This window comes from Actinomadura terrae, from assembly GCF_022751215.1.
GTDB classification, from domain to species: Bacteria; Actinomycetota; Actinomycetes; order Streptosporangiales; family Streptosporangiaceae; genus Spirillospora; species Spirillospora terrae.
This window is the reverse complement of sequence record NZ_JAICDG010000006.1, coordinates 1-111,958: the sequence shown is the minus strand read 5'-3', so window position 1 is coordinate 111,958 and position 111,958 is coordinate 1. Positions and strand designations below refer to the sequence as shown.

Annotated in this window: 106 protein-coding genes and 4 pseudogenes; 55 read left to right on the top strand and 55 right to left on the bottom strand. The window is 72.3% G+C overall.

The genetic code is table 11. From position 1 onward, the window contains the following. The first annotated feature begins 126 nt into the window (after positions 1-126). The gene (locus K2F47_RS32525) at positions 127-837 is read left to right on the top strand and encodes a maleylpyruvate isomerase N-terminal domain-containing protein (protein WP_242909863.1); all 711 of its coding nucleotides are present in this window, start codon (positions 127-129) and stop codon (positions 835-837) included. A gap of 97 nt (positions 838-934) precedes the next feature. Then, positions 935-1,183 (top strand): metallothionein, encoded by a 249-nt coding sequence (locus tag K2F47_RS32520; RefSeq protein WP_242909861.1) that lies wholly within the window; start codon positions 935-937, stop codon positions 1,181-1,183. Between the two features lie 36 nt (positions 1,184-1,219). Here the strand turns inward: K2F47_RS32520 and K2F47_RS32515 are convergent, their stop codons facing one another. Together K2F47_RS32515 and K2F47_RS32510 are read right to left on the bottom strand one after the other, a co-directional pair. Continuing rightward, positions 1,220-1,708 (bottom strand): NUDIX domain-containing protein, encoded by a 489-nt coding sequence (locus tag K2F47_RS32515; protein ID WP_242909859.1) that lies wholly within the window; start codon positions 1,706-1,708, stop codon positions 1,220-1,222. Between the two features lie 257 nt (positions 1,709-1,965). Beyond that, positions 1,966-2,496, bottom strand: a complete 531-nt coding sequence (locus K2F47_RS32510; protein WP_242909858.1) for a MarR family winged helix-turn-helix transcriptional regulator — start codon at positions 2,494-2,496, stop codon at positions 1,966-1,968. 95 nt (positions 2,497-2,591) lie between these two features. Between K2F47_RS32510 and K2F47_RS32505 the strand changes: the two genes are divergently transcribed. From K2F47_RS32505 to K2F47_RS32495, 3 genes are read left to right on the top strand one after another with little or no spacing between them, the layout of a single operon-like run. Continuing rightward, entirely contained in the window at positions 2,592-3,575 is a 984-nt protein-coding gene (locus tag K2F47_RS32505; RefSeq protein ID WP_242909857.1) for an ABC transporter ATP-binding protein, read from the top strand. A gap of 2 nt (positions 3,576-3,577) precedes the next feature. After that, positions 3,578-4,471, top strand: coding sequence for an ABC transporter permease (locus K2F47_RS32500; protein WP_242909856.1), 894 nt, complete (start codon positions 3,578-3,580; stop codon positions 4,469-4,471). Between the two features lie 54 nt (positions 4,472-4,525). Beyond that, positions 4,526-5,731 (top strand): esterase-like activity of phytase family protein, encoded by a 1,206-nt coding sequence (locus K2F47_RS32495; RefSeq protein WP_242909855.1) that lies wholly within the window; start codon positions 4,526-4,528, stop codon positions 5,729-5,731. A 109-nt stretch (positions 5,732-5,840) separates the two neighbouring features. On the opposite strand, the gene K2F47_RS32490 is transcribed toward K2F47_RS32495, so the two are convergent. The 3 genes from K2F47_RS32490 to K2F47_RS32480 form a co-directional block, all read right to left on the bottom strand. Continuing rightward, positions 5,841-7,235, bottom strand: a complete 1,395-nt coding sequence (locus K2F47_RS32490; RefSeq protein WP_242909854.1) for an RNA polymerase sigma factor — start codon at positions 7,233-7,235, stop codon at positions 5,841-5,843. 251 nt (positions 7,236-7,486) lie between these two features. Next, entirely contained in the window at positions 7,487-8,518 is a 1,032-nt protein-coding gene (locus tag K2F47_RS32485) for a cation diffusion facilitator family transporter (RefSeq protein ID WP_242909853.1), read from the bottom strand. Positions 8,519-8,586: 68 nt separating this feature from the next. Further along, a complete protein-coding gene (locus K2F47_RS32480) occupies positions 8,587-9,771 on the bottom strand; it encodes an AMP-binding protein (RefSeq protein ID WP_242909852.1) in 1,185 nt (394 codons plus the stop codon). Between the two features lie 143 nt (positions 9,772-9,914). Here K2F47_RS32480 and K2F47_RS32475 point away from each other — a divergent pair, with 143 nt between their 5' ends. Genes K2F47_RS32475 through menD form a run of 3 tightly spaced genes read left to right on the top strand, consistent with a single transcriptional unit; the run spans position 9,915 to position 13,479 of the window. After that, a complete protein-coding gene (locus K2F47_RS32475) occupies positions 9,915-10,814 on the top strand; it encodes a 1,4-dihydroxy-2-naphthoyl-CoA synthase (RefSeq protein WP_242909850.1) in 900 nt (299 codons plus the stop codon). A 14-nt stretch (positions 10,815-10,828) separates the two neighbouring features. Next, positions 10,829-11,812: an o-succinylbenzoate synthase gene (locus K2F47_RS32470; protein ID WP_372490955.1), complete on the top strand. Its 984-nt coding sequence runs from the start codon at positions 10,829-10,831 to the stop codon at positions 11,810-11,812. Continuing rightward, a complete protein-coding gene (gene menD / locus K2F47_RS32465; protein WP_242909848.1) occupies positions 11,809-13,479 on the top strand; it encodes a 2-succinyl-5-enolpyruvyl-6-hydroxy-3-cyclohexene-1-carboxylic-acid synthase in 1,671 nt (556 codons plus the stop codon). Before K2F47_RS32470 ends, menD begins: the two co-directional genes overlap by 4 nt. Before the next feature lie 133 nt (positions 13,480-13,612). Here menD and K2F47_RS32460 read toward each other — a convergent pair whose 3' ends face one another. Beyond that, on the bottom strand, positions 13,613-14,428 hold the full coding sequence (locus tag K2F47_RS32460; RefSeq protein ID WP_242909846.1) for a tyrosine-protein phosphatase: 816 nt from the start codon (positions 14,426-14,428) through the stop codon (positions 13,613-13,615). 202 nt (positions 14,429-14,630) lie between these two features. On the opposite strand from K2F47_RS32460, the gene K2F47_RS32455 reads away from it, so the two are divergent. Then, complete coding sequence (locus tag K2F47_RS32455) at positions 14,631-15,668, top strand: fatty acid desaturase family protein (protein WP_242909844.1); 1,038 nt, start codon at positions 14,631-14,633, stop codon at positions 15,666-15,668. A gap of 29 nt (positions 15,669-15,697) precedes the next feature. Then, entirely contained in the window at positions 15,698-16,519 is an 822-nt protein-coding gene (locus K2F47_RS32450) for an Fpg/Nei family DNA glycosylase (RefSeq protein WP_242909842.1), read from the top strand. A 25-nt stretch (positions 16,520-16,544) separates the two neighbouring features. On the opposite strand, the gene K2F47_RS32440 is transcribed toward K2F47_RS32450, so the two are convergent. The 5 genes from K2F47_RS32440 to K2F47_RS32420 all read right to left on the bottom strand — a co-directional run bounded on the left by K2F47_RS32440 (position 16,545) and on the right by K2F47_RS32420 (position 21,191). Further along, a complete protein-coding gene (locus K2F47_RS32440) occupies positions 16,545-17,795 on the bottom strand; it encodes a cation:proton antiporter (protein WP_272497801.1) in 1,251 nt (416 codons plus the stop codon). A gap of 5 nt (positions 17,796-17,800) precedes the next feature. After that, positions 17,801-18,283 (bottom strand): cation:proton antiporter regulatory subunit, encoded by a 483-nt coding sequence (locus tag K2F47_RS32435; RefSeq protein ID WP_242909841.1) that lies wholly within the window; start codon positions 18,281-18,283, stop codon positions 17,801-17,803. Between the two features lie 116 nt (positions 18,284-18,399). Further along, positions 18,400-19,638, bottom strand: a complete 1,239-nt coding sequence (locus tag K2F47_RS32430) for an isochorismate synthase (RefSeq protein WP_242909839.1) — start codon at positions 19,636-19,638, stop codon at positions 18,400-18,402. 113 nt (positions 19,639-19,751) lie between these two features. Further along, a complete protein-coding gene (locus K2F47_RS32425) occupies positions 19,752-20,348 on the bottom strand; it encodes a biotin transporter BioY (RefSeq protein WP_242909838.1) in 597 nt (198 codons plus the stop codon). Positions 20,349-20,504: 156 nt separating this feature from the next. Continuing rightward, positions 20,505-21,191, bottom strand: a complete 687-nt coding sequence (locus K2F47_RS32420; RefSeq protein ID WP_372490963.1) for a spermidine synthase family protein — start codon at positions 21,189-21,191, stop codon at positions 20,505-20,507. A 72-nt stretch (positions 21,192-21,263) separates the two neighbouring features. Here K2F47_RS32420 and K2F47_RS32415 point away from each other — a divergent pair, with 72 nt between their 5' ends. The 5 genes from K2F47_RS32415 (at position 21,264) to K2F47_RS32395 (ending at position 25,706) form a co-directional block, all read left to right on the top strand. Beyond that, positions 21,264-21,836, top strand: a complete 573-nt coding sequence (locus K2F47_RS32415) for a GNAT family N-acetyltransferase (protein ID WP_242909836.1) — start codon at positions 21,264-21,266, stop codon at positions 21,834-21,836. Between the two features lie 83 nt (positions 21,837-21,919). Next, entirely contained in the window at positions 21,920-22,555 is a 636-nt protein-coding gene (locus tag K2F47_RS32410; RefSeq protein WP_242909835.1) for an HAD family hydrolase, read from the top strand. Positions 22,556-22,638: 83 nt separating this feature from the next. After that, positions 22,639-24,306 (top strand): glycoside hydrolase family 10-like protein, encoded by a 1,668-nt coding sequence (locus K2F47_RS32405; RefSeq protein ID WP_242909834.1) that lies wholly within the window; start codon positions 22,639-22,641, stop codon positions 24,304-24,306. 56 nt (positions 24,307-24,362) lie between these two features. Continuing rightward, positions 24,363-24,566 (top strand): DUF3040 domain-containing protein, encoded by a 204-nt coding sequence (locus K2F47_RS32400; protein WP_242909833.1) that lies wholly within the window; start codon positions 24,363-24,365, stop codon positions 24,564-24,566. 657 nt (positions 24,567-25,223) lie between these two features. Then, on the top strand, positions 25,224-25,706 hold the full coding sequence (locus K2F47_RS32395) for an ATP-binding protein (protein WP_242909832.1): 483 nt from the start codon (positions 25,224-25,226) through the stop codon (positions 25,704-25,706). A gap of 310 nt (positions 25,707-26,016) precedes the next feature. Here the strand turns inward: K2F47_RS32395 and K2F47_RS32390 are convergent, their stop codons facing one another. Next, on the bottom strand, positions 26,017-27,150 hold the full coding sequence (locus tag K2F47_RS32390; RefSeq protein WP_242909831.1) for a helix-turn-helix transcriptional regulator: 1,134 nt from the start codon (positions 27,148-27,150) through the stop codon (positions 26,017-26,019). Between the two features lie 49 nt (positions 27,151-27,199). Next, entirely contained in the window at positions 27,200-27,883 is a 684-nt protein-coding gene (locus K2F47_RS32385) for a class I SAM-dependent methyltransferase (RefSeq protein WP_242909830.1), read from the bottom strand. Positions 27,884-27,921: 38 nt separating this feature from the next. On the opposite strand from K2F47_RS32385, the gene K2F47_RS32380 reads away from it, so the two are divergent. Together K2F47_RS32380 and K2F47_RS32375 are read left to right on the top strand one after the other, a co-directional pair. Further along, positions 27,922-28,434 (top strand): MerR family transcriptional regulator, encoded by a 513-nt coding sequence (locus K2F47_RS32380; protein WP_242909829.1) that lies wholly within the window; start codon positions 27,922-27,924, stop codon positions 28,432-28,434. A gap of 11 nt (positions 28,435-28,445) precedes the next feature. Next, positions 28,446-29,363 carry a phosphotransferase gene (locus tag K2F47_RS32375; protein WP_242909828.1) on the top strand — a complete coding sequence of 306 codons (918 nt, stop codon included), beginning with the start codon at positions 28,446-28,448 and terminating at the stop codon, positions 29,361-29,363. A gap of 24 nt (positions 29,364-29,387) precedes the next feature. Here K2F47_RS32375 and K2F47_RS32370 read toward each other — a convergent pair whose 3' ends face one another. After that, positions 29,388-32,228 (bottom strand): hypothetical protein, encoded by a 2,841-nt coding sequence (locus K2F47_RS32370; protein ID WP_242909827.1) that lies wholly within the window; start codon positions 32,226-32,228, stop codon positions 29,388-29,390. A gap of 129 nt (positions 32,229-32,357) precedes the next feature. Between K2F47_RS32370 and K2F47_RS32365 the strand changes: the two genes are divergently transcribed. Continuing rightward, on the top strand, positions 32,358-33,371 hold the full coding sequence (locus K2F47_RS32365) for an EamA family transporter (RefSeq protein ID WP_242909826.1): 1,014 nt from the start codon (positions 32,358-32,360) through the stop codon (positions 33,369-33,371). A 47-nt stretch (positions 33,372-33,418) separates the two neighbouring features. On the opposite strand, the gene K2F47_RS32360 is transcribed toward K2F47_RS32365, so the two are convergent. Then, positions 33,419-34,189, bottom strand: a complete 771-nt coding sequence (locus K2F47_RS32360; RefSeq protein WP_242909825.1) for an ABC transporter permease — start codon at positions 34,187-34,189, stop codon at positions 33,419-33,421. Between the two features lie 54 nt (positions 34,190-34,243). After that, complete coding sequence (locus tag K2F47_RS32355; RefSeq protein WP_242909824.1) at positions 34,244-35,191, bottom strand: ATP-binding cassette domain-containing protein; 948 nt, start codon at positions 35,189-35,191, stop codon at positions 34,244-34,246. Between the two features lie 103 nt (positions 35,192-35,294). On the opposite strand from K2F47_RS32355, the gene K2F47_RS32350 reads away from it, so the two are divergent. From K2F47_RS32350 to K2F47_RS32325, 6 genes and pseudogenes are all read left to right on the top strand, one after another. Further along, positions 35,295-36,092, top strand: coding sequence for a TetR/AcrR family transcriptional regulator (locus K2F47_RS32350; RefSeq protein ID WP_242909823.1), 798 nt, complete (start codon positions 35,295-35,297; stop codon positions 36,090-36,092). A 55-nt stretch (positions 36,093-36,147) separates the two neighbouring features. Continuing rightward, positions 36,148-37,503, top strand: coding sequence for a vWA domain-containing protein (locus K2F47_RS32345; RefSeq protein WP_242909822.1), 1,356 nt, complete (start codon positions 36,148-36,150; stop codon positions 37,501-37,503). A gap of 10 nt (positions 37,504-37,513) precedes the next feature. Beyond that, positions 37,514-38,485 (top strand): ARPP-1 family domain-containing protein, encoded by a 972-nt coding sequence (locus tag K2F47_RS32340; protein WP_242909821.1) that lies wholly within the window; start codon positions 37,514-37,516, stop codon positions 38,483-38,485. A 310-nt stretch (positions 38,486-38,795) separates the two neighbouring features. Beyond that, complete coding sequence (locus K2F47_RS32335) at positions 38,796-40,034, top strand: AI-2E family transporter (protein ID WP_242909820.1); 1,239 nt, start codon at positions 38,796-38,798, stop codon at positions 40,032-40,034. Positions 40,035-40,174: 140 nt separating this feature from the next. Next, complete coding sequence (locus K2F47_RS32330) at positions 40,175-42,088, top strand: glycoside hydrolase family 3 protein (RefSeq protein WP_242909819.1); 1,914 nt, start codon at positions 40,175-40,177, stop codon at positions 42,086-42,088. Between the two features lie 73 nt (positions 42,089-42,161). Beyond that, positions 42,162-42,722, top strand: a pseudogene (locus K2F47_RS32325) (phosphatase PAP2 family protein); the annotation flags it as partial. Positions 42,723-42,747: 25 nt separating this feature from the next. On the opposite strand, the gene K2F47_RS32320 reads toward K2F47_RS32325, so the two are convergent. Continuing rightward, a complete protein-coding gene (locus tag K2F47_RS32320) occupies positions 42,748-43,509 on the bottom strand; it encodes an alpha/beta fold hydrolase (RefSeq protein WP_242909818.1) in 762 nt (253 codons plus the stop codon). An 82-nt stretch (positions 43,510-43,591) separates the two neighbouring features. Here K2F47_RS32320 and K2F47_RS32315 point away from each other — a divergent pair, with 82 nt between their 5' ends. Continuing rightward, on the top strand, positions 43,592-44,551 hold the full coding sequence (locus K2F47_RS32315; protein ID WP_242909817.1) for a helix-turn-helix transcriptional regulator: 960 nt from the start codon (positions 43,592-43,594) through the stop codon (positions 44,549-44,551). A gap of 45 nt (positions 44,552-44,596) precedes the next feature. Here the strand turns inward: K2F47_RS32315 and K2F47_RS32310 are convergent, their stop codons facing one another. The 3 genes from K2F47_RS32310 to K2F47_RS32300 all read right to left on the bottom strand — a co-directional run bounded on the left by K2F47_RS32310 (position 44,597) and on the right by K2F47_RS32300 (position 46,406). Further along, positions 44,597-45,157 (bottom strand): GNAT family N-acetyltransferase, encoded by a 561-nt coding sequence (locus K2F47_RS32310; protein WP_242909816.1) that lies wholly within the window; start codon positions 45,155-45,157, stop codon positions 44,597-44,599. A 140-nt stretch (positions 45,158-45,297) separates the two neighbouring features. Then, positions 45,298-45,936 carry a DUF3618 domain-containing protein gene (locus K2F47_RS32305; protein WP_242909815.1) on the bottom strand — a complete coding sequence of 213 codons (639 nt, stop codon included), beginning with the start codon at positions 45,934-45,936 and terminating at the stop codon, positions 45,298-45,300. Then, entirely contained in the window at positions 45,933-46,406 is a 474-nt protein-coding gene (locus tag K2F47_RS32300) for a phage holin family protein (protein ID WP_242909814.1), read from the bottom strand. Before K2F47_RS32300 ends, K2F47_RS32305 begins: the two co-directional genes overlap by 4 nt. A gap of 193 nt (positions 46,407-46,599) precedes the next feature. Between K2F47_RS32300 and K2F47_RS32295 the strand changes: the two genes are divergently transcribed. Beyond that, a complete protein-coding gene (locus K2F47_RS32295) occupies positions 46,600-47,556 on the top strand; it encodes an alpha/beta hydrolase (RefSeq protein WP_242909813.1) in 957 nt (318 codons plus the stop codon). 27 nt (positions 47,557-47,583) lie between these two features. Here the strand turns inward: K2F47_RS32295 and K2F47_RS32290 are convergent, their stop codons facing one another. The 3 genes from K2F47_RS32290 to K2F47_RS32280 are packed head-to-tail and all read right to left on the bottom strand — an operon-like array spanning position 47,584 to position 50,914. Then, positions 47,584-48,708 (bottom strand): AAA family ATPase, encoded by a 1,125-nt coding sequence (locus K2F47_RS32290; RefSeq protein WP_242909812.1) that lies wholly within the window; start codon positions 48,706-48,708, stop codon positions 47,584-47,586. Beyond that, a complete protein-coding gene (locus K2F47_RS32285; protein ID WP_242909811.1) occupies positions 48,692-49,480 on the bottom strand; it encodes an RNA ligase family protein in 789 nt (262 codons plus the stop codon). The genes K2F47_RS32290 and K2F47_RS32285 overlap by 17 nt, the downstream gene beginning before the upstream one ends. 27 nt (positions 49,481-49,507) lie before the next feature. After that, positions 49,508-50,914, bottom strand: coding sequence for an MFS transporter (locus K2F47_RS32280; RefSeq protein ID WP_242909810.1), 1,407 nt, complete (start codon positions 50,912-50,914; stop codon positions 49,508-49,510). Between the two features lie 228 nt (positions 50,915-51,142). Here K2F47_RS32280 and K2F47_RS32275 point away from each other — a divergent pair, with 228 nt between their 5' ends. Continuing rightward, positions 51,143-51,820 carry a class I SAM-dependent methyltransferase gene (locus K2F47_RS32275; RefSeq protein WP_242909809.1) on the top strand — a complete coding sequence of 226 codons (678 nt, stop codon included), beginning with the start codon at positions 51,143-51,145 and terminating at the stop codon, positions 51,818-51,820. A 191-nt stretch (positions 51,821-52,011) separates the two neighbouring features. Next, the gene (locus K2F47_RS32270) at positions 52,012-52,761 is read left to right on the top strand and encodes a DNA alkylation repair protein (protein WP_242909808.1); all 750 of its coding nucleotides are present in this window, start codon (positions 52,012-52,014) and stop codon (positions 52,759-52,761) included. 92 nt (positions 52,762-52,853) lie between these two features. Here K2F47_RS32270 and K2F47_RS32265 read toward each other — a convergent pair whose 3' ends face one another. Together K2F47_RS32265 and K2F47_RS32260 are read right to left on the bottom strand one after the other, a co-directional pair. After that, positions 52,854-54,425, bottom strand: coding sequence for a DUF6851 domain-containing protein (locus K2F47_RS32265; RefSeq protein ID WP_242909807.1), 1,572 nt, complete (start codon positions 54,423-54,425; stop codon positions 52,854-52,856). Between the two features lie 741 nt (positions 54,426-55,166). After that, the gene (locus K2F47_RS32260; protein ID WP_242909806.1) at positions 55,167-55,358 is read right to left on the bottom strand and encodes a hypothetical protein; all 192 of its coding nucleotides are present in this window, start codon (positions 55,356-55,358) and stop codon (positions 55,167-55,169) included. A 414-nt stretch (positions 55,359-55,772) separates the two neighbouring features. Between K2F47_RS32260 and K2F47_RS32255 the strand changes: the two genes are divergently transcribed. From K2F47_RS32255 to K2F47_RS32245, 3 genes are all read left to right on the top strand, one after another. Further along, positions 55,773-56,261, top strand: coding sequence for a hypothetical protein (locus K2F47_RS32255; RefSeq protein WP_242909805.1), 489 nt, complete (start codon positions 55,773-55,775; stop codon positions 56,259-56,261). A gap of 133 nt (positions 56,262-56,394) precedes the next feature. Further along, positions 56,395-57,624 carry an MFS transporter gene (locus K2F47_RS32250; RefSeq protein WP_242909804.1) on the top strand — a complete coding sequence of 410 codons (1,230 nt, stop codon included), beginning with the start codon at positions 56,395-56,397 and terminating at the stop codon, positions 57,622-57,624. Between the two features lie 90 nt (positions 57,625-57,714). Further along, positions 57,715-58,089, top strand: coding sequence for a VOC family protein (locus tag K2F47_RS32245; RefSeq protein WP_242909803.1), 375 nt, complete (start codon positions 57,715-57,717; stop codon positions 58,087-58,089). Between the two features lie 25 nt (positions 58,090-58,114). Here K2F47_RS32245 and K2F47_RS41590 read toward each other — a convergent pair whose 3' ends face one another. Further along, positions 58,115-59,290: a tyrosine-type recombinase/integrase gene (locus K2F47_RS41590; RefSeq protein WP_242909802.1), complete on the bottom strand. Its 1,176-nt coding sequence runs from the start codon at positions 59,288-59,290 to the stop codon at positions 58,115-58,117. A 201-nt stretch (positions 59,291-59,491) separates the two neighbouring features. On the opposite strand from K2F47_RS41590, the gene K2F47_RS32235 reads away from it, so the two are divergent. Next, positions 59,492-59,989: a pyridoxamine 5'-phosphate oxidase family protein gene (locus K2F47_RS32235; RefSeq protein WP_242909801.1), complete on the top strand. Its 498-nt coding sequence runs from the start codon at positions 59,492-59,494 to the stop codon at positions 59,987-59,989. Between the two features lie 30 nt (positions 59,990-60,019). Further along, the gene (locus K2F47_RS32230; RefSeq protein ID WP_242909800.1) at positions 60,020-60,427 is read left to right on the top strand and encodes a YciI family protein; all 408 of its coding nucleotides are present in this window, start codon (positions 60,020-60,022) and stop codon (positions 60,425-60,427) included. Positions 60,428-60,499: 72 nt separating this feature from the next. Here K2F47_RS32230 and K2F47_RS32225 read toward each other — a convergent pair whose 3' ends face one another. Both K2F47_RS32225 and K2F47_RS32220 read right to left on the bottom strand, forming a co-directional pair. After that, a complete protein-coding gene (locus K2F47_RS32225) occupies positions 60,500-60,814 on the bottom strand; it encodes a Rossmann-fold NAD(P)-binding domain-containing protein (RefSeq protein ID WP_242909799.1) in 315 nt (104 codons plus the stop codon). 192 nt (positions 60,815-61,006) lie between these two features. After that, complete coding sequence (locus K2F47_RS32220; RefSeq protein WP_242909798.1) at positions 61,007-61,507, bottom strand: MarR family winged helix-turn-helix transcriptional regulator; 501 nt, start codon at positions 61,505-61,507, stop codon at positions 61,007-61,009. A 97-nt stretch (positions 61,508-61,604) separates the two neighbouring features. Here K2F47_RS32220 and K2F47_RS32215 point away from each other — a divergent pair, with 97 nt between their 5' ends. Further along, the gene (locus K2F47_RS32215; RefSeq protein WP_242909797.1) at positions 61,605-62,150 is read left to right on the top strand and encodes a cupin domain-containing protein; all 546 of its coding nucleotides are present in this window, start codon (positions 61,605-61,607) and stop codon (positions 62,148-62,150) included. Between the two features lie 34 nt (positions 62,151-62,184). Here K2F47_RS32215 and K2F47_RS32210 read toward each other — a convergent pair whose 3' ends face one another. Genes K2F47_RS32210 through K2F47_RS41580 form a run of 3 tightly spaced genes read right to left on the bottom strand, consistent with a single transcriptional unit; the run spans position 62,185 to position 65,796 of the window. Continuing rightward, a complete protein-coding gene (locus tag K2F47_RS32210; protein ID WP_242909796.1) occupies positions 62,185-63,468 on the bottom strand; it encodes an MFS transporter in 1,284 nt (427 codons plus the stop codon). 56 nt (positions 63,469-63,524) lie between these two features. Next, on the bottom strand, positions 63,525-64,685 hold the full coding sequence (locus K2F47_RS41585; protein ID WP_242909795.1) for a nitroreductase family protein: 1,161 nt from the start codon (positions 64,683-64,685) through the stop codon (positions 63,525-63,527). Continuing rightward, positions 64,645-65,796: a SagB/ThcOx family dehydrogenase gene (locus tag K2F47_RS41580; protein WP_242909794.1), complete on the bottom strand. Its 1,152-nt coding sequence runs from the start codon at positions 65,794-65,796 to the stop codon at positions 64,645-64,647. Before K2F47_RS41580 ends, K2F47_RS41585 begins: the two co-directional genes overlap by 41 nt. 441 nt (positions 65,797-66,237) lie before the next feature. Here K2F47_RS41580 and K2F47_RS32195 point away from each other — a divergent pair, with 441 nt between their 5' ends. The 6 genes and pseudogenes from K2F47_RS32195 to K2F47_RS32170 all read left to right on the top strand — a co-directional run. Then, entirely contained in the window at positions 66,238-68,169 is a 1,932-nt protein-coding gene (locus K2F47_RS32195) for a sialidase family protein (protein WP_242909793.1), read from the top strand. A gap of 283 nt (positions 68,170-68,452) precedes the next feature. Further along, the gene (locus K2F47_RS32190; protein WP_242909792.1) at positions 68,453-68,698 is read left to right on the top strand and encodes a hypothetical protein; all 246 of its coding nucleotides are present in this window, start codon (positions 68,453-68,455) and stop codon (positions 68,696-68,698) included. A gap of 36 nt (positions 68,699-68,734) precedes the next feature. Further along, positions 68,735-69,076 (top strand): hypothetical protein, encoded by a 342-nt coding sequence (locus K2F47_RS32185; RefSeq protein ID WP_242909791.1) that lies wholly within the window; start codon positions 68,735-68,737, stop codon positions 69,074-69,076. A 554-nt stretch (positions 69,077-69,630) separates the two neighbouring features. After that, complete coding sequence (locus K2F47_RS32180) at positions 69,631-70,548, top strand: DUF6192 family protein (protein ID WP_242909790.1); 918 nt, start codon at positions 69,631-69,633, stop codon at positions 70,546-70,548. Between the two features lie 141 nt (positions 70,549-70,689). Beyond that, positions 70,690-71,040, top strand: coding sequence for a hypothetical protein (locus K2F47_RS32175; protein WP_242909789.1), 351 nt, complete (start codon positions 70,690-70,692; stop codon positions 71,038-71,040). 102 nt (positions 71,041-71,142) lie between these two features. Beyond that, positions 71,143-71,982 (top strand): annotated as a pseudogene (locus tag K2F47_RS32170) (IS5 family transposase); the annotation flags it as partial. A gap of 793 nt (positions 71,983-72,775) precedes the next feature. Here the strand turns inward: K2F47_RS32170 and K2F47_RS32165 are convergent. The 9 genes from K2F47_RS32165 to K2F47_RS32125 all read right to left on the bottom strand — a co-directional run bounded on the left by K2F47_RS32165 (position 72,776) and on the right by K2F47_RS32125 (position 82,362). Continuing rightward, positions 72,776-73,795, bottom strand: a complete 1,020-nt coding sequence (locus K2F47_RS32165; protein ID WP_242909788.1) for a helix-turn-helix transcriptional regulator — start codon at positions 73,793-73,795, stop codon at positions 72,776-72,778. 246 nt (positions 73,796-74,041) lie between these two features. Continuing rightward, positions 74,042-75,181 (bottom strand): methyltransferase domain-containing protein, encoded by a 1,140-nt coding sequence (locus tag K2F47_RS32160; RefSeq protein ID WP_242909787.1) that lies wholly within the window; start codon positions 75,179-75,181, stop codon positions 74,042-74,044. A gap of 134 nt (positions 75,182-75,315) precedes the next feature. Further along, positions 75,316-75,693 carry a hypothetical protein gene (locus K2F47_RS32155; protein ID WP_242909786.1) on the bottom strand — a complete coding sequence of 126 codons (378 nt, stop codon included), beginning with the start codon at positions 75,691-75,693 and terminating at the stop codon, positions 75,316-75,318. Positions 75,694-75,994: 301 nt separating this feature from the next. Next, the gene (locus K2F47_RS32150) at positions 75,995-78,169 is read right to left on the bottom strand and encodes a molybdopterin-dependent oxidoreductase (RefSeq protein WP_242909785.1); all 2,175 of its coding nucleotides are present in this window, start codon (positions 78,167-78,169) and stop codon (positions 75,995-75,997) included. A 287-nt stretch (positions 78,170-78,456) separates the two neighbouring features. After that, positions 78,457-79,344 (bottom strand): LLM class flavin-dependent oxidoreductase, encoded by an 888-nt coding sequence (locus tag K2F47_RS32145; protein WP_242909784.1) that lies wholly within the window; start codon positions 79,342-79,344, stop codon positions 78,457-78,459. A 68-nt stretch (positions 79,345-79,412) separates the two neighbouring features. Further along, positions 79,413-80,756, bottom strand: a complete 1,344-nt coding sequence (locus tag K2F47_RS32140; protein WP_242909783.1) for an FAD-binding oxidoreductase — start codon at positions 80,754-80,756, stop codon at positions 79,413-79,415. 75 nt (positions 80,757-80,831) lie between these two features. Next, the gene (locus tag K2F47_RS41030) at positions 80,832-81,317 is read right to left on the bottom strand and encodes an ATP-binding cassette domain-containing protein (RefSeq protein WP_272497800.1); all 486 of its coding nucleotides are present in this window, start codon (positions 81,315-81,317) and stop codon (positions 80,832-80,834) included. Between the two features lie 83 nt (positions 81,318-81,400). Beyond that, entirely contained in the window at positions 81,401-81,580 is a 180-nt protein-coding gene (locus K2F47_RS32130; RefSeq protein ID WP_242909781.1) for a hypothetical protein, read from the bottom strand. A gap of 140 nt (positions 81,581-81,720) precedes the next feature. Next, positions 81,721-82,362, bottom strand: a complete 642-nt coding sequence (locus K2F47_RS32125; RefSeq protein ID WP_242909780.1) for a hypothetical protein — start codon at positions 82,360-82,362, stop codon at positions 81,721-81,723. Positions 82,363-82,443: 81 nt separating this feature from the next. Between K2F47_RS32125 and K2F47_RS32120 the strand changes: the two genes are divergently transcribed. From K2F47_RS32120 to K2F47_RS32085, 8 genes are all read left to right on the top strand, one after another. Next, complete coding sequence (locus K2F47_RS32120; RefSeq protein ID WP_242909779.1) at positions 82,444-82,755, top strand: PadR family transcriptional regulator; 312 nt, start codon at positions 82,444-82,446, stop codon at positions 82,753-82,755. After that, complete coding sequence (locus tag K2F47_RS32115) at positions 82,752-83,516, top strand: hypothetical protein (RefSeq protein ID WP_242909778.1); 765 nt, start codon at positions 82,752-82,754, stop codon at positions 83,514-83,516. Before K2F47_RS32120 ends, K2F47_RS32115 begins: the two co-directional genes overlap by 4 nt. Before the next feature lie 333 nt (positions 83,517-83,849). Further along, on the top strand, positions 83,850-84,137 hold the full coding sequence (locus K2F47_RS41860; protein WP_372490962.1) for a Tn3 family transposase: 288 nt from the start codon (positions 83,850-83,852) through the stop codon (positions 84,135-84,137). Between the two features lie 97 nt (positions 84,138-84,234). After that, positions 84,235-85,317: a hypothetical protein gene (locus K2F47_RS32105; RefSeq protein WP_242909776.1), complete on the top strand. Its 1,083-nt coding sequence runs from the start codon at positions 84,235-84,237 to the stop codon at positions 85,315-85,317. A 54-nt stretch (positions 85,318-85,371) separates the two neighbouring features. Further along, entirely contained in the window at positions 85,372-86,013 is a 642-nt protein-coding gene (locus tag K2F47_RS32100) for a site-specific integrase (protein WP_242909774.1), read from the top strand. 349 nt (positions 86,014-86,362) lie between these two features. Further along, entirely contained in the window at positions 86,363-86,845 is a 483-nt protein-coding gene (locus tag K2F47_RS32095) for a MarR family winged helix-turn-helix transcriptional regulator (RefSeq protein ID WP_242909772.1), read from the top strand. Positions 86,846-86,856: 11 nt separating this feature from the next. Continuing rightward, on the top strand, positions 86,857-88,092 hold the full coding sequence (locus K2F47_RS32090; RefSeq protein ID WP_242909770.1) for an epoxide hydrolase family protein: 1,236 nt from the start codon (positions 86,857-86,859) through the stop codon (positions 88,090-88,092). A gap of 893 nt (positions 88,093-88,985) precedes the next feature. Further along, on the top strand, positions 88,986-90,194 hold the full coding sequence (locus K2F47_RS32085; protein WP_242909768.1) for a coiled-coil domain-containing protein: 1,209 nt from the start codon (positions 88,986-88,988) through the stop codon (positions 90,192-90,194). Positions 90,195-90,321: 127 nt separating this feature from the next. On the opposite strand, the gene K2F47_RS32080 is transcribed toward K2F47_RS32085, so the two are convergent. Beyond that, entirely contained in the window at positions 90,322-91,287 is a 966-nt protein-coding gene (locus K2F47_RS32080; RefSeq protein WP_242909765.1) for a tyrosine-type recombinase/integrase, read from the bottom strand. Positions 91,288-91,612: 325 nt separating this feature from the next. On the opposite strand from K2F47_RS32080, the gene K2F47_RS32075 reads away from it, so the two are divergent. Beyond that, positions 91,613-91,831, top strand: coding sequence for a hypothetical protein (locus tag K2F47_RS32075; RefSeq protein WP_242909763.1), 219 nt, complete (start codon positions 91,613-91,615; stop codon positions 91,829-91,831). A gap of 399 nt (positions 91,832-92,230) precedes the next feature. Here K2F47_RS32075 and K2F47_RS32070 read toward each other — a convergent pair whose 3' ends face one another. From K2F47_RS32070 to K2F47_RS32050, 6 genes and pseudogenes are all read right to left on the bottom strand, one after another. After that, positions 92,231-92,494 carry a hypothetical protein gene (locus K2F47_RS32070; protein ID WP_242909761.1) on the bottom strand — a complete coding sequence of 88 codons (264 nt, stop codon included), beginning with the start codon at positions 92,492-92,494 and terminating at the stop codon, positions 92,231-92,233. A gap of 64 nt (positions 92,495-92,558) precedes the next feature. Then, positions 92,559-92,900 (bottom strand): annotated as a pseudogene (locus K2F47_RS41855) (acetoacetate decarboxylase family protein); the annotation flags it as partial. 32 nt (positions 92,901-92,932) lie between these two features. Next, positions 92,933-93,943 (bottom strand): alpha-ketoacid dehydrogenase subunit beta, encoded by a 1,011-nt coding sequence (locus K2F47_RS32065; RefSeq protein ID WP_242909759.1) that lies wholly within the window; start codon positions 93,941-93,943, stop codon positions 92,933-92,935. Beyond that, positions 93,936-94,892 carry a thiamine pyrophosphate-dependent dehydrogenase E1 component subunit alpha gene (locus tag K2F47_RS32060; RefSeq protein WP_156220881.1) on the bottom strand — a complete coding sequence of 319 codons (957 nt, stop codon included), beginning with the start codon at positions 94,890-94,892 and terminating at the stop codon, positions 93,936-93,938. The genes K2F47_RS32065 and K2F47_RS32060 overlap by 8 nt, the downstream gene beginning before the upstream one ends. Before the next feature lie 176 nt (positions 94,893-95,068). Beyond that, entirely contained in the window at positions 95,069-95,773 is a 705-nt protein-coding gene (locus tag K2F47_RS32055) for an IclR family transcriptional regulator (RefSeq protein WP_242909757.1), read from the bottom strand. Then, positions 95,770-97,050, bottom strand: a complete 1,281-nt coding sequence (locus tag K2F47_RS32050) for a M20 family metallopeptidase (protein WP_242909755.1) — start codon at positions 97,048-97,050, stop codon at positions 95,770-95,772. Before K2F47_RS32050 ends, K2F47_RS32055 begins: the two co-directional genes overlap by 4 nt. 171 nt (positions 97,051-97,221) lie before the next feature. Between K2F47_RS32050 and K2F47_RS32045 the strand changes: the two genes are divergently transcribed. Together K2F47_RS32045 and K2F47_RS32040 are read left to right on the top strand one after the other, a co-directional pair. Beyond that, positions 97,222-97,632, top strand: coding sequence for a RidA family protein (locus tag K2F47_RS32045; protein ID WP_242909753.1), 411 nt, complete (start codon positions 97,222-97,224; stop codon positions 97,630-97,632). Beyond that, on the top strand, positions 97,629-98,714 hold the full coding sequence (locus K2F47_RS32040) for an aminotransferase class V-fold PLP-dependent enzyme (RefSeq protein WP_242909751.1): 1,086 nt from the start codon (positions 97,629-97,631) through the stop codon (positions 98,712-98,714). The genes K2F47_RS32045 and K2F47_RS32040 overlap by 4 nt, the downstream gene beginning before the upstream one ends. Positions 98,715-98,903: 189 nt before the next feature. On the opposite strand, the pseudogene K2F47_RS32035 reads toward K2F47_RS32040, so the two are convergent. The 5 genes and pseudogenes from K2F47_RS32035 to K2F47_RS32020 form a co-directional block, all read right to left on the bottom strand. Beyond that, positions 98,904-99,972: pseudogene (locus tag K2F47_RS32035) on the bottom strand (Tn3 family transposase). Between the two features lie 29 nt (positions 99,973-100,001). Next, a complete protein-coding gene (locus tag K2F47_RS41850) occupies positions 100,002-100,202 on the bottom strand; it encodes a Tn3 family transposase (RefSeq protein ID WP_372490961.1) in 201 nt (66 codons plus the stop codon). Further along, positions 100,121-102,247 carry a DUF4158 domain-containing protein gene (locus K2F47_RS32030; RefSeq protein ID WP_242909750.1) on the bottom strand — a complete coding sequence of 709 codons (2,127 nt, stop codon included), beginning with the start codon at positions 102,245-102,247 and terminating at the stop codon, positions 100,121-100,123. The genes K2F47_RS41850 and K2F47_RS32030 overlap by 82 nt, the downstream gene beginning before the upstream one ends. Positions 102,248-102,253: 6 nt before the next feature. Then, positions 102,254-102,454, bottom strand: a complete 201-nt coding sequence (locus K2F47_RS32025; protein ID WP_242909749.1) for a hypothetical protein — start codon at positions 102,452-102,454, stop codon at positions 102,254-102,256. Positions 102,455-103,016: 562 nt separating this feature from the next. After that, entirely contained in the window at positions 103,017-103,736 is a 720-nt protein-coding gene (locus tag K2F47_RS32020; RefSeq protein ID WP_242909748.1) for an SDR family NAD(P)-dependent oxidoreductase, read from the bottom strand. 64 nt (positions 103,737-103,800) lie between these two features. Between K2F47_RS32020 and K2F47_RS32015 the strand changes: the two genes are divergently transcribed. Further along, positions 103,801-104,397 carry a MarR family winged helix-turn-helix transcriptional regulator gene (locus K2F47_RS32015; protein ID WP_242909747.1) on the top strand — a complete coding sequence of 199 codons (597 nt, stop codon included), beginning with the start codon at positions 103,801-103,803 and terminating at the stop codon, positions 104,395-104,397. A 69-nt stretch (positions 104,398-104,466) separates the two neighbouring features. Here the strand turns inward: K2F47_RS32015 and K2F47_RS32010 are convergent, their stop codons facing one another. Continuing rightward, on the bottom strand, positions 104,467-105,396 hold the full coding sequence (locus K2F47_RS32010; protein ID WP_242909746.1) for a recombinase family protein: 930 nt from the start codon (positions 105,394-105,396) through the stop codon (positions 104,467-104,469). Between the two features lie 260 nt (positions 105,397-105,656). Continuing rightward, complete coding sequence (locus tag K2F47_RS32005) at positions 105,657-105,926, bottom strand: ArsR/SmtB family transcription factor (protein WP_242909745.1); 270 nt, start codon at positions 105,924-105,926, stop codon at positions 105,657-105,659. A 166-nt stretch (positions 105,927-106,092) separates the two neighbouring features. On the opposite strand from K2F47_RS32005, the gene K2F47_RS32000 reads away from it, so the two are divergent. The 3 genes from K2F47_RS32000 to K2F47_RS31990 all read left to right on the top strand — a co-directional run bounded on the left by K2F47_RS32000 (position 106,093) and on the right by K2F47_RS31990 (position 108,836). Beyond that, positions 106,093-106,503 (top strand): hypothetical protein, encoded by a 411-nt coding sequence (locus K2F47_RS32000; RefSeq protein WP_242909743.1) that lies wholly within the window; start codon positions 106,093-106,095, stop codon positions 106,501-106,503. Positions 106,504-106,730: 227 nt separating this feature from the next. Then, positions 106,731-107,498 (top strand): SDR family NAD(P)-dependent oxidoreductase, encoded by a 768-nt coding sequence (locus K2F47_RS31995; protein ID WP_242909741.1) that lies wholly within the window; start codon positions 106,731-106,733, stop codon positions 107,496-107,498. Positions 107,499-107,513: 15 nt separating this feature from the next. Beyond that, entirely contained in the window at positions 107,514-108,836 is a 1,323-nt protein-coding gene (locus K2F47_RS31990; protein ID WP_242909740.1) for an MFS transporter, read from the top strand. Here K2F47_RS31990 and K2F47_RS31985 read toward each other — a convergent pair. After that, positions 108,760-111,765 (bottom strand): Tn3 family transposase, encoded by a 3,006-nt coding sequence (locus K2F47_RS31985; RefSeq protein WP_242909738.1) that lies wholly within the window; start codon positions 111,763-111,765, stop codon positions 108,760-108,762. The genes K2F47_RS31990 and K2F47_RS31985 overlap by 77 nt on opposite strands. Positions 111,766-111,958 lie beyond the last annotated feature (193 nt).

Genomic DNA, 111,958 nt, shown 5'->3' with positions numbered 1-111,958 from the left:
CGGGGAACGCCGGGGCGGTCCGCATCGAGGCGTCGCGGGGACGGCGGCGGGGTGCGGGGGAGGCCGCGGCGCGGAGGGCACCGGGGAGGGCACGCGCACGGTGCTCTGGACGCGGGGGGAAGTCACGTGGAGCGCACGCCGCCGGACCGGCACCGCGTACTGGAGTCCTACCAGGACGGGGTGCGCGCGATCCTCGCGCTGGCGGACGGGGTCGTCGACTGGGACGTGCCGACGCCGTGCGCCGACTGGCGGCTGATCGACCTCGCCGGGCACCTGCGGTGCGTGGCGGAGAACTTCCTGGAGTACCTCCAGGACGCTCCCGACAGCCGGCTCGCGAAGCTGTTCGCGCAGGAGGCGGCGTCCGCAGTGCTGATCCGCCAGCAGGCGCGGCAGAACGCGGCGGAGCTGGCCGTGCTCCCGGCCGAGCCGGGGCCGGAGCGGATCATGGCGTTCGGGGTGTCGGCGGGCGCCTACGCCGACCTGACGCCCGACACCTGGGACCGGACGCACCTGATCTACCGGGGCACCAAGTACACGGTCGGCGACCACGCGGGCGCGGCGTGCGTGGAGTGGCACCTGCACGCGTGGGACATGGCGCGCGCGTCCGGCACCGACTACCGTCCGCGCGATCCCGACCTGCTGGTGTCGGCGTGGCACTGGGGCGTGCCGCACCTGCCGCTGGCGGCGGGGGACCCGTGGGAGTCGGTGCTGTGCTCGTCGGGGCGCTCGCCGCGGTGGCCGGAGCCCGCCGACCGGCCGGGCGTCCCCGGCGGGGCCGCGCGCCGGCGGGGCGGGCGGACGGTGCGCCAGGCGCCCGCCGTCCGCGGCCGCGGGTAGCCGCCGGGCCCGGGGTAGCCGTCGGTCCCCGAGTAGCGGCGCTGTGACCTGGGTAGACAGTCACCGCGACGTGGCGGGGGAGAGGAGACGAGGCGCGATGGCGGTCTGCGAGGTCTGCGGGAACGACTACGCGTTGTCGTTCGAGGTGCACGCGCAGGGCAGCGTCCACACCTTCGACTCGTTCGAGTGCGCGATCACCAGAATGGCGCCGATCTGCGAGCACTGCGGGTGCCGCGTGCTCGGCCACGGGGTGGATGTGGGCCGGCACTGGTTCTGCTCGGCCCACTGCGCCCGCGTCGCCGAGCCCGAGCGGGCCCGGGGCATGCACGACGCGGCGCCCGTCTGAGCCGGGCGCCGGTCGGGCCGGCCGGCCCCGAGGGGGTCAGGTCGCGGTGCCGAACTGCTGCTCGCGGCCGTCCTCCAGGTAGACGGCGCGGCCTTCGGCCAGGGCCCGCAGGCTGGGGTCCATCCGGCGGGCGACGTGCGGGGGCGCCAGCTCGGGGATCTTCTCCGGCGCGGCCAGGACGTGGTCGGACAGCTCGTCGGGGGGCAGCCGGATCGCCGCGACCTCTTCGCCGGTGACGGTGCCGGCGAAGACGAAGACGTTGACGGAGTCGATGCCGTCGCGGGGGGAGCCCCAGTCGACGCAGACGAGCCCGTCCAGGCGGGGGACGAAGCCGAGTTCCTCCTCGCACTCGCGGACGCAGGCCGACAGCGGGGACTCGTCGGCCTCGATGACCCCGCCGGGCAGGAACCAGCCCTCCTTGTAGGTGGGCTTGACCAGCAGGACGCGCCCCAGGTCGTCCAGGAGCAGGGCCGCCGCTGCGCCGCGGGAGCGCGGCAGGGAGGCGTAGTAAGCAAGGTCGGGCATGTACCGAGGTTAGGGGCGGCGGGAACCGGCCGATCCCGGGCGTGCGGGGGCGGGGCCGCATCCGTCCGCGAGATCGCCGGGGCGCCGCGAATCCGTTCGGGGTCCGCGCGGGCGGCGCGCGAAAGGGCCATGACAGCGGTCGACAACGCTTGACACGAGATCGTCAAGGCACCGCCGGGCGGGTCGGCGGTTCCGTTCGCGTGGGCTGTGAGCTGGTGGAACGCGGCCGGATCCGGCCGCCCGCCCGGGCGGGTGCGTCACGGCCTCGGGTGGGGTTCGCGCGGCGGCGGTGGCGCGGCTTCCGCGGCGCCGTCGCGTCCGGGCGCGCCCGCCGCGGACGGGTCGCCGAAGCGGGTGTCGTGGTGGGCGAGGACGCGCACCATCAGCTCCTTGAAACGCTCCAGTTCCGCGCCCGTGAGCGGGGCGAAAAGGTGGTCGTTGAGGCGGGAGCGCCGCTCGTGGCTGGCGCCGAGGAACAGCCGTCCGTCCTCGGTGACGTCGAGGGCGTAGCGGCGGCGGTCGCCGGGGTCGCGGCGCCGCTCCACGTACCCGGCGGCCTCGAGCGCGTCGACGAGGCCGACCATGTCGCCGGCGTCGATCCGCAGGCGTTCGCTGGCCTCGCGCTGGGACAGCGGCCCGTGGCGCGCCACGCAGTCCAGCACCATCAGGTGCGGCAGCCGGACGCGGTCGCCGGGGAACATCTCGGCGCCGGTCCGCCGGACGAGCCTGACGAGTTCGTACAGCAGGTAGGACGGCGATTCGCGCAGCGGGTCGGGCTGATCCTGCACGGTACTCCCTTGGTAACTCTAATTTCTCTTGACCTGAGAGATAGGGCCATCCTACCGTTGGTATATCCAAAGTCGAATACCGCCGGGGAGGGCTCATGCCGGACGGGGGAGACGCCGTCGAGGTCGACGGCCTGACGAAGAGGTTCGGCGAGGTGGAGGCCGTGCGGGGGATCGAGTTCTCCGTCCGGCCGGGGGAGGTGTTCGGCTTCCTCGGCCCGAACGGCGCGGGCAAATCCACCACGATCAACATGCTCTGCACGCTGCTGCGCCCCTCGGGCGGCACCGCGCGGGTCGCCGGGCACGACGTGGTGGCCGACCGCGACACCGTCCGCCGCAACATCGGGCTCGTCTTCCAGGACACGACGCTCGACGGCTACCTGTCCGGCGAGCAGAACCTGCGCTTCCACGCCGAGCTGTACGGGGTGCCGAGGTCGGTCACGGCCGACCGGATCGGGCAGGTCCTGGAGATGGTCGGGCTGTGGGACCGCCGCCGCGACCGGGTGCAGACATACTCCGGCGGCATGAAGCGGCGGCTGGAGATCGCGCGGGGCCTGCTGCACTCGCCGCGCGTGCTGTTCCTGGACGAGCCGACCGTCGGCCTCGACCCGCAGACCCGCGCGTCGATCTGGGAGTACATCCGGCAGCTCAGGGAGGCCGAGGAGATCACGATCTTTATGACCACCCACTACATGGACGAGGCCGAGTACTGCGACCGGATCGCGATCATGGACTCCGGGCGGATCGTCGCGCTGGACACCCCCGAGGCGCTCAAGGCCGGTGTCGGCGAGGACCGGGTGCGCATCCAGACCGCCGACGACAGGGCCGCGATCGCGGAGATCGGCGACCGGTTCGGGCTGGAGGCGGTGATGTCGGAGGGCGCGGTCACGTTCCGGGTCGTCTCCGGGGAGGCGTTCGTGCCGCGGCTGTTCGCGGAGCTGGAGGTCGCGATCAGGTCGGTCAGCGTCGCCCGCCCGTCCCTGGACGACGTGTTCATGAGCTTCACCGGCACGACGATCCGCGACGCCGAGGCCGGGGCCGGCGACCACATGCGCGTGATGATGCGCGCGATGAGGAGATGAGGATGGCGACGACGAGAACGGGCGCCCCCGCGCCCGCGTCCGGGGTCGTGCGGGTCACGGTGCCCGAGCGCAGCCTCCGGCACGACCTGCGGGCGGTGCGGATCGTGCTGCACCGGGAGCTGATCCGGTTCTGGCGCGACAAGGTGCGGCTGGTGAGCGGGCTGGTCCAGCCGGTGCTGTGGCTGCTGGTCATGGGGACCGGGCTGGCGAACCTGACGGCCGCGGGCAGCGGGTCGTCCGGCGGCATCGACCTGAAGACGTTCATCTTCCCCGGCGTGTGCGCGATGTCGGTGATGTTCACGGCGATGTTCTCCGCCGGGTCGATCGTGTGGGACCGCGAGTTCGGGTTCCTGCGCGAGATGCTCGTCGCGCCCGTCAGCCGGAGCGCGATCGTGGTCGGCAAGTGCGTCGGCGGCGCGTTCGTCGCGACCGTGCAGGGCACGGTGATCGTGCTGCTGGCGGGCCTGGCCGGCGTCCCCTACGACCCGGCGCTGCTCCTGGAGCTGGTCGGGCTGATGTTCCTCGGCGCGTTCGCGCTGACGGCGTTCGGGGTCATGATGGCGGCGCGCATCAGGACCATGCAGTCGTTCTTCGGCCTCATGCAGATGGTGCTGATGCCGATGATGTTCCTCTCGGGCGCGCTGTACCCGCTGAACGGGCTGCCGGCCTGGCTGAGCGTCCTCACCCGCTTCAACCCGCTCACCTACGCGGTCGACCCGCTCCGCCAGGCGGTCTTCCGGCACCTGGACGCCTCGCCCGCGCTGGAGCGCACCTTCAACCCCGGCGTGACGTGGAACGGCTGGGTGGTGCCGGTCTGGCTGGAGGTCGTCATCGTCGTGCTGATGGGCCTGGGCCTGATGGGGGTGGCGATCCTGGAGTTCCGGCGCGCGGATTGACGCTCCATTACCCTGAGCATGACTCGGAGTTGATCACATGCGAAGGGTGATGAATTGGACATTTATTGGAACAGGACCGTTCGGCGCGGTGTGGCGACGGCGGCCGCGCTCCTGGCGGTGGCGGCGGCCGCCACGGTCCTGGACGGGCGGGCATCGGTGGCCGCCCCCGCCCCGTCTAGCGCGTCCGCTGCGTCCGCGGCGGCCCGGCCGGGCGGGGTGCGGATCACGCGGTTCCTCGGGGAGCAGCGCCTTCCGCACATGGTGAAGTTCGAGGGCACGACCGTCGGGGGCCTGTCGGGCTTCGACCGCGACCCGCGCACCGGGAACTGGTACTTCATCTCCGACGACCGGTGGCGCTACGACCCGGCCCGGTTCTACACCGGACGCCTGGAGATCGACCCCGCCACCGGCGCCTTCACCGGCGCGCGGCTGACCGGGGTGACCACGCTGCGGCGGCCCGACGGCACGCCGTACCCCGGCTACGGCAAGCCCGATTCGGCGGACCCCGAGACGATCCGCCTCGACCCCCGGACCGGGCGGCTGCTGTGGGGCCACGAGGGTGACCGCCCGGACGCGGCCAACCCGGACATCCCCATCTCCGACCTGGCCGTCCGCTGGACGGGCAGGGACGGCCGGCACCTGGGGGAACTGCCGGTCCCCGGCAACCTCAAGCTGACCGGCACGAACCGGGGGCCGCGCCGCAACTTCGGGTTCGAGGGTCTGACGTTCACCCCGCACGGCGTCGCCGCGATGGTGGAGGGCCCCCGCTATGAGGACGGGGAGCCGCCGACCGTCGGGCACGGCGCCGTGACCCGGCTCACCGTGTGGGACCGCCGGGGCCGGGTGCGGGCGCAGTACGCCTACCCCGTCGACCGCCTCCCGGCCGCGCCCGTCCCGCCGGACGGCGCCGCCGACAGCGGCGTTTCGGAGATCCTCGCGGTCGACGAGCACCGGTACCTGGCGCTGGAGCGCTCGTGGATCCAGGGCGTGGACTACAAGGTCAAGCTGTACGAGTTCGACGTGCGGGGCGCGACGAACGTGCTGTCGCGGAAGGCGCTCCCCGGCGCCCGCTACCGTCCGGTGGCCAAGCGCCTGGTGGCCGACCTCGGCCGGTACGGCTCGCCGACGCAGAACCTGGAGGCGCTGGCGTGGGGGCCGCGGCTGTCGTCGGGGGAGTGCACGCTGGTCGTGGGGTCCGACGACAACTTCGACGACCGGGAGTTCACCCAGTTCCTGGCCTTCTCCGCCCGGGGCTGCTGACCTCCGGGTGAGGCGCCGGGCCCATGAACGGCGTGGGGCCCGCCGGAGTGCTCCGGCGGGCCCCTTTCGCGTATGCGTCAGGCTCTCGCGTGAGGTTCGCGCGTGCGGGTCAGACCGCGAAGTCCAGCAGCGGGCGGGCGTTGCTCGGGTGCCGCAGCTTGGACAGCGACTCCTTCTCCAGCTGGCGGATCCGCTCGCGGGTCAGCCCGAGGGCCTTGCCGATCTCGTCGAGGGTCCGGGGCGTCCCGTCGTAGAGCCCGAACCGCATCGCCATGATCTTGGCCTCGCGCGGCGACAGGATGTCCAGCGTGCGGCGCAGCTGGTCGGCCATGAGCTGGCGGTCGACGAGCTCGGCGGCCTCGGGGCTGTCGGTGTCCTCGATGAGGTCGCCGATGCGGGTCTCGCCGTCCTCGCCGATCGTGGAGTCCAGGCTGATCGGCTGGCGGCTGGTGCGCAGCAGCTCGCGGATCTGCTCGGGGCTTTTGTCCAGCTCGACGGCCAGCTCCTCGGGCGTGGGCTCGCGGCCGAGGCGCTGGTGCATGTCGCGCTCGACGCGGCTGAGCTTGCTCAGCATCTCCAGCACGTGGACGGGCAGCCGGATCGTGCGGGCCGAGTCGGCGAAACCGCGCTGGATCGCCTGCCGGATCCACCACATCGCGTAGGTGGAGAACTTGTAGCCCTTGGAGTAGTCGAACTTCTCCACGGCGCGGATCAGCCCGAGGTTGCCCTCCTGGACGACGTCCAGCAGCGACAGGCCGCGGTCGGAGTACTTCTTGGCGACCGACACCACGAGGCGGAGGTTGGCCTCCAGCATGTGGGCCTTGGCGCGGCGCCCGTCGGCGGCGACCCACTCCAGGTCGGCGCGGGCGCGCGGGCTCAGCTCCTCGGTCTCCAGCTTGTGCTCGGCGTACAGCCCGGCCTCGATGCGCTTGGCGAGGTCGACCTCCTGCTCGGCGGTGAGCAGCTGCCGCCGCCCGATCGCCTTCAGGTAGGTGTGGACGGAGTCGCCCATGGTGGTGGACTGGTCGTCCAGGTCGACGGGGGTGTCGGCGGCCTCGACCTCGGTGACCTCGAACTCCTCCTCGTCGGCGGAGTCGGCGGGAACCGCGGCCTTGGCGCTCTTACCGGCGGCCCCGCCCGCGGGCCCGGCCGCCTTCCCGGCGGCCTTGGGGGCGCTCTTGGCGGTGGCCTTCCTGGCGGGACGCTTCTTCGCGGTCGGCGCGGCCTCGCCGTGGTCGGCGGTGCCGTTCGCCGTGCCGTTGGCGGTGTTGGCGGTGGCGGTCGCGCGGCGCGCGGCGTCGCCCTCGCCGGCGAGGCTGATGCCGGACTCCGAGAGCTCGCGCAGGATCGAGCGGCCCTGGGCCGGGCTGATGCCGGCGGCCTCGAAGGCCCCCCTGACCTCGTCGAGCGAGAGGCGCCCTTGGGCGCGGCCACGCTTCAGGAGCTCGTCGAGTGCGGGGCTCGCCGGCTCCGTGAGCGGGGTCTCTGCGGCGGTTCGCGGCATGGGGACGCCCCCCTCCCTTCGATGGTGTGGGTGCGGCGCGGATTCTGTGTCGCTGCCTGCGCTCGCACTTATCGGAACGTCGCGCGGAGGGGTTCTTGTTCCCGGCGCGCGGGATCGGCCGTCCGGCCGGAGGACCGAGGAGGAACGGTCCAGGCGTTCGTGGTGCCCGGATCGGGGCGTCTCACACGTCCGTCCGGGTCCGATGTTATTTTACTATGTAAAGGCGCCGGGCTGGATTCGCGTGACGCGAATCACTCGGATTCCAGCTGTTCCGGCGGCAACGTCCGACCATAACGCGCGATGACGCGTTCGCGCAGCTCAGGGTCGTCGCGGGGGACGGGTTCGAGAAAGACCTCGTCGATCTCGTCGTGGGCCTCGCGCAGCTCGCGAGCCATCCGGACGCAGGCGCGCTCGACGTCCCCGGCGGTGAGCGCGTCGCGGAAGTCCAGGCGGGCGCAGACGAGGACGCGGTCGGCGCCGACGGTCATCGTGACGAGGTCCACGACCCACTCGACCTCGGGCGCGGCGGCCAGCCGGGCGCGGACGTCGGCGACGACGCGCGGGTCGGCCTGGCTGCCGATGAGCAGGTTGAGGTTGATCCGGCCGAGGACCAGCGCGACGGCGGAGAGCAGGACGCCGATGAGGACGGAGCCGATGCCGTCCCAGACGGCCGAGCCGGTGAGCTGGTGCAGCCCGAGGCCGGCGAAGGCCAGCAGGAGGCCGATGAGGGCGGCCGAGTCCTCCAGCAGGACGCTGATCGCGGTGGGCTCGTCCGTCCGGCGGATGTAGGCGGTGAGGGGGAGGCGCTCGGTGCGGGCGGCGGCGCGGACCTGCCGCAGCGCCTGCCGCCAGGAGATCGCCTCCAGGACGAAGGAGACGGCGAGGACGCAGTAGCCGACGAGCGGGTCGGCCTCGTTCCCGTGGTGCCGGGCGAGGGTCTGGAATCCCTGGTAGAAGGCGAACAGGGCGCCCATTCCGAAGATGGCCACGGCGACGAGCAGGGTCCAGATGTAGCGTTCCTTGCCGTAGCCGAGGGGGTGGCGGCGGTCGGCGGGCCGGTCGCTGCGCCGCAGCCCGACCACCAGCAGGACCTCGTTGAAGGTGTCGGCGATGGAGTGGGCGGCCTCGGCGGCCATCGACGCCGATCCGGTGACCAGCGCGGCGACGATCTTGGCGATGGCGATGCCGAGGTTGGCGGCGAGCGCGAGCAGGACGGTGAGGAGGCTCTCACCCTCCGTCCCGCCGGTGTGGTCCCCGGGCCGCTCCGCGCGCTGTTCCGCCATGGTGATCGTCTTCCCCCGGCGGCCGTCGCGTCATGCGCTCCGGGAGGGCGGGTTGGCGGCCTGCGGCGCTAGGGGCGTGTGGCGGAGGCGCGGAGGCGGGCGCGGTCGGGTTTGCCGGAGGGCAGCAGCGGGATCGCCTCGACGAGTTCCAGTTCGTGCGGGGCGGCGTGGGCGGGCAGCGTCTCGCGGACGAGGGCGCGCAGTTCGGGCAGGGCGGGGGCGGGGTGCGCGCCGGGCGTGGGGACGACGACGGCGGTGACGCGCTCGCCCCAGTCGGGGTCGGGGCGTCCGACGACGACGACGTCGTGGACGGCGGGATGGCGGGACAGGGCGGTGGCGACCTCTCCGGCGACGACCTTCTCGCCGCCGGTGTTGATCACGTCGTCGACGCGGCCGAGGACGCGGAGCCGTCCGTCCTCGACGGCGCCGAGGTCCTGGGTGCGGAACCAGTCGCCGTCCATGGCCTCGGCGGTGGCGTCGGGGCGGAGCCGGTAGCGGGCGAACAGGGAGGGGCCGGCGAGGCGGATCCGTCCGTCCGGGTCGAGGGCGGCGCGCATCCCGTCGAGGGGGAGGCCGTCGTAGACGCAGCCGCCGCAGGTCTCGCTCATGCCGTAGCTGGGGTGAACGCGTCCGCCGCGGGCGCGGGCCTCGGCGAGCAGGCCGGGGCTGGCGGCGGCGCCACCGAGGACGACGGCGCCGAGGGCGGCGAGGTCGGCGCCGGCGTCCAGGAGGCGGCGGAGCTGGGTGGGGACGAGCGCGATGTGGAGGTCGCGGGCGGCGGTGGCGGTCTGGGCGGCGACGGCGTGGGCGTCGAAGCGGGGGTGCAGGACGGGGTCGGTGCCCGCGACGAGGGAGCGGACGAGGACCTGGACGCCGGAGATGTGGCTGGTGGGGACGCAGCAGAGCCACCGGTCGCCGGGGGCGGCACCGATGCGGGCGAGGGTGCCGGCGGCGGAGTGGCGCAGGGCGGCGGCGGTGAGCTCGACGAACTTGGGCGTGCCGGTGGAGCCGGAGGTGGCGATGAGGACGGCGGTGGCGTCGTCGACGGGGACCGCGCCGGCGCGGGGGGTGAGGCCGTCCTCGGTCTGGACGGCGTGCGGGGCGAGGGCGTCCAGGAGGGCCTGGAGGGCGGGGGCGGGCAGGCCGGGGGAGATCGGGCAGATCGCGGGGCCGGTGCCGTCGAGCGCGGCGGCCAGCGCCCGGAGCAGGGCGGGGCCGGGCGGCAGGAGGACGGCGTGCAGGCGGCGTTGCATGATCCCGCCAGCGTAGACGACTACGCTGAACGCGTTCAAATCATGGGGCGGCGTGCGCCGGGTGCGCCGGGGGCGCGCGTCGGGCCGCGTCGGCGGGGCGGTTGAATGGGGCCCCGGTCGTATGGGCGGCAGGAGAGGACGGCATGGTCTCGGAGTTGTTCGACGCGGACGCCTGGACGGAGGTGGAGGGGTTCGGGTTCACCGACATCACCTATCACCGGGCCGTCGACCACGGCACGGTGCGGGTGGCGTTCGACCGCCCGGAGGTGCGGAACGCGTTCCGTCCGCACACGGTGGACGAGCTGTACCGGGCGCTGGACCACGCGCGGATGTCCAGCGACATCGGGTGCGTGCTGCTGACCGGGAACGGGCCGTCGCCCAAGGACGGCGGGTGGGCGTTCTGCTCGGGCGGCGACCAGCGGATCCGCGGCAGGGACGGCTACCGGTACGCCGAGGGGGAGACCTCGGACACGATCGACCCGGCGCGGGCGGGGCGGCTGCACATCCTGGAGGTGCAGCGGCTGATCCGGTTCATGGGCAAGGTCGTGATCTGCGTGGTGCCGGGGTGGGCGGCCGGCGGCGGGCACAGCCTGCACGTGGTGGCCGATCTCACGCTGGCCAGCCGGGAGCACGCGCGGTTCAAGCAGACCGACGCGGACGTGGCGAGCTTCGACGGCGGGTTCGGGTCGGCGTACCTGGCGCGGCAGGTGGGGCAGAAGTTCGCGCGGGAGATCTTCTTCCTGGGCGACGCCTACGACGCGGAGGCCGCGCACCGGATGGGCATGGTGAACGCGGTCGTGCCGCACGCCGAGCTGGAGGCGACGGCGCTGGAGTGGGCGCGGAAGGTGAACGGGAAGAGCCCGACGGCGCAGCGGATGCTGAAGTACGCCTTCAACCTCGTCGACGACGGGCTGGTGGGGCAGCAGGTGTTCGCCGGGGAGGCGACGCGGCTGGCCTACGGCACCGACGAGGCGGCGGAGGGGCGGGACTCGTTCCTGGAGAAGCGCGACGCCGATTGGTCGCGTTTCCCGTGGTACTACTAGGTTCGGTTCGATAGGTGACGCCAGGGGGGCAGCGGGTGCGGGTCTACTCCATCCCGATGCGGACGCGGTTCCGCGGTGTGACGCGGCGGGAGGGCCTGCTCGTCGAGGGCCCCGCCGGCTGGGGGGAGTTCTCGCCGTTCGCCGAGTACGGCCCGGCGGAGTGCGCCCGCTGGCTGGGCGCGGCGCGCGAGGCGGCGTTCGAGGGGTTCCCGGCGCCGGTGCGCGACCGGGTGCCGGTGAACGTGACGATCCCGGCGGTCGGTCCGGAGCGGGCGTTCGAGATGGCGAAGGTGTCGGGGTGCGGGACCGCGAAGGTGAAGGTGGCCGAGCGCGGGCGTCCCGACGGTGAGGACCTGGCGCGGGTGGAGGCCGTCCGCGACGCGATGGGGCCGGACGGCCGGGTCCGGGTGGACGCCAACGGCGGGTGGGACGTGGAGCGCGCCGTCCGGATGATCCGCGCGCTGGACCGGTGGGAGCTGGAGTACGCCGAGCAGCCGTGCGCGACGCTGGAGGAGCTCGGGCTGGTGCGGCGGCGGGTGGACGTGCCGATCGCGGCGGACGAGTCGATCCGCCGGGCGGAGGATCCGCTGAAGGTGCGGGCGGCGGGCGCGGCGGACATCGCGGTGCTGAAGGCGCAGCCGCTGGGCGGGGTGCGGGAGGCGCTGCGGGTCGCGGAGGCGTGCGGGCTGCCGGTGGTGGTGTCGAGCGCGGTGGAGACGTCGGTCGGTCTGGCGGCGGGGGTGGCGCTGGCGGCGGCGCTGCCGGAGCTGCGGTTCGCGTGCGGGCTGGCGACGCTGTCGCTGCTGGAGGGCGACGTGGTCGGTGATCCGCTGGTTCCGGTGGCCGGGGAGATCGCCGTGCGGCGTCCCGGGGTGGACGAGGCGGCGCTGGGGCGGTTCGAGGTCACCGGCGCAGAGGAGGTCGGGGCGTGGCGGCGGCGGGCGGTCGCGGCGCAGGAGCATTTGGGCGGGCCGCCGGTGATCGGGGTGGGGCGGTGAACCCGGCGACCGCGCTGGCGACCGTCCTGGTGGACGAGCTGCTGCGGTGCGGGATGACCGACGCGGTGCTGGCGCCGGGGTCGCGGTCGGCCCCGCTGGCGCTGGCGCTGCACGCCGCCGAGGAGGCGGGGCGGGTCCGGCTGCATGTGCGGATCGACGAGCGGTCGGCGTCGTTCCTCGGCCTCGGGATGGCCAAGCGGGCGGGGCGCCCGGTGGCGCTGGTGTGCACGTCGGGGACGGCGGCGGCGAACTTCCATCCGGCGGTGATCGAGGCGCACGAGTCGGGCGTCCCGCTGCTGGTGATCACCGCGGACCGGCCGCCGGAGCTGCGGGACACGGGCGCGAACCAGACGATCGACCAGGTGAAGCTGTACGGGACGGCGGCGCGGTGGAGCACCGAGGTCGGTGTGCCGGAGAACCGTCCGGGGATGGTGGCGTACTGGCGGTCGCTGGTGAGCCGGGCGTGGGGGCTGGCGCAGGCGCCGGTGCCGGGTCCGGTGCATCTGAACGCGGCGTTCCGGGAGCCGCTGATCCCCGACGGGGACGAGACGTGGTGCGAGCCATTGGACGGCGACGCGACGGGCGCGTGGACGAAGGTGCGGGCGGCGACGCCGGGGTCGGTGCTGCACGTCCCGCCGACGCGGCGCGGGGTGCTGGTGGTGGGGGACGGCGCGGTCAACGTGAAGCGGTACGTGGCGGCGGCGTCGATGGCGGGGTGGCCGGTGCTGGCCGAGCCGAACGGCAACGCCCGCTACGGCGACCACGCGCTCTCCTCGCACCATTTCCTGCTGGGGGTGCCGGAGTTCGTGGAGCGGCACCGCCCGGAGGTGGTGGTGACGCTGGGCAAGCCGGGGCTGTCGCGTCCGCTGCTGTCGCTGCTGCGGCGGGCGGAGGAGCACATCGTGCTGGCGCCCGACCTGGCGCACTGGCCCGATCCGGTCCGGTCGGCGACGCAGGTCGCGCCGGAGGTGGAGATCCCGGTGGTGTCGGGGGACGACGCGTGGCTGAAGTCGTGGCGCGGCGCCGACCTGGCCGCGGCGGCGGCGGTCGACGGGGTGCTGGACGCCGTCCCGGAGGTGAGCGAGCCCCGGTTGGCACGTGACCTGGTGGCGGCGCTGCCGGGCGGGTCGCTGCTGTTCACGGCGGCGAGCATGCCGATCCGGGACCTGAACCAGGTGATGCGTCCGCGCCGGGGGATCCGGGTGATGGCGAACCGGGGCGCGAGCGGCATCGACGGGCTGGTGTCGACGGCGATGGGCGCGGCGCTGCTGCACAGCGGCCGCTCGTACGCGCTGCTGGGCGACCTGGCGTTCCTGCACGACCAGAACGGGCTGATCGTCGGCCCGCAGGACCGCCGTCCCGACCTGGCGATCGTGGTGGTGAACAACCAGGGGGGCGGGATCTTCTCGCTGCTGCCGCAGGCGGGGCTGCGCGGCCCGTTCGAGCGGGTCTTCGGCACGCCGCACCAGGTGGACCTGGAGGCGGTCGCGGCGGCGCACGGCGTCCCGTACCGGCGGCTGGAGGTCGCGGCGGACCTGCCGAAGGCGATCGTGGGGGAGGGGCTGCGGATCGTCGAGGCCCGCACCGACCGGGAAGTGAACGCGGCGCTGCACGGCCGGATGCGCCAGGCGGCGCACGCCGCCGTCCGTGCCCTCCTGGCCTCCTGATTTTCGAAGCATGACGTCGCTCGGCCTTACGCTTTCATCTTGAAACTTACAATGTAAAGGCCCGGAGCAGTGTGCTTATCTACCCCATACACAAAAACCTCCAACACCACTCAGCCAAAGCAAACGCGACCGGTCAGCCGAGGAGGCGGGCGCGTAGGGCGGCGGTGTCCTCGTCCGTCCAGCCGTGGGAGGTCAGCCAGCCGAGCGGGCCGCCGAAGCGCTCGTCGATGTGGCAGAGGAACGTCGCCATCGTCGCGGCGCGGGGGCGGTGGGAGTCGACGGGGCGCGAGTCCAGGTCGGCGGCGTAGGTGTCGCTGGCGCGGAGCCGGCTGAGGGTGGGTTCGAGGCGTTCGCCGCTGAGGGTGTAGTCGGCGATGACGGCCTCGCGGGTCACCCCGGCGACCTCCAGTGCGAAGGCGCAGACGACGCCGGTGCGGTCCTTGCCGGCGGCGCAGTGGACGAGCGCGGCGCCGTCGGTGCGGGTCATGACGCGCAGGGCGGCGACGATGGAGTCGGCCCGGTCGTTGAGGTAGCCGTGGTAGTGGCCGATGGAGCGGTCGTGTTCGGGTCCGGGGTCGTCGTCGCCGTCGCGGTTCTGCCAGGGGAGGAGGGCGGTGGTGCCGGGGCGGGTGGGGGTGCCGGCGACGGCGTCGGTGTGGCGGCCGCCCTCGGCGAACAGCGAGAGCTGGTGGATGGTGACGGTGGGGACGCGGGTGAGGGGGCCGGGTCCCTCCAGGTGGATCTCGGTGTGGGTGCGCAGGTCGATGACGTTCTTGAGGGCGTAGTCGTCCAGGAGGACGCGGACGTCGGCGACGGTGAGGTCCTGGAGGTTGTCGGAGCGCAGGAGGCGTCCCCAGCGTGTGGGCCGGCCGGTGGCGGTGGGGAGGCCGCCGAGGTCGCGGGCGTTGGCGGCGCCGTCCAGGTCGATCCACCGGGTGCGTTCGCTCATGGCTTATGACCCTATAGGGGCGGCGTGTCCGTTCTCTGGCGCAGGGTCCTGTTCGGGAGGCCATGGTGCTGTGGCGTGACATAACCGGGACCTCCGAGCCAGGTCAGGGATGGCTCCGTAGCGTGGCGACCGGACGGGTGCACGCTCCGTAGCTTTGCGGTGCGTCCCGTGGTGGGGCGTCGTCCCTGCGATTGGAGCCTTCATGCCCGCGATCCTCGAAGCCCCGTCCGTGCGTGCCGGTCGGGAGGGGACCGGCAGCGATTTCACCCCGTTGGCGCGGCGGGTTCGGGAGAGCGGGCTGCTGGAGCGGCGTCCTGGCTACTACGCGCGGGCGATCGGGCTGAACCTGGTCGCGACGGCGGCGTTGTGGGCGGCGGTGGCGTGGGCGGGTGGTTCGTGGTGGGTGGTGCTGCTGGCGGTTCCGTTGGCGGTGGTGTCGGCGCGGACGGCGTTCCTGGGGCATGACGCGGGGCACCGGCAGATCGCGGGGTCGGCGCGGGCGAACCGGGTGCTGGGGCTGCTGCTCGGGAACCTGCTGCTGGGGATGGGGCACGGGTGGTGGAGCGACAAGCACAACCGGCATCACGCGAACCCGAACCATGTGGGGAAGGACCCGGACGTGGGGGAGGGCGTGCTGGCGTGGACGCGGGAGCAGGCGGCGCGGCAGCGGGGGCCGTTGCGGTGGGTGGCGCGGCATCAGGCGGCGCTGTTCTTCCCGTTGCTGACGCTGGAGGGGTTCAACCTGAAGATCGGCAGTGCGGTGTTCCTGCGGGAGCGGGGGCGGCGGGAGCGGCTGGTGGAGGGCGGGCTGCTCGTCCTGCACGCGGTGGGGTATCTGGGGTTGGTGTTCGCGTTGCTGAGCCCGGGGAAGGCCGTGGTGCTGGTGCTGTTGCACCAGGCGCTGTTCGGGGTGCATCTGGGGAGTGTGTTCGCGCCGAACCACAAGGGGATGGCGATGCCGGAGCCGGGTGCGCGGTGGGGTCATCTGCGGCGGCAGGTGCTGACGTCGCGGAACGTGCGGGGCGGTGCGGTGACGGACTGGTTCATGGGCGGGTTGAACTACCAGATCGAGCACCATCTGTTCCCGAGCGTCCCGCGGTGCAATCTGCGTCGGGTGCAGCCGCTGGTGCGCGAGCACTGCGCGGTGTTGGGGTTGCCGTTCGCCGAGACGGGGTTGGTGGAGTCGTACCGGTTGGCGTTGGGTCACATGCGTGAGGTGGGGGAGCCGTTGCGGGGGTGAGGGGCCGCTGAGAGTCCTATGCTGGGCGGGTGCCTGAGGGACATACCGTTCATCGTCTGGCCGCCGAGCATCAACGGATGTTCGGCGGCCGTGTCGTGGGTGCGGTGAGTCCGCAGGGGCGTTTCGCCGAGGGTGCGGCGGTGGTGGACGGGCAGGTGCTGGAGGAGGCGGACGCGCACGGGAAGCATCTGCTGCTGCGGTTGGCGGACGAGCGGTCGGTGCACGTCCATCTGGGGATCTACGGGAAGTACGTGTTCGGGGGGTTGCCGGCGCCGGAGCCGGTGGGTGTGGTGCGGTTGCGGTTGACGGGGGAGGCGCATCACGCGGATCTGCGCGGTCCGAACGTGTGCGAGTTGCTGGAGCCGGACGCGGTGAAGTTGCTGCATGACCGGTTGGGGCCCGATCCGCTGCGGGCGGATGGTGATCCGGGGCGGGCGTGGCGGCGGATCTCGCGGACGCGGACGCCGGTGGCGGTGTTGTTGATGGACCAGTCGGTGGTGGCGGGTCCGGGGAACATCTACCGGGCGGAGGTGCTGTTCCGGCAGGGGGTGGATCCGCGGTTGCCGGGGCGGCGGTTGTCGGCGGAGCGGTGGGGTGCGATCTGGGACGACCTGGTGGTGTTGATGGCGGAGGGTGTGCGGGCGGGGCGGATCGACACGGTGCGTGCGGAGCACACGCCGGAGGCGATGGGGCGGCCGCCGCGGGTGGACGGTCATGGCGGTGAGGTGTATGTGTACCGGCGGGCGGGGCAGCCGTGTCTGGTGTGCGGTGCGGTGGTGCGGACGGTGGAGGTGGCGTCGCGGAACCTGTTCTGGTGTCCGGTGTGCCAGCCGTCGGAGTCGGGTGGTTAAGCGCCGGGAGTGTTCGGGTTGGGTGTCAGCGGGCGGGTGAGGCGGCGTCGTCGGTGTCGGTGGTGGTGACGGGCGGTGCCGGGATCTCCTCCTCGTCGGCGGACGCGGGGCGGTGCCGGGTGCGGCGGGCGCGGAGGGCGCGGGCGGTGGGTTCGGCGGCGCGGGCGAGGACGGGTCCGGTGACGGCGAGGATGAGGACGTAGGCGGCGGCGAGGGGGCCGAGGCGGGGGTTGGTGCCGGCGGTGACGGCGAGGCCGGCGATGACGATGTTGAACTCGCCGCGGGGGACGAGGGCGGCGCCGGCGCGGAGGCGTCCGGTGGTGGCGACGCCGGCGCGGCGTGCGGCGAGCCATCCGGTGGTGAGTTTGGTGGCGGTTCCGGTGAGGGCGAGGGCGGCGGCGATGCCGAGGACGGGGGGCAGGTCGCCGGGGTCGGTGTGGAGGCCGAAGAAGACGAAGAAGACGGCGGCGAAGAGGTCGCGGAGGGGTGCGAGGAGTTTCTGGGCGGTGTGGGCGAGGGGGCCGGACAGGGCGATGCCGACGAGGAAGGCGCCGACGGCGGCGGAGACCTGGAGGTGCTGGGCGATGCCGGCGACCAGGAGGGTGAGGCCGAGGACTTTGAGGAGGAGGACTTCTTCGCTGGGGGAGGCGACGAAGCGTTCGACGAGGGTGCCGTGGCGGAGGGCGATGTAGAGGATGGCGGTGATGGTGGCGGCGGCGATGGCGAGGGCGGCGGCGCCGCCGGTGAGGCCGGCGCCGGCGAGGAGGGCGGTGAGGATGGGGAGGTAGGCGGCCATCGCGAGGTCTTCGAAGACGAGGACGGACAGGACGGCGGGGGTTTCGCGGTTGCCGAGCCAGCCGAGGTCGCCGATGACTTTGGCGGTGATGCCGGAGGAGGTGACGTAGGTGATGCCGCCGAGGGCGACGGCGGCGACGGGTCCCCAGCCGAGGAGGAGGGCGGTGGCGACGCCGGGGGTTGCGTTGAGGAGGAGGTCGGCGAGGCCGACGGGGGCGGAGGTGCGGAGGGTGCCGACGAGTTCGTCGGCGGTGTATTCGAGGCCGAGGGTGAACAGCAGCAGGATGACGCCGACTTCGGCGCCGGTGGCGACGAAGTCCTCGCTGGTGGTGAGGGGGTAGACGCCGCCTGATCCGAAGGCGAGGCCGGCGATGAGGTAGAGGGGGATGGGGGAGATGGAGAAGCGGACGGAGATCGCGCCGAGCATGCCGAGGGCGAGGATGATCGCGCCGAGTTCGATGAGCTGGAGCGTGGAGTGCATGCGGGTCAGCCGTCGGTGAGGATGTGCGCGACGGCGGCGGTGCCCTCGTCGGTGCCGACGACGACGATGGTGTCGCCGGCGGTGAAGGTGAAGTCGGGGCGGGGGCTGGCGATGACGTGGCCGTCGCGGACGACGGCGACGATGGAGGCGCTGGTGCGGGTGCGGGCGCGGGTGTCGGCGAGGGGGCGGCCGTCGTAGGGGGAGCCGGGGGTGATGGGGAGTTGTTCGGTGACGAGGCCGTCGACCTGGCGGTGGAGTTCGGCGAGGTGTTCGATGATGCGTCCGGTGCCGAGGAGTTCGGCGATGGCGTTGGCCTCGTCGGGGGTGAGGGCGACGGCGGCGGTGCAGGTGTCGGGGTCGTCCTTGTCGTAGACGACGAGGTCGCGGCGTCCGGTGCGGTGGGAGATGACGCCGACGCGGCGGCCGCGGCCGGTGGTCATGGTGTGCTGTAGGCCGATGCCGGGTAGCGCGGTGCGTTCGACGTCCATGGTGCTGGGTTCCCTCCGCTCGGTGCCGGTGCCGGTGCCAATGCCGGTGCGTGCATGATCGCAGATCGGCGGGGGTGCGCTGACCTGGGGCGGGTCCGGCTTTTACCTGAGGGGGGTCAGCCTTGGAGGGCGTGGCGCATGGCGCCGAACTTGGTGTGGGCTTCGGCGAGTTCGGCGGCGGGGTCGGAGTCGGCGACGATGCCGCAGCCGGCGAACAGGCGGGCGCGGGTGCCGTCGATCTGGGCGCAGCGCAGGGCGATGCCCCATTCGCCGTCGCCGCGGGCGTCGACCCAGCCGACGGGGCCGGCGTAGCGGCCGCGGTCCATGCCCTCGAGTTCGCGGATGAGGTCGAGGGCGGTGGCGGTGGGGGTGCCGGCGACGGCGGGGGTGGGGTGGAGGGCGGCGACGACGTCGAGGACGGAGCGGTCGGCGGTCAGGCGGCCGTGGACGGGAGAGGCGAGGTGGAGGAGGTTGGGGAGGGTGAGGAGTTCGGGTTCGGTGGGGACGTGGAGGTCGGAGCAGAGGGGGGCGAGGGCGTCGCGGACCATCTCGGCGGCGTAGCGGTGTTCTTCGCGGTCCTTGGTGGAGGCGAAGAGGCGGGCGGCGCGGGCGGTGTCGTCGGCGGGGGTGGTGCCGCGTGCGGTGGTGCCGGCGAGGACGAGGGATTCGATGTCGCCGCCGGTGCGGCGGATGAGGAGTTCGGGGGTGGCGCCGACGAGTCCGGCGCAGGAGAAGGTGTAGCAGGCGGGGAAGCGGTCGGCGAGGCGGCGGAGCAGGACGCGGGCGTCGATGGGTTCGCCGGCGTGGACGGTGAGGTCGCGGGCGAGGACGACCTTGCCGAGGTGGCCGTCGCGGATGCGCGTGACGGCGGTGGCGACGGCGCTTTCCCAGGCGGGGGCGGGGAGGGCTCCGTCGCTCCAGGTGAGGGCGGAGGGCGGGGTGGGCGGGCGCAGGAGGGTGGGGCCGGGGGGTGCGCCGGTGCCGATGGTGGTGAGCCAGGCGTGGCCGTCGCGGCGTCCGAGGATGTGGCGGGGGACGATGAGGACGGAGTCGGGGGAGGCGGGGTCGAAGCCGAATCCGCCGAAGGCGACGGGGCCGGTGCCGGGGACGGCGACCTGGTCGTCGATGTCGGCGGTGGCGAAGATGTCGTGGAGCAGGCGGGTGGCGGCGGTGAACCGGTCGGGGCCGGCGGGGAGGGTGAGGCGTGCGGCCTCGCCCCAGCCGACGATGCCCTCGCCGTGGCGGACCCAGGCCAGCGCGGCGGGGTGCGGGAGGCCCGTGATCAGGTCGCCCGGGTCGGGGACCGGGACGGTGCGGACGGACAGGCGGTCCGGTGCTGTCACGGCGAGCTTCACGCGTGCCACTCTACGCCAGATTTGAACCTGTTCAAACAGGCGGGGCCGGCGTGCGGGGTGAGGTGTCCGCCACACCGCCCCTCCCGCGCGGGAGGGGCGGGACGGTGAGGGGGTCAGGCGGTGCGGTCGCGGGAGGCGCCGGTCAGCCGCCACGCGGCCGGGAGCAGGCCCGCCGCCAGCAGCACCTTCAGCGCGTCGCCCGCCAGGAACGGCGTCACGCCCAGGTGCAGGGCCTGCCCGAGGTCCACGTGCAGGGACGCCATCAGGTAGGGGACGCCCGCCGCGTACATCACGACGGTCCCGGCGAGCATCGTGGCGACGGTGCGGGCGGGGGTGCGGTCGCCGCCGAGCTCGGCGAGCCGGCCGACCAGCGCGGCGGCGACGACGAAGCCGATGATGTAGCCGAGGGTGGGCGCGGTGGTCCCGGACGCGCCGTCCACGAACCAGGGGACGCCCGCCATCCCGGCGACCAGGTAGACGATCATGCCGAGGCCGGCGCGGCTCCAGCCGAGCGCGGCGCCCGCCAGCAGCACCGCGAAGGTCTGTCCCGACACCGGGACCGGGGTGCCCGGCAGCGGCACCGCGATCTGCGCGGCGACGCCGACGAGGGCGGCCGCGCCGGCGACGAGCGCGGCGTCGCGGGCCAGGGAACCGGGCAGCAGGTCGACCAGCACGGCGGGGCGCCGCGGGGCCGCGTGGGCAGTAGCCACTGATCCTCCCAAGGGTGTTGTCGGTTCGAAACCTAGCGAACCGCGCATCCGGGGCCGATACCCCGGCCCCCGCGGAACATCCGAACGGCGGCGAAAACTCCCTCCCCCCAGCAGGGCTCGAGCGGGCCCCGAGCGCTGCTCGAGGTGGGCGCGAGGTCAGGCGGGGGAGGGGAGGGGGCCGCGCGCGAGGTAGACGACGTCGGGTTCGCCGCGCGGGACGGGCACCGGGAGCGCGGTGACGCCGGTGAACCGATCCCGCAGCAGCGCCTCGAAGCGCGGCGCGGCGTGGGCGCTCCACACGGCCAGGACGCCGCGCGGGGTGAGCCGCGCGGTGAGCGCGGACAGGCCCGCCGCGCCGTACAGGTGGGCGTTGCCGGGGGTGACGGTCCAGTCGGGGCCGTTGTCGATGTCCAGGCACAGCGCGTCGAAGGCGCCGGCGGCGGGGGAGGCCAGGACGTCGAGGAGGTCGGCGCGCTCCACGGTCACGCGGGGGTCGGCGAGCGCGTCGCGCGTCCAGGGGCGCAGGTGGGTGCGGTGCCAGCCGATCACCGCCGGTTCGCGTTCCACGACATGCACGTGCGCGACGGCGGGGAGCCGCAGCGCCTCGGCGAGGGAGAACCCGACGCCCAGGCCGCCGATCAGCAGCCGGACCGGCGCGTCCAGGCCCGCGACGGCGGCGCGGACCAGCAGCCGCTCGGACTCGCCGTTGCGGGTGTCCATCAGGAACACCCCGTTCTCGATGATCTCGAAGTGGGGGCCGGCGCGGCGCAGCACCAGTTCCCCGCCCGTGCCGACGGCGCGCTCCACCACCACCGGCTCCGCTGCTCGGGGTGTCGCGTCCATCATGCCCTCGACCCTAACGGCCGCCGGGGGCGGCGGCGCCCGCGCCGCAGGGCGTCGGCTACGGTACCGGGCATGCCCGAGCCCCCCGCCCCTGGCGGGCCGCCGCCCGTGCGGCTGCGCCGCGTCCGCGAGGACGACCTGCCGGTCATCGAGCGGCTGTGGTCCGACCCGGAGCAGATGGGACCGTTCCTGTGGAGGGGCTGGTCGGACCCGGGCCGGTTCCGCCGCCGCTGGCACGAGAACGGCATGCTCGGCGGGGACGGCGGCAACCTCATGGTCGTCGAGGGCGATGAGGACAACGCGGATGGAGCGGTCCTCGGGTACGCCTCCTGGCGCAAGGTGCCCACCACCGCGGCGTCGTTCTGCTGGAGCATCGGGATCGTCCTGCTGCCCGAGGCGCGGGGACGCGGCGCCGGCAGCCGCGCCCAGCGGCTGCTGGTGTCCTACCTGTTCGCGCACACCGAGGTCCACCGCGTCCAGGCCGAGACCGACGTCGCCAACCGCGCCGAGCAGCGCGCGCTGGAGAAGGCGGGGTTCACCCGCGAGGGCGTGATGCGGGGGTTCGCGTTCCGGGACGGCGGCTACCGCGACACGGTCCTCTACGGCGTCCTGCGTGGCGAGCACCACCCGGCCACGCCCGGCTGAGAGGGCGTCGTCTCCGCCCGTACCGGGCGTGTCGCCCGTCCTGGTAGAAAGATCCAGAACCGTCGAGAACCCGGGGGGACGCCATGACGTGGGTGGTCTTCGACTACGGCGAGGTCATCTGCCACCGGCCGCCCGACCGCAGCGCCGACCGGCTGCCGCGCGCGCTGGCCGCCGACCCCGGCCCGTTCTGGGACGCCTACTGGCACGGCCGCGAACCCTACGACCGCGGCGCCGTCGACGCCGCCGGGTACTGGGACGGGCTGTGCCGCGATCTCACCGCCGCCGGGCACACCGGCCACCCCGCCCGCGTCTCGGGGACCGGGCTGCTCGACACCCTCGTCGGCCTCGACGTCGACATGTGGTCCCACCTCAACACCGGCACCCTCGCCGTCCTGGACGACCTCGCCGCCCGGGACGTTCCGCTCGCGCTGCTGTCCAACGCGCCCCGCGAACTCGCCCGCGCCTTCGACCGGCGCCCCTGGGCCGCGCGGTTCCGGCACCGCTTCTACAGCGCCGACCTGAACCTCACCAAACCCGACCCGCGCGTCTACCGGCACGTCGCGGACGCCCTCGCCGTCCCGCCCGCCGAGCTGGTGTTCGTCGACGACCGCCGGGTGAACGTCGAGGGCGCCCGCGACGCCGGGCTGCGCGCCCACCTGTACACCGGCACCGCCGCCCTCCGCCGCGACCTGGGCCTCCCCGCCACCGCCGCCCCCTAGCGCGGACGCGCCCCACGCGCCCAACACGCGCGGATCGCCGTTCCGTACGTACCACCGCAACGAGTGCGTAACAATGGCTCGCTATGGCATGGCGAGTGAGGACGCGGATCCAGGCGGCGGCGGCGCTCCCCGCCGCCGCGGCGCTGACGACGGTGCTGGCGGCGACGCTGGCCGGCTGCGGCCTGCCCGCCCTCGGCGGCACCGACGAGCGCGGCGGCGAGCCCGTCGACCCCGGGGCCAAGGCCGAATGCCCCGCCGTCCCCGCGCCCGGCGACTCCGCCGCCCGGCAGCTGCGCGCCATGTGGATCGCCACCGTCACCGGCATCGACTGGCCCAAGGACACCGGCCTGCCCGCCGAACGGCAGAAGGCCGACTTCGTCAAGCTCCTGGACACCGCCACGGCGATGAACCTCAACGCCGTCGTCGTCCAGATCCGCCCCAACTCCGACGCGTTCTACCCCTCCCCCCACGAACCGTGGTCCCAGTGGATCACCGGGACGCAGGGCAAGGACCCCGGCTACGACGTCCTGGCGTTCATGCTGAAGGAGGCCCACGCCCGCAACCTGGAGTTCCACGCCTGGTTCAACCCCTACCGCGTCAGCCGCCAGGACGACCTGAGCAAACTCGCGCCCTCCAGCCCCGCCCGGCAGCACCCCGACTGGGTCCGCAAGTACGGCAGCGGCCTGTGGTACGACCCGGGGCTCCCGCAGGTGCGGGACCTGGCGACCCGGGCCGTCATGGACGTCGTCACCAAGTACGACATCGACGCCGTCCACTTCGACGACTACTTCTACCCCTACCCCGAGTCCGGCGAGTTCCCCGACACCCCCACCTACAAGGCCTTCGGCGGCGGCATGAACCGCGCCGACTGGCGCCGCGGCAACGTCAACGCCCTCGTGCGGACCCTGTCCCAGCAGATCCACCAGGCCAAACCGTGGGTGCGGTTCGGGATCAGCCCCTTCGGCGTCTGGCGCAACAAGACCAGCGACCCCGCCGGGTCGGCCACCAGCGCCCTCCAGAGCCACGACGACATCTACGCCGACACCCGCACCTGGATCCGCCAGCGCTGGATCGACTACGTCACCCCCCAGCTGTACTGGCCGATCGGCGACCGCCGCGCCGACTACGCCGAACTGGTGCGCTGGTGGGCCCGGCAGGTCCAGGGCACCGGCGTGCAGCTGACCATCGGGCAGGCCGCCTACCGCGTCGGCGAGGACGCCGTCTGGAAGAAGCCCGCGGAACTGTCGCGCCACCTCACCCTCAACGCCGCCCACCCGCAGGTCCGCGGCGACGTGTTCTTCAGCGCCTCCGACCTGGCCGCGAACCGCCGCGGATTCGCCGCCCGCATCCGCCGCGACCACTACGCCCGGCCTGCCATCCCCCCGCCCACCGACCCCGCCGGCAGCGCGGGCGGCAATGCGGGCGGCGGCGAGGGCGCGGCGGCGAGGGCCGGGAAGGCGCCGACGGCCGTGCAGGACGTCCGCGCCGACGCCGACGGCACGGGCGTCCGCGTCCAGTGGCGGGCCACGCGCGACGCCGCCTCCTACGCCGTCTACCGCGTCGACGGCAGCCGCCCCCGCTGCGCGCCCGTCGACCCCGCCCGCCTCATCGCCGCCGTCGGCGCCGACGCGATCACCGACCCCACCGCCAAGCCCGGACGCGCCTACACCTACTACGTCACCGCGCTCGACCGCCTCCACCACGAAAGCGCACCCGCGGGAGGCGCAACGGTTACCGCGCCCGGGGGATAATGATCTTGCTCTGTGGGCAGGAACCAGACACCTGAACGCCCCCGGAGGTACAGAGCATGGCGCTGTCGATGGAGGAGCAGCGGATCCTCACACAGATCGAGGTCCGCCTGAGCGAGGACGACCCGCGGCTGGCCCAGCGCCTCTCCCGGCTCGGCCGGGCCCGCACCAGCCGCCGCGTCCGCGTGATCGCGGCCATCGTGGTCACCGCCGTCGTGGTCCTCGCCGCGGCCGCGGGCGCCGCCATCGCCGCGATGGCCTGATGAGCGTCCCCCGCCGGCACCCCGCCCGCCCGCGCGTCCCCACCGACGCCCAGCCCCGCGCCCACGCCCCGCCTCCCGGCGCCGCCCGCCCGTGAACCACGCGGCTGATTTACGCGGCGGCGACACGCATGCGCGTCCTGTGCGAACGCCGAGGCCCCGGCGAGATCAGATCTCGCCGGGGCCTCGACGCTTGAAGCCGGTGTGGTGGTCGCCTCACGGCGAAAGGCACAACGGAGCTCCAGCCCGGACGGACCGGCGGTATTCCCCGAAGGCGTTGTGTAGAGCCCGGGGGACACATGCCACACCGACATCCCCCACCCTAACGGCTACCGGCCCGTGCTCATTCCACCGGTCCCCGTGTGTCACGATCACCTCACCCACGGGTGAGTCCCGCCTTGACCCGTGCACCGCGCCCCCCGGCGATGCGTCCCACTATCTGAACGGACGCGGGAAAAGAGGGACCTGCCCCAGGATCGGCCGTGACGATGCACGGAGGCGCCGCCACGGCCGGGTATGACCACCATGGCCGCCGCCGACACGGGGAACTGCCGGTACGGCCATATCCGCGGGCCCGGCCCCTTACCGCGGCGTCGGCGGGGAACAAGCCTGTTGAGGCCGCTGACCTGCGGAAACCGCAACAGGTGAGGAGACGGGGCATTGGGCACCAAAGAACTCGGCATCGACGACCCCGGCGGCGGAGCCACCGGGGAACGCGCCGGACACGACCACCACCACGCCGCCTGGGAACTGGCCGCGGAGACCCGCGCCGCGGCCCGCGCCCGCACGCTCACCGCCCGCGCCCTCCACGACTGGCGCGTCACCGCCCCCGCCGACGTCGACGACATCATCCTCATGGTCGACGAACTGGTCACCAACGCGATCGTCCACGGCACCGGACCCGTCCGCCTCGCCCTGACCCTGGACGGCCCCGTCCTCACCGGCAGGATCGGCGACAACGACCCCGCCGCCCCCGCCGCGCCGGGCGGCCCGCCCCGCGTCCTGGACTGGGCCGAGGCCGGCCGCGGCCTCCTCCTCGTCACCGCCCTGGCCACCGAGTTCGGCGCCCACCCCGACGGCACCGGCAAGACCGTCTGGTTCACCCGCCTCCTCACCCCCCTCAACGGCCACTCCACCAACTGACACCCGCCACCCGGCCTCCACCGGCCTCCACCCGGGACACGCCCACCGCGACGACCGCACCCACCCGGACGGAACGCGCCACCGGCACACCCGCCCGGCACCCGACCAGACGACCCACCAGGCGTCCAGCCGACGTCCACCGCGTCCCGCGAGACCACAGCCCACCGCCCACCGCGCCGGTCGACGGCCGCCGCCACAGCTCCCCGCGCCCTAACCCCGCCCCCGCCTCACGACGCCGACGCGGCCGACCCCGCCGACGCGGCGCAGCACGAGACGGACCCCGCGCGGGTGCGGACAGGCCCGCGCGGGGTCAGGCCTGGAGGGGGCAGCGGTCGACGATCCAGACGCCCTCCTCGTCCTCCGACGCCGGGACGGGCGGATCATCGGACAGGCGGTCCAGATGCCACTCGATGTGCGCCAGCGGCCCGCGCCAGCCCGCCAGCAGGTCCGCCAGCGGACGCGGCATCCCCGGCGGGCCGAACGGGCGCGGGTCGGGCAGGTCCTCCTCCCACAGCCCGTCGTCGCACTCGGCCGCCCAGTGCGCCGCCGCCTCCAGCACCTCCCGCAGGTCACGGACCAGGTCGCCGAGCGAGCGCAACGCCATCGCGTCCTGGATCATCCGCTCCCGCGCCGCATAGGGCAGCTCCCGGTCGAACTCCGGCGGGAACGGCGGGCGGCGGCCCTCCAGCACCGGGTCCTCGTCGGTCGCCGCCGCGCGGATCGCCGCCACCTGCCAGCGCGTCCACTCCGCCAGATGCCCCAGCACCCCGCGCAGCGCCGCCGCGCCCTCCCCGCCGCCGCGGACCTCCGCCGTCACCTCCCGCAACCGGGACCGGACGACCTCCAACCGGTCCAGCGTCCACGCGCGCGCCCGCGCGGCGCCCGCCGCGCCCGTCGTGCCCGCCGTGCCGCGCGGGCCCGGCTCCACCGGCGGACGCGGCAGCGGCACCCGCAGCGCCGCCAGCAGATCGTCCAAATCCCGGACCTCCGCGCCCCGCCCCGACAGGAACGCCGCGCCCACCCGGTCCAGACGGAACATGCGCGGCCCGTCCCGCATCCGGCACCACCCCACCAGGTACTCCCCGTAGGGGGCGATGACCAGGCCGTGCGCCTCCACGTCACGGAAACTGCGCGCCCCCGCCCGGTCGGTGTAGGCCAGCCGCACGACCCGCCGCGTCCGCACCGCCTCGGCCAGGGTGTCGCGCACCGGGCCCATCAGCGACGCCACCTCGCTCAACGGCTCGGGCGGCGGCGCGTCCGGCAGGGCGTGGCCGCGCCGGCCCGACTCCACCGGCAGGCCGCCGTGGGTGAGCAGCTCCAGGTCACGCCGGACGGTCCGCTCGCTCACCCGCAGCCGCGCCGCGAGCGCGGCGGAGTCCACCGGCTCCGGCGAGGCCGCCCGCAGCTCGGCGACCAGCGCCAGCAACCGATCCACGCGATCCACCACCCCATCGTGACCCCCCGCACCGACAATCCACGGTGGCGCGAAGGTCTCAACCCCCTTCACCCGAGGCCGGGGACGCGGCGGCGGCGGGTCCGGGGGCGGGTGCGGTGGCGAGCACGCACGCGACCGGCGGGTCCAGCTCCAGCGTCTCGGTCTGGACGCCGGTGAAACCCGCGCGGGCGAGCAGCCCCCGCAGCTCCCCGGCGGCCCGGGCCGTGGTGGCGGCGGTGGCGCCCGGGCTGCGCGGCTGGCTGACCAGCGCGACCCGCCCCCCGGCGCGCAGCAGCCCCCGCAGCTCCACGAGCCGCTCCACCGGATCCGGCCAGAACCCCACCGAGTTCACCGCCAGGACCGCGTCGAGCGGCCCCCCGAAGTCCGGCAGCGCCTCCACCGGCGCGCACCGCAGCCGCACCCGGCCCGCGCGGACGGCGGCGGCGTTGCGGCGCGCCGCGTGCCGGACCATCGCCCGCGAATGATCCACCCCGAACACCACGCCCCGGTCCGCGCGGGCGGCGAGCGCCGCGACACCGATCCCGGGACCGAAACCGATCTCCAGGACCCGGTCGGCGGGCTCCACCCCCAGCAGCGACACCGCCCACACGTTCCGCCTCCGGTTGGAGGGGCGCAGGGCGAACATCCACCCGTGCGCCCACCCCACCACGCCCCGGGGACGGTGGGCCTGACCCACCAGGTACCCGATCGCCCGCCGCTTCAGAACCGCCGTTGTCCGCATGGCCGCCAGTGAAGGGCTTCAAGTACGCTTGAAGTCAAATGAGCGAGGCCCTGACGATCGGCGAGCTGGCGGCCCGCACCGGCGTCGCCGCGTCCGCGCTGCGCTACTGGGAGGACCTCGGCCTGCTCCCGCGCCCCGACCGCGTCGGGGGCCAGCGCCGCTACCCGCCCACGGCGGTCGGGCCGGTCGGCGTCGTCGTCGCGCTCCGCGGCGTCGGGTTCACCCTCCGGGAGATCGGCGAATTCCTCACCTCCCGCCCCCCGGGCGGCGACCGGCGGCGGGAGCTGTACCGGGGGAAACTCGCCGAACTGGACGAGCGGATCGCCCAGGCCCAGGCGGCCCGCGACGCCATCGCCCACGGCCTGGCCTGCCCCCACGAGGACATCCTCGACTGCGCCGCCTTCACCACCGGCGCCGCCGCGCTCCTGGAGGGCCGCACCCTCGACCAGGCCCACGAACGGGCCCACCAGCAAACCCGCCGACAAGGGCACGAACCGGCGCAAGAACGAGCGCGCGACCCGGCGCGCGAGCGCCGACCTCCGCCGGGCTAGGGTGGGCGCGCATGACCCACGCCGACATCGAGATCACCGCCGGGCTGGTGCGGGACCTGCTCCGCGACCAGCACCCCGACCTGGCCGACCGGCCCGTGACGCTCGGCGCCCGCGGCTGGGACAACCAGATCTGGCGGCTCGGCGACGACCTCGCCGTCCGGCTGCCCTGGGCGACCGGGTCCGCCGACGCGCTACTGCGCAAGGAGCACACCTGGCTCCCCGTGCTCGCCCCGCACCTGCCGCTGCCCGTCCCCGTCCCGCAACGCCTCGGCGAACCCTCCCCGCGCTTCCCCCGCCCCTGGATCGTCACCACCTGGGTCCCCGGCACCCCCGCCGACCGCGCCCCCGCCACCCGCGGCGCCGCCGCGGCCGACGCCCTCGCCGCGTTCCTGACCGCGCTCCACCGGCCAGCCCCCGACCACGCGCCCGCCGGACGGGGCCGCGGCGGCCCCCTCTCCGGCGCCGCCGCCTGGTTCGCCGGCCAGCTCGCCACCGCCACCGGCCTCGGCCTGGTCCCCGACCCGGCCGCCGCCCGCGCCGTGTTCGAGGACGCCGCCGCCGCACCCGAACCCGCCGGGCCGCCGGTCTGGCTCCACGGCGACCTGCACCCCGCCAACGTCCTCACCACCGGCGGCACCATCAGCGGCGTCGTCGACTTCGGTGACCTGTTCGCGGGCGACCCCGCCTTCGACCTCGCCGCCGCGTGGATCCTGCTCCCCGACCCCGACGCCATCGACCGCTTCCACGCCGCCTACCGGCCCGCCCCCGACACCGCGACGCTGCGCCGCGCCCGCGGCTGGGCCGCCGGCCGCGCCCTCGCCCTCCTCCAGGTCGGCGACGCCGGCGTCCACGGCAGGCCCGGCGGCAAACCCACCTGGGGGCCGCCCGCCCGCGCCTCACTCCTCCACCTCACCGCCACCCGGCCCTGACCCGGGCGCGGAAATGCGGGGACGTCAGCGGCCGGACAGCTCGGCGGCCAGGCCCTCGAAGTCCGCGGCCGTCAACGCCAGCGCGCTCCCGATCGCCCGCGTCGCCTCCGCCCGGCCCAGCTGCCGCGTCACCGCCCGCTCCAGATACGCCTCCACCAGCCGCGCACCCGTCAACCGGCCCCGGCCGCGCAACCCGCCCACCTCCCGGTTCACCACCGCCCACGCGTCCGGGCCGATCCGCAGCGACCGCTCCTCGGCCAGCAGCCCCAGCAGCGCCGCCCGCGCCCCGTCCCGCTCCAGGTCCGGCAGCCGCACCGCCCGCAGATCGGTCACCAGCTCCGGCGAGACCGCCGACAGCTCCCCGACCCGGTCCGGCTCGCACGTCGCCAGCAACGCCGTGTCGTTCACGCCCTCCAACCGCGCCCGGTAGAGCACCGACGCGTACGCCGGGCCCTGCGTCTCGTCCAGGATCAGCCCGTCCAGGCCGTCCAGCAGCAGCACATGCCCGGCGTGCTCGTCCAGCACCGCCCGCAGCCCGTCCGGCCCGCGCTCCCGCAGATCCTCGGCGTGGACGCCGTGGACCTCGCCGCTGGAGGCCTCCACCTCCGCCAACGCGCGCGCGACCATCCGCGCCAGCCGCCGCTGCCCGCTCGACGGCGTCCCGATCAGCAGCAGCGCCGGCGCCGACGCGCTCGACACCTCCTGCCCCCGCAGCCGCCGCGCCCACTTCCCGCGCCGCCGCACCTCCGTCACCACCCGGCCGATGTCGTCGGCGCCGCACAGGAACCGGATCCCGTAGGCCTCGGCGACCTGCGCGCCCTGCTCCAGGACGGGCGCGGGCGGCAGCGGCGGCACCGGACCCGGAACCGGCACGGGCGGCGGCGGCAGATCGGCCTGCGGAACCGGCTGCTCAGACCCGCCCGCCGCTTCGGCAGGAGACCCGGCGGGAGGCCCGGCGGGGGATTCGGCCTCGCGGCCCGGCCACCCACGGCCCCGGTCGAGCTGGGTCTTGAACGCGTCGGTGTCCAGCTGCGTCGCATGCTCGGACGGCCACACCGGCTCGGGCCCCGCGCCGCCCGGCGGGTCGGGCTCGGCGTCCGGCCACACCGGCGCCGCCGGACGCGCCGCGCCGGGACGCTCGTCCACGACCGCGGTCGGCGGCGCGGGAACCGGCGAACCCGGCGGCGGAACCGGCGGGGCCACGGGCGGCGGGACGGGAGGGGAGAGCGGGGGAGAAGCCGCGGGCGGCGGGACCGGCGACCCCGAAGGCGAACCCGGCGGCGGAGACTGCGGGACCGGGGGCGCCGAGGGCGGCTCCACCGGCGCGACCGCGGGCGGCGGGCCCGGCGCGCGCCGCTGCGGCTCGGGCACCGGCGCCACCGGCTGGTCGCTGGTGGCGCGCTCGGCCGCCATGTGCGCCCGCGCCGCCTTGATGATGTCCCACGCCGACAGCTCGTCGGTCGAGGGCGGGGTGTGCATCGCGGGCGAGGTCAGCTCCGCCGCCACCGCCTGCGGCACCGCGAACCCCGTCGCGGGCGGCGGCACCTGCGCGAGCCGGCACCACGTCAGCCCCAGCGTGTAGGTGGTCGCCAGCAGCGCGGCCAGCGCGTCGGCGTCGCCGCTGCGCAGCGCCTCCGGCAGCCGCCCCTCCCGCGGCCACAGCGCCCGCAGCGGGTGCGCCGGGTCGGTCAGGACGGCCTGCAGCGTCCGCGCGCTGTCGGGGTCCAGCCAGCGTTGCAGCACCGGCAGCGCGTTCGGCGCCGCCTGGAGGTCGGCGGCCAGCACCGCCACGCCCGCCCGCCGCACCTCGTCATGGCCGCGCCCCGGCTGCCCCGGCTGCCCCGCACCCGCCCCCGGGGCCCCGCCGGCGGGGTGGTGCGGGCCGGTCAGCCCCGCGACGATCTGCTGGAGGTCGTACAGCGCGAGCCGCAGGTACTCCCCGGGCGCGGTGTCGCGCACCATCGGCGTCGCGTACTCGGCGGGGCAGCGGCGCCGCCACTCCTGCACGATCGCCTCCGGCCCGTACCGGACGGTGGCCAGGTCCTGGTTGACCAGCCGCAGCGACGCCGCCGTCACCGCCGCCAGCGCGTCGGCGCCGGGCCGGAACCGCGGGTCGGCCTGCAACCCCGCCGCGACCTCGTACATCACCCGCGCGATGTGCGCGGCGCCGCCGCCGTCGCCCGCGCCGAGCCGGTGCACGTAGTACCCGGCGAGCGTGCCGAAGTCGGGCGGCATCATCCAGTGGAGCTGCTCGGCCGAGGTCGTCAGGAACGGGATGAACGACTCGATCAGCGGGTGCTCGGTCAGCACCACCGGCGACCCCGCGCACCACAGCAGCGCGCCCCACGCCGCCGCGACGGTGCTGGGCGTGCCCGGCTGGAACATCGGGTCGCGCTGCGCGAACTGCGCGGGGTTCACCGCCAGCGCCGTCGTCAGCGCCTGCGAGATCCGCGCGACCACGGCGGTGTCGGGCACGGGCCCGAGGAACCCCAGCGGCGCGACCCGCCCGGCCGACAGGTCGGGGCCGGTGGGGAACAGCTGCGGCGGCACCGGCGGCGTCCCCGCGCCGCGCGGCGCGGGGACCGCGACGCGGCGGTCCTCGAACGCGGCGGGCGGCGGGCAGGGGTGCCAGGAGCCGTCCAGGCCGCACCGGTACCAGCGGCCCCACGCGCCGTACAGCCACCACTCGCCGGCGCCCCACAGCATCCGCGCCGCGATCTGCGCGGCGCGGTCCTGCGGCGGGGCGCTCTGCCACCACGGCGAGGCGACCAGTTCCGCGACGTTGCCCTCGACCGCCGCGAACAGGTCCCCGCTCGGCCCGCCTCCGGTTCCGCCGGGTGCCGCCCCGGCCGCCTGCCAGCTCACCCGGCGAATAGTAGTCCTCCCGGGCGCGGGGCCCGGCATCGTCGCCCCCATCGACCTGTAATGAGTGTTATGGCACTATGCTCATTAGCCTGGCGGCGGTGATCTACGGGGTGGCACGGAGGGGAACCGGTGAGCGTGGACGGTGCGGCGCGGACGCGCGCCTGGGGCGTGGGCCTGGTGGTGTTCTCCTCGGTCTGCTTCGGCGCCTCGGGGTCCTTCGGCAAGGCGCTCATCGAGGCCGGGCTCGCCCCCATGCAGGCGGTGTGGCTGCGCATCGCGGTCTCCGCGCTGGTCCTCGCCCCGGTCGTGCTGGTGGCGCGCGGCGCCTCCGCCGCCCGCGGCCTGCGCCCCCACCTCGGCAAACTGGCCCTGTACGGGCTCACCGGCATCGCCGGCTGCCAGGCCTGCTACTTCGTGGCCGCGTCCCGGCTGCCCGTCGGCGTCGCGATCCTGCTGGAGTTCAGCGGCCCCGTCATCGTGCTCGGCTGGCTGCGGTTCGTGCGCCGCGCGCCCGTCCACCCCTCCGCCGTCGCCGGCGTCGCCGTCGCCATGGCGGGCCTCGCGCTGGTCGTGCAGGTGTGGGCGGGCCTGGACCTGGACCCGCTCGGCCTGCTCGCCGGGTTCGGCGCCGCCGCCTGCCAGGCCTGCTACTTCCTGTTCGTCGACAGCCTCGCCGGCCGGGTCGACCCCCTCGTCGTCACCACCTCCGGGATGGTGATCGCCGCCGCCGCGCTCACCGCGTTCGCGGCGCCCTGGGCGCTGCCCTGGCACATGCTCGCCACCACCGTGCCCACCGGCGACCACCACGCCCCCGCCTGGACGCTCCTCGCCGGCCTCGCGCTGATCAGCACCGTCGCGGCCTACCTCGCCGGCGTCGCCGGGCTGCAACGGCTGTCCCCGCAGGTCGGCGGCGCCGTCTGCTACACCGAGGCGGTCGCCGCCGCGCTCATCGCCTGGCTGGTCCTCGGCGAGCGCCTCACCCCCGCCCAGCTGGCCGGCGGCGCCGTCGTCCTCACCGGCGCCTACATCGCCCAGCGCGCCGCCGGCGACCGGCCGCCGCCGCCCCCGCCCGAGACGGGCGGCGCCCGGCCCCGCCGCGCCCGCACCTTCCTGCGCGCCCAGCCCTCGGCGCCCCCCGCCTGAACCACCGCACTCCCGGGGCCGGGGCGGCGGCCGCGGCGGGGGAGCGGTCAGGCGTTCTCGGCGCGGAAACGGCGCGCGCCCAGCGCCACCGACACCACCAGCAGCACCACCGCGACCAGGCACCCCTCGGCGACCGCCGCGGCGGCGTAGTCGCCGAGGAACGCCGCGCGCGCCGCGTCCACCACGTACCGGAACGGGGTGCACCGCGACACCACGTCCAGCCACCCCGGCGCCAGGCTCATCGGCAGCAGGATCCCCGACAGCAGCATCAGCGGCAGCGTCACCGCCGACAGCAGCGGCGCGAACGCGTCCTCGCTGCGCGTGCGCAGCGCCAGCACATACGACAGCGACGCCACGCTCACCGCCTGCGACACCACCAGCGCCAGCGCCACCGCGACGCCGCCCAGCGGGGCGCGCAGCCCCAGCGCGAACCCGGCCGCCAGCAGCAGCACCGCCTGCGCGCCCAGCACCGCCGCGTCGCGCAGCACCCGGCCCAGCAGCAGCGCCGTCCGGCTCACCGGCGTCACCCGCAGCCGCTCCAGCACCCCCGACCGCAGGTCGCCGATCAGCCCGAACCCCACGAACCCCGCGCCGAACAGCGCCAGCTGGATCAGCACGCCCGGCACGAACACCTGCCAGGCGTCGCCGCCGCCGAACCCCCGCACCCCGACCAGGCCCTTCAGCAGCGGACCGAACAGCAGCAGGTACAGCAGCGGCTGCACCGCGCCGAACACCACCGCGACCCTGCTGCGCAGCGTCTGCCGCAGATACCGCAGGAACACCAGGCGGGTGTCGGACACCGTCCGCGACAACGACATCGAGAACTCCTTCACGTGAGACGAGACAGGTCGAGGAGAGAGGAGGAGAGGGGGTCAGGCGGCGTCGCGGAGCGACCGGCCGGTGACGGCGAGGAAGACGTCGTCGAGCGTGGGACGCGACAGGTTCAGCGACACCAGGCCCGCCCCCGCCGCGTCCAGCGCGCGGACCAGGCCCGCCAGCTCCCGCTCGCCGTCCCCGACCCGCAGCCGGACGGTCCGCCCCGCCACCACCGCGTCCCGCACCCCCGGGCGGTCCGCCAGCGCCGCCCGCGCGCGGCCGGTGCCCGCCTCGTCCGCCAGCACCAGCGTGACGACGTCCCCGGCGACGCGGCGCTTGAGGTCGGCGGGCGCGCCCTCGGCGACGATCACACCCCGGTCGATGATCAGGACCCGGTCGCACAGGGCGTCGGCCTCCTCCAGGTAGTGGGTGGTGAGGAACACCGTCGTGCCGTCCTCGGCGCGCATCGCGCGGACGTGGTCCCACAGGTTCCCGCGGCTCTGCGGGTCCAGGCCGCTGGTCGGCTCGTCCAGGAACACCAGCGGCGGGCGGTGCAGCAGCCCCAGCGCGAGGTCCAGGCGGCGCCGCTGCCCGCCCGACAGCGACCCCGCCGGACGCGACTCCAGCCCCGCCAGCTCCAACCGCGCGCACAGCTCCGCGACCCGCCGCGCCCGGTCGGGCACCCCGTGCAGGCGCGCCTGGAGGTCCAGCTCCTCACCGACCGGGACCGCGGGGTCGGTGCCGCCGCCCTGCGCCACGTACCCGATGTCGCGGCGCACGCCCGCCGGGTCGGCGCGCAGGTCGTGGCCCGCGACCCGCGCCCGGCCCGCCGTCGGCGCCAGCAGCGTCGTCAGCATCCGCAGCGTGGTGCTCTTCCCCGCGCCGTTCGGGCCGAGGAACCCCACGATCTCGCCTGGCGCGACCGACAGGTCGACGCCGCGCACAGCCTCGACCGTGCCGTGCCCGGTGGTGAAGGAGCGGGCCAGCCCGCATGCGTCGATCACGGTGACCTCCGTGGGGGGACGGGAACACAACGCCGGTAGAGTAACCACAAATTTTAAGTAGCTCCAAATTTTAAGTCTCACCAGTGAGGGTAGGATGCGGGGCATGGCAGACGAGCGCGCCCGGGAGGGGGAGCCCGGGGAGACCGGGGAGACCGCGGGGGCGGCGGCGGGGGAGCCCGCCGCGCGGCCCGAACCCGAACTGGGCCTGCGCGAACGCAAGAAGCGCCAGACCCGGCGCCGCATCTCCGACATCGCCACCGGCCTGTTCCTCACCAGCGGCTTCGACAACGTCACCATCGCCGACGTCGCCCGCGCCGCCGAGGTGTCGGTCAACACCGTCTTCAACTACTTCCGCACCAAGGAGGACCTGTTCTTCGACCGGCAGGGCGACCACCTCGAACAGCTCACCCGCGACCTGCGCGACCGCCGCCCCGGCGAGGGCGTCGTCGCGCTGTTCCGCCGCCACTTCCTCGAAGGGCTCGACGCCCGCTCCTACCGCACCGCCTTCCACGAGGGCTCCGACGTCTGGACCCGCACCGTCCGCGCCAGCCCCGCCCTCATGGCCCGCCAGCGCGAGATCCTCCAGGAGGCGCAGGACCACATCGCCGCGCTGCTCGCCGAGGAGACCGGCGCCGGGCCCGACGACATCACCCCCGCCGCGGCCGCCGCGATGATCCTCGCCGCGCAGAGCACGCTCATCGAGCAGATCGCCGCCCGCAAGAGCGCCGGGGAGACCCTGGAGGAGATGCGCGCCGACGTCTACGCCGCCGCAGCCCGCGTCTTCGACCTCCTCGAACACGGCCTCGGCGACTACGCCGCCGCCCCGCCCGCACCTCCCGGCGCCGCACCCGCCGCGCCGCCCGAAGACGGTCTCCGCGCGGAGACCGCCGCCGGAAAATGAGTGTCGAGGCACTCCCGGGGATTCCTAGACTCCATGATTGCGGAGGCCAACAATCATGGACACCCCCACGCTCCTCGCCCACCTGCGGACCCACGACACCGCCCTCTCCCTGCCCCGGGGCGGCACCCTGCGCTGGGACGACGCGGACCTGCACCGCGCCGCCCACCGCCGCGACCCCGAGGGCTACGCGCTGCTCGCCCTCGCCCCCGGCGTCCTGCCCTGGCAGCGCGCCCGCATCCTGCTGCGGATCCTGGAGGCCACCCAGGCCGGCCTGGACGAACCCGCCCGCGCCGTCCTGGCCCGCCTCGCCCGCGTCCTGACCCTGGGCCTGCCGCCCGCCCACGTCATCACCGTCCTGCTCGCCCTGCGGCGGCTGCGCGCCAACCACAAGCACACCACCCGCACCGCGCTCCGGTTCGTCCTGGAGCACCCCGCCGCCGACGCCCTCATCGCCGCCCGCCGCCCCGCGCTGCTCGACTGCTTCGAACACGCCCTCGGCACCGCCACCGCCCGCGGCTGCGCCCGCCGCATCGCCGACGGCGACACCACCTCCGACTACCTGCGGCGCCGCCTCCTGCGCTTCCTCACCACCCCCCGCACCGCACCCGCCCGCGTCCGCGCCCTCTACGCCACCACCAGCGGCCCGGCCCCGGGCGAACCCTTGCCCGCCGGGCCCGCCCTCACCGAACCCGCCCTGGCCCTGGACGCCCCGCGCACCCACCCCGCCACCGCGACCGTCACCGCCACCAACCGCGGCGCCATCGCCGCCACCCTCGTCCACCTCTACCGGGGCGGCCCCGCCGCCGCCCTCTACGAGGCGCTCGGCCGCCACCTCGACGAGGCCGCCGCCGCCTTCCCCCGCTTCCCCGGCACCCTCGCGCTGGTCCTGGACGCCTCGGCGTCCATGCGCGGCCACGGCCCCCGCGAATGGGCGCTGATGTCCCAGGCCGCCGCGCTGCGCATGGTCCTGTCGGAGGTGTGCGACCGGCTGGAGGTCGTCGAGACCGGCGGCGACGAACGCGCCCCCCGCGGCGCCACCGACCTCGCCACCGGCCTCCTGGACGCCCTCGGCGCCGACCCCGACCTCGTCGCCGTCGTCTCCGACGGCCACGAGAACCTGTTCCCCGGCGACCTCGCCCGCGTCGCCGCCACCCTGCCCGCCGCCGGCGTCACCACCCCCGTCGTGTTCTGCCACGCCACCTTCACCGCCCGCGACGACCTCGCGCCGCCCAGCCCCGCCCCCTCCCTGCCCCGCCGCGCGTTCTGGCACCAGGACGACTTCGCCGACCTGCTGCCCTGGATGTTCGGGCACTGCGCCGCCGGCGCGCCCTGGCTCCGCGCCGTCCTGCACACCCGCCTGGACGACCTCGACCGCCGCGCCGACGCCCTCACCCCCGGCCTCGCCGCCTGAAAGGGGCACCGTGACCGACCTGACGGCGCTCGACACCCTGGTCCCCGGGCCGCTCAGCCTCGCCGGGCACCGCCTCGGCACCCCGCAGCAGGCCGGCGCGCTCACCATGGTCCCCATCTCCGGGCCCGCCCACCCCGGCTTCACCCCGCCCCGCGCCCTGCGGCCGTCCCGCGCCGCCGGCTGCGGGCAGGTCGAACTCACCAACCCCGACCCCGACGGCGTCGCGATCGTCCCGCTGCACCTCGGCCACGTCCAGGACGGCACCCGAAGCCACGCCCTGTGCCGCTCGGCGCTCATCGCCCCCGGGCAGACCCTCCGCTTCCACGACGCCTGCCGCGTCCAGGACGTCCCCGGCGGCCACCGCACCGGCGGCGACCCCTGGTTCTACGTCCTGCCCGGCGACCTGCGCGCCCGCGCCCTCGCCCTGCGCGGCGTCCACGACCACGGCAAACTGCGCGACGCCGTCGCCGACCTCAACGCCCGCCACGGCCTCCCGCGGCGCGGGCACCTCGACCACCTCCTGTCCCGCCAGCGGCCCGACCTCACCCGCTTCCACAGCCGCCTCGAACCCCAGCCCGGGCAGGTCGGCGCGCTGTTCCTGACCGCCGGACGCCTCGCCGGCCTGGAGATCACCCCCGCCCCCGCCTACTTCGCGCAGATGTGGACCGCGCTGGTCTGCTTCGCCTACGGCGGCGCCGCCTCCCGCGCCGAACCCGCCCCGCCCGCCACCGCCGCCCCCTACGACGCCGCGAACCTCGCCGAACTGCGCGGCGCCCTGGACCGCGACCGCTCCGACCGCCTCGCCCGCCTCACCCGGCAGATCACCACCCAGATCACCGGCCCCGCCACCGGACCCCTCCACCTCCAGGAGGAGGACCGCCACCGCACCCTGCGGCTGTCCACCCTCACCGCCCCCCACCTCGCCGGGCAGATCGTCACCGACGGCGACCGCGCCGTCTACGCCTCCCTGTTCGCCCGCTGACCCCGCCCGCCCGGCGCGGCCGGGGCAGCTCGCGCACGGCGATCCCGTAAAGGGCTTGCCCCGCGAGTGCGCCAGCCACTTCAATCGGACGCGCGGGAACTGTGCCGGGCCCCCAGACCACGAACCTGGTCCGGGCCCCCGGGGCCGCCGTCGCGGCGACGGCCCCGAGCCCGACGGCGCGCCGGCCGCCCGTCCCGCCCCGCCCGCACCCGCCGGCGCCCCCGAACCGGGCTGAAGACTCGGCAAAGGTTGACCCCCTGCCCGGGGCGTACCGGGGGGCCCGCCGGCACGCCGCCGCTACCGTGCGGGCATGCCGCACACCCCCGGCGACCGGCCCGCCGGCGGCGACGCGCCCGCGAACACCGCCGGCGCCCCGCCCGCACCACCCGCACCGCCACCCGCACCGCCACCCGCAGCATCCGGGCCCGGCGGCGCGCCGGGCCCGCAGCACATGCCGCCCTGGCTGCCCCGCGCGTTCCTGCTCGCCGGCGCCACCGTCCTGCTGTTCGTCGTCGGCGTGTGGCTCGCGCAGCGGCTCCGCGAACTGCTGCTGTTGCTGCTTACCTCCCTGTTCCTGGCCTTCGCGATCGAACCCGCCGTCAACTGGCTCGCCGCCCGCGGCTGGCGCCGCGGCCTGGCCACCGGCCTGATGTTCCTGGTCATCGCCCTCGTCACCGCCGTGTTCCTCGGCGGCATCGGGTCGCTGCTGGCCACCCAGACCACCCACCTCATCGACGGGTTCCCCGGCGACGTCTCCGCCGTCATCGACTGGGTCAACGCCACCTTCGGCACCCACCTGTCCCGCGACACCGTCGTCCGGCGCCTGCCCACCCTCACCGACCAGTTCTCCCGCCACCTGTCCGACCTCGCCGGGAACGTGTGGGGCATCGGCGCCACCGCCCTCGGCGTCGTGTTCAAGCTCCTCGGCGTCCTGCTGTTCACCTTCTACCTGTCCGCCCAGGGCCCCCAGTTCCGCCGGACGGTCTGCTCCGTCCTCCCGCCGCACCGCCAACGCCAGGTCCTGTCCGCCTGGGAGATCGCCGTGCAGAAGACCGGCGGCTACATCTACTCCCGCGCGCTCCTCGCACTGATCTCCGGCGCCGCGCACTACGCCGCCATGGCCGGGCTCGGCGTGCCCTACGCGCTGACGCTGGCGCTGTGGGTCGGCGTGGTGTCCCAGTTCATCCCCGCCGTCGGCACCTACCTCGCCGGCGCCGTCCCCGTCCTCATCGCGCTCACCCGCGGCCCCTCCACCGCCCTGTGGATGCTGCTGTTCATCACCGCCTACCAGCAGCTGGAGAACTACCTCCTGCAACCCCGCATCACCGCCCGCACCCTCGACATGCACCCCGCCGTCGCGTTCGGGCTCGTCCTCGCCGGCGCCGCGGTCGTCGGCCCGCTCGGCGCGCTGCTGGCGCTGCCGTTCGGCGCCAGCGTCCAGGCGTTCGCCGGCGCCTACGTCCGCCGCTACGAGATCGAGGAGCACCCCCTCACCGCGCCCCCACCGCCCCGCCCGCGCTGGCGCCTGCGACGACGCCGACCCCGCTGACCCGCCCTTTTACCGGCGCCATGCCAGACCCTGGACGCCTCGTCGACCATTGCCATGGACGGGCCCGCCGCACCGGGGTTACCGTTCCAACAACCTTGATCATCTATTCTGCGGGCCGCTCGGGGGCGGAGGGAGCCGTCATGCGCCACACACCCGACCCCACACGCCGCCTCACCCGGGAACTCACCCGAAGACTCACCCGAAGACTCACCGCCGCGCTCACCGCCGGGGCCCTCGCGCTCACCACCGCGAACGCCACCCCCGCCGCCGCCGGCGCCGCGCCCGCGCCCGTCCCGGGACTGGCCACGGCCACCGGGCACCGCCAGGACCCCCACCTGCTGCGCCTCCTGCGGGCGATGACGCTGCGCGACAAGGCCGCGCAGCTGTTCGTCCTCCAGATCCACGGCACCAGCGCCGACACCACCGACCCCGCCGACGTCGCCGCCAACCGCCGCCTCTACGGCGCCGACAACGCCGCCCAGGTCATCGCCCGCTACCACCCCGGCGGGTTCCTCTACTACTCCGCGAGCCCCGCCAACGTCCAGAACCCCCGCCAGCTCGCCGCCTTCTCCAACGGCATCCAGCGCGCTGCGGCCGCCCAGCCGCTCCCCATCCCCGCCACCATCGCCACCGACCAGGAGGGCGGCATCGTCGCCCGCGTCCAGCCGCCCGCCACCCAGTCGCCCGGCGCCATGGCCCTGGCCGCCGGACGCCGCGCCGCCGACGCCCGCGCCCTCGCCCGCGTCACCGGACGGGAACTGCGCGCCATCGGCATCAACCAGGACTACGCGCCCGACGCCGACGTCAACGTCAACCCCGCCAACCCCGTCATCGGCGTCCGCTCCTTCGGCTCCGACCCCGCCCTGGTCTCCCGGATGGTCACCGCGCAGATCGACGGCTACCGCGCCGGCGGCGTCACCCCCACCGTCAAGCACTTCCCCGGACACGGCGACACCACCACCGACAGCCACACCGGCGTCCCCCGCATCGGCCACACCCGCGCCCAGTGGGAACGCCTCGACCTGCCGCCGTTCCGCGCCGCCGTCGCCCGCGGCGCCGACGCCATCATGACCGCCCACATCATCGTGCCCGCCCTCGACCCCTCCGAGGACCCCGCCACCCTCTCCCGCCCCATCCTCACCGGCATCCTGCGCGACCGGCTCCACTACCGCGGCGTCATCGTCACCGACGCCCTCGACATGAAGGGCGTCCGCGACAAGTACGGCGACGAGCGCGTCCCCGTCCTCGCCCTCAAGGCCGGCGCGGACGTGCTCCTCAAACCCCCCGCCGACGCCTCCGGCACCGGCGTGTTCGCCCGCCAGCTCGACGCCGTCGTCACCGCCGTCCGCACCGGCGAACTCACCGAACGGCGCCTCGACGCCTCCGTCTACCGGGTCCTGGAGCTGAAGAAGCGGCGCGGCCTGTTCCACGACCCCTACGCCGACGAGTCGAAGGTCGACGCCGTCGTCGGCGCGCCCGCGCACCGCGCCGCCGCACAGCGCGCCACCGACCGCACCACCACCCTCGTCAAGGACAGCGCCGGGCTCCTGCCGCTGCGCCCCGGACCCCGCCGTGTCCTGGTCACCGGCTGGGGCGCCCCCACCACCGCCCTCGCCGGGGAGATGACCGCCCGCGGCGCCACCGCCACCGTCCGCGAGACCGGCCTCAGCCCCACCCCCGCCCGCATCGCCCAGACCCTCGCCGCCGCCCGCGACCAGGACCTCCTCGTCGCCGTCACCAACCGCGCCTGGGACGTCAAGGACGAGAGCCCCCACAACGGCCCCGGCCAGCGCGACCTCGTCAAGGCGCTCGCCGCCACCGGCAAACCCCTCATCGTCGTCGCCGCCCGCGACCCCTACGACATCGCCTGGTTCCCCGAGGCCCCGACGTACCTCGCGACCTACTCCGCCACCGCCGAGGCGCTCCGCTCCACCGCCAAGGTCCTCTACGGCGAGACCGCACCGCGCGGCCGGCTCCCCGTGACCATCACCGCCGCCGACGACCCCGGCACCGTCCTGTACCGGTTCGGGCACGGGCTGCGCTACCACCGCTGACCCCGCCCCCTGCCTTCCTCACTGTGATCGGCGTCTCGGACGGGCGCCGCGACCCGTCGGGCAGGATCGGAGGATGCGGCTCCCCAGACCCGGTGTGTTGCCGGTGGCCGCCGCCCTCCTCACGGCGGCGGTCACCCTCGACGTGCTCGCCGGCGGCCCGCTCCGCGCCCTGGACCACCGCGTGTTCGCCGACGGGCTGCCGCCGCGCACCGGCGCCTGGCACTGGACGTGGCGGACGATCGTCAACGCCGGCCAGTACTGGCTCGTCGGCGCCCTCGTCGCCGGCACCGCCGCCGCCGTCGCCTGGCGCCACCGCCGGATCCGCCCGCTGCTGGTCGCCGTGCTCTGGCTGGCCGCGACCGAGGCGAGCGTGCGCGGCGCGCAGCTGGCGTTCGCCCGGACGCCGCCGCGCACCGGGCACGACACCCTCGCCGCCGCCGGATACCTGTCCTACCCCTCCGGGCACGCCGCCAACGCCGCCGCCTGCCTGCTGTTCGCCGCCGCGCTCGCCCGCGCGTCCCGCCGCGCGACGATCGCCGCGCACGTCCTCGCCGCCGCGGTCGCCGCCGGCGTCGTCGCGCTCGGCTACCACTGGCCCACCGACGCCGCCGCCGGCTGGGGCGTCGGCGTCCTGCTGGCCTGCGCCGGGCGGGCCCTGCTCACCCGACCGGAGCCGGCCGCTCCGCGATCTCCGCCAGCAGCGCCGCCAGCTCCGCCGGACGGGAGAACATCGGCCAGTGCCCGGTCGGCAGCTCCCGGTAGGTCCAGCCCGGGCCCGCCATCTCCGCGAACACCGGATCGCCCGAGTCCGCCATCTGCCGCACGTCCTCCACCGTGAACGTGCAGGCCACCAGCGTCCGTGGGACGCCCGGCAGCGGCTCGGGGCGCGCCAGCGGCTGCGTCACCGTCCCGAACGGCTGCGGCGTCCCGCGCCGCCGCATCGCCTCCAGGTGCCCGGCGTCCAGGCCCGCCAGCATGTGCGGGTCGGCCGCCGGGTCGAACGGCGGCACCGGCAGCAGCCACCCGCCGCCCTCCTCGGCGGCCTGCCGCCGCAGCTCCGCCCGCGCCTCGGGGGCGTGGAAGTCGATGCCCGCCAGCCCCGCGGGCATCGGGCCGCTGTCGAGGTAGACGATCCGCGCGACCCGCCCGGGGAGCCGGTCGGCCGCGCCCGTCGCGGCCATGTTCGCGCCGCTGTGCGCGACCAGCACGACCTCCTCCAGCCCGCCGCCCTCGATGACCTCGACGAGGTCGGCGACGTGGGTGTCCACGTCCACCTCCGGCGCCGCCTCGGCCGCGCGCTCGGCGACCCCCGTCAACGTCACCGGGTGCGCCTCGTGCCCGGCCGCGCGCAGACCCGCCGCCACCTCCTCGAACGCCCACCCGCCGAGCCAGTACCCCGGGACCAGAACGAACGTCGCCATGTCGAATTCCTCTCCGTCGAAGCCGTGACCTCACGTTATGATCAATACCGGACAGAAACCGCCCGGATAAGGTGAGTGACCCGTGTCACACCCGACGACCCGGATCCTGGCCATGCTCGAACTCCTCCAGGCCCACCACCGCATGACCGGCACCGAACTCGCCCACCGCCTGGACGTCGACGAGCGGACCGTCCGCCGCTACGCCGCCCGCCTCGGCGACCTCGGCGTCCCCGTCGCCGCCGAACGCGGCCGCCACGGCGGCTACCGGCTCATGCCCGGCTACAAGCTCCCGCCGCTCATGCTCACCGACGACGAGGCCACCGCCGTCGTCCTCGGCCTGCTCGCCGGACGCCGCGTCGGCCTGCCCGGCCAGGCCACCGAGAGCGCCCTCGCCAAGGTCCAGCGCGTCCTGCCCGCCGCCCTCCGCGACCGCGTCCAGGCCCTCCAGGACACCCTCGGGTTCACCCTCGCCGCCCGCGACGCCGCCGCCCCCGCCACCGACGCCCTGCTCACCCTCGCCGCCGCGACCCGCGAGCAGCGCCCCGTCCGGCTGCGCTACCGCTCCTGGCGCGGCGAGACCAGCGAACGCGACCTCGACCCCTACGGGCTGGTGTTCCACTCCGGCCGCTGGTACGTCACCGGCCACGACCACCGCAGCGGCGAGACCCGCACCTTCCGCGTCGACCGCGTCGCCTCCGCCGAACCCCGCCCCGGCGCCTTCGACGTCCCCGCCGGCCTCGACCCCGTCCAGCACGTCACCCGGTCACTGGCCCGCGTCCCCTACCGGCACGAGGTCGAGGTGCTGCTGGAGACCACCCTCGCCGACGCGCGCCGCCGCGTCCCCGCCTCCGTCGCCACGCTCACCGAGACCGGCGGGGGAGTGCTCATGACCACCCGCGCCGAGCACCTGGACGGCATGGCGCGCATGCTCGCCGGACTCGGCTGGCCCTTCGTCGTCCGCCGCCCCGACGCCCTCCGCGACCACCTCCGCGACCTCGCCCGCACCCTGCACGACCAGGCCGCCCGCCACGACCCCGACTGACCCCCTCGGGGCCTCGCTCAGGCGCGTGAGGTCAGGTGCGGGACGTCAGGCGCGGGCCTTCCACTCGTCCTCGAGCATCGCGTAGACGATCTCGTCGGTCCACTCGCCCTTGACCAGCTCGTTCTGCACCAGATGCGCCTCGCGCCGCATCCCCAGCCGCTTCAGCACCCGCGCCGACGCGGCGTTGCGCCCGTCCAGCCGCCCCACCATCCGGTGCAGCCCCAGCCCGTCGAACCCCAGCCGCAGCACCACCTCGGCCGCCTCGGTCGCGAACCCCCGCCGGTGGTACTTCGGATGGAGGATGTAGCCGATCTCGCCCTGCCGGTGCTCCCGGCTGCGCCATTGCAGGTTGACCTCGCCGATCAGCGCGCCGGTCTCCCGCCACACCACCGCCAGCACCAGCCAGTCGCCCTCCCGCTCCACGGTCGAGGCGCCCATCTTCTGCTGGAGGAACGACCTGGACTCCTCCAGGTTCCGGGGCTCCCAGTACAGGAAGCGCGCCACCTCGGGCAGGGACTGGTAGGCGTACAGGCCGTCCAGGTCGCCCTCACGGAACGGCCGCAGCGCCAGCCGTTCGGTCTCGATCGGATAAGTGGGACGCAGCACAGGGTGATCCTATTCACGAGGTTCCCTCTTGGGCGACCCGTGATTTCCCGGAAAGCGGCCCGTCGCCGGAAATTCCTCCGTCCGTCACCGGGAACCGCCGCCGTACGTCCCGCGCCCGGCGGGCCGGCACCGCGTTTTCGTCAGCGCCGCCACCACGCGGACCGGTGCCGGCCCCGCGCCCGCACGAGCCGCGCCCACCCCGCCGTCCGCGACCGGCGTGACCTGCCCATACGCGGCAGAGCACGCGGCACGGCACGTGCCAGGCCCGGTACCTTCCGCGGGCTCGGCGCCCGGGCCGCCCACCGCGCCCCGGTCGAGCGGGCCGTGCCCGCCAGCCCGGACGAGCCGGACGCCACCCGCCCCGCCCCGCGCCGCACCTGACCGGACCAGCCGCGACGGCGCGCCGCGGCCGCCCGGCGGCGCAGCAGCACCGCACCCGCGACCGCCGCACCGGCCGCCCCCGCGACCGCGCCGACCTGGCCCGCCCGCGTCCGGGCCTGCGGCGAGCCCGCGGCCGCCTTCGCCGACGCCGTCCGGGACGCCGCCGCGCCCCGCGCCGAGGCCACCGCCGCCCGCGCCCGCGTCCGGGCCTCGGCGACCTTCTCCCGCGCCATCGCCTTCACGTCCGCCTTGGCGGCCAGCGCCTCCACCGTCGCGCCCAGGTCATGACGCGCCCGGTCGACCTCGTGCCGCAGCTCCTCGGTCTCGGACTCGGCGCCGTGAGCGGTGCCGTGAGAGGTGCCGTGCGGAGTGCTGTGCGGCTTGTCCTGCGTGGTCATCGGTGCGCTCTCTTCTTGAGGTCGCTCACGGTCTGGCGCGCTTCGTCCATCGCCATCTCCGGCTTGGGCGGCGTCGCCCGCGCGGTCTGCCGCCGCCCCAGCATCGCCAGCACCCCCGCCACGGCCAGCAGCACCGCGCCGATGACCAGCGCGGACGCCCACACCGGCAGCACCAGCGCCAGCGCCGCCACCGCCGCCGCCAGCAGCACCCCCACCCCGTACAGGGCCACCAGGCCCGCGCCGCCGTACAGGCCCGCGCCCATCCCGGCGTGTTTGCCCTTGTCCTTCAGCTCGGCGGCGGCCAGCCGCAGCTCGGCGCGCATCAGCTCCGACACCTGCTGCGCCGCCTGCCGCACCAGCTCGCCGGTGCCCGGCCCCTCGCGCTGGTCCGGGACGCCGACGTCCTGCCGGGACGCGCCCAGGCTCGGGGCGGGCGCCCCGCCGTCGTGTGTCGACCGCACGGTGCTCATGGCCTCAGGCCTCCTCCGCGTGCTCTCGTCCGGAACGCCGCGAACGTGTCGACGCTCGCGAGAAGCCGTTCCCCCTGCCCCGCGCCTAAACGTGGCCGGCCCGCCACACACCGGCGCCCCCACCGCACGCGGCCGCCGCACACGGCCCGCCCCCGGCCTGGATCATGGCCGGGCCTGCTGCCACACTCCCGGCATGGCGAACGAGGGTTACATCACGACCGGCCTGGACGTCGCGGAGGCGACCCGGGCCGAGCACGCCGCGCTGAAGGCGTCACTGGCGGGCAGGCCGAAGCCGCACGAGATCGGGGACCCGGTCGCGATCCGCGCGGCCTCCGCCGCCGGCAACGGCTCCTTCCCCGGCCCCGTCCTGCTACCCGAGGGCACCAACCAGGCGGTCCCCGGACGCGGCGGGGACGTCCCCGTCCGCGTGTTCGAGCACGAGGACGCGCGCGGCGTCCTGATGTTCCTGCACGGCGGCGGCTGGACGCTCGGCTCCGCCGAAGCCCAGGACGTCTACCTGTGGGACCTCGCCCAGGCGGCGCACCTCTCGGTCGTCAGCGTCGGATACCGGCTCGCGCCCGAGCACCCCCACCCCGCCGCCGCCGACGACTGCGAGGACGTGGCGCGCTGGCTCCTCGACCACGCCGCCGGCCGGTTCGGCACCGACCGGCTCGTCATCGGCGGCGACTCCTCCGGCGCCCACCTGGCCGTCCTCGCCCTCCTGCGCCTGGGCACCGACGCGCCCGCCTTCCGCGCCGCGCAGCTGTCCTACGGCGTGTTCGACCTGTCGATGACGCCCAGCCAGCGCGACGGCGCCGACCGGCTGTTCACCTCCACCCCGGCGATGCGCTGGTTCTACGACCAGTACCTGCCCGGCCTGACCCCCGAGGAGCGCCGCGACCCCGGCATCTCGCCGCTGTACGCCGACCTGCGCGGCATGCCGCCCGCCCGGTTCACCGTCGGCACCGAGGACCCGCTGCTGGACGACTCGCTGTTCATGGCCGCGCGCTGGCGCGCCGCCGGCAACGCCACCGAACTGGAGGTCGTCGCCGAGGCCATGCACGGCTTCGCCTCCTTCCCCCTGACGGTCGCGCGCCGCGAACGGGGCCGCCAGGCCGACTACCTCGCGCGCGCCGTCGCCGACGGCTGACCAGGCGGGAAAGGCGGGAAGGCGGGCTCAGGCGGTGGTGAGCCACTCGACGCGGTGCCCCTCGGTCGGGTCGGGCGTCTCCCACCGCCGGACGAGTCGGTCCACCACCGCGTCCGGCACGGGCGCCGCCCGGGCGCGGTTGCGGCCGCGCAGCACCGCGGGCGGCGCCTCCAGCGCCACCACCTCCACCCGCGCCCGGTAGCCGGCGGCCAGGCCCGTGCACTGCTCGCGGAGCTGCCGCGACACGTTCGTGGCGTTCCACACGAACGACCGGCCCGCCCGCAGGTGCCCGCGCGCCAGCTCGTGCGCGGCCGCCGCCACCGCCCGCTGGTCGCCCGAGGGCGCCACGCCCATCTCGGCGCGCAGCCGGTCCAGGCTCACCACCGGCACGTCCGGGCGGTGCGCCGCGATCCAGTGGTCCTTCCCCGACCCCGGGAGCCCCGACAGCACCGTCACCGTCAGCCGCGTGTCGTCGAAGGCGGCATAGCCCGGGTCGCGGCCCGGCCTGCGGAAGTACCAGAACCGGGCGTGGTCGGAGGGGAACACGCGCGGCCCGTCCAGGCACCCCTGCTCGGCGCAGTACTCCCGGTAGAGGGCGATGTTCTCCAGCACCTCCTCCAGGTCCCCGCAGACCCGGCCGCGGATGTCGGCCTCCGCCAGCAGCGCCAAGTCGTCGTTGCGGGCCAGCAGGCTCACCCGGAACGCGATCGGTTGCAGGTCGGGCCGCTCCAGCGCCCAGAACGGCACCTGGTGGTGGCGGACGAGCGCGGCGACGTGCTCGCGCCACGCGACCGGCGCGCCCAGCTCCCACAGGATCCGCCGCACCATCAGGTCGCCGCGCCGCGAATGCCCGTGCGCGGTGATCCGCCCCTCCCCGTCGGCGCGGGTGCAGTACGGCTTCGCGACGTCGTGCATCAGCACCGCCGCGAACAGCCGGACCCGCTCCGCCGCCGACCGCGCCCGCCACTGCGGCGACGCGGCCAGCGCCTCGCACGCCATGCGGGTGTGGACCGCGACGTCCCCTTCGGCGTGGTGGACGGCGTCCTGCGGGACGCCCGCGAGCGCCCGCACCCACGCGAACGCCTCACCGATCTCCGCCCACGGCACCGCCCAGCCCGGCGGCGCCGGGCACAGCTCAGCGAACACCCGCATACAGCACCTCCGGGTCGGCCAGGCCGTTGGCGATGATCGGGCGGCCCTGCCAGTGCGTCCCCGCGTCCAGGATCGCGGTCAGGAAACCCGGCCGCACCCACTTCAGGCGGTCGACGGTCCGCCCGCCCTCCTCCACCTTGACGTAGAGGCCCTCCATCTCCTCGGACGCGTCGGACTCGGCCACCGCGCGGTCCGGGTCGGCGCCGCCCGCCTCGGCCGCGGCCCGCAGCGCGTCCCGCCACCCGGGCGTCCGGCACGTCGAGGGCCCCACCAGCGCGGTCAGCGCCGCCACGTCCCGCAGCCTCCCCTCGTGCAGGACGGGCACCGACACCACCGGCGTCCCCTCCAGCAGCGCGCGGCGCCGCGCCGTCGACAGGAACGTCCCGTCCCGCCGGTCCAGGACGTCGAACTCGCAGAAGTAGTGGGGGAGCGCGTCATAGAAGACGGTGTGCTTGGCGTACAGCCACTCCCCGTACATCACATACCGGTCGCCCAGCCGCTCCCACAGGACGTGCCGCACCGACGCCGCCCACGCCTTGAGCGGCGCGAACTGGCGCTCGCGCGGCCCGCCCGTCAGGTAGTGGCCCCGGCTCTGCAACCGCAGCTCGCCCCCGGCGGAGAAGCTGACACCGCAGTTGGCGCCGTCCAGCTTCTCCTCCACCACCAGGTGCCGCCCGGCGACCTCCTCGAACGGCACGGCGGCCAGGTCGTGGTCGCCCGGCTGCAACCGGGATCCCGCGATGTGCCGGGTGCGCGGATATTTGCGGAGCATGCCGCCTGTTCTAGTGAACCGCGCCGGTCACGCCAACCGGTTTTCGCGCGCGGGGACCACCGTGGCCAGCGCCAGCGCCGCCGCCCACAACCCGACCGTCACCCACCCGAGCACGTGCAGCCGCGCCGTGAACCGCGCCGCCTCCAGCGCCGAGCCCGCGACCGCCCCGTACACCGCGACGCCCAGCGCGGTCCCGACCTGCCGCGCCGTGTTGTTGACCCCGCCCGACAGGCCCGCGTGCCGCGCGGGCGCCGCGCGCATCGCCGCCGCGACCACCGCCGTCACGATGAGACCGTCCCCCACGCCGATGCCCACCAACGCGGGCAGCAGCGCCGGGTAGGACGCGCCCGAACCGACGTGCAGCAGGCTCAGCGAACCGGCGGCGGCCACCGCCGTCCCCGCGACCAGCGGCCGACGGGCCCCGAACCGCGCCGTCAGCCGCCCGGAGACCGGCGCCAGCACCGCCAGCGGCACCGCCATCGGCAGCAGCATCGCCCCCGCCGCCAGCGCGGAGCGGTGCTCGCCCTGCTGGAGCCGCAGCGTCGTCACGAACAGCACCCCGTTCGTCGCCAGGTTCATCAGCAAAGCGATCGCGTTGACGCCCAGGAACGCCGGGGCGCGCAGCAGCCCGCCCGGCACCAGCGCCGCCGCCGCCCGCCGCTCGACCAGCACCAGCGCCGCCGCGGCCGCCCCCGTCAGCGCCCCCGCCAGGACGGCGCCGCCGCGCTGCCCGTGACCCGCGACGATCACCGTCCACACCAGCCCGCCCAGCGTCAGCGGCGCCAGCACCATCCCGGCCCGGTCCAGCGGCACCGCCGCCCGCCCGGCGCCGCGCGACCCGGGCACCAGCACCCAGATCCCCGCGACCGCCGCCGCCACGATCGGCACGTTCAACAGGAAGATCCACCGCCAGCCCGCCGCGTCCACCAGCAGCCCGCCCAGCAGCGGCCCGGCCGGCAGCGCCGTCGAGGAGATCCCCGCCCACATCCCGAGCGCCCGCGCCTGCTCGGCCCGCCCCGGATACGCCGCCGTGACCAGCGCCAGGCTCCCCGGCAGCAGCAGCGCCGCCCCCGCCCCCTGGACGGCGCGCGCCGCGATCAGCGGGCCCGCGCCCGGCGCCGCCCCGCACGCCAGCGATGCCGCCCCGAACAACCCGAACCCCGCCAGCGTCAGCCCCCGGTGCCCCACCCGGTCGCCGAGCGCCCCGCCGCCCAGCAGCAGCCCCGCGATCGCGACCGCGTAGCCGTCCACCACCCCCTGCAACCCCGGCAGGCCCGTCCCGAGCGCCCGCCCGATCCCCGGCAGCGCGACGTTGACGATCGTCACGTCCAGCAGGACCAGGAACATCCCCGCGCACAGCACGGCGAGCATCACGCCCCGCCGCGCCACCCGCCCAGGCGCGGAAGTCCCGGCCGTCGATATCGGCGCACCCATGCCCCCACCGTGCACCCCGGACGTTTCACAAAGGACCGAACCATCCCGCCACCGGGTCACCGCCTCGTCCTCGGGCACCCGGCCCGCCACCTCGGCGTAGTCCTGCTGCGACGCTTACGGCCGTTCTCCTCCGGCGGCCTGCCGCGCTCGCTCCCGGACGTCCCGGGACGCCTCGGCGGCTAGAGTCGGCCGCGAAGGGCCGACCTGTGATCACAAGGGGAGTGGCGGATGGCACCGACCGCGGCCTACGACGACATCGCCGACTGGTACGAGCACGAGTTCCTCGGCCACGACCCCGCCGGAGAGGGCGACGCGTTCGGGCTCGGCGGCGTCCTGCGCGACCTCCTCGGCGAGGGCCGCGGGCCCTGCCTGGAGATCGGGTGCGGCACCGGCGTGCACGCCGCCCGCGTCCGCGCCCTCGGCTGGACGCCGCTCGGCGCCGACCTGTCCGCCGGGATGCTGCGGCACGCCCGCGGCCGCCTGCCCGTCGTGCGCGCCGACGCCGCACGCCTGCCGGTCCGGGACGCGTCGCTGCCCGCCGTCACGGCGGTGATGGTCCACACCGACATGCCCGCCTACCCGGCGGTGCTCCGCGAGGCGGCCCGCGTCCTGCGGCCCGGGGGAGTGTTCGTGCACGTCGGCGTCCACCCCTGCTTCTGCGGCGGGTTCGCCGACCGCGCCGACCCGGACGCGGTCGTCATCCGTCCCGGCTACCGCGACGGCCACTGGACCACGGCGTCCTGGACCGACCAGGGCGTGCGCGCCAGGGTCGGCGCCACCCACCGCCCGCTGCCCGAGCTGATGCACGCATTCCTGGACGCGGGGATGACGCTCGAACGGTTCGCCGAGACCGGCGACCCGACCCCGATCGTCCTGGGCGTCAGGGCACGCACCCCGGACGCCTGACCCCCGCAACAGGCCGGCCCCGCCCCTTCCCCACCCATTTCCGGACGGCATATCCTAGATTGCCGCACGGCCCCAGGGAGGAGCCGAACGAGACCGGTTCATTCCTGCCCCGGTGCGAACCGTGAGACGATGACGCACTATATCGCCGCCATTCGGTTCGGGCTGCGTGCGCGCGAAAGGAGCACTCCGGCATGACCTCCGACGTCACCGCCGAGCAGTATGTGAGAAAAGTCGAGGAGCACTGCTCGGCCGAGCAGCTCGAACTCCTCCGGCGACATTTCTGGGCCGGCGATCCCGCCGGCGAGAATCCCGGCGGCGGCGACATCGACCTCGGGGTGGGGATGGGCAAGATCCTCACGACGGCGCGGCCGTTCACGGCCATGCCCCTCGACGACGTCGAGCGGCTCCTCGCCAGCCCCATGCCCGAGCTGCGGGCGGGCGCGCTGCGCGTCATGGGCAACAAGGCCAAGCACAAGAAGGCCACCGACGACGAGCGCGCCGTGCTCTACGCGCTGTACATGAAGTACAAGCACAAGATCAACAGCTGGGGGCTGGTGGACATCAGCTCCCACCAGATCGTCGGCCTCTACCTGCTGGACCGGCCGCGCGACGTCCTGTACGAGATGGCCGCCTCCGACAACTGGTGGGAACACCGCATCGCGCTCGTCAGCACGCTCGCCTTCGTCGGGCGGGGCGACCTCGACGACACCTTCCGGCTCGCGGAGCTGCTGCGCGACGACGAGCACGACAAGGTCCACACCGCCCTCGGGTGGCTCCTGCGCGAGGCGGGCAGGCACGATCGCGCCAGGCTGATGAAATTCCTGGACGCCCACGCCGCCACCCTGCCGCGGATCACGCTGCGCACCGCGATCGAGCACTTCGACAAGGAGCAGCGGACGTACTACCTGGGAATGAAGAAGCGCCTCGCGGAAGGCGGCTGACGGGAAACCTCAGGTATTCGCGCGCACCTCACCGGAAAAGCCCGGGGCGGGATTCCGCCCCGGGCTTCCACAGATTCCGCCGAACGCCGCGGTCAGTGGCCGACGTCGCCCTTGATGTGCCGCTGCACCAGATCATAGGACCGGTCGCCGAACTGCTTGCCGAAGTCGGCGGACCTCAGGCACGACTGGAGGTAGTGCACCCCGCCCCACACGCGGCTGTGGAGGCAGTCGTCCGCGAAATCGGTCCAGTTGGACCAGTGCAGCTTGAGCTCCTTGGAGGGGGTGACCCCCGGCTCCACCAGCGTCCAACCGGCGGGAATGGTCATGCTCAGGTCCAGGAGGTCGTTGCCGAGGAAGCGGCGGCACGCCTGCGCCTGCGCGGCGCACACCCCCGAAGAACCCGACGGGTACTCCGGGTGGTCGGGCATGTTCAGGTAACTGGCCCACTGGTCGGCGGGCATGTCCCTGACCGTCCCCTTGCCGGGCCCGCCCCAGGACGTCACCCGGGAATGGCCGTACACGTGCTGGATCGCGCTGCCCGGCCGCACGACGTCGTACTTGCGCTTGTAGTGCCACATCGCGACCGTCGAGTCGAACACCGCCAGCGTGTTCGTGGCGAACAGGTGGACCCAGCCGTCCAGGTCCAGCTTCTTGTCATTGGCCCTGGCCGCGGCGAACACCGACCGGCTGATGCCCAGCAGCTTGTCGTCGAAGAGCTCCGCCTTCACCTTCTGCTCCTCGGTGAGCCCCGCCGACACCTCCAGGACGTGGTCCACCGTGGCCTTGTAGGCCTTCTTGCGGTGGTGATCGATGTACTCGGGCGGGGCGAGGCCGAACTGGCCCGGGTCCTTGAACGTCATGGCCTTCACCCGCCCCATGTGCGCGGTGGCGAAGTGCTGGACGGTGTAGATGCCCTTGTCGCCGATCCCGGTCGTCCCCGGCGCCGGCGCGCCCAGGCGGCGCCGGTGCGGGCCCAGCTTCGGCTGCCAGCGCGAAGGGTTGATCAACTCGTAGGCCGTGTTCACGGGCTCGTAGCCGGTGTAATCCGCGAAAGGCCGCGGGTTGTACTTGCGGCCGCCGTCGTAGCCGAGCATGTTCATACCGTCATTGCGTCCATAGGCGACCGCGCCCTTTCCGGCAAGGTTGCCGATGCCCACCGGAGTCGTCGGGTCCAAAGACTCGTCATCGGGGTTCAGACCCACAAAGAGCAACAGGCTCCGGAAACCCGACCGCTCCGGCACCACGCCCTTGAGCAGCTGCCACGAGGCGTGCAGGGCGGCGATGTTCTTGTTCCGGTTGGTGTTCGACTCGCTTGAAGGACGGCGAGGGATCCGGGTGATGATGCCGACCGCGGTCGGATGGTAGGGCGCCACCGCGTCGAACCACGCCGTCTGGTTCAGGTGGCTGGCCCACTCCACGAGCGTCACGTCCATCGGGGCGAACACGTCCGGGTTCGACCGCGGGTCCTGCGAGTCGAGCAGGTCCCGGATGAAGTTGCCCTTCTCGAAGTCGAAATTCTCCGCCCGCGCCCGCAGCGCGGACTGGGCGCTGGCCGTCTGGGTGGTACCCAGCGTGACCAGGGCGGCACTGCCGAGCCCGCCGAGCAGCAGCGACCTGCGTCGCATGGAGAAACCCTGGTCGGGAAAACGTCCGGATGCGGTCATGGTGTGCGTCCTTTCATCGGCTCGCGAAGCAAGCGGCCGTTGTTCGTCCGGCCGGGGAGGGGACTGATTGGTGCGTCTGTGTTCGCGGGCAGGCCACTCTGCGGAAATGCGTTCGTCGCATTACCGGGCGTCCGTCGGGGCAGGGTCAGAATCTTCGCGTACGGGGTGGAAATTTCCGCCGGTTGACGGTATATAGCACGGCTTGCAGGTCGTCGCGATAAAGCCGGGGCGAATTGATCTGAATGATGGCGGCGATCGCGACGACACGCAAGACGCCGGTGAACGCCGCCCGCCCCCGCTCGGGAGTTCCGCGCCGGACGGGCGCGGGCCCCGCCGGGGGACCGGCGCGGCACGCTTTCACCAGCTGAGCCCGGCTGTCACAACGCGATCGTGAACGCGTCACACCCCCCGATTCCGCGCGTAGCGCCTGGCCAGGAGGCCTATTCCGGCCATCGTCCAAGGTCAGCACTCTGGAAGAAGGCGACACATTCCCTGTAACACCCGCGCCCAGGCGCCCGGGCACCCCGGCGACCGCTCGCATGCCAGATGCTCGGCCGTCCGGCGCAGACCGGGGGCGGACAGGTCGGTCGGGACGAGCAACTGGGCCCGGGAAAGGCCGGTTTCGTTGCGGCGGCGTTGAATTGCGCGCTGCCGCCCGGGCGGCCTCGAACACTGGAGCCTTGAGCGCAAACGGCCGCGCTCCATCGCCAATTTCCGACCGAGGCGCGTGATCATCGTCGCCTACCGGCCGCAGGGCGTTGCCTCAGCCGAGAACATCCCGTTTAGACAGCGAAAGACGCGTCCGCCTATTGCGTACTGCGGCGACGGATCGAGCATTTCCTTGATTTTCTCGTCCTCCAGCACGGGCTCGCCACCATCCCGCGAGTCGGCGACACCGGCTTCGCCACCCTTCACAGCCGTCTCACCGATCACCTGCGCTGACCTGCTCGCGCCGCGTCGCGTCCGGCGGTACCCGCCCCGGTGCGGACACCACGAGACGGTGCCGCACAGGGCCCGCCGATCTCTTCGCAAAAGGGCCGGAGCGTCCGGAGTGAAGTCCGGTTTACGGGCATCCTCCGGGCCGTTCCGAAAACGGCTATCGGGCCCTTATGGAACGGACCACCAGAATAGACCGACCCGCATTTTCGGGCCATCGAGCGTCCGCAACCCGACTTGCGGACACCAAGGCCCCCGGGGCCGTTCGTAAAACCACAGCAAAAGGGTAATCGCCCGGTTGATCCGGCGTGGGCGAGCGCAGAGAATCTGGGTGCGCACCACGTGGGAACCCAGCCCACGGTCGGCGCGGATCTCCCCGCGAATGTTCTGCGGACCGAGAGAGGAGTCCCGATGACCGCCGAGACCCAGCACCAGATGCACGCAGGCGCAGCGGAAGCCGCACAGGAGGCCCTGGGCTGCACGGCCTACTCCTGGTCGCCCGAGGTGCACGACCTCTACGGCGATCCCGAAACGATCATCCGCAAGATGGACGGCATGGACATGGAGCTCGCCGACCGGCGCATCTTCGTCCTGCTCACCGAGAGCGCGGGCGGAGCCGACATCCGCTTCTTCGAGCGCGTGGGCGACGGCGAGTACGTCGTGTCGACGTGGTCCGGCGACGCGGCGACCGGCCTGGTCGGGCGGCTCGCCGACACCATCCTCGGCAACAAGGGCGTCCACTGCGTGGGCGAGCAGGTCCGGGCGATGCTGTCGGAGTACGACCTCGAGCCGGTCGGCACCGTCCCGGCGCCCGCCAACGCGCGCGCGGCGTTCGCGCACACCGTCCGCGGCCACGGCGAGGGGACCTTCACCCGCGCCACCGCCGCGCTCCTCTGCTGACCCCGCGCACCCGAGGCCCAGTCACCGGGCATCCGGTGGCTGGGCCTCTGCTCGTGCCGTCCCCGTTCCCGCCGTCCCCGTTCCCGCCGTCCACCGCACGCGCCGTCCCGGCGCCGCTCCCGGGAGTCCGCAGATGAGAGTTCGAGGGTTCTTCGGCGTGTGGCTCACCGCCGCCGGCGGAAACCTGGGCGACGGCCTCGCCATCACCGTCTTCCCCCTGCTGGCCACCCGCCTCACCGACGTACCCGCCCTGGTCGCCGGGGCCACGTTCGCGCGCACCCTGCCCTACGCCGCCGCCCCCCTCGTCGCGGGCGCCCTCGTCGACCGGACGAACCGCCGCGTCCTCATCCTCGGCGCGAACACCGCCCGCTGCGCGGCCGCACTGGCGCTGTGCGCCGCGCTGCTGTCCGACCTCGGCTCGCTCGGCGCCCTCTACGCCGCCGCGTTCCTGATCGGCCTCGGGGAGACCTTCGCCGACATCGGCACGAGCGCGCTCGTCCCCGCCGTCGTCGGCCGCGACCGTCTCGACCGGGCCAACTCCTGGCTCCAGGGGACCGAGTCGACCCTCAACGAGTTCGTCGGCCCGCCCGTCGGCGGCGCGCTGATCCTCGGCGGGACGGCCCTCGCCGCCGGCGGCATCGCCGGTGCCTACCTCCTCGCCGCCGCCGGGATGCTGCTGCTGCGCGGCGCCTACCGTCCGGCGAGGTCGGCGCCCACCACGGTCCGCGCCGACATCGCCGACGGCCTCCGGTTCCTGTGGAACCACCGGGTCCTGCGGACGCTCGCGCTGATGGTGACGGGGATGGCCGCGTGCTGGAGCGCGTGGACGGCGGTGCTCGTGCTGTACGTGGTCGAGCCCGGGCCGGTCGGCCTCAACTCCGTCGGCTACGGCGTGCTGCTCAGCGCCCTGGCGGTCGGCGGCGTGGCGGGCAGCTTCCTGACGGCCTTCGTCCAGCGCGGGCTCGGCACCCGCTGGGTGCTCGCCGGCGACGTCGTCACCAGCGTCGTCCTGCTGGGCACGCCCGCGCTCACCGCCAACCCCTGGATCATCGGCTGCGCCACCTTCGCCGGGGGCCTGGGCAGCGGCATGTGGAACGTCGTGGTCCGGACGCTGCGGCAGCGCCTCACCCCCGACGAGCTGCTCGGACGCGTCGGCGGCGCCAGCCGGACGCTCGGCTGGGGCGCGGTCCCGCTCGGCGCCGCCCTCGCCGGGCTCATCGCCGAGGCCACCGGTCCGCGGCTGGTCTTCGCCCTGGCCGCCGGCACCACCGCACTGATGATCGTGCCGGTGTTCCGCGTCCTCACGGCGTCCGCCCTGGCCGAGCACGACACCGCCGCCCGCCCGGCCGCCGCCGTCGAGTAGCCCGCCGGGCATCTCACCAGGCGGGTCGGGGGCGCCGCGTCCCGGTGATGCGTTGGCCGCGTGGAAGGGACGCGCCGTAGGATGCCGATCATGGCTTCGCGTATCTCTGAGCTGGTGCTCGACTGCCGGGACCCGCAGCGGCTCGCCGCGTTCTGGTGCGAGGTGCTGGACTTCGTCGTGCTCCACACCGACGACGACGGCTCGGTGGAGATCGGGCCGCGGGAGGGGTTCGGCGGCCTGCAACCGACCCTGATCCTCAGCCCTTCGACCGACCCCAGGGTGGCCAAGCTGCCGCTGCACATCGACGTCAACGCCACCGACCGCGACCAGGACGCCGAACTCGAACGCCTGCTGGAGCTGGGCGCGCGCCCGGTCGACATCGGCCAGACCGGCGAGGAGTCCTGGCACTGCCTGGCCGACCCCGAGGGCAACGAGTTCTGCCTCCTCCGCGCCCGGCTGAGCTGAGCCGCCCGGTTCCCGGGACGCGGCCTCAGGTGGGGACGAGGCCGTCGAAGACGGCCACCGCCTGGTCCACATGGGCGGTGGCGCGCTGGGCGCGGGCCCGGCGTTCCCAGTAGCCGATCGTGGTGGCGGGATTGGCGTGGTCGGCGAACTCCTGGACCTCGGCGAGCGGGACCCCGGCGTCGAGCATGTGGGTGATCCGGGAGGCGCGCCAGACATGCGGGGTGAGGTCCCGGCCGGGCAGGACGCCGGCGGCGCGGCCCAGCCGCGTGCTGATCCGGTCGAGGTCGTGGCGGTCGAGGCGGCGGCCCGCCGCGTCCAGCAGCAGCGGCCCGGACGTGCGGTCGCCGATGACGCGGCGCAGCAGCCGCGCGCACCGGTCGGGCAGCGGCAGCGCGCGCCGCTTCCCGCCCTTGCGGGTCAGGCGCAGGACGGTCCGGTCGCCCTCGACGGCCAGGTCGGTGACGTCGGCGGCGCAGATCTCGGTGACCCGCCCGGCCAGGGTGTAGAGCAGCATCACCACGAGAAGGTCCAGGTCGCCGTGCGCGCAGCCGGCCACCGCGCGGACCTGCCCGACCTCCAGGACCGGGGTGGAGGTGGCGGTGTTGCCGGCCGGGATGCGCGGCCGGTCGTCCTGCGTGACGGGGTTGACCAGCGGCGTGTCCAGCCGTCCGGCCGCGTGGACGTGCAGCGAGGACAGGCACGCGACGTAGCGGGCGATGCTGCGCTGCGCCGTCCCGGCCCCCTCCTGGCGCAGCCGCCACATGCGGATGTGCTCGCGGGTCAGGCAGCCGACGGCGAAGGCGTCGTGGCCGAGTTCGCGTGCCAGCGGCGCCCAGACGCGGCGCAGGTCGTCCACATAGTTGCGCTTGGTGGCCGCCGAGGCGCGGCGGGTGCTGCTGAGCCAGTCCAGCACCAGCCCGAACGTCTCGGGCGTGCACGCCTCGGCCAGCAGCTCGATCCGCCGCCGGTAGACGCGGCGGCCCCCGATCCGCGCGACCTGCACCCGGCCGAGGTCGGCGTCCAGCTTGGCGAGCGCGTCGGCGGCCAGCGGCAGCGCGGGCCGCGCGAGCGTCCCGTCCGGGGGCGGCACCGGCACACGCGGCGCCCGCGGCGGGACGTCACCGGCGCCGAGCACCACTCCGCGGATCGGCGGGCCGCCCTCGGAGCCCGGCGAACCGCCGGGTCGCGGGGTCTCCGGCACCGTCTCACCCACCGTCGTCGAATCGCCTGTGATGCGCCGCCAGCTTAGACGTCCGCTCACCGACGCTCGCAGAGCCCGAGCGGGCCGGGCGGGCCGAAAACTTTTTGAAGATCGGTCGCCCGAGGTGTCGAGAACGCGGCGCCGGCTCCGTCCCCGGGGTACGAGTGGCCACGACGGCCACGTGAGCAAGGGGAGGCCACCATGAAGCCGGACGAAGTCGCCGAGGTCCTGAACCGCCCGCTCAGCCAGGAGCTGCTGGCCCGCGACGTGACCCGCCTGGCCTACGTCGCCCAGGACGGGACGCCCCGCGCGATCCCGATCTCGTTCACCTGGAACGGGTCGGAGATCGTGATGTGCACCACGACGAACGCCCCGAAACTTCCCGCCCTGCGCAGCAACCCCGCCGTCGCCCTGACGATCGACACCGAAGTGCACCCGCCCAAGATCCTGCTGCTCCGCGGCCGGGCGGAGCTGGACGTCGTCGAGGGCATCCCGGACGAGTTCCTCCAGATCAACGGCTCCTACGAGATGACGGCCGAGCAGCGGGTCGCCTGGGAGGCCGAGGTCCGCTCGCTCTACGAGAGCATGGTCCGGATCGTCGTGGCCCCGACCTGGGCGAAACTGATCGACTTCGACACGACCCTCCCGAGCGCGGTCGAGGAACTGGTCCGGCAGCGGGACGAACGCCGGCGCGGCTGACCGGACACCGACGAGACAAGGGGAACCACGATGAAGTACCTGATCCTCAAGCACTACCAGGGCGGCCCGGCCCCCACCGTCGAGTACGGGACGCTGGACCAGTGGACGCCGGAGGAGGTCGACGCGCACTTCCAGTACATGCGCGAGTTCGGCGCCCGCCTGCAAGAGCGGGGCGAGTTCGTCGACACCCAGGCGCTGGCTCCCGAGGGCGCCTTCGTGCGCCACGACGGCCAGGGCCGCCCGCCGGTGACCGACGGCCCCTTCGCCGAGACCAAGGACCTCATCGCCGGGTGGTACATCATCGACGTGCCGTCCTGGGACCGCGCGGTCGAGGTGGCGGGGGAGCTGTCGGCCGCCCCCGGCCCCGGCGGCAAGCCGATCTACGAATGGCTGGAGGTCCGCCCGTTCCTGGCCGAGGCGCCCGCGGCCACCGAGTGAACGCGACCGACCGGCGGGCACTGGCCTTGTGTCCTCGAAGCCCAGCCCAGACTCCCGGGCACCACTCGACGGTCAGGCGACCGTCACTCCGCCCCCGGTGGAGTCGGTGGAGCGGCTGAGCTCCTCCCAGGCGTCGAAGTCGTCCTGGACGCGTCGGCGCCCGGCGGCGACCAGGCGTACCGCGTCCGAGCCGAGCAGGATGTGCACGGGGGGCTTCTCCGCGTCCACCAGGGCGAGGACGGCGTCGCCCGCGCGGTCGGGGTCGCCGACGCCCTGCCCCGCGAGCGTCTGCCGGCGGGTCCGGGTGGCGGAGGCTTTCGAGGCCGGTGCTGCGCTCCTGGACGCGGTGCTCTGACCACCACGCCGGGAACTCGGGGAGCGCGTCATCAGCGGCGACGCGTTCCCGCTCGCGCCACACCAGCCGGGCACGCGGGTCCAGCAGTGTCCACCCCTGAATCCGCACTTCGCCCAGCCGACTCACCAAGGGCCTAGCCGGCCCTGCCAGTACTACACACCAGGTCACGTGGTATCCCGAGCCTCGCCGGCTCCGCCGGGCACGGATGTGGGCGCGCTGCCCTCTCAGGTGAGGGACGTGTCGCCGAACGACTCCAGCAGGACGCGCAGCGCGTCGGCCAGCCCGTCCGCCCGGTCGCGGTCGAGTGCCTGGAGCAGGCGTACCTCGTTGGCGATGTGCAGGGCGAACAGGTCGTCAATGGTCTTGCGGCCGTGGGCGGTGAGCCGGATCCGCACCGTGCGGCGGTCGAGGGCGTCCGGGACCCGCTCGACGAGGTTCTTCGCCACCATGCGGTCGATGCGCTTGGTGATGGCGCCCGAGGTGACCATGGACGCCTTGACGAGCTGGCCGGGGGTCAGCTCGCAGGGTTCGCCCGACCGCCGGAGCGTGGTCAGCACGTCGGCCTCGCCGTTGTCCAGGCCGTAGCGGCGGAAGAAGCGTTGGAGCTCCGCCTCCAGGAGCCGGGAGAGCCGTTGGATCCGGCCCACCACCCCGACCGGCCAAACGTCCACGTCGGGACGCTCCCGGCGCCAAGCGTCCATCACCGCGTCGACGGCGTCGCCCATCCCGCACCTCTTTGCTAGTCTCTTATTGGTATCTTACCAGGAAGAGAAATGGAACTCTGAACCTCCTCACGATCGACCTCGGACACAAGGAGATGACATGTCCTGGCTGGACAGCGACTACCCGCCGCCTCGCTACCACGGAGACCAGGGAGAAGTCAGCGCCCGTCACCGCCCCGCCGACACCCCGGCCGACCTTGTCACACCGTCCGGCGGACGGACCGACTATCTGGCCACCAAGGCCTCGACCGGTGGGGAGTTCGGCCTCTACCGGGTCCGGATGGGCGCCGAAGCCGCCGGGACGGGGACCCACTTCCACAAGACGGTGTCCGAATCGTTCTACGTCGTGACGGGGACCCTGCGGGTCTACGACGGCCGGCGGTGGTTCGACGCATCGGCGGGAGACTTCTTCCACGTGCCGCCGGGCGGCCTGCACTCCTTCGGCAACGAGTCCGGCGAGCCGATCGACTTCCTGATGCTGTTCACCCCCGGCGCAGCGCGGGAAGGCTACTTCGAGGGCGTCGGCCACCTCGCCGACATGAGCGAGAAGGAACGGCTCGCCTTCTTCCTCCACCACGACAGCTATTTCACCGACATGACCAAGGGCCCGGCGGCACAGTCGTGGCGATCCCGCGATGCGCAGTGACACAAACCCAGCCGTGAAGAGCCTTCACCCGGGTCTATGTCCGGTTCTCCTGCGCCGGCTCCTTCCTTGGGCGTGTTTTCTGGGCGGCCACCCAACCGACACCCGCGGCCAGTACGGAAATCGCGCCGATGGTGATCCAGGTCGGAGTGTTCCCGGATTCGTGGACCCACAGCATGACGAAGGGGGCCAGTCCCATGGCGATCTGGCCCGAGCCTCTGAACGCCCCCATGTAGCTGCCGCGCTCGTCCTCCGGTGCCATGCGCACGGCGAGGCTCTGGGAGACGGGAGCCCAGAGCATTTCGCCGATGACGAATGCCCCCGTCAACAGCACGACACCCACGATGTTGGGGAGCAGGAGGAGGATCAGGAAGGAGACCCCCATGAGCAGGCTGGCCAGGGTCAGCTTCACCGACGAGGAGATCGTGCGGGTCACACGGGTGATTCTCATCTGGAAGAGCACGACGATGATCGGATTGATCGCGTAGATGAACCCCCATGCGGACGGCGCCAGGTGATAGTCCGACACGGCGACCACCGGGAGCACGGAGGAGTAGGTCACGTAGATGAAGTAGCCGAGGAGTGTCGACGCCAGCAGCAGCACGAACGGATGGTCTCGCCAGATACCCGTCCTGGAGCCCTGTGCCGGTCTTCTATCGGCTTTCCCGTTGCGTGCCGGGGACGTCCTGGGCATCCATGTCAGGACGATCGCCACGGTCGCCAGCCCGAGGACGCCCGCGCAGATGAACAGCAGCGTCCAACTGTGCGTCAATAGCACCAGACCCGCCATCGGCGGGCCCAGCATGGAGCCGATGTTGAACATGACTCGGCTGGAGGCGTAGGCGCGTTCCTGCTCTTCCGCGGGGGCCAGGTCGGCGACGGCGGTATTGCTCGCCGATGTCGCCGGGGAGCCCGCCGCCATCGCCAGGACCGCCCATCCCAGCTTGACCGGTGCCGCTCCGGGAACCAGCGGCAATGTCAGAATCAGCGCGGAGGCCAGCGTCCACCCGCCGACCATTACGCGTCGCCGCCCGAAACGGTCCGACAGGCGGCCTCCGACATAGCCGGTGATTCCGCAGCCGCCGGCGTAGGAGAGGAACATCACGCCGACCGCCGCCGCCGATGCGTGAACGGAGGTCTTGGCCCACACTCCCGCATAGCTCCACACGCCGGTGAAGGTGGCGGTGCTGACGAGAGTGATCATGAGGATGGGCCACAGCGACGGCGCGACATCGTCGCCGAGGACGAGCGCGAGGACGCGGGCGAGGGGTCTTCTCGGGCGCTCAGCGCTCGGGGGACTGCTCAACTCTGAGTTGATCATGTGCTCTCTATGCCGGGCCGGAACCGGTTTCTGGTCGGGTGGCCGGAGCCAGGCCTTTAAGGGGTGGGGCGGGCTCCGAGCGCGAGCATGTAACTGGGCGCCTGCTCGCTGTCCTCGGTGCCCAGGATGCGAGCGAATCGCTCGTCGTCCAGAGCGGGCGTCAGAAAGGTGCGGACATCCAGCGCGGCCGCCACCATGAGCGCGGTCTGCATGAAGGCGCCAAGGTCGAACTGGGTTTGGCGATAGGCGTGCGAGCTCGGAATCCGTGTCATGTACTCGCTCCAGTTGAGGGCGAAGATGACGAAGGCGGGTGCTCCGACGCTGAAGTCCTGGTCCCAGAGCAACTCGCTGATGGAGGCCATTTCGGGGCGCCCGCTGCCGGTCGGCTCCAGCGCGTGATGGGCGGGGCTGTACCGGAACCGCCAGTCGATCTCCAGCAGCTCGGCCGGCCCGGTCTCGGGATCGAGCAGCAGGAAGGCCGTCACCGGGTGGGCGGCGACCCGGTCGTCCGGCCGACCTGCGGAGAACGGGGTGGTGTGGAGGCTCCTGCCGCCGGCGGAGACGATATGCCTGAACGTCCAGTGCAGGATGTCGGCGAGTTGCTGCACGGACAGCGTCGTGTCGCTGAAGTTGCGATGTGTGCGGCGCTTGCCCAGCGCTTCGAGGGCGGGAACGCTCTTCAGACGCTCGGAGGCAGGCGGCAGCGCGACGGCGCGGGAGGACACCAGATCACGCGGCAGCGGCAGCGGCTCTTCCGGCCGCGTTGCCCCCGACATGCCGGCCGCCTCGCCGGATGTTCTCGTTGCGGCGTGCAGGACGGCGGCGTCCCGCCATCCGATCCTGGACCAGATGAGTTCCGACTCTGTGGGCAGGTGAGGTTCGGTCACCAGCAGTCCATCGGTCACGAGGGCGCGGACGGTCTCCCGCGCCTGCACGAGCGGCGACCCTGCGGCCTCCGCGATCCGCTGCGCCAGTTGGGCCGATGTGATCGGGCCGCGCAGTCCCACCAGGAGCGTGACGAGCGCCGGCGAGTCGGTGCGAAAGCACCGCCGGCCCGGTCCCTCTCCCCAGGCGACTTCGAGCCGGGTGGGATCGGTGAGGGCACGGCGTCCGATCACCGGCTGTGTCGGCCAGAGCAGCCGGTGCTCCGCCACCGCCGTCACGTCCTGCGCCGGTTCACTGATCACGGTTGTGCCTCCTGCCGACTCCGAGAACACCCACGACCGACTCCTGCCACTGATCGAGAAGGCCCAGGGCCCGCTCCGCCCCCGCCTCGTCCACGGTCGGCGAGCAGGCAAGGTCCAGGTCCAAGGCGGACCCGGCCACGCGAAGCGCCTGGGCGGCGTGCCCGGCTTCCATGAGGACCATCCGATAGGACCTCGCGTAGCGGTACTTCCAGTTGTGCCGTATCCAGCGGACGGTGAGGAACAGCACCGCATCCGCGGCCGCCATCTCCGGACGGTCCGGCGCCACGCCGTCGATCTGGGCGACAGCGGCGGAGTCGGCGACCGGGTTCAGCTCTCGAAGCAGCGGGTCATAGTGGTAGATCCCGGCGGGAAGGCCGTCCACCCGGCGAGCAGCCACATAGAGCTCCAGCGGGTGCCGGGCACCGCCCGACGGGTAGCACTTCTGCTGGTGCGGGCCCAGCACGGCCACTTCCATGGTGCGCTGAGTACTGAAGGCGTGCCCGAGCAGCGCACCGAGGTCCTCGACGCGGAGCGCTCCAACGTCATCGGCGGGCAGCGCGGGGGCGGTGCAGGTCAGCGCATCGGCCAGCGTTCTCCCCCCGATCGGTGCCTCGTCGTCGTCCTCCTGGAAACCGACCGCGGGCCCGATCGCCTCTATTTCTTTGAAGATGGTCGGCTGCGGGCCGAACGACGGATCCGCCACGTAGCTCTCGAACAGCTCGCGCCCCTTCTCGCTGCCCCACAGCTTCTCGAATCGGAGACCGCGGGTGGCGGCGTGGAAGTCGTAGGCGTCGCGCCACCCCCACCGTTCCCAGATGTCGCCCTTGACGCGATAGCGGCTCGCCACGTCCTCCGGCGTGAGGGTCTCATGCTCGATGAAGTAGTCGACGAGCGTCGAGGCCTCTTCCAGGTCGGCGAAATCCAGCCGCCGCGCCAGCGAACGTTCCAGCTCGGCGCGGGGAGCGGGTTGGGTCAGGGACAGCAGCCAGTTCAGAAGGTCGGCGCTGGAGAACTCCAGCGTCTGCCGGTCGGAACCGGTGCCGCTGAAGAGTTTGAAGACGTCCTCGGAGTCCAGGGATCGCTCCGCCCGAAAGAGCGGAGACAATTCGTACTTACTGTCGGGAAACAACGCACTCGTCACTGTTCCTCCTCACGCGCCCGGGAAGGCGGGCCCTGCCACGAGGGAGGGCCCGCCGGTATGCGACCGGGCGATTATCAGCCGGGGTGCTGCATGGTGGCGTGGATCGACGGGGTCGTGCAGCGGACCTCGACCGATCCCTTCTTGGTCTCGACCGCGACGGTCTTCCGCGTGATGATGGCCTGCATGACGGCCTTCCTTTCCAGCCCGAGGGGCCTGGTAGGAGATTCGGACAAGCAGAAGGTTCGGCCAGCGAAGTTGATCTGGTCAAGGTGCGCCAACAATCACGGAACGCTTACCGTCTGTAATTTCCCGAGGAAATAAGAGCGTTTACGCGGCGATTTCGGTTCAGCTGGAACAGTGGCCGTTGTCGGCCACTGCACCCCTCTGTGCGGACCCCTTATTCTCGCTCTGTTCTCGGCGGCGATCATTAGTGAGGTCCCTATGCGCATGCGCCCGACCCGCACGGTGCGGCTGCTCGCGGTCATTTTCGCTATCCTCGGAGGAGTCGTGGCCCTGAACGGCTCCGGCAGCCCCCCGGCCGGAGCCCGGCCGCTCACCTATGAGCAACTGAAACCGATTCAGCGGCGGATCATCTCCGCCTCTCTCGCCGAGGCTCTTCGGCCACAGCCGAATAAATCCGCCCTTCGCTCAACCGGAGAGAGGACGGCGACCTCCAAGGCTCCTCTTCCGGCGGACGCATCGCGCATAGGCACGAGCACCAAGGTCAACCAGGATCAGCTCAACGACACCGATGACGACATGCATGGGCGAGGCCAGGCGCAGAACGAACCCTGGATCGCTGTCGATCCGACCAATCCCGACAGAGTGATCGCCTCCTATCACGACTACCGCCGTGGCGACGCCTCCTGCGGGGTGAGCTACTCCTCCGACGGAGGCCGCCGCTGGAAGGACTCGACGATTCCGGACCAGTTCGTCCGGGGTACCGCCTTCGGCAGCAAGGGCCGGTACTTCTTCCAGGCCGGAGGTGATCCGGGCGTCGCCTGGGACAGCCGGGGAAACGCCTACTACGCCTGCGGAATGTTCAATCGGGGTTCCGGCACCACACCTTCCAGGGACCTGTCGACGGGCCTGTACGTGTATCGCTCCACGGGCACGGGGGGAGCGACCTGGAACTTCGCCGGCAAGCCGGTGGCCGAGCAGCCCGATCTCCAGGGCGCGGGCCTCGACGAGGAAGACCGGCAACTGATCGCGATCGACAGCGATCCGCGGAGCCGCTTCCGCGACCGCGTCTACGTGACCTGGACACGGATCGGGCAGGACGGAACCGCCTACATCCTCGCCTCGCACTCCACCGACTACGGACAGACCTTCAGCAAGCCCGTCGTCGTGAGCCGCGATTCCGCGATGTGCAGCTTCCAGCACGAGGCTCCGACTCCCGCGGGGCGGTGCAACGAGAACCAGGGCTCCCATCCCGTAGTCGGGCCGGACGGCACGCTGCTCGTGTTCTACAACAACTACAACACGCCGGTCGGGACCAAGGACAACCGGTTCCAGGTCCTCGCCTCACGGTCCACCGATGGCGGAGAGACCTTCGCGCCACCGGTGAAGGTCGGAGACTTCTACGACTTCCCCGACTGCATGAACTATCAGGGGCAGAACCCGGACAACGGCTGCGTCCCGGAGAAGGGCGAGGCCAAGAACTCGATCTTCCGGGCGGCCAACTACCCCCAGAGCGCGGTGGACCCCACCGACCCGAAGCACCTCGTCGTCAGCTACGGCTCCTACATCAACCGCCACTCCAACGAGCAGACCGGGTGCACGCCCGAAGGGTTCGACCCTCCGAGCGACGCCAGGGCGACCTACGGGCCGCTCTACCAGGGGGTCAAGAACGGCGGCTGCAACAACGACATCATCGTCGCCACCTCCACCGACGGCGGCCTGACCTTTGACGGGGGAAAGGCCGACGTGCGCCGGATGCCATCGGTGGCAGCCGGCCGGCAGGCGACCACGGACCAGTTCTTCCAAGGTCTGTCGATAAGCCCGCGCGGCGTTCTGGCGATCGCCTACTACGACCGCCAGTACGGCAACAGCGAACGCTCCGGATATGCCGACATCACCGTGACCCTGATCAGTGAAAGGCGGTCCAGGAACGTCCGGGTGACCTCGTCGAGCATGCCCCCTCCCACTCAGATGTCCCCGCCCTACTTCGGCGACATCATCCGGGTGGTGACGACCGGGACCGCGGCGATGCCGGTCTGGGTGGACACCCGGCGTGACGCGCTCTTCCTCTGTGCTGGGACCGCGCGTCCCGGCAGGCCACCCGAGCTTTGCACCGGCCCCCCGCCCGGCTCGCAGACGCTGAAGAAGGCCAACGATCAGGACATCGCGACCGCGCGAATCCCGATCGACTAGCCGAGCCGCAGCTGAGTGCCTGTGTCACATCCTCAGGGCTTGAGTAGTTGATCTTCAGTGTGAGGCTGTGACGGTCCCGAAGACGGTGGTTTGGCGCGGTAGGGCGTGCAGTACCTCCACGATCAAGATCATTAATAGTGATGCACTGACCTGAATCCAGGATCGTTTTGCGGCGGCGGTGTACAGATCGGTCTCCAGTTCGGGAGCGGTTCTGACCGACTGCCGAGCCTGCCGAGAGTAGCGTCGTTACCTACAGCGCCAGCACCGAGGGGAGGCGACGCAGATGTCGCGAGAGAATTCACAGCCGGAAAGAAGGCGGACGCTGGAGATCCTGGACACGATGTGTCGGGAGCTGGCCCCGGCCGCCAACGAACTCAACGAGCAGCAGCTACGTGAAGCACGCTCCGCGCCGTCATTCGTGTTCGTTGCCCACAGCCTGCACCGGACCGACTGGCTCGCAGACGACATTTTCGCAACCGGGATCCCGATCGACACCGCGACCCGGCGGCCCTTGCACCAATTCCAGTAGCCGCACCATGATTGTGACTTCCCCGGTGAACCGTTGATGGTCGATTGCACCCTCGGCACCTACCTGCAAATACGCCACTGCTCCAGGGAATACGCGCCCCCGAAGCCGCCGCTGCTCAGCCGAGGACGCTGGCGGAGATCACAATCGGTCTACCGGCCGGACCCCCAGGGTGACCTGGCCATAACGTCGGTCACGATCATGGTCTGGGAGGACGGCAGCCCGACCCTCATCGCCGTTCCTAGCCCTCCCTACGAGGAGGGCTTTTGGAAGCGCAAACCCGCCCCACCCCCGAAGTCCACCCGATACCGCGGTGACCTGGCGGGATGGCAGAAGCTGCTCTATGAGACGGGATACGCCCCGCTGGTCGGGCCGCGGTGATGGCGAGCGACTCTCGCGGATCAGATTTGTTCACCGCGCACTCCACGGCGAGCAGGGGTGGCGGCCTTGGCCGGGCACGCTCACGCTTGGAGCGTGGCCGAGGGCGAGTTGCGGCGGTGCCCGGGGTGCGGGGACCTGCTTCCGGGCTGGTTGCGGCGGGATGCGCGGTTTTGTAGTGCGGCGTGCCGGGCTCGGCATTGGCGGTGGGTGCGGCGGACCCGGGCGCGGGTGGCGGTGATCCTGGACGTTTCGCCAGCGGCGCGGGCGGTGTGTCCGGAGTGCGGAACCGAATGGGTGGTCGGTGCCGAGCGGCAGCGCGGCGCGGTCTATTGCGGTCCGGCGTGTCGCACACGGGCGTGGAGATCACGCAGAGCCGTTCGCGAGGGCGTCACGGTGACGGACTCCCGAACGACTGAATGATCCCTGTTTGGCTGGATCTGGCCTGGGAGAAACGGTCCTATATCCAGCCTGTTATCACTTGCCGAGATCAGGCACACACTCACGGTCAAGCGTTTCCGGAGGCGCCGGGAACCTCACGTGAGAGGAGCACGGGGATGAACTTCCCCGCAGACCACGCCGAGGTGGGCAAGGTCGGGCAGGTCAGCACCGGGCGATATGAGCAGTTGGTGGCCCAGGCGCGCGAGCTGGTGGAATCGGTCGGCCGGGCGCAGTTCGCGCTCGGGGACCTGGCGCTGGAGATCGAGCCGATGAACCCGGCCGGGACCGGCGGGACCACCGCCGCCGGGTGGGGCGTCGAGCGATCGATGCGCCAGTTCGCCGACGACATCGGCCTGGCCGCCGAGACGGTGAAGCACTACCGGTGGACCTCGGCGTGGTGTCCGCGGGCGCACCGGCAGCCGAAGGTCTCCCACCGGGTCCACGAGATCCTGGCCGCGATCGGCGACGAGCAGGGGCGGTGGGAGCAGATCAAGCATCCGCCGCTGGATGAGCTGGTGGGGCGGCACCGGTGGACCTGCGACACCGCCAAGCGCGTGGTCGGGTGCAACTGCGTCGACACCCCGTTCACAGTGCCCGAGAAGGTGCGGGCGGTGCGCGAGTTCACCCGCGACGAGCAGGTCGCCGCGCAGGTCGCGACCGAGCTGCTGCACCGCCCGGACGTGGCGTTCAAGGCAATGGCCGACGACGTCGCAAAAGACATGGTGAACCGGGCCCAGGTCGACCACACCGCCCAAGCGGTCAACAAGCACGCCGAGCCGGTCGCGCCGGTGATGCGGGAGCTGAACCGCCGGATGGAGTTCGTCGATCTGATCGCGGCCTGCGCGGCGTTCACCGCGGCCGTCCAGCGGTGCATGGCGATGCTGAAGGACCACCCCTTCGCCGAGCGCGAGCGCGAGGCCCTCCGGGACCGCCTCACCCAGGTCCGGGCCGCGGCGGACTGGATCGAGCGGGCCGCCGAGACCGGCAACCTCACCCTGGACGAGGCCCTGGCCGCCATCCTGCGCGACAAGTGACCAGGCCATGCCTGGTTCCAGAGGCGGACACGGCAGTGCAGGCGGCAGTGGACACGGCGATCGGCGCGGTGGTGGCGGACGGGGTGGTGGTCGGCGGCCGCGGTTGCCGGCGAACGTCTGCGGGGAGCCCGGGTCGCGCTGATGGAGGCCCGGCCCGCCGGCCTGACCACCAGGCAACTGGTGATCGCGACCGGGCTGAGCGAGTACTACGTCCGCAAGGGCCTGCAATGGATCAAGGACAAGGCGGCCCTGGAGCACCTCACACCGCTGACCTGGTCCCAGAAACAGGGGTATCGGTTTCCCGACGACCCCGCCGACTGGATCGCCTACGAGCGGCGCCAGTTCCACCACGAACTCACCCGGATCACCCGGCTGATCAGCGCGACCATCGGCCCGCACACCGGGGCCCGCCCCGACGACAAGGCCATCAAGATCGTGCTGGCCCAGCTGGACGGTATCCGCGCCACGCTGGAGATCCTGGCGACCGGGTGAGCCGACCCTGAACCCGCGGGGGCTGGCCGCGCCCAGCCCTCGCCGCGCCCCCAGTTCTTCCTGCTCGCGCCATTGCTTCCCGACAGTTCGGGCTGCCCTGCCATGCGCCGACGCCGCTATCCCTCCGACACCAGCGCCGCCGAGTGGGCGCTGATCGAACCGCTGCTGCCGGTCCCGGCCTGCCAGACCGTCCGCGGCGGCCGCCCCGAGGCCCACCCGCGCCGGGAGATCGTGGACGCCATCCGCTACCTGGTCGACAACGGGATCAAATGGCGCGCGCTGCCCGCCGACTTCCCGCCCTGGCGGACGGTCTATGGGTTCTTCGCCCGCTGGAGCGGCGCCGGGGTGATCACCCAGATCCGCGACCAACTCCGCGAGCAGGTGAGGTTGCGCGCGCAGCGCTGCCCGCGCCCGGTCACCGCCGCCATCGACTCCCAGAGCGTCAAGGCCGCCGAAACCGTCGCCAAGGTCGACCGCGGCTACGACGCGGGCAAGAAGATCAACGGCCGCAAACGGCACGTGGTGGTCGACACCCGCGGCCTGCCGATCCTGGTGCTGGTCACCCCCGCCGACCTGCACGACAAGCACGTCGCCCGGGACGTGCTCACCCGCGTCCGCCTCAGCAACCCCCAACTCACCCAGGTCTGGGCCGACTCCGCCTACGGCGGCACCCTGATCGGCTGGGCCGCCCAACGCCTGCGCCTGACCATCAACGTCGTCCCCCGGCCCCGCAACCAGCACCAGTTCGTGGTCCTGCCGCGCCGCTGGATCGTCGAGCGCACCCTGTCCTGGATCATGCGCGCCCGCCGCAACTGCCGCGACTACGAACGCACCGCCGCGCACTCCGAAGCAATGATCACCTGGGCCGCGATCACGTTGATGACCCGCCGCCTCACCCGCAAGCGGCCCGCGCGGGCCGCCACGCCGCCCCGCGCCCTGGCCGCCTGACCGGCGCCCTCACGGATAGCCGTTTCCACAACCCGACATTCCGGGGCATCGGAAACGGCTATCCGTTGAGATCGCCTGCCTCCGGCAACGACGTCCGGCGCGCCCGCCACGCCCGCAGCCGGCACTTCGGCGAGCAATAGACCGCATCCGCCCGCCGCCGCACCCCCGCCCACACCAGCACTCCGCACACCGGGCAGTGCCGCCACGCGATCAACCGCGCCCGCCACCCGGCCGGGCCCCGCAACCACTGCGCCGCCTCCAGCGAAATCACCGTCGCGGTCAACCTCTCTCGCTCCACAGCCCGCTTGCGCGCCCGATACGCCCGCATCCCGCACGCCGCCGAACAGTACATGCGCCGCGGCGACGACCCCACCGGCAACCGCGCACCGCACACCACGCGCTTCCCGACCCGGCCCACGCCAACAGGCTTCCCCCAACACCACCCCACCACCACAACCCGGCCCGCATCAGACCGGGCGGGCTTTGAACACAGGCTCTTAGAGCGCGATAAAACCTGATCAAGTCCACAGATCTGCGCCCAACGCTCATCCGCCTTGTCCCACCACCTATCGGTCTGGGCGAGCCGCTGGCCAAGAAGCTCGCCGACGCGTCGGCATTGCCGCGTGTCCGGGGGTGCCGGCCAGCAACGCGGCGAGGGGGTGGAGAAGTCCAGTCGTGCGCATGATCGCCTTCCTGTTGGTGCTGATGTCCCGAGCGTTCCGGATCTAGGTGCGGCGGCCTATCCCCTGAGCTGGGGGTCGACCGGCTGGGACGGGTGCCCGAGGCGTCAGGTGATCAGGGCGGCGGCGAGTTCGTCGCGGCCTGTGACGCCGGTCTTGCGGTAGACGGACTTGAGGTGGTCGTTGACCGTGTGGACCGACAGGTCGAGGCGGCGGGCGAGTTGCTTGAGGGTGCCGCCGCCGCAGAGGGCGGCGGCGATCTGGCGTTCCCGGGCAGTGAGCCCGTACCAGTCGCCGAACTGCGGCAGGAGTTGCGGAGCGGACGCGGGCTGGATGATCGCCGCGACCTCTCCGGCGCTGCCGTCCAGGAACTGGGCCTGGCACATCATCCAGCGGCCGAAGTTGGCGGCCGGTCCCAGCATGGTCAGGGAGGTGCCCGGCGGTTGCCTGCGCAGGCGCATGGACAGCCCGGAAAGGAAGGCGAGGAAGACCCATTCCGGGGAGGAGTGGCCGCCGCGCAGCCAGTCCAGCATGCCGCGCGCCTGGGGGGAGGCCGAGCGAATCGCATGGTCGGGGCCGAGGATAACCACGCCGGGCGGCGGAGCGGGTTGGGTCGGCACGAGCGGGCCCCGGACGACGTAGTCGTGCAGGAACCTGATCAGCGTCGGGGTGAGGCGGTGCGCGTGTTCGACATCGGCGTCGTCGAACGCCTTGCCGTCCTGGGCGCGCAGCAGCCCGAGCGTCCCCCACACGCCTCGGGCATCGCGGAGCAGAAGGCGCATCTCACATCCGACGCCATGGGTGCGGAAGAGGTCACGGGCCGCGCCCTCGGCAGTGGTCACGCCCGCTGGGAGGACGCGTCGTAGGAGTTCCTCGGGTTGAAGGGGATGGACGCCGCTGTTGTAGTCGTGCAGCAGATCGTGGCCGAAGGTCACCTCCGCGCCGTGCCAGAAGCTGAACGACTCCGGTCCGAAACCCGCCGTCGGGCACGTGCCGACCAGGTATACCGCGTCGTGGGGCACGACAGGGGCGAGTGCCCGGGACACTGCTTCCGCCAGATCGCCGGTCGAGGCTCCGTGCCTGACCGCCGCGAGGAGGTCGTTTGCCGCACGATCCGCTGACGTCATCTCCATCTCCCAAGCATCCGTGTAACCGGCGTTCTCGGTCCAGGAGTGGTCTTCGTCCGAGCGGGAGCGGATGATGAACGTACGAGCTCCAGTCTCGTCCTCGTAAGTGAGGAGGAGCTGGACTAGGGCGTGTTCCTGGGCATGTCCGGCTGGTTGATCGATCGCGGCCCCGGACTGGAGGGAACGGTGGTGGGGACATTGGACTTGGTCGCATTGGCAACCGTGTTCGTGATCGGCGTCCCCGGTTCAGGGGGCGATCGGGTTGCCGGGGGAGTCCAGCCAGATCCTTTGGCCCTCGCCGGTGACGGTGATGCCGAAGCGGTCGCGGCCGGGGCATCCCCAGGAGACCCACCGCAGGTAGGCGGTCTCCACCTCGCTCCACAACCGTCGCGGCCCGGCCTGGGCGACCGCGTAGTCCTCGCGGCCCGGTTCGTAGTCGGCCAAGGCCCAGGAGCCCTCGGGGTCCCGTAGGTGCAGCCGGACACCGCCCTGGCCGGTCTCTTCCTCGACTGCGGCCAGACCGGGGACCAGAGCAGCCACGGCCACGTCGCAGCCGTAGGAGTCGCCGGTGGCGGTGCGCGGGTCCAGCCTGGTCGTGCTCTGCTCGCCCTCCTTCTCGACGGTGGGGGCGTAGTGCTCGAACCGCTGGGAGCGCAGCATCATGTAGCCGGCGTCGCCGCAGAACCCGCCGATGGCCCGGCCGTCGGAGGTGACCCTCAGCCGGGCCTTATGCCCGTAACCGAAGCCGGGCACCCAGGGGAACACCACCCGGCCGCCGGGGCGGGTCTGCTCCACCCACGCATAGGGCACCTCCCGCACCCCGCAGGTGACGTGCACGCGATCGTAGGGCGCCCCCGCCGGCCAGCCGTCCGCGCCGTCGGCGACGATCAGGCGGGGGCTGAGCCCGGCCGCTTTCAGGTGCTCGCCCGCGCTGGCGGACAGCGCGCCGTCGATCTCGACGCTGACGACGTTGTGGTCACCGGCCCGGTGCGCGAGCAGCCCGGCGGTCCAGCCGGTGCCGGTGCCGATCTCCAGGACCCGATGGTGATCGCTGAGGCCGAGGAGTTGGAGGAAGGCGATCACGACCCCGGGGGCCGACAGCGAGGAGGTGTAGTTCTCCCCGCCCGCCTCCAAGGGGGTGGCGCCGTCGTCGAACTGGGTGGCGATCGAGTTGTTGGAGTAGACCGCCTCCAGCCACGCCTCCTCATCAGCGGCGCGGTCAACGAGCCGGTCGGGGCCGTTCCCGCCGTCGACCCACGCCAGCGAAGGGGCGAACAGGTGCCGGGGCACGGCATGGAGCGCCTGGTGCCAGGCCGGATCGCTCAGATGCCCTGAGGCGGCCAGTTGATCGGCCAACCCCTGGATGTGGTCGGGGATCGGCTTCACTTGCCGCCCTTCTTGATCGGACGGTCTCCGTCCTGTGTCGGCTTGGGCAGCTTGATCGGCTGCGGTTTGTCTGGCGGCGCTCCGTGTTTGCCCATCGCCCCCGATCCCCTCTCACCCATCCGTGCGGCCTGATGTCACGGCCGCGATGCTGATCTTCTTCGGTTCACAGCTATGGAGGCAGTCACGGTAGAGGCACGATCAGCTGCCTTCCGGCCTTCCCGGCAGGGCATTCCCCAGGCCGGCAAGTTGATCACCAGGCTGCCGAGGAACACGAGCGTAACGGCCCACTCCTTCTTGAGCCCTGCCACGAGGGCCACAAGGAGGTAGAGGATGTTGGCGACCAAAAGGCCCAAATTCGGGAAGGTGCGCGCCGCCCAGATCAACCCGCCAACCACTAGGGGCATCAAGAGAAACAACAGTGCCGGGAACCAGCCACCCGACAGTCCTACCAAGACCACATTGATGAGATAGAGGAAACCTAAGCAGCCGTAGTCGACAGTGTCGTCATCCATGGCGCCCTCCACGTGATAGGGCGTGGTATGTGCCAGCATGTCACCCCTGCAACAATCTTTCCAGCCCGACCACGCTGGTGCAGTCCCGCGTGACCCGCACCCACTCCACGGCCGGCTCATCGGCGTTCGCCGCCAGGACGGCCCGACAGGACCACCTATTCCCGGCCTTTGGGCTTCTACCACCGGGGCGTCACCGGGTCGTCGGGCTTTGAGCACAGGCACTTACTGCCGACCGTGAAAGACCGGATCCGGCGCTCGGACCACGATCGTCCGCAGCGCGGATCCGGGTCGAGGGTGCGGATTACTCCTCGACCGGCACGAGCGTGACCGGGATGCCGTTGAAGACCGCGTTGCCGGACATGGCGTCGAGCACGGCGTTGTCGGTCAGCGCGTTCGCGTTGGCGCCGGCGTGCTGGGCGGCGACCCGCTGCGCCGACCCGGCGTGGCCCCAGCCGTGCGGCAGGCTCACGACCCCCGGCATGATCGCCTCGGTGGGCTCGACCGGCACCACGACCTCGCCGACCGCCGAACGGACCAGGACCGTGTCGCGCAGGTCGAGCCGGGCGACGTCGGCCGGGTTGACGTGCAGCGTGCACTGGTTGCTGCCGCCCACCAGGGACGGGACGTTGTGCAACCAGCTGTTGTTGGAGCGCAGCTGCCGCCGTCCGATGAGCAGGGTGGCGGCCGGTGTCTCCGACAGCTTGCGCCGGAGCCGTCCGACCTCGTCCGCGAGCTCGGCGGGCGCGAGCCGGACCCGGCCGTCGTCGGTGCAGACGATCTCCGGCAGCCGCGGCTCCAGGGCGCCGAGGTCGATGCCGTGCGGGTTGGCGCGCAGGTCGGCAAGCGTGAGGCCGTACGGGCCGAGCCTGAGCAGCGCGTCCAGCATCAGCTCCGGCCCGCTGTCGCCCTCCAGCGCGCCGCGCGCCGTGGCGACGTCCTGGCCTTCGAACGGCGACCCGGGGATCTGGACGCCCGCGCCCAGCAGCTGCCCGAGGATCAGTTCGTCGAGCTCGCGGGGATCGGCCTGCGCGCCCTTGCCCGAGGCGATGAGGATCAGCTTGGCCATGATCTCGGCCTCGGAGAGCTGGCCCGGCTCCAGCGGCAGGATCGGCGGGGAGAACCGCGTGTAGTTGCGCACCGTGACCATGAGCAGGAGCAGGTCGTAGTGCGGCATCTGGAGCATGCGCGGGGGAGGCAGGATGACGTCGGCCATCCTGGTCGTCTCGTTGAGGTACGGGTCCACGCACACCATGAACTCCAGGTCGCGCATCGCCCGGCCCAGCCGCGGCCCGTTCGGCGCCGACAGGACCAGGTTCCCGGCGACCGTCACCAGCGCCCTGACCTGCCCCTCGCCGGGCGTCTCGATCTCGTCGGCGAGCGTGCCGACCGGCAGCTCGCCGAGCACCTCCGGCAGCCCGCGCACACGGCTGCGCCAGCGTCCCGAGGTGAAGGGCTTGGGTCCCCAGGGGACCTCCATGGTGGCGGGCCTGGTGAACATCACGCCGCCGGGCCGGTCGAGGTTGCCGGTCAGCACGTTGATGACGTCGACCAGCCACTGGGTCACGGTGCCGAAGTCCGCGGTGCAGGTGCCGACCCTGGTGTAGACGGCGGCGGTCTCGGCGGCGGCCAGGTCCCGGGCCAGCCGGACGATCGTCTCGGCGGGCACCCCGCAGAGCGGCGCCACCGCCTCCGGGGCGAACGGCGCCGCCAGCTCCCGCAGCTCCTCCAGGCCCGACACCGGAACCCTGACCTTGGTCAGGTCCTCGGCCAGGAGCGTGTGGACGATGCCGAACAGCAGGCTCGCGTCGGTGCCCGGCCGGACGAACAGGTGCTCGTCGGCGAGCCCGGCGGTGCGCGTGCGCCGCGGATCGACGACCACCAGCCTGCCCCCGCGCTTGCGCAGAGCGCGGAGGCGCCCCGGGAAGTCGGGCGCCGCGCACAGCGACCCGTGCGACTCGGCCGGGTTCGCGCCGATCACCAGCAGGAAGTCGGTGCGGTCCAGGTCGGGCACCGAGATCGCCAGCGAGTTGCCGAACATCAGGCCGACCGCGACGTGCTTGGGGATCTGGTCGATCGTGCTGGCGCTGTAGAGGTTGGTGGTGCCGAGCGCCTCGGCCAGCGGGCCGCGATAGAAGATCCCGCCCATGGTGTGGAACGTGGGGTTGCCGAAGTAGGCGGCGACCGCCTCCCGGCCGTGGGCCTCGATGACACTCGTCAGACCACGTTCGACGGCCTGGAACGCCTCGTCCCAGCTCGCCTCGCGCCACCGCTCCCCTTCACGGATCATGGGCGTGCTCAACCGGTCGGGGTCCTCGTCCAGCCGCCCGAGGCTGGCGCCCTTGGGGCACACGTAGCCGCCGGAGAAGGGATCGTCGGCGTCCCCCTTGACCGACAGCACGCGTCCGTTGTCGTCCAGGGTCAGGCTCAGGCCGCAGACGGCGTCGCAGATCGGGCACGTTCGGAGGGCGGTTCTCATCGGCACTCCCGGAGATCGACGGATATGGCACGCCGAGCGCTCCCAGGCGCGCGCCATGCGTCCAGCCTCCAGAGGCGCCGTTCGTCCGGCATCCTCCGGAATGCGCTGCCCCGATCTCCCCCCGAACGCGCGGCCGACCGCGCGGGACGCCCGGCCGTCCGCGACGATCGCCTCAGGGGGTGAGGTCTACGGGGATCTCGTGGCCGCCGCCGAACTGCCAACCAATGGCGGGCCGAAGGCGTCCTGCGCTCCCATGGGCCCGGCCGGGTCCTTCCGGTGGTGGGAGTTCACGCTGTCGCTTCCATGGCCGGTGCCCGGCTTGCCTGGTCGAGGGCATCGGCGAGCAGGCCGATCTGTCGGGGGTCGCCCGAGCAGGGAAGCAGAACCAGGTCGTCGGCGCCCGCCTCGGTCAGGCGGTCGATCTCCAGGCGCAGCCGATCGGGGTCGGTCAGCAGGTCGGGCTGGATGTGAGGAAGGTAGTCGGGGCCGTAGTAGTGCGCCGCGTAGGCTTCGGCGGTCCGGGCCGCGCCGGGTCCCAGGCAGAAGTAGCGCTCGACGATGACGCGCGGCCGTCCGGGGCGTGCGGCCCGGGTCCATTCCCGGTGGACGGCCTCGACGCCCTGTTCAAGGGTTTGCAGGCCGAAGGACGGGGCCACCCAGCCGTCGGACAGGCGGGCGGCTCGGGCGAACCCGGCGGGTACCAGACCGGCCAAGAGCAGTCCGGGGCGGCCTTGGGGGAGCGCCGGGACCGGGCCGGAGGCTCCGATCGTCTCGCCGCGCCATACGGCGCGCATCGCCGCGAGGGCGGCCTCGAACGCGGCGCCGCGCCCCGTCATCGGCGCGCCGCTGGCGGCGTAGTCCTCGGGCCAGCCGCCCATGCCCAGGCCCACGGTCAGCCGTCCGGCGCACAGCCGCTCCAGCGAGTCGATCTGCTTGGCCAGCAGCACGGGGTTGCCGCGGTAACCGGCGTTGAGGACGGTGGTCAACAACTCGATGCGTTCGGTGCGAGCCGCCGCGGCGGCCAGCGCGACCAGCGGGTCCAGGTTGTCGTACACCAGCCGGTCGATCACTCCCAGGGAGGCGAAGCCGCGCTCCTCGCTCTCCGCGGCCCAGCGTCCGATGACCGTGGCGTCCGTGTCCGGCACGGCGGCGGGCAGCCCTATTCCGATTCTCAAGTTACTTCCTTTAGTGATTGCGGTCGTGTGCAGTTTCGGATGCGGGGGGCGCGGATTCGGCCGAGCCGTCATGCCGGCGCCGCTTTTGGGGGAATGTTGAAGTTGATGCGGAAGACGTTGCCGGGGTCGTAGACGGCTTTGATTTCGGTCAGGCGGGTGTAGTCGCCGGGCCGGTAGGCGGTGCGGACGATGGCCGGGTCGGCGTCCTCCACACCGGCGAAGTTGATGTTGGTGCCACCGGTGCCCCAGGGACGCAGGTCCGCCAGGAACCGGTCGCGCGACTCCAGGCTCCCGGGGGCGGGCGTCGCACCGGTGAACAGGCAGAACACCGCGTCCCTCCCGCCGACGCAGTTGGGGACCTCGGGCGGACGGGAGTAGGCGCCGCCGAAGTGCCGCAGCTCGGTAATGAACGGGGGCTGAGCGTCCGGTCCGGCGTGGGCCAGGAGCGTGTCGACCGCGTCCTTGCTGATGTCGCGCAGGAATACGTTGCGGTCGTAGGCGAGGTAAGGGGCATCGGTGGGCTCGTGATGGATGGTGCCGACCTCGGCGTAGGGCATGTCCCGCACCGTGTCCAACAAGGTGGGGCCGATCTCTCGCAGCGGCCGCACCAGTTCCTCTCCGCCTTCGGCGTCGCTGAAGGCGATCCGTACATGCGTGACGAATTTGCCGCGCAGCGGCTCTGGCACTGCGGGCAGGTTTGGGTTCTGGGCCAGCAGCACCGAGGAGGCCATGTGCTCCGGCAGCGAACGGGTCCATTCGGCGTAGGCGTGCAGCACGTCGCCTGTAGCGTCGGCGGGGAAGTAGAGGCCGCCGCCGTACAGCTGCGACACCGGGAACAGCTCGATCTCCATGCCGACGACGACGCCGAAGTTGTCCTTTCCTCCACGCACCGCCCAGAAAAGATCGGGATCGCTGTCAGCGCTGACCTCGCGCAGCCGGCCGTCGGCGGTGACCACGCGCAGCCGCCGTACGTGATCGGCGGCGAAGCCGAAGCGGCGGCCGAGCAACCCCGCGCCCCCGCCGGTCGTGTAGCCCACCGCGCCCACGTTGGGGCTGGAACCGTTGAGCGGGGCCAGGCCGTGCGGGGCGGCCCGCTCCACGACCTGCCGCCACCGCGTCCCCGCCTCCACCCAGGCGGTCCTGGCCCGCGGGTCCACCTCGACACCGTTCATCCGCCCGGTGTTGATCAGTACGGCCCCGTCCGCCGCCACCGTAGGGCTGTGGCCGGTGGCCATCACACCGACGGCCCGCCCCTGCGCCACCGCCATCCGCACGGCGGCGGCCACGTCCTGCTCGTCGATCGCGCCGACCACGTACGCCGGACGCGACTCCATTGCCCGGTTGAGCCCCATCCGCTCCCGGTCATACGCATGCCCACCAGGTCGAAAGACCTGGTCTGAAGATAGATTCATGCAGGTCAACGTAGCCACGCGGCGGACGGCGGTCTTGTAGGAATCGGACACCCCGCACCCGCCGCCGTTGTGCTTTTAGGGGCTCGGCATGAACGTGGGGATCAAGCGGGCCGCCGCCAGCGTCCCAAGCACCCCACCGACCAGGCCATCGAAGAACTCGGGCGCGCGATCTGTCCGACCTCCATCTACGACCACCTCGCGGACGAGGAACTGAGAAGGGAACGACCGCCGGGTCGCCGACCACAGCAGCTTCAGATTCGCCATTCCGGTCATGTGCGGGACGAACCCGGGGCCGTCGATGAGGACGCCGACACGACTCAGCACGCTCGCGCCTAGCCCGACCGGTTCGCCGAGGATCGTCGCGGTGCCGGCGTCCGGGGCCGAAAGTCCGACCAGCATCCGGATCGTCGATGTCTTTACCGCGCCATTCGGGCCGAGCAGCGCGCAGACCTGACCGGTTTCCACCGTGAAGCTGAGTCTCCGGACGACCTCCCTGCGCCCATACCGTTTGGACAACTCGCCGGCGCGAATCATCGGCGAGCCGGTGGTGGGGAGTTCCATGACGTGCCTTTCACATGTGTGCACGGGCGGGTACGGATGACTGCGAATGAACGTGCGGGCATCAGGAGGAGCGCCGCGTCGGATCAGGCCGCACGGTTGGCGCGGGCCATCAGTGGCACGGCGGTGAGCACTCCGCCTACCAGTCCGATCCCGAGGGTGAGCATCACCAATGACGGGACGGACGTCAGTTCCCCGGTGCCGAGCACGGACCACAGCGCGTCGTGGAACGCGACTGCGAATTGGGTCGCGACGGATCCGGCCATCACCGACACCTCCGCGATGTGGCGGGCGGCCGTGCGCGGCGGACCCGCGACGAAGCCTCCGATCAGGTCCCGACCCAGCAGAGGGCGAGATAGGCCATCGTCTCGACGACCAGCGCCCACGCGATCAGCAGGGGATTCGTCTACCCCTCGCCGATGGCGAGAGCGCCGACCACGCCGACGGCGACCAGCGCGCTCAACCCCGCGAAGACGCCCGTCGTGTGCCGACGCACCCAGGCCGCGTGGCCGTCGGTCACTCGGCGCCGCAGTACCGGAATCCGTCCGCAGATCCAGACGAGGTCGCTGAGCCAGTCGTACCTCCATCGCGCGGATGATCCGCGCGGCCGCCGGCAGCGCGCCAGCAACACCGTCGCGACGAGCGCGGCCGCGCAGGTCACGACCAGTCCGGCCACCAGCACCGCGGTCCACCGGTTCCAGGCCGAGGCGTGCGCCCCGACGATCACCCCCGCCCATTCGGCGACCAGGGTGGCCCCCATCAGGGCGATCACCACCCAGGCCGCGCGCACCATCTGATGCGCGCGGTCGGGGCCGCCCGGCGCCCGCCACGCGAACATCCGCACTGCGATGACCCCGGCGAGCCTCGGCACCGCGAAGACCGTGAACGACACGGCGACGTTGTAGGGGTCGTCCTGCCAGGGACTGGTCGCCCGCACCGTCCTGACCTGGGTTCCGAGCGCGCTCAGCGCCTCGAACAGGCCCGCCGCCCCCAGGGTCGCCCAGATCGCGGTCAGCGCCGCGTGCCCGGCCTCGTCTCTGTTCTCCACAGCCGTCATAGTACGCGGGACGTATTACGCGACAAGTAGTAACGTGCTGCGTAGTACTCTGCTCCGCAGGAGGCCATGTCCATGCACAGCAACGACGCGCAGATGCTCGTGCTCACCGTCCTCGCCGACGGGCCGCTGCACGGCTACGCGATCAACACCGCGATCCAGGAGCTCACCGGTAGCCGCCTCGGACCGGGCAGCCTCTACGGAGCCCTGTCCCGGCTTGAGGCCCGCGAGCTCATCCGGCCCGCCGACGCCGACGCCGCCCCTCGGGAACGGCACCGCACCATGGAGATCACCGACACCGGCCGGGCCACGCTGCGCACCGAACTCGAGCGGATGAACCGCATCTCCCAGGCGGGGCTGCGCGCCCTCGGGATCACCCCGGCATGAAGGCCGCCACACTGATCACCGTCCTCTACCCGCCCGCGGTCCGCGACCGATGGGGCGCCGACATCAGCGACGAACTGGAAGCCGCCGGTCCGCGATCCTGGCCCGACGCCGTCGCCGGAGCCGCGCGGCTCTGGCTCCGTCCGAGCACCTGGCCCGAGACCTTCGCCGGCCAGACCCGGCGCGTGACCGCCGTCGCCCTCTTCGTGGTCACCTCCGTCACCATGCTGGTGCTTCGAGCCGTCGAACCCTCTCCCGCGGTGACCGCCGACACCCGCCACATCGCCACCAGCCTCTGGCTCGCCCCCACGCTGCTCGGCATGGCCCTGGCCGCGCCGCTCCCACCACCGCACGGGGCCGCGCTCCGCCGCATGACGGCCGTCGCGATCCGCGTCCTCGCCGGTCCCGCGGCCGCGCTCGCGGCGCTCGTCCTGGCCGCCAACACCGAACTGGCCAGGCAGTCAACCGGGCTCACCTACGCCGCGCTCGTCGCCTACTACTGGGGGACGCTCGCGTTCGCGGCGGCAGGGATGTGCATTTTCGTCGCCCGCGTCGCCAAGGCCGCCGTCCTTCCGTCCGCGCGCCGGGTCGGCGCCGCGCTCGTCCTCCTCGGAACAGGGCTCGCGTGCGCGTCAGCGCAGAACGTGCTGGTGAGCATCAGGACCGGCTCCGTCACCGGCTCGTTCGCCGCGACCGTGGCGCTCACCCTGCTCGCCGCCGCGACCATCAGCGCCGGCCACGACCTGCGACCGCCCACCAGCTGAGTGCCGGGCCACTCGCCCTGGCACCGACGTTCACTGGCACCCCACGACGTCCCACAGCGTCCCCGCTCCAGCCGCACGCTTCCCTCACGACTCGAAAGCACGCCGGTGACGATGCCTGACAGGAAAGGACTTCGATGATCGGACGGCCCGGGCCGCTCCTGACGATGCGGATGCGCGGTGACCTGGACGGGCTACTGGAGCCGGTGCCGGAGCTGCGCGAGATGACCCGGTTGACCTGGCTGACGACGCCCGCGGTGGAGGCAACGGCGCCCGCGGTGCTGACGTCGGTGAAGAAGCTGGAGTTCCTGCGCGGGATGAACGCGCACCAGCTGGATTCGTCGATGCTGCCGACGGAGCGACGCCGGTTCCCATCCACGCCGCCCGCTAGCCGTCGTCGCCTGGACCAACGAGTACTACTCCCGCGCCGTCCTCGAACTCCGCGCCCAGGGACGTGACGTCCTCGACGATCTTCTGTCCCACGTCTCACCCGGCCGCAGCGACCACATCAACCTGTTCGGCACCATCGACGTCGACATCGATGCCGAACTCGACAACGGTTGGCGGCCGCTGCGTCCTACCCAGCTCAACGCGCCGGGCCTATCGTTCCTGATCTCCCCGTAGCTGCCTGGCACAGCCTGATCGGGCTCGCGGACGATTCGTACCAACGCCTGGCATAGGCTGTGCGCATGATCGAGAGAATCGAGTCCTCCGTCCGCCTGTGAGCGAGACGACCGAGCCCGGACCGCTCGGAAACCAGATGAGCCTGTACGACCACTCCATGCGGCTCCATCAGCTGCACCCCGACGCTCCTCTGCCGAACGACGGCAAGCCCTACCCGGACCGCGTCGCGCATCGCCGATGGGTCAAAGGGCCCGACGACCGACGACGGCAAGGCGTCGCGGCGGCCGCCATCCTGGACGCGTTCTTCACCCGGCCCGACGCCACACCGGACGAGCTGACATGGGCCTTCCACGACGTGGACGTCCCCATCCACCGCAACGACCACATCACCGCCGCGGCTTTGCGCGCGGACCGCGAACGCGTCCAGGAGACAGGCCGCTGGCTGGTCCGCCATAGCCCCGACCAGTGCTCGACCGTCATCGGCCTCGCCCTGCTCGCCGCCGACTGGGACGAGCAAGACGTCGACCTGCTCCAGCACATCGGGTTGCTGTCGAACACCTTCGGCCCCCTCGCGGCGCACGCATTGAAACGCCGTGAAGGAGGTGGCGAGGCACTCCGGTGGCTCGCACCCCGAACCGCCGGCTGGGGCCGCGTCTATGTCGTCGAAGCCCTCTGTGAGATCGGAGGCCGCCGAGCTCGACCATGGCTGCTACGCCATGCCCTCGACGGCGACTGCCTCAACGGCTACTACGTCGGCGCCGTCGCCCGCGCCGCCGACGTCCACGAAGCAATTACCGCGTCCGACCCCGACGACGAGCTCATCGACCATACCGGCCGCCTCCTGAAGGTCATGGCCGGCAACAGCGGCATGGGCATGACCTGGGACGGCTACCCTCCGATCCGCCGCGTCCTGGACGCCCACGTCACCCACCTGGCCCACCAGCAACCGACCCGGCACCGCTACGTCACCGCCGCCTACATCGCCGACCGTCTTCTCAAAGCCGATCCCGACCTCCCCAACTTGCCGCCAGAACACCAAGGTCGACTGCTGGACCGCTACCTGACGATCCTCCGCCGCGACGACTGGTCATCCATGGCCCGTGCGAGCCTCGATCCTGCCGACGAATTCCCGGCCTGGTTCCTCGAGAACATCGCCGCACGCCTTCAATTGCTGAGCTGAACGCTCTGCCGCAGTAAATACCGGATTTACTGCGGCAGAGCCTGGCGTGCGCCGATGCTGAGCTGGATCACCTCTCCCGGTGATCAGGATCGAGGTGTACGCCTCGATGAGGCAGCGGCCGCCGACCTCATCACCGAGGCATTCATCGAGCGGGCCCGCCTGGTCGACGCCGACACCGTCAACCAGGAGCTGTCGGTGTTCAAAGCCGCCCTCACCTGGTGGCACCGCGAGGGCTGGCTGCTGACCAACCCGAGCCCGGGGATCGAACGTCGACCCGCGCCGTCGGACCGCACGCGGGCGCTGGCCCGCGAGCAGATCGCGGACCTGGCCCTCGACGACAAACGCGGGAAGGTCATCTTCAGGGGCGGCGCGGGCAACTGGGTGCACTGGCAGTCCGGCACCGCCCAGCTGCTACCCCGCCTGATCAAAGGCCGCACCCGCGGACCGGTGTGCCTCACCGAACGCAAGGTGCCCGCCCGAACCCCGCCCCTGGACGTCTGCCGCACCACCGGCCGGGCGCGCCTGTCCTACCGGCCCGCCGCCGAGCTATCCAAGTTCCGCACCCGCTCCCTGGCCAACCCGGGCGTCACCGGCCCTGCCGAACTCGAGCTGCTCGGCGGCTGGACCCTGCACCAGCTGCGGCACAGCGTCCTCACCCACGAAGCAGAGGACGGAACCAACAACCCACCCTGCTAGCCCGGTCCCGACACGCCTCCATGCGCTCCCTGGAGCGCTACTGGCCCGCGAGGAGGCTGAGTGCAGGAATTAGCGGTAGCGATCGTGAGTGGCTGGCAGGGCTGTTTCATAGGCGTCGCCTATGAAACACGGGGTTGCGATGGGCGCGGAGACGCCCCACGGTCAGAGCCGTCGAGTGTTCGCGCCGGAGGCCCGCTCCCGAACCTTGAGACCTCCTTCGCCTCCACGGTGCTCCGGGACCCCTGTCGTGCGCGGCGTGGCGCGATCACGATCAGCCTTACGTCAGCATTCCAGGCCTTGGGGCATGAATGGATAGGAAGTTTATATAAGTTTCTGATATAATCGAGGTATGTCCTTGATCGAGTCGCCTGCCGGCCTGGAGGCCGAAGCGCTGGACCTCGCCATGGAGCAGTTCACAGCGGTGTTCATTCGCCTGGCGTCGGTGGAGCAGATGAGCTTTACCACCCTGGGTGTCCTGCACACTCTGGCAGGTAACGGGCCGATGCGGCTGTCTGAATTGACGGCGAGCGAGCGGGTCACACAACCGGCGATGACGCAGCTCGTCACCCGGCTGGAGCGGGACGGCCTGGCTGTGCGGTCCCCGGATCCCTCGGACGGCCGGGCGGTGCTGGTGCAGCTCACACCCTCCGGCGCCAAGGTAGTCGAGTCGCGGCGAAAGGAACGAATCGATCGCCTGGCCGCCCTGACCGGCCAGCTCGACCCGCATCACCGGCAGGCACTCGCTTCGTCGCTGCCCGCGCTCCTTGAACTGGCCCGGCTCGCCGCCCAACCTTCCAACGGGCCGACCGGCACCGCTTCCCCCACCCAGTAAGGAATCACGCCATGACCAGCCTGCAGGCCCTTCCCCTGGAGCCCACTCCGATCCACGTGACCGACGAGGTTCTCGATGACCTGCGTGCCCGTCTCGCGCTGACCCGTCCGCCGCTGGATGAGGGGAACGGGGACTGGTTCTACGGCGTCCCGGACAGCTATCTCCGTGAGCTGGTCGCCTACTGGCAGGACGGCTACGACTGGCGCAAGGCCGAGGCCGCCATCAACGCCTACGAGCACTACCAGGTGAGCGTCGCCGGTGTCCCGGTGCACTTCATGCGCAAGCCCGGCCGCGGCCCTCGCCCGATCCCGTTGATCCTCACCCACGGCTGGCCGTGGACGTTCTGGCACTGGTCGAAGGTGATCGACCCGCTCGCCGACCCGGCCGCGTTCGGCGGCGACCCCGCCGACGCGTTCGACGTCATCGTGCCGTCCCTGCCCGGCTTCGGTTTCCCCGGCCCGCTCACCGGCTTTCCCGACGTCAACTTCTGGAAGATCGCCGACCTCTGGCACACCCTGATGACCGAGACCCTGGGATACGAGAAGTACGCCGCCGGGGGCTGCGACATCGGCGGGCTCGTCTCCAGCCAGCTCGGCCACAAGTACGCCGACGAACTGTACGGCATCCACATCGCCTCCGGGCTGCCGCTCGACTTCTTCACCGGCCCCCGCGCCTGGGACCTCGCCCAGGGCCGGCCCCTCACCGACGACCAGCCCGCCGAGGTCCGCGCCCGCATCATCGAGCGGGACCGCCGCTCGGCGTCCCACCTCGCCGTGCACATGCTCGACGGCGCCACCCTGGCCCACGGGCTCAGCGACTCACCCGCCGGGCTACTCGCCTGGCTGCTGGAGCGCTGGAACGCCTGGAGCGACAACGGCGGCGACCTCGAGTCCGTCTTCACCAAGGACGACATGCTCACCCACGCCACGATCTACTGGGCGAACAACTCCATCGCCACGTCGATTCGCTACTACGCCAACGCCAACCGCTACCCCTGGACCCCCGCCCACGACCGCACCCCGGTCGTACAGGCCCCGGTCGGCCTCACCTTCGTCACCTACGAGAACCCGCCCGGCATCCACACCGCCGACGAGCGCGTCCGCGCGTTCAAGTCCAGCCCGCAAGCCGATTGGTACAACCACGTCAACGTCAATGCTCACAACCACGGCGGCCACTTCATCCCCTGGGAGAACCCCGACGCCTGGGTGAGCGACCTGCGCCGCACCTTCCGCGGCCGCAGGACCTGAACGACCCGGCGCGCTCGTCGGGCACCGGACCAGGTGAACGTCCCCTCGCGAGGTCAGTGCGGGCTGACCGGCCCGCACCGCCTTGCCGCGGATCTTCTTCAGCTCGGCAGTGAGCTGCTTCTCCACCCGCCGCTCGGCACGGGCGTTGATCTTGTGAGCCAAGGCGACCAGCAGGTCCACCGGGGCGTCGGTGATCTCCGCCTGACGTGAGGAGCACGGCGCCGCGAGCAGGGTGATCCGTACGTCCTCCCAGGCCCACCGCACCCGGGTCGCGCTTCAGGGCGGCCGACAGGGCGGTGCCCATCTCATTGTCCTCGGCCACCAGGGACAGCAGCCGGGCCGTGCCCACCTCACCCAGGCGTCCGATGGTGCGGGCGCAGAACGTCTTCTCCCACGTGCCCCGGGCCGCGACGAGACCCTTCTCGACTCGGGTCCGGCCCGGCGGCTCGATCTTCCGCGCCCGGCACTCCACTGCGGCCGGCGGTACCTCTTCCAGCACATCGGGAAACCGGCCCTCCAGCTCGAAGAACCTCAGCACCAGACCGAAGCCGAGCCGCGTCGCCCCGCTCTTGCTCGCCACCAGGTCCCGGCCGCCGCATACCAGCGTCCAGTTCGCCAGCAGTTCCTCTGACGACCACTCCTGCCGCACGCCCCCCTTAGCCGCGATCACTCGATCACCTGCGAGGAGGCCCAGGACAGGAAGACGGGGCTCGACCAGCTACCCGCGGCCTACTTTGCGGCTGGTGTCTGAGCTAGGACACCAGGGCCTTGACGGCGGCGGTTGTCTTCCGTGTGCGCATAAGCACGATTATGCGCTGGCTAGATTTCTTCGACGAGAAAATCTTGCGAGCGTTTTCATTGCTTGTAGAGAAAAGAACTGGGAGCATGGCGGCATGAGCAGCGATCTCGGGGAGTCGGGGGAGGTCGGCGGGGCTTCGGCGTCCGCCGAGCGGACGGGCGGCGAGCCGGAGCTTGCGGGACGTGGCGCTGGGGGACGGCGGCCGCCGAGCGGGGCGGACCCTGCGGCGCCGTGGGGCCGATGCAAGTACTGCGACACCCCACTGCCTCGACCGCGCAAGGCTCGCGGGCGCCGTCCGGAGTACTGTCCGCCGCAGCTGGACGCCGAGCAGAACGTGGTCAAGGATTGTCAGGCCGAGGCGCACGCCGCCAACCGCAGTCCGGCGGCGGCCGCCGTCGCCGAACCGCTGGCCGCGCTACGCACCGTCCTGACCGGGATGGCGACCGCCGCGCGCGAACGCGCCGACCGTGAACGCGAGGCTGCCGACCGGCTACAAGAGATCATTGACACCGTCGTGGACCGCAACACGGCACTGGAACGGCAGGCCGCCCAGGCCGACACCCGTGCCCGCGAGGCCGAGGCAGTCCGGCACCGCGCCGAACTCGACGCCGACGCCGCGCGCGTCGAGGCCGCCGCCGCCCAGGCCGTCCGCGAGCAGGCCGAGGAACGCGCGCTGGCCGCCGAGGAGATCGCCCGCACCGCCCGGGCCGCCGCCGATGCCGCCCACCACACCGCCCGCACCGAGGCCGAGGCCCGCCAAGCGGCCGAACGCGCCGTCCGCACCACCGAGCACCGCCTTGAGCAGACCGAGCAGCGGCTGGCCGAAGCCGAACAGGAGTTGCGCCAGCTCCGCCAGTCCCTGAGCCAGGCCCAGGACGCTCACGCGCGCACCCGGAGCGACCTCGACCAGCGCACCGGCGAACTCGCCGTCACGCGCGGCCAGCTCGCCGACGCCACCGAGCAGCAGGCGGCCATCCAGAGGGAGATCACTGCACTCCGCCAGGATCTGACACAGGCGGAGCAGGCCGCCCTGTCCGCCACCGACCGGGCCGACGCCGCTGAACAACAGGCCCGGCGGGAACGCGACGCCGCCGCCGAGGCGATCGCCGCCGCCCATCGGGAGCGCGACGCCGTCCGTGAAAAGCACCTCACCGACACCGCCCGGCTGACCGCCACCAACGATGCGCTCACCGCCGAACGTGACGCCGCGCGAGCGGAGGCCACCATCCACCTTCAGCGCGCCCTGCAAGCCGAGGCCGCTCTTACCGCCCACACCGACAACGGCCACGACGCTGACACCTAGGTAGGCGGCCGAGATACCTCGGAAACCGGCACTAGCGATCTTGGGTGATCGGGTACGTGCTGGTGAGGGTGGGTGTGGCGGTCGGGTTCTCACCGCGCCCGGTGGGAGGTCTTCCTCGTCCCCGGGGTCAGCGTCGGCGGCGGGGGGCGCGTCCGGTTTGCCAGCGGCCGAGGGCTTCGGCGGAGACGCGGGTGTAGCGGGCCAGCGAGACGACGGAGGTGTGGCCGGAGAAGGCGAGCAGGGTGGAGGTGTTGGCGCCGTCCTCGGCGGCGTGGGTGAGCGCGGAGTGTCGCAACTGGTGCAGCGTCCAGCCTTGGGCCTGGTGGAGTTCATCGGGTTCGGTGATGGCGGGGTTGGCCAGCGCGCGGGTGGTCTGCTCGAAGATCTCTTCGGCGCGGCGGTAGGACAGCCGGGCCCTGCCGGTGTACGGGCACAGGTCGCTGGCGGGCAGCTCCACACGGGCTCGGCGTTCGGTCAGGAACAGCGGCCCTTTCTTGCGGCCGTTGATCAGTCGGGGCAGCAGCCGTGCGGTGCGGGTCTGCCACACGATCGTGTCGACCGCGCCGCCCTTGCGGCGCACCTTGGCTCGCTGGTTGCGCAGGTCCAGGTCCTCGATGTCCAGCGCGAGCACCTCGGACGCGCGGGCCGCCGACTCGTACAGCAGCGTGTAGAGCGTCCGCTCCCGTAGCGCCAGGTCCTGATCGAACAGCGCGTCGATCTCGGAGTGCGACAGGGCCCGGGTGCGGTCGGGGGTGCGGCCGCGTCGGCGTAGCCGCCGCGTCGGATCGGTTGACAGCCAGTGCTGGTCTTGCCAGTAGCTGACGGCTGAGCGCAGCGTGTCCAGGTTGCGGTTGAAGGTGGCTGGGGCGCGCTGGCCCCACCGGCCGGTGAACCAGTCGGTCACCCGGTCGGCGCTGGCGTCGGTGTCGAACTCTGCGACGGTGAATGGCGCGTCGGGCGGGCTGAACTCGGCGCGCAGGGCCCGCAGGGTGGAGCGGTAGGCGCGCTGGGTGCCGGGGCTTTGGAGGATGGCGAGGTAGGCGGCGGGCAAGGGAGCTGATCCGCCGTGATCGAGACGGGCCAGTTCGCCCATGGCTCCGCCTCCTCGCCTCTATCGCAAAAAGCATAGGGGGTCACCCCTCGCTTGGAGGGGGCCAATATCGCAGATAACCAATCCTTTCACGCGATAGAATCATCGTGATCGTCAGGCCTGCCCGCTTCCCCGTCCGGGAGGTCCCGAGGCCCGCGAGCCCCGTCCCGCCACCCGCGCCACGAACCCCGATCGTCTGCGCCCGGCCCGACCGGCCGCACGGCGCCTTGCACGGCAATGCGCCGGGTGCGGGCTGACAGCTAAGGCCTTCGTCAGGCCGGTCGCCCATGGCCACCGGCCTGACCCGCGCTGGCGGGATGCGTGGACGGTGCGGGCGGTGTGGTCGGCGCTGACCATCGCCGAGGCCGATCTGGAGACCGTCTGGCTGGTGCCGCACGGCAAGACCCTGGCCGAGCGGCAGTTCTGTGCGCGGTGCGCCCCGACCGGGAGGCGTGGCCGGTCGAGTGCTCCCGTTTGCGGCCTGGACGGGGTGTCGGTACGGTACGCGCCACCAGACGTCACGTGGCGGCGGCGGTACGTTCCGTGAGTGGGGCCGGTCGCAGGGACGGCGGGCAAACCGGGATTGATCCGGCGCCGTGCGCGCTGTTCCGCACTGATAACCGCGTCGCCGCGGTGAAGGCAGCGAGCGCCGGCCCCAGGTCATGGGCTGGGTCAGGCGGTCGCCGCGAGGGCTGGGCGTGGCCGCGAAGAGACGTTACGTCAAGCGGCCCGCCCCGACGTCACCTCCGCCACCAGCGCCGATGGCCACAGATGACCGCTGGTGGGTCTTCCTTGCCGACGCTTCGACTTCGTTGCCCGGGACTCGGGAACGCGCGATGAGCCGCGAGTTATCTGCCAGTGGCCACTGTGACCTGGTGGTACGCGGCCAGTTCTGATAACAGGCGGCAGGGCGCTTCTGGGAGCTGGGCTGGCCGCCACGATCGGGTCACAGGCCCAGGGAATCCTCGGTTCGAGGGGCCAGGAGGATCGCGCCGATCGCGGCGCCCGCCGCCATGGTGATGACCGCGACCGTCAGGGCCGTTCTGTAGCCGCTGACGAACGCCTCGCCGGTGGTCGCCCCTCCTGCCAGGGACGACCTCTCCTCCGTCATCAGGACCGTTCCGGCGCAGATGATGCCGAACAGGCTGGAGAGCTCCCGAGCTGTGTCGAGGAGGCCGGAAGCGGTTCCGTAGCCGGTCTCGGAGACCACGGCGAGTGCGCTCGCTACCGGAGACGCCGGTCTCGTCCTGCTCCAGTCGCACCGACCTGGCCTGCTTCTTCGGCAGGCCAGCGAGCTCGCGGCCGAGCACGCCGTGGTTGAGCCCATCGATGAAGAACGTGAGCGGGTAGGCCCCCTCCTCGTCCGCGCGCCGGCAGCGCACGCACACCCCGGCCTGCATGTACGGTGGCCGCCGTTCCACACCGCCGTCCGGCAGGTGGAAGCTTGCGCTGACGAACTCGGCGACCCAGACGGCGGCGATCGGCTCCTCGGTAGGGCACAGCGGCGGTGGCAGCACTCGCGCGAGGACGTCCGGGCGGGTCCGGTACTCGACGGTGAGCCAGCGCAGCGACGCCGTCTCGCTGCCGAGGCCGTAGAGGGGCGCGAACGCGGGCATGGAGACCGCGGTCCTGTCCGTGGCGAGCACGTTCACTCCCTTCTGGCCGGTACGGCGGTGCCGTGCACCGATCTGGTCAGCGCGCCGGCGATCACGTCGGCGGCCGGGATGACGGCCTGCGCCAGCGACGGCGCGGCCGGGATCCGTACCGGCGGCGCGCCAACGCGGATCGGCGCGGACCGCAACGGCACCCCCGCTTCGGCGATCGCGGCGACGACCTCGCCGCCGACCCCGCCGGTGGTGTGCGCCTCGTGCACCACGACCAGCCGGCCGGTACGCGCGAGGCTGCCGAGCACGGCGTCCAGGTCGAGCGGTCGGATCCATCGGGCGTCGAGGACCTCGGTCTCGATCCCCTGTACCGACAGGCGCTCCGCCGCGGCCAGCACCTCCTGCTGGACGGCTCCCCACGTCAGCACGGTGACGTCCGATCCCGGCCTGCGCACCGCGGCGCCTCCGACGGGCGGCACGGCCCCGCCCAGCCGCACGTCCTGCTTGCCGGCGTGGTAAAGCGTGCGGTTCTCGATGACGATCACCGGGTCGTCGCTCCAGATCGCCGACAGCAGGAGGTCGTAGGCGTCCTGGTGGGTGGCGGGCATGCACACGCGCAGTCCGGGGACGTGGGCGAAGAAGGCTTCCAGGCTCTGCGAGTGCTGCGCGCAAGCACCCGGGGCGCTGCCCTGCTGGGTGCGCACGGTGATCGGCGCGCCCAGCAAGCCGCGCGAGACGTAGCGGACGTTGGCCGCCTGGTTGACCAATTGGTCCAAGGCCACCAGCGAGAAGTCGGCCCACATGATCTCGGCGATCGGCCGGCGTCCGAACATCGCGGCGCCGATGGCTCCACCGAGAATGGCCGACTCGGAGATCGGCGTATCGAACACCCTGTCGCCGAACTGCTTGCGCAGCCCCTTGGTCACGCCGAAGACGCCGCCGGGTACGGCCACGTCCTCGCCGAACAGCAGGGTCTCCGGCCGTTCCTCCAGCGCGCGGCGGAGCGCGGCGTTGACGGCCTCGGCGTAGGAGAGGCGTTTGGTCTGCTCAGGCATACAGGTGCTCCAGGACGGTGGTCGGGTCGGCCGGCGGGTCGGCGAGCGCGCGCTTCGAGGCCTCGGCGATCTCGGCGTGCACGCGGTCCGCGCCGGCGTCCAGTTCGTCCTGGTCGACGCCCGCGGCGCGCAGGACGGCCAAGAGCCGGATGATCGGCTCGTCGGCCAGCGCCCGCTCCATCTCTCCGGCGGGGCGGTAGTGCTGGGCGTCGCCGATGTAGTGCCCGACGAGTCGCTGCGTCATGGCCTCCAGCAGCACAGGTCCCTCGCCGGAACGGGCCCGCCCGGCCGCCTTGGAGACGGCCTCGCGGACGGCCGCGGGGTCGTTGCCGTCGATCCGCGCCCCCGGCATGCCGTACGCGGACGCGCGCTTGAACAGGCGGTCCACCCGCACCATGTCGGCGATCGGCGTCAGCTCCGAGTAGTGGTTGTTCTCCACCAGGAAGATCACCGGAAGGCGGCGTACGGCGGCGAAGTTCATCGCCTCGTGCACCGCGCCCTGGTTCATCGCGCCGTCACCGAACGCGGCGAGCGCGACCCTGCCCGACCCGTCGTAGGCGGCGGCCAGCGCCGCACCGGCGGCGATCGGGGCGCCCGCGCCGACGATGGAATTCTCGCCGTACATGCCGTACTCAGGCGCCGTTAGGTACGCCGACCCGCCCCGGCCGCCGTTGATCCCGCTCTGGCGGCCGAGCAGCTCGGCGAACAGCGGGTACGGTGGCACGCCGCAGGCCAGCGTCCACCCGTGCCCACGATAGGTGGGGAAGACCGCATCGCGGCTCAGGTCCAGCGCCGCGCAGGCGCCGGTGTAGATCGCCTCCTGCCCGTTGCACAGATGGACGGATCCGACGACGTCACCTCGCGCCCGCAGGCGGGCGACCTCTTCCTCGAAGAACCTGATCCGCCGCATCGACTCCAGATGGTCGAGCAGCATGGCTGTTTCAGGCATGGGGGTACCCACTCTCCTCTGTCTCGGTACGAAATCCCTGGTCGCCGGCTTGCTATCGGGGCGTCATGACGCGTCCCGGTGGCCGGGCGACTTGCCCGGCTCGGCGGGAAGCACGGCCAGGTGCCCGGCGCGCAGGAAACCGGTCGCCATCGAGGCCGCCTCGCGGACCGCCATGGTCAGCGCGGCCGCCGCTCGTGGAACCGGGCAGTTGGGACGGACACCGTGAATGCGCCCGTCGGCGAGCCCGTCTCGTCGAAGAAAGGCGCGGACACGCAGCACACGCCCTCGCTGAACTCCTCGCGGTCCACTGCGTAGCCCTGCCTGCGCGCCCGGGCCAGCTCGACGGTGAGGTGGTCGTAGTCGACGATCGTGTGCGGGGTGACCGCCGCGAGCTCCACTCCCTTGAACATCGCCGCCACCTGCTCCTCCGGCAGGAAGGCGAGCACCGCCTTGCAGGAGGCGCGGGCGTGCATGTGGCCGGTGTAGCCCACGTCGAGATTGCCGACGCTGACCGCGTGCAGCCCGGAGATGTAGTGCTGCAGCGTCAGCGTCCCGTGGTACCAGCCGGAGATGTAGGACGTCTCGTGTGTCCTGTTGTGCAACCGGGTCAGGATCACCGTTAGCTCCGGTGACGGGCCCGACCTGCGCTGGAGGTGCCTGTTCAGCGACGCCGCGCGGTGGCCGACGTCGTAGCGGCCGCCGGGCAGGCGCACCACGTAACCGCTGGCCAGCAGGGTGCGCAGCAGGTGGTAGCAGGTGCCGAGTTTGATGCCGAGCTGGCGGCTGAGTACCTTCGCGGTGGCAGCGCCGTCGGCGACGGCCACGGCCTCCAGGACCTGCAGGCCGCGCTCCAGCGTGTGCAGGACGGTCTTCTCGCTCATGCCCGCCTCCCCGGCAGGTCTCGCCCGGTCAGATCTCGCCCGGTCAGATCTCGCAGGGCGAGGGCGAACACTCCCTCGGCCTGCACCACCGCGTCCTCCTCGACGAACTCGTCCGGGCTGTGCGCCCTGACCACCTCGCCGGGCCCGAACACGGCCGTCGGCACCCCGGCCGCGCCGAAGAAGGCGGCGTCGGAGCCGGCGGTGAACCCGGTCAGCCGCTCGGCGCCCATGCACGTGCGCTGCGCGTTGCGGAGCGCAACGATCAACTCGTGCTCGACGGGCGTCTCCCACCCGGTCCTGCCCTCGCCGTCCCAGCGCACGATCGGCGGGTGCGCACGCAGCCAGTCGTCGGTGGCGGCCACCTGGTCGAGGACGCGCTGGAACTCGCCGCGCACCGCCTCCACCGACTCGCCCGGCGCGACCCCGATCCGGCCGGACATCGTGGCATGATCGGGGACCGCCGCCCGCCAGTTCCCCGCACTCGCGGTGCCGATGGCGAAGGGGATCGCGGTCGGCACGTCCGCAAACAGCGGATGCCGGTAACCCTCACCCCCCTTGCGGCCGAGCTCGACCAGGGCCTCACGCACCCAGATCAGCCGTTCGAAGGCGTCCACCCCGCGCCACGGCGCCGAGGTGTGCGCAGAGCGCCCGGTGACGTCCACGGTGAAGAACTGCAGGCTCGTGCTGATCGGCACGATCGGGCCGCCGGTCGGTTCCAGGATCAGGGCTGCGACCGGATCCGAGGCCTCCAAGGCCGCCGCCCGGGTGCCCACGCCGGTCGTCTCCTCGGCGACGACAAGCTCGACGGCCACGTCGATGTCCGGCTCGACGCCGAGGTCCTCCAACGCGGCAAGCGCGTACAGGCCGGCTGCGATGCCGCCCTTCATGTCCACCGAGCCCCGTCCGTACACCCGGCCGCCGGCACGAACCCCGGCGTACGGCGGATGCGTCCACGCCTGCTCATCACCCGCGGGCACAACGTCGAGGTGGCCGTTGAGGACCATGCAGGGCCGCCCGCGGCGTCCGCGGAACCAGGCGATGAGGTTCTCCCTCCACTCGGCCCGCGGTTCGCCGTCCGCCAGCCCGGTCGCTGCGATCGGCTGCCGGACAACCGGCCAGCCCCGGCGTGCGAACCACTCCGCGTACAGACCGGTCACCCGGTCCTCCCAGCCGCTCTCGCTGGCCTGGCGGACGCTCGCGGACAGCAGCTCCAGCATGTCCTCGGCCAGCGCCTCCACCTGGGCCAACACCTCGGCGTCACTCGGTTGCGGTGGCATCCGGTCACCTCCCTTTGGCCGTTCACTGTGCGCCGTCGCCTCGCTGCACCGCATCAGAATGAACCCGTTTTTCGACTATCTGAAATTCAGTATGCGGACACGTGAAATGCCAGGCCACACGCGCCTAGCGTGCTCACACCTCAAAACCGATCTCCGAGGAGGAGCTCACCGATGATCTGCCGCTGGAATCCCGACACGCTGGCTCCGCCGATCGGCCAGTACAGCCACCTCGCCTCCGTGCCGGCCGGCCACGAGCTGGTGATGATCTCCGGCCAGGTCGGCGCGCTGCCGGACGGCACGCTCGCGGGCCCCGACGCCGAAACGCAGACGCGGCAGATCTTCGCCAACATCGAGCGGCTGCTCCACTCGCTCGGCGCGGGGCCACACCACTTGGTGAAGCTGTTCACCCTGGTCGCGGGCGTCGAACACATCCAAGGCTGCCGCGCGGCGCGGGCCGAGACGTTCGCGAAGTGGTACCCCGACGGCGACTGGCCCGCCCATTCGCTTGCCGTGGTCACGGCCCTGGCCGCCCCGGAGCTGACCGTCGAGATCGAGGGCGTGGCCGCCCTGCCGCGCCGATGAGCCCGGAGGACTTCCGCGGCCTCTTCCCCGCACTGCGGTCAACGGTCTGGCTGGACACGCCGGGCATGCCGCCCGGCGCACGACCGGTGACCGATGCCCTGCACGAGGCCGTGTCCGCGTGGTCCAGCGGCGAGCTCGACTGGCCTGCATGGGACGCGGCGGCGGGCGAGGCCCGCACCCTGTTCGCCCCGCTGGTCGGGGCCGACCCCGCCACGATCTCGACGCTCGGCTCGCTCGCCGAGGCCGCCGCCACGGTCGCGGGCTCCCTGCCGCGCCGCCGGGTCGTGGTGGCGGCCGAGGAGTTCCGCAGCAACCTGTTCCCGTGGCTGGCACAGCACGACGTGGTTGCCGTCCGGGCCCGCGACGGCGCGACCCGGGTGGAGGACCTGATCGCTGCGCTGGACCACGACACCGTGCTCCTCGCCGTCAGCGAGGTGACCAGCAGGGAAGGGCAGCGGCTCGACCTGGCCGCCCTGCGGGAGGCGACCGACCGGGTGGGCGCGCGACTGTTCGTCAACCTGACGCAGTCGCTGGGCGCGCTGCGCTTCGACCCGGTGACCGTGCGTCCCGATTACCTGGCCGTGCACGGCTACAAATGGATGCTGTGCCCGCGTGGCGCGGCCTGGCTCGTCACCAGGCCGGACCGGCTCGGCGAGCTGACGGCGCTCGCGCCGAGCTGGAAGTCCACCAGCCCGCCGCACGGCTACTTCGGCGGCCCCATGCGGCTGGCCGACGACGCCGGCCGGTGCGACACGTCCCCCGCCTGGTTCTCCTGGCTCGGCGCCTGCGCGGCGCTGCGCCTGCTCGGCTCGCTGGACGCCGACCGCGTCGAGCGGCACTGCCTCGACCTCGCCGGGCAGCTCACCGAACAGGCGGCAGGCATCGGCTACCGGCGCGTGGTGAGCGGCCCGCTCTCGCAGATCGTCGTGCTGCACACCGACCACGCTGACCGCCTGTCCGCGCGGCTGCGCGAACAAGGCGTGCGAGCGACCGCGCTCGGCGACCGCGTGCGTTTCGGTTTCCACTACTTCAACGACGAGGACGACGTACGAACGACGCTGAGCATCCTCGCAGAGAGGTAGACCTTCTGGGGACCGAAGACGGGCTGGACGGCTCATATAACGCAAGCCGACTGTCGGGTGGTGGAAGGTCTTGGTGCCGGCGTGGTGCAGCCGGACGTTGTGCTGGGCCCAGCGGGTGCGGGCGGGCCTTCGACCGAGGCCGGGCCTGCCACCTCCTGACACCCGCGAACTAGGCCGTGATCACTGGCCTCACGCGGCGGACGCGTCCGCGACACCACTCACGGTGTCCTCTCCGGCGTCGTCGTCATCGAGGTCGAGGTGGTGTTCCACAGGCCCGTCAGGCGGGGTGTCGTCCAGGGTGTAGTCGCCGAAACGGCGGATGTGGGCCCGCACGTACGGCGACAGCGCGGCGATGTCCTCGGGCTTGAGCACGTACTTGTTGCCCTGGTCGTCGCGTTCGGTGCGCAGCTGGTTGAGGATCGCCCTCAGCTCCGCGGCGTTGTAGTAGATCACGATGTTGGCCAGCAGCTCGTTGAATTTGACCAGCTTCTCCATGTGGTCGGGGTCGTTGTCGGTCAGTACGCCGTCGTGGCCGAACCCCAGCCACTTGGCGAAGCCGTGGAAGGCCTCGACCCGGTTGGTGATCGCGGTGATCGACTCTCTGAGCTCGGGTTCGGAGAGGAACCGGAGCAGCACGATCGTCCTGGTCACCCGGCCCAGTTCGCGGAACGCCTTGTAGATGCGGTTCTTGCGGGACTCGTTGCCCAGCCGCCGCAGCAGCACCGAGGAGGAGATCTTCCCCTCCCGGATGGAGATCATCACGCGCAGCAGGTCGATCCAGTGTTCCTCGATCAGGTCCCAGTTGATGACCTGCGAGGTGTTGTCGCCGCCGAGGGTGCCGTCGTCGCCGAACAGCGGCCCGATGTGGGCGAAGGAGGCGTTGGCGCTGTGCTTGTAGAAGACCAGGTCCTTCCAGTTGCGGATGCGCGGCAGCAACTCCACCCCCAGCATCGTGGCCAGGCCGAAGACCGGCAGCGACTGCCCTTGCGTGTCCGCATGGATCTGCTCGGGTCGACCTGTTCGGACTCGTTGTCCAGCAGCCCCTCGAACAGGTGCACCGCCTCCCACACCCCACAGGGAATGAATCTTGAGAACAAGGCGATGTAGGAATCGGCGATGTGCCTGTATGCAATGCCGCCGTAGCCCCATATCGGACGCTGGTCTCGGCGAGGAGGTTGTCGTCCCAGGTGTCCATCTGGGTGCCGTCGTCGCCGACCTTGGTGCCGTCGCCCCACAGCTGCGCCACGTCCAGCCGCATGTACTCATCGGCCATCCGGCCCGACGCGGTCACCAGGTTCGCCGCGGTGATGTGCTTGTTGCCCGGCACCGAGTCTCATGCGCCGACACCTGCCCGCGCAGATGCCTGGCCATCTGGTAAGGGCCCATGTTGGTGCCGTAGGTGAAGGTCACCAGGCTGTAGCGGGCCCGCGGGTTGCGCAGCTTGGGATCTGATCCTGACAGCGGACCGAACGGCCGCCACCACGGCACCCAGTGCGCCACCTTGGTGACGATGTCCAGCAACGACACCTCGCTGCGGTGGTCCTCCACCAGCTGCTCCAGCCGGATCGCCGAGGCGGTGCGTTCCTTGCCCTTGCGGCGCTTGAGCGTCGGCCGCCCCGTCTCATCGTCGATGACCAGGTCGGCATTGTCGGGTAGCCGGCGTCCACGTCCGCGCTGACGCGCCTGAGCTCGGCGTAGCGGCTCTGCCGGAACTCGGCTCCGGTGGTCGGAAGTCCGGCCTGCTCGCAGTACTTGTCGATCAGCGGCGCGATCTCGGCCGGCGTCATCAGCTGGGCCAGGAAGTTGCCAAAGGAGTCGGCGCCCTTGACCGCGATGTCGCCACTCTTGAGCTCCGCAGCGAGGTAGGACAGCACGGACACCTCCAAGTGGCGGCGGGCGAACTTGCCCGGGTGCGTCTTGTCGCGGATGGTCTTGGCCCAGTTGCGTGAGCAGAACCGCACATCCAGCGGCGTGACCGTCCCCGGCAGCCGGTCGTCGACCCATTCGCGGGTCAGCTTGCGGTTGGCCTTGATGAACTCCACCGCCGTCAGCACCGTGGCGTCCGAGCTGGTCGCCTCCAGCTCCAGGAACTCCAGCAGGTCGAACAAGGCCTTGCGGTGCGGGCGGTGCAATAGCGGCGCCAGCAGCGGCATGTAGTTGTTGCCGTGATGGGCGGAGATCTCCGCGTGCTGGGCCGACACCACCGCGATCCCACCGGCGTCCACCAGCGGCGCCAGCATCAACTCACCGGCCTTTTCATGGAGCTCGCGGATCTCCTCGTCGGTGCCGCCCACCTCACCTGGAGCATCTCCGGTACCGTCAGCATCGGCGGGATTGGCCTCGTGAGCGTCCTGATGGTCGGCGGCGCCGCCGGTAGCGGTCGGGGGTTCGGCGCGCTCGCTGTGCTCTGTGGTGTCCCGGAGGCCTTCGGCGTTCCGCTCGCCGGACTCGCCGTCCTTGCCCTGTCGGCCGTCGCCACTCTCCGCGTGGTTCTCCTGCTCGTCGTGTTCCTCCAGGCCGGTGGCGACGCGGGCGCCGGTCAGCACCTGGCCGAACACCTCCCACAGCCGCTCGGTCTCGGCACGTTCCTTCTCGCGGATCTCCTCCAGCTTGTCGCGCCCCTTGCTGTGCAGGATCGCCATCCGGCGGCACAGCATGTCGGCCATATCGTCCCGCGACCGCACCCGGGTCAGGTGCACCAGGCACGCCAGCAGCGCCAGCCGCTTGTCCAGGTTCTTGATGTCGCGCATCTCGGCCGCGTCCAGCACCCGCGCCTCCCCAGCGAAATGCACCACCTTCGCCGGCGGGATGCCCTCCAGCCAGTCCGCGCTGCCGGCGAACCGGTTGTCCAGCCGCCGCACCCATTCCAGGTACTTGCGCACCCGCGACACCGACGGCCGCCGCGCTGGCCGCTTCAGCCCATCGAACTCGCTGCGCCTGGAGTACGGGTCGACCACCAGCAGGTTCAGCAGATGCCCCTGCACCAGCACGCTCATCCGGCCCCGGATCATCCGGAAGAATGCGGTGTTGACCTCGGTACGGATCGTACGGACGAGCTCGTCCAGCGTGGTGAACCCCAGCAGCTCCAGCCGGTGCCGGACCAACTCCTCGATCGCCACGTTGATCAGGTCCGCCGGGTTGTCCTTGCTTTGGGCCTCCTTGCGGATGATCGCTGCAGCGACCCGGGCGGCCTTCTTCTTGTCCAGGGTGACCTTCACCCTCTTGCGCACCAGCGTCTTGTGGTCGCGCAACGTGCGCTCGGACTCTGACACCGCCTGCACCGGTTCCGGCAGGTCCAGGCAACCGCGGACATGCGCGATCACCTGCGCCGGAACCGCCTCCAGCTTGGGGAAGTACGCCAGCCGCTGATGCGTCTTCAGCAGCACCGCCAGCACCAGCTCAGCCTCATGCGAGCGGGTCTGCTCCCGCACCCACGCGATCTCCTCCAACGACGGCGTGAACGAGTCGTGCAGCTCCCGCGCCAAGATGCCCTTCTTCAACCGCGGATACGCGGTCCGGTCAATCGCTGTCACCGCCGATCACCTCACGACGGGTTCAGAGCCCAGGCCCCCCAGACCAAGAGCAGCCAGCACCGCGAACGCGGTCGCCATCGGCGGCGAGACCAACCCGCCACCCACCCCCTCGACGAACACGTAAGGCAGTTCCTCGATCAGCTCGCCAGTCCCGCCGTCGGCCCACAGCCGGCCCGGCATCGCATTGCGAGTCCACGCACGCTCCATCGCGCACCCTCCGCTTCCACCTCCCGACCCACAGTGATCGGAACACGGTAACGGGACCAGCACGGACAGCGAAGGAATATCACCAAGAACGCGGCCTACCAGCATCAATCAGCCTGGAAGCGACCTGCTCCAAGATCGCTATTGCCGGTTCCGAGGTATCTCGGCCGCCTACCACCTAGGCCGGCCACGATGTCGGACGACCGCCATCGTGGCCGGGCGAACGACCTTCCGCGTCATCGAACTGGGCGCGCCGGTCGAACGGCTCAGAGTCTCGGATTTCGCCCTGGGGTTCCTCACTGCCTCGTGCACTGGTCGGGAATGGGGACGCGAATACGTCCGCGACCGCGTGTTCAATGGTCGCGAGCCTCGCTGAGGAGGTGATGCTCTCCTACGGCCCTCACCTACGCGGCATCGCCGTCGGCAACGGGGGAGGGGCGGCGACTTATGTCTGGCGATCGTCAGGCGCATGTTTCGCGACCACGGCGTGCTCGGCTAGGACCACCTACTTTGTGCCTCGTCCTGCCTGGGCCGGAGCCTGTGGCATCCGCTCGCGGCGACGGGGTCAGCGGGTTCTGTACGCGCCTCCGTTCACGTTCAGCACCTGGCCGGTGATGTGGCGTGCCGCCGGGGACGCGAGGAAGATCACCGCCTCGGCGATGTCGTCGGGGGAGGCGGCGCGGCCTGTCGCGGTCGAGGAGACCAGCTCCGCGCGCCTCTCGTCCGGCAGCCGGTCACGGAAGAACTCTGTGTCGGCGACGTAGCCGGGCGAGACGACGTTGGCGGTGATGCCGCGTGCGCCCAGTTCGCCTGCCAGATCGAGGTTCCAGGACGCCAGTCCGGCCTTGGCGGCCCCGTAGGAACCGGCACCCTGGTCGGCGGCGATCGAACCGATGTGGACCACGGCGCCGCCCGCGGCCAGGCGCTCGTCCAGCGCCCTCGTCGTCAGTGCGGCGCTGACGAGGTTCGCGTCGAGGTTGGCGCGGAAGTCCCGGGCGTAGGCGGCCAGGTCCGACCTGCCGTCGGCGTCGAAGTCGGTGTTGCCTCCGGCGTTGTTGACCAGCACCTCGATCTTGTCGGGCAGCTCTGCCAGCGCCCCTGTCAGCGCCTCAGGGTCGGTGTGGTCGCACACCAGTGCTCGGACACCGAGTTCGTCCGCCGCTTCCTTGAGGGGGGCCGGACGGCGGCCGGTGATGATGACGGTCTCCTGCCGCTCGGCGAAGCGGCGGGCGATGGCGCGGCCGATGCCCGTACCTCCGCCTGTGACCAGGATGCTGCGTGTCATAAGCTGAGCTCCATACTGTCGTTCAGGTCTAAATTTAGATCTAAACATACTCGCGGGAGAGCTCGTGGCAACAGACCCCAGAGCAGAGGACGGCGAGGACGGCGCCCCGGCCCCGGCGCTGCCGGCCGGTGCCGCCGGCCATCTCGTCCAGGACATCGCCGCTGCTTGGGAGCGGGAGCGGCCCGGCACGCCGGTTTCCTCGATCCGGATCGTCACGCCGATCTGGCAACTGGCCAAGCTCTTCGGTGATGACCGGCGCCGGGTCCTGGCCAGCGCCGGCGTGGACGCCGCCACTCTGGACCTGCTCAGCGTCCTGCGTCGGAGCGGCCCCCCGTACACGCTCAGCACGCGCGAGCTCAGCCGGCGCTCCTTGGTCACCGCGGGAGCGATCTCGCAGCGCGTCGCCCGCGCCGAACGCGAGGGCCTAGTCGAACGCGGGCCCGCCCAAGGACGTCCCCGCGCCGTGCAGGTCACGCTGACCGCCACCGGGCACGACCTGGTCGAGGCGACCGTCGACCAGGTCCTCCACCGAGAGGCCGAACTGATCAGCGGCCTCTCGCCAGAGCAGCAGGCCCAGCTCACAGAGCTGCTCTCGGTCCTTCTCCAGCAGGTTCAGCACCGCACCGACGACGACCGGATAACGCACGTCGGCCAAGACTGAGGCCCCGCGCTTATAGGCCCTCGGGGAGTATCCGAACGGTAATTAGCGGTAGTGGCTGGCTGACCCGGATCAAGGTCCGGCTGCGCCGAGGGCGCTGACGCGGTTCTCGTACTCGCGGCGGGCCTTGCGCTGGGCCGGGACGACCGGCAGGTCGTGGGCGCCATCGAGGGACTGGCATCGGGCGAGGAGCCCGCGGTGGACCGCAGGGACGGCGCTGATACGCAGGGTGTAGCCCTGGCCGCGCCGTACGGTCACCCCGTGGTCGAGCGCGGCCCGCTCGGCGGGCTCCAGCTCGGTGGTCCGGAGGAAGTCGGCGACCTTGCCGGGCATGTCGAGGGTGACCGGCAGCTCCGGTGCCGGGGCGTCCTCGTGGCTGGCGGTGGTGTGCTCGGGCATCAGGTCGGCGACGGCCGTCCGGATGGCGCCACGACTGACGCCGTGTTCGCGGGCCAGGGCGGCGATGGACCGGCCCTCCAGGTACGCGGTACGCACGGCGTCGGTCTTGTCGGAGGGGATGGCCGGACGGCGCCCGCCCTTGTTGCCTTTGGCCTCGGCGGCCCGCAGGCCATCGTAGGTCAGCTCCCGTTGGAGGTCGCGCTGGAGTTCTCCGGCTGCGGCGAGGGTCTGCACCATGAACTTCACGGTGGACAGCAGTTCGCCGGTGCGCAGGTGGCGGGCCGTGAGGTCCATGGCGGAGAACGCGCCGTCGTGGATGCGCAGGGCGAGACGGTCGCGGTGGAGGACGTCGAGCACGTCGAGGATGTGCTGGGTGCCGCGTACGAGGCGGAACATCTCGGAGATGTGCACGGTGTCACCGGGCCGCGCGTACGTGAGCAGCTCGCCGAACTTCGGCCGCTGAAGCGGGTGGAGGCGGCTGGAAGTGCCGGCGTCCTCCTCGAAGACGACCGGGTCGTCGATCCCGGCCTCGTGAAGGACGAGGTTCTGCCGGGCCGTCGACTGCTGGTCGGTCGTCACCCGCTTGTAGACCAGGTTGGCCATGCCAGTCCCCGTTCTCGTGGTCGCATTCGACCCTAGCTGTCAGCAAACCCTGTCATCAGCCGCCATCGGATCTGATTGGATCTGAGCCCAGCAGGACCCGAAAAGTACGGGTTCATTGGACGCCTGTCACCCCTGTCGTCATTCGATCGTTTGCCGACAGGACGAGCCGGTCAGTGGACGGGTGGGGTACCAGTCAGCGGCTTGGTGGAGTGGGCAGTCGCCCGGCGAGGCGGGGTTGGGCGGAGGCGGACTGCTGATCCTCAGCTGTCGTGAGTTCGCGGTCTGGTAGCGGTGGCTGTGAGCCGGCCACCGAGCGTGCTTCTCCGGTACAGCACATGCCGTCCGTCACGTGTCCGGGTGACCAGTCCAGTGGAGTGCAGGACACGCAGATGTTGGGAGACAGCGCTTGGGGTGACCCTGAGACGGCGGGCGAGCTCCACGGTGGGCAGCGGCTCTTCCAAGAGGCTGAGCAGTCTCGCTCGGGATGAACCGAGCAGAGACACCAGGGCGGTTGAGTCGACGGTCGGCATCTCCGAGCCCCACAGCGTGGCTCCTCCCCGGCTGGGATAGACGAGGCTCGGCGGCTCGTCTCGGCTCGTCTCGGCTCACGGGGGGCGCGGGCTTGTGTGCGAATACGGACGGCAGGAGCAGCAGCCCCCGGCCAGATGCCGCCACCCGGTGCCTGCTGATCATCTTGTGGATGTACAGCTCTCCGCCTTGCCAGCGCAGGTTCGGGTGCATGTCGGCGAACAGCAGTCGCGCGCCCCCCAGGGCAAGCTGGCGGGCGCGGTAGGTCATGTCGGCTTCCAGCACCAGCCGCATCTGCGACCACACCGGCTCGATGGCCACCGCCCAGTACTGCCGCAGGAGATCGCAGATGGCGTCGCGGAGTCTGGCGACAGGTGCGTCTTCGGCGGCGGTGGCGTCGCGGAGCGCTTCGGGAACAGGGTCGGGCGCGTGCGCAAGCAGCAAGTCGTGCTGGACCCGGGCGCAGGACGACTGGCGGACGACGGAGAGTTCTTCTTCGAAGGCCGGCGCGAAGCTCGCGGGATTCGGGGTCAGGAAGTCGGGGAGGGTACGCCGCTGGGCGACCAGGGACATCAGTAGACCGGTGTCGAGCGTGCCGAGCCTGCCGAGTACGGACCTGCGCCAGGGCAGGTGCAGCGCCGAAAGGCCGGGATCCTGGAGCACCCGCAGGCTGAACAGGGTTTCGTGCAGGGGTGAGAGGGCGAAGCGGGTGTCCGCGAGATCCTCGACGTCGAGCACAAAGCTGATCATTAAGTCATACGCTACATCGATTGGCGACGCAACGTCGATGCCGTGGACTTCCTCCCATGACACCCACAACTCATGCGCAGCGGACGGCGGTTGTCACCGGAGCTGCCCGCGGTAGCGGCGCCGCTGTTGCCAGGCGCCTGGCGGGCGACGGCATGGCGGTCGGCGTGATCGATCTGGACGAGGCGGACTGCGCCGAAACCGTGGAGGCCATCACAAGTGTCGGCGGGGCAGCGCTGGCCGTCGGCGCTGATGTCGCCGACGAGGTCGCGGTAACTGCGGCCGTCGCCCGGATCGCCGCCGCGTTCGGACCGCCGACGGTGCTGGTCAACAACGCCGGCATCGGACCCCGTGCCGACCTTGTGGACATGACCACGCAGCAGTGGGACACGGTCTTGGGGATCAACCTCAGCGGACCGTTCTTCGCCGCCCGGGCCGTCTGCCCGCACATGGTGACGGCCGGATGGGGACGCATCGTCAACATGTCGAGCATCTCCGCTGTCGGTGACGCTGGCCGCGTCGACTACGCCAGCGCGAAGGCGGGTTTGATCGGATTCACCAAGTCCCTCGCTCTCCAGCTCGGCCCGCATGGCGTGACCGCGAACGCCATCGCGCCGGGATTCGTCGTGAGTGACATGACCAGGGCCTCGGCCCGGCGGCTCGGCCTGAGCTTCGAGGAGTTCCGGTACAGGGCGGAGCAGTCCATACCGGTCGGCCGGGTGGGCCTTCCTGACGACATCGCACATACCGCCTCCTTCCTCGTAAGCCCCGGGGCGGGGTTTGTCTCCGGCCAGGTCATCTATGTCGCGGGCGGGCCGGTGGACTGAAGGATGAGCCGCCGGATGGTCTTGATCCTGGCTGTCACGTGCGCCGTGGCGGTGGGCAACATCTACTTTCCGCAGGCCATCGGTCCACTGGTCGCCGCCGGGCTGCACGTGTCGCCCGATTCGGCCGCTGCGGTGGTGACCGTCACACAGACCGGCTACACGGCCGGGATGGTCTTGCTGGTGCCGCTTGGCGACCGGCTCCCGCACCGCTCGTTCCTCGTCGTCCTCCTCGCCCTGACCGGCCTGGCACTGCTCGCAGCGGGCTGCGCACCGACTCTGCCGGCCCTCATTGCCGCCAGCGCCCTTGTCGGCCTGACCACCGTGGGCGCGCAGATCGTCGGCCCCCTGGCGGCTGGTCTCGTGGCCGCCGACCGCCAAGGAGCGGTGATCGGCACCCTGCTGAGCGGATCGACCGGCGGCATGCTGCTGGCCCGGACCTTCAGCGGCACGCTCGGTGAGTGGCTGGGCTGGCGGGCCCCCTACCTGATCGCCGCGGTCCTGGCCCTGATCCTCGCCACCGTCTTGGCGTTCGCGGTGCCGACCACAACCCCGTCCTCCCGCCAGCCGTACAGAGCGCTCCTGGCCGAGCCGCTGCGCCTGCTGCGCACCGAGCCAGACCTGCGCCGCTCGTGCTTCTACCAGGCAACCGTCTTCGCCGGGTTCTCCGCGGTCTGGACCTGCCTGGCGCTCCTGCTCGCCGGTCCGGCCTACGGACTGGGTGCCCAGGCGGTAGGAATGATCGCCCTGGTCGGCGCGGCGACCATGGTCTGCACCCCGCTCGCCGGCCGCCTGGTGGACCGCTACGGCCCCGATCCAGTGAACCTCGTCTGCATGCTTGGCGTCCTCGTCTCGGCCGCGATCCTCACCCTTGGCGCCCAGGGCGGCACGCTGGGTCTGACCTTCCTGACACTCGGCACGCTGCTCCTCGACACCGCGATGCAGTCCGGCATGGTCGCCAATCAAGTCCGCGTCTACGCCCTGCGCGTCGACGCCCGCAGCCGGCTCAACACCGCCTACATGACCTGCGCCTACCTGGGCGGCAGCGCAGGTTCCTGGCTCGGGATACGCGTCTGGAGCCAGGCTGGCTGGTGGGGCGTGTGCGTGCTCGTCGCGCTGCTTGCCGCACTCGCCCTCGCCCGCCACCTACTGGCGCTGTACACGTTCGAGGAAAGCCCGGCCAGGAACCGTGCGGCGAGTGCGGATGGCCTCGGCCACCACCCTAGTGCTGATGGAAGTGATCAGGCATCGTGCGACGCCTCCGTTACTCGGCCTCGCCGTCGTCTGACTCGTCGTGGGGGTCACGCAACGGGCGTAGGCCAGGCGCCGCGGGCCGGGTGAGGGCATAGCGGCCGAGGAAGTTTATGTGGTCGTACTGAAGCGGGGAGAGCCGGGCGAGCAACTCGTCGGTGACGGGGAAGCCGTCGGCGGCGAGCTGCTTGACGGTGGCGTCGATGTAGAGGCTGTTGAACAGCACTACAGCGTTGAGGGCCAGGCCGAGGGCGCCGAGCTGGTCCTCCATGCCCTCGCGGTAGTGCTGGCGCAGTTCGCCGCGCTGGCCGAAGAAGATTTTCCGGGCGAGGCGGTGGCGGGCCTCGGTGACGTTGAGCTGGGCGCCGATCATCCGCCGGTATCCCTCGTCGGAGACGAACTGGAGCAGGTGCAGGGTTTTGAAGATCCGCCCGTAATGGGCGAATGCGTCGCCCAGCCCGGTCGGCTTGCCGTCGCGGGAGAGCATGCGGATCAGGTCGTGGCCACGGACCTCGCCCAGGGTCAGGGAGCCGGCCACGCGGAGCATGTCGCCCCAGTGGGCGCGGATGCGGTCCAGACGGATGGTGTGGTTCGAGACGGGCTGGAGCGGGCCGTAGTCGGCTGCGGTGTTCGTCCGCCACAGCCTGGCATCGGAAATGTCGGCGATCCTGGGGGAGAACTGGTAACCGCAGATGGCGAACAGGCCGAAGACGATGTCGGAGTACGACGCGGTGTCGGTGATGACTGTCTCCGGCTTCGGGACGCCGTCGCGGGCGTGGATGGCGTCCAGGATGAACAGCGAGTCGCGCAGCGTGCCCGGCACGACCACCCCGCCGAGCCCCATCACTTGGTCGTTGACGACGTTCAGCCAGGTGGCGCCCTTGTGCCGCAGGCCGAAGTACCGGGGATTCGAACCCGCGTACAGGGTCTGCACGGGGACCGTGAACCGGACGCCGTCGGCGGAGGCTACAAGGCCGCCGCCCCACGCCCGTACGACGTCAATCTTCGCTTGCGCCTCGATGAACAGACCGTTCGCCGCCGAGATGTTCTCGGCACGGAAGTAGCCCTGGTCGACCTGGACCAGGCGCCCCCGGGTGAGTGCCGGGACGTCCGGCTTGATGACCGGTGTCATCCCGACGTTGCACGCCTCGGACAGCAGTACCGCGCACAGGCTGGTGGTGAAGCCCTCCATGCAGGAGTCGGAGCCGGAGAGGTGCGTGAACGCCTCCGGCATGCCAGTCAGCTCGGCGACCTCCAGCAGCAACTCCGGGAAGTCGACCTTCGGCAGCATGCCGTTGACCAGCTGACGGAACGGCGGCATGAGCCTGGGCTCCTCCGCCTTGCCGAGCTTGGCCAGCTTCAGCTTCCCGCCCACGACCTCCAGCGCGCTGTTGCCCGGCAGCCCGGCGGCGACCTGGACGTACGCGGCGTGCAGGGCGGAGGCGAGTTCGGCGAGGTGCCCGGCCGGCTCGCTCTCCAGGCCGAGCGCGGTAAGCACTTTCGGCTCGGCGGCCGTCCACTTCTCCCCGGCCAGCAGTTTCGCCCGGGGGTCGCCCCAGCGGTCGCCGTCCCTGGCGAACACGTCCCGCCGCCGCAGCGAGCGGTGGAGGTGCTCCAAGACGCAGAACGAGTACGCCGCCTTGTCCACCAGGCCGTGCGGCACGTTGGGGTTGGCGAACACCAACCGCCGCCACGAGCCGGTCACCAGCTCCATGGAGACCTCTTCCGTACCGACCTTTTTACGGCCGATCAAGTCAGGCAGCTGCTTGAGCGCCTTCACCACCGGGGCGCCGGCCTCGACCGCGCCGAAGTCGATGACCTCGACCAGAAGGCGGATGAGGCCGCGGACCGTGCCGTAGCGGGCGACCAGTTCAGCCCGCCACTCCGCGTCGTCGTCCCCGTCCGTGTCCGGGACCACCGCGGCGATCGTGGCAAGCGCCTCCGCCAGCTGCTCGCGCGGAACGACCTGCTCGATTGCCGACCACGCGTCCACCACGGAGACCATCTCGCCTGACTCGGTCGCCGGAGGCGTCGTCATCAGCACGTCGACTGCCGCTGCGACCTTCTTCGCCGCCTTCCTCAGCTGTGGCAGGGCCTTGAGCTTGGCGTCGTTGCCCATCCGTTCGGCCTTCGCCAGCAGCTTGGTGGCCATCAGCGCGTGCAGCAGATCGAGCGCGTCGTCCACCGTCGCGGTCTCCAGGTGCCGCACCGCCGCCAGGAGGGTTGCAGTCTGCCTCGTAACCTCCAGCCGCTTCAGTGTCGGCGCCTTCGAGGTCAGCCCGTACCGGGCCAGCCCGGTCATCCGGGCGGCCGGAACCCGCCCGACGTCGACGGCTCCAGCACCCAGGCCGCGAACCTCGCGGGCACGGTCCAGAGCCAGCTCCATGGCCTTGCCCGACACCCGCTTCTTCTCAGGCACTTCAAGCAACCGGATCATCTCGGCGCGCAAGTCGTACGGCACCGCCTCGTACAGCGAGGCATGCAGCCGGTCGTTTTCCTCCTGGCGGATCGCGGCCACCATCCGGGCCAACGTCGTCACGCCGGGCAGCAGCACCCTGTTGTTGACTAGCCACACCACCGCCCGGTCGAACAGAGCACGCGGCCCCTCCAGCGACGACCACACCCGTGCTGCCAGAAACTCCCGCAGCTCCGCCTCACCCGCACCAAAGTCCCGGTAGCCGTACTCGTCGCGGATCTCCCACGCGTGCTCGTAGGCCGTCTGCGAACGCGCACCGTACCCGGCGAAGTGCTCGTCGTCGACGCCGAGCTGCTCGGCAACGAACCTCACCACGGCGGCCGGGACCGCCGTGGGATCCTCGGTCATGAAGGTGCCGAGCATCCGCACCGTGCCCCACTGCACCGCCCACCCCAACCTCGTCGCCGGACGGCGCTTAGCTCGCGCCAGGCTCAGGGCCTTCTTGTCCAGGCGGAAGAACTGTTCCAGCTCCCCGGGCGAAGGTTCCGTGGCGAACCGGCCGTAGCGGGCCTCTTGCTCAACAGACAGGTACTCAACAGGCATGCCGAGGACCGTAGAGCCCGCTGACCAGGCAAAACGGGCACGTCACCGAACCGGAATCAAGATCGCTCCGCTACCGCTAATTTCCGTTCGGATACTCCAAGCAGTCGCTATTTCAGCGGACGAAGTCTGCGACTACTTCACACGTCGCCCCGACCAGGCTGGAACCGCTGGCCTGGGCGGGGTGAGGGTGGCT

Coding starts and splice junctions, on each gene's coding strand:
- K2F47_RS32520 (WP_242909861.1), top strand. CDS start 935: ATGGCGGTCTGCGAGGTCTGCGGGAACGACTACGCGTTGTCGTTCGAG.
- K2F47_RS32515 (WP_242909859.1), bottom strand. CDS start 1,708: ATGCCCGACCTTGCTTACTACGCCTCCCTGCCGCGCTCCCGCGGCGCA.
- K2F47_RS32505 (WP_242909857.1), top strand. CDS start 2,592: ATGCCGGACGGGGGAGACGCCGTCGAGGTCGACGGCCTGACGAAGAGG.
- K2F47_RS32500 (WP_242909856.1), top strand. CDS start 3,578: ATGGCGACGACGAGAACGGGCGCCCCCGCGCCCGCGTCCGGGGTCGTG.
- K2F47_RS32490 (WP_242909854.1), bottom strand. CDS start 7,235: ATGCCGCGAACCGCCGCAGAGACCCCGCTCACGGAGCCGGCGAGCCCC.
- K2F47_RS32485 (WP_242909853.1), bottom strand. CDS start 8,518: ATGGCGGAACAGCGCGCGGAGCGGCCCGGGGACCACACCGGCGGGACG.
- K2F47_RS32480 (WP_242909852.1), bottom strand. CDS start 9,771: ATGCAACGCCGCCTGCACGCCGTCCTCCTGCCGCCCGGCCCCGCCCTG.
- K2F47_RS32475 (WP_242909850.1), top strand. CDS start 9,915: ATGGTCTCGGAGTTGTTCGACGCGGACGCCTGGACGGAGGTGGAGGGG.
- K2F47_RS32460 (WP_242909846.1), bottom strand. CDS start 14,428: ATGAGCGAACGCACCCGGTGGATCGACCTGGACGGCGCCGCCAACGCC.
- K2F47_RS32455 (WP_242909844.1), top strand. CDS start 14,631: ATGCCCGCGATCCTCGAAGCCCCGTCCGTGCGTGCCGGTCGGGAGGGG.
- K2F47_RS32440 (WP_272497801.1), bottom strand. CDS start 17,795: ATGCACTCCACGCTCCAGCTCATCGAACTCGGCGCGATCATCCTCGCC.
- K2F47_RS32435 (WP_242909841.1), bottom strand. CDS start 18,283: ATGGACGTCGAACGCACCGCGCTACCCGGCATCGGCCTACAGCACACC.
- K2F47_RS32420 (WP_372490963.1), bottom strand. CDS start 21,191: ATGGACGCGACACCCCGAGCAGCGGAGCCGGTGGTGGTGGAGCGCGCC.
- K2F47_RS32415 (WP_242909836.1), top strand. CDS start 21,264: ATGCCCGAGCCCCCCGCCCCTGGCGGGCCGCCGCCCGTGCGGCTGCGC.
- K2F47_RS32410 (WP_242909835.1), top strand. CDS start 21,920: ATGACGTGGGTGGTCTTCGACTACGGCGAGGTCATCTGCCACCGGCCG.
- K2F47_RS32405 (WP_242909834.1), top strand. CDS start 22,639: ATGGCATGGCGAGTGAGGACGCGGATCCAGGCGGCGGCGGCGCTCCCC.
- K2F47_RS32400 (WP_242909833.1), top strand. CDS start 24,363: ATGGCGCTGTCGATGGAGGAGCAGCGGATCCTCACACAGATCGAGGTC.
- K2F47_RS32385 (WP_242909830.1), bottom strand. CDS start 27,883: ATGCGGACAACGGCGGTTCTGAAGCGGCGGGCGATCGGGTACCTGGTG.
- K2F47_RS32380 (WP_242909829.1), top strand. CDS start 27,922: ATGAGCGAGGCCCTGACGATCGGCGAGCTGGCGGCCCGCACCGGCGTC.
- K2F47_RS32375 (WP_242909828.1), top strand. CDS start 28,446: ATGACCCACGCCGACATCGAGATCACCGCCGGGCTGGTGCGGGACCTG.
- K2F47_RS32360 (WP_242909825.1), bottom strand. CDS start 34,189: ATGTCGTTGTCGCGGACGGTGTCCGACACCCGCCTGGTGTTCCTGCGG.
- K2F47_RS32350 (WP_242909823.1), top strand. CDS start 35,295: ATGGCAGACGAGCGCGCCCGGGAGGGGGAGCCCGGGGAGACCGGGGAG.
- K2F47_RS32345 (WP_242909822.1), top strand. CDS start 36,148: ATGGACACCCCCACGCTCCTCGCCCACCTGCGGACCCACGACACCGCC.
- K2F47_RS32335 (WP_242909820.1), top strand. CDS start 38,796: ATGCCGCACACCCCCGGCGACCGGCCCGCCGGCGGCGACGCGCCCGCG.
- K2F47_RS32330 (WP_242909819.1), top strand. CDS start 40,175: ATGCGCCACACACCCGACCCCACACGCCGCCTCACCCGGGAACTCACC.
- K2F47_RS32320 (WP_242909818.1), bottom strand. CDS start 43,509: ATGGCGACGTTCGTTCTGGTCCCGGGGTACTGGCTCGGCGGGTGGGCG.
- K2F47_RS32305 (WP_242909815.1), bottom strand. CDS start 45,936: ATGACCACGCAGGACAAGCCGCACAGCACTCCGCACGGCACCTCTCAC.
- K2F47_RS32300 (WP_242909814.1), bottom strand. CDS start 46,406: ATGAGCACCGTGCGGTCGACACACGACGGCGGGGCGCCCGCCCCGAGC.
- K2F47_RS32295 (WP_242909813.1), top strand. CDS start 46,600: ATGGCGAACGAGGGTTACATCACGACCGGCCTGGACGTCGCGGAGGCG.
- K2F47_RS32290 (WP_242909812.1), bottom strand. CDS start 48,708: ATGCGGGTGTTCGCTGAGCTGTGCCCGGCGCCGCCGGGCTGGGCGGTG.
- K2F47_RS32285 (WP_242909811.1), bottom strand. CDS start 49,480: ATGCTCCGCAAATATCCGCGCACCCGGCACATCGCGGGATCCCGGTTG.
- K2F47_RS32280 (WP_242909810.1), bottom strand. CDS start 50,914: ATGGGTGCGCCGATATCGACGGCCGGGACTTCCGCGCCTGGGCGGGTG.
- K2F47_RS32275 (WP_242909809.1), top strand. CDS start 51,143: ATGGCACCGACCGCGGCCTACGACGACATCGCCGACTGGTACGAGCAC.
- K2F47_RS32270 (WP_242909808.1), top strand. CDS start 52,012: ATGACCTCCGACGTCACCGCCGAGCAGTATGTGAGAAAAGTCGAGGAG.
- K2F47_RS32265 (WP_242909807.1), bottom strand. CDS start 54,425: ATGACCGCATCCGGACGTTTTCCCGACCAGGGTTTCTCCATGCGACGC.
- K2F47_RS32255 (WP_242909805.1), top strand. CDS start 55,773: ATGACCGCCGAGACCCAGCACCAGATGCACGCAGGCGCAGCGGAAGCC.
- K2F47_RS32250 (WP_242909804.1), top strand. CDS start 56,395: ATGAGAGTTCGAGGGTTCTTCGGCGTGTGGCTCACCGCCGCCGGCGGA.
- K2F47_RS32245 (WP_242909803.1), top strand. CDS start 57,715: ATGGCTTCGCGTATCTCTGAGCTGGTGCTCGACTGCCGGGACCCGCAG.
- K2F47_RS32235 (WP_242909801.1), top strand. CDS start 59,492: ATGAAGCCGGACGAAGTCGCCGAGGTCCTGAACCGCCCGCTCAGCCAG.
- K2F47_RS32230 (WP_242909800.1), top strand. CDS start 60,020: ATGAAGTACCTGATCCTCAAGCACTACCAGGGCGGCCCGGCCCCCACC.
- K2F47_RS32225 (WP_242909799.1), bottom strand. CDS start 60,814: ATGACGCGCTCCCCGAGTTCCCGGCGTGGTGGTCAGAGCACCGCGTCC.
- K2F47_RS32220 (WP_242909798.1), bottom strand. CDS start 61,507: ATGGGCGACGCCGTCGACGCGGTGATGGACGCTTGGCGCCGGGAGCGT.
- K2F47_RS32215 (WP_242909797.1), top strand. CDS start 61,605: ATGTCCTGGCTGGACAGCGACTACCCGCCGCCTCGCTACCACGGAGAC.
- K2F47_RS32210 (WP_242909796.1), bottom strand. CDS start 63,468: ATGATCAACTCAGAGTTGAGCAGTCCCCCGAGCGCTGAGCGCCCGAGA.
- K2F47_RS32195 (WP_242909793.1), top strand. CDS start 66,238: ATGCGCATGCGCCCGACCCGCACGGTGCGGCTGCTCGCGGTCATTTTC.
- K2F47_RS32190 (WP_242909792.1), top strand. CDS start 68,453: ATGTCGCGAGAGAATTCACAGCCGGAAAGAAGGCGGACGCTGGAGATC.
- K2F47_RS32185 (WP_242909791.1), top strand. CDS start 68,735: ATGGTCGATTGCACCCTCGGCACCTACCTGCAAATACGCCACTGCTCC.
- K2F47_RS32180 (WP_242909790.1), top strand. CDS start 69,631: ATGAACTTCCCCGCAGACCACGCCGAGGTGGGCAAGGTCGGGCAGGTC.
- K2F47_RS32175 (WP_242909789.1), top strand. CDS start 70,690: ATGGAGGCCCGGCCCGCCGGCCTGACCACCAGGCAACTGGTGATCGCG.
- K2F47_RS32165 (WP_242909788.1), bottom strand. CDS start 73,795: ATGACGTCAGCGGATCGTGCGGCAAACGACCTCCTCGCGGCGGTCAGG.
- K2F47_RS32155 (WP_242909786.1), bottom strand. CDS start 75,693: ATGGATGACGACACTGTCGACTACGGCTGCTTAGGTTTCCTCTATCTC.
- K2F47_RS32150 (WP_242909785.1), bottom strand. CDS start 78,169: ATGAGAACCGCCCTCCGAACGTGCCCGATCTGCGACGCCGTCTGCGGC.
- K2F47_RS32140 (WP_242909783.1), bottom strand. CDS start 80,756: ATGAATCTATCTTCAGACCAGGTCTTTCGACCTGGTGGGCATGCGTAT.
- K2F47_RS41030 (WP_272497800.1), bottom strand. CDS start 81,317: ATGGAACTCCCCACCACCGGCTCGCCGATGATTCGCGCCGGCGAGTTG.
- K2F47_RS32130 (WP_242909781.1), bottom strand. CDS start 81,580: ATGGCCGGATCCGTCGCGACCCAATTCGCAGTCGCGTTCCACGACGCG.
- K2F47_RS32120 (WP_242909779.1), top strand. CDS start 82,444: ATGCACAGCAACGACGCGCAGATGCTCGTGCTCACCGTCCTCGCCGAC.
- K2F47_RS32115 (WP_242909778.1), top strand. CDS start 82,752: ATGAAGGCCGCCACACTGATCACCGTCCTCTACCCGCCCGCGGTCCGC.
- K2F47_RS32100 (WP_242909774.1), top strand. CDS start 85,372: ATGCTGAGCTGGATCACCTCTCCCGGTGATCAGGATCGAGGTGTACGC.
- K2F47_RS32095 (WP_242909772.1), top strand. CDS start 86,363: ATGTCCTTGATCGAGTCGCCTGCCGGCCTGGAGGCCGAAGCGCTGGAC.
- K2F47_RS32090 (WP_242909770.1), top strand. CDS start 86,857: ATGACCAGCCTGCAGGCCCTTCCCCTGGAGCCCACTCCGATCCACGTG.
- K2F47_RS32085 (WP_242909768.1), top strand. CDS start 88,986: ATGAGCAGCGATCTCGGGGAGTCGGGGGAGGTCGGCGGGGCTTCGGCG.
- K2F47_RS32080 (WP_242909765.1), bottom strand. CDS start 91,287: ATGGGCGAACTGGCCCGTCTCGATCACGGCGGATCAGCTCCCTTGCCC.
- K2F47_RS32065 (WP_242909759.1), bottom strand. CDS start 93,943: ATGCCTGAGCAGACCAAACGCCTCTCCTACGCCGAGGCCGTCAACGCC.
- K2F47_RS32060 (WP_156220881.1), bottom strand. CDS start 94,892: ATGCCTGAAACAGCCATGCTGCTCGACCATCTGGAGTCGATGCGGCGG.
- K2F47_RS32055 (WP_242909757.1), bottom strand. CDS start 95,773: ATGAGCGAGAAGACCGTCCTGCACACGCTGGAGCGCGGCCTGCAGGTC.
- K2F47_RS32050 (WP_242909755.1), bottom strand. CDS start 97,050: ATGCCACCGCAACCGAGTGACGCCGAGGTGTTGGCCCAGGTGGAGGCG.
- K2F47_RS32045 (WP_242909753.1), top strand. CDS start 97,222: ATGATCTGCCGCTGGAATCCCGACACGCTGGCTCCGCCGATCGGCCAG.
- K2F47_RS32040 (WP_242909751.1), top strand. CDS start 97,629: ATGAGCCCGGAGGACTTCCGCGGCCTCTTCCCCGCACTGCGGTCAACG.
- K2F47_RS32025 (WP_242909749.1), bottom strand. CDS start 102,454: ATGGAGCGTGCGTGGACTCGCAATGCGATGCCGGGCCGGCTGTGGGCC.
- K2F47_RS32020 (WP_242909748.1), bottom strand. CDS start 103,736: ATGACACGCAGCATCCTGGTCACAGGCGGAGGTACGGGCATCGGCCGC.
- K2F47_RS32010 (WP_242909746.1), bottom strand. CDS start 105,396: ATGGCCAACCTGGTCTACAAGCGGGTGACGACCGACCAGCAGTCGACG.
- K2F47_RS32005 (WP_242909745.1), bottom strand. CDS start 105,926: ATGCCGACCGTCGACTCAACCGCCCTGGTGTCTCTGCTCGGTTCATCC.
- K2F47_RS31995 (WP_242909741.1), top strand. CDS start 106,731: ATGACACCCACAACTCATGCGCAGCGGACGGCGGTTGTCACCGGAGCT.
- K2F47_RS31990 (WP_242909740.1), top strand. CDS start 107,514: ATGGTCTTGATCCTGGCTGTCACGTGCGCCGTGGCGGTGGGCAACATC.
- K2F47_RS31985 (WP_242909738.1), bottom strand. CDS start 111,765: ATGCCTGTTGAGTACCTGTCTGTTGAGCAAGAGGCCCGCTACGGCCGG.